Origin of the sequence: Xanthomonas sp. XNM01, from assembly GCF_014851915.1 — a bacterium.
Taxonomy (GTDB): Bacteria; Pseudomonadota; Gammaproteobacteria; order Xanthomonadales; family Xanthomonadaceae; genus Pseudoxanthomonas.
Genome location: NZ_JACVAP010000004.1, coordinates 171,480 through 285,194 on the forward strand (window position 1 = coordinate 171,480; position 113,715 = coordinate 285,194).

At 70.9% G+C, this 113,715-nt stretch carries 95 protein-coding genes and 1 pseudogene (1 of these 96 cut by a window edge); 62 read left to right on the top strand and 34 right to left on the bottom strand.

Annotation, left to right across the window (positions count from 1 at the left end; all coding sequences use genetic code 11):
* The 5 genes from IB242_RS14900 to hemC form a co-directional block, all read left to right on the top strand.
* Window positions 1-299 carry the 3' end of an energy transducer TonB gene (locus IB242_RS14900; protein ID WP_192281104.1) on the top strand. Its footprint begins 613 nt before the window's first position, so the window shows 299 of its 912 coding nt (coding positions 614-912); its start codon lies off the left edge, out of view; the stop codon is at window positions 297-299.
* A gap of 81 nt (window positions 300-380) precedes the next feature.
* Window positions 381-1,043, top strand: a complete 663-nt coding sequence (locus IB242_RS14905) for a carboxylesterase (protein ID WP_192281107.1) — start codon at window positions 381-383, stop codon at window positions 1,041-1,043.
* Between the two features lie 22 nt (window positions 1,044-1,065).
* Window positions 1,066-2,112 carry a histidine kinase gene (locus IB242_RS14910; RefSeq protein WP_192281110.1) on the top strand — a complete coding sequence of 349 codons (1,047 nt, stop codon included), beginning with the start codon at window positions 1,066-1,068 and terminating at the stop codon, window positions 2,110-2,112.
* Window positions 2,112-2,849 (top strand): LytTR family DNA-binding domain-containing protein, encoded by a 738-nt coding sequence (locus tag IB242_RS14915; protein ID WP_192281113.1) that lies wholly within the window; start codon window positions 2,112-2,114, stop codon window positions 2,847-2,849. The genes IB242_RS14910 and IB242_RS14915 overlap by 1 nt, the downstream gene beginning before the upstream one ends.
* 45 nt (window positions 2,850-2,894) lie before the next feature.
* Complete coding sequence (gene hemC, locus IB242_RS14920) at window positions 2,895-3,800, top strand: hydroxymethylbilane synthase (RefSeq protein WP_192281116.1); 906 nt, start codon at window positions 2,895-2,897, stop codon at window positions 3,798-3,800.
* Window positions 3,801-3,953: 153 nt separating this feature from the next.
* Here hemC and IB242_RS14925 read toward each other — a convergent pair whose 3' ends face one another.
* The 3 genes from IB242_RS14925 to IB242_RS14935 all read right to left on the bottom strand — a co-directional run bounded on the left by IB242_RS14925 (window position 3,954) and on the right by IB242_RS14935 (window position 6,211).
* Window positions 3,954-4,310, bottom strand: a complete 357-nt coding sequence (locus IB242_RS14925) for a hypothetical protein (protein ID WP_192281120.1) — start codon at window positions 4,308-4,310, stop codon at window positions 3,954-3,956.
* Window positions 4,311-4,604: 294 nt separating this feature from the next.
* Entirely contained in the window at window positions 4,605-5,372 is a 768-nt protein-coding gene (locus IB242_RS14930; RefSeq protein WP_192281122.1) for a hypothetical protein, read from the bottom strand.
* A gap of 203 nt (window positions 5,373-5,575) precedes the next feature.
* Complete coding sequence (locus IB242_RS14935) at window positions 5,576-6,211, bottom strand: hypothetical protein (RefSeq protein ID WP_192281125.1); 636 nt, start codon at window positions 6,209-6,211, stop codon at window positions 5,576-5,578.
* Window positions 6,212-6,314: 103 nt separating this feature from the next.
* On the opposite strand from IB242_RS14935, the gene IB242_RS14940 reads away from it, so the two are divergent.
* From IB242_RS14940 to hslU, 14 genes are all read left to right on the top strand, one after another.
* The gene (locus IB242_RS14940; RefSeq protein WP_192281128.1) at window positions 6,315-7,280 is read left to right on the top strand and encodes a YafY family protein; all 966 of its coding nucleotides are present in this window, start codon (window positions 6,315-6,317) and stop codon (window positions 7,278-7,280) included.
* Window positions 7,281-7,731: 451 nt separating this feature from the next.
* Window positions 7,732-8,049: a hypothetical protein gene (locus tag IB242_RS14945; RefSeq protein ID WP_343237154.1), complete on the top strand. Its 318-nt coding sequence runs from the start codon at window positions 7,732-7,734 to the stop codon at window positions 8,047-8,049.
* Window positions 8,050-8,121: 72 nt separating this feature from the next.
* Window positions 8,122-10,221 (top strand): prolyl oligopeptidase family serine peptidase, encoded by a 2,100-nt coding sequence (locus tag IB242_RS14950; protein WP_192281131.1) that lies wholly within the window; start codon window positions 8,122-8,124, stop codon window positions 10,219-10,221.
* 75 nt (window positions 10,222-10,296) lie between these two features.
* Entirely contained in the window at window positions 10,297-12,483 is a 2,187-nt protein-coding gene (locus IB242_RS14955) for a S9 family peptidase (RefSeq protein ID WP_192281134.1), read from the top strand.
* Window positions 12,484-12,623: 140 nt separating this feature from the next.
* Window positions 12,624-13,052 carry a YbaN family protein gene (locus tag IB242_RS14960; RefSeq protein WP_192281137.1) on the top strand — a complete coding sequence of 143 codons (429 nt, stop codon included), beginning with the start codon at window positions 12,624-12,626 and terminating at the stop codon, window positions 13,050-13,052.
* Window positions 13,053-13,470: 418 nt separating this feature from the next.
* Window positions 13,471-13,680: a lipoprotein gene (locus IB242_RS14965; RefSeq protein ID WP_192281141.1), complete on the top strand. Its 210-nt coding sequence runs from the start codon at window positions 13,471-13,473 to the stop codon at window positions 13,678-13,680.
* Between the two features lie 10 nt (window positions 13,681-13,690).
* The gene (dapF, locus tag IB242_RS14970; RefSeq protein WP_225540690.1) at window positions 13,691-14,518 is read left to right on the top strand and encodes a diaminopimelate epimerase; all 828 of its coding nucleotides are present in this window, start codon (window positions 13,691-13,693) and stop codon (window positions 14,516-14,518) included.
* Complete coding sequence (locus IB242_RS14975) at window positions 14,515-15,195, top strand: DUF484 family protein (RefSeq protein WP_192281145.1); 681 nt, start codon at window positions 14,515-14,517, stop codon at window positions 15,193-15,195. Before dapF ends, IB242_RS14975 begins: the two co-directional genes overlap by 4 nt.
* Window positions 15,196-15,742: 547 nt before the next feature.
* Window positions 15,743-16,630 carry a tyrosine recombinase XerC gene (gene xerC, locus IB242_RS14980; protein ID WP_192281149.1) on the top strand — a complete coding sequence of 296 codons (888 nt, stop codon included), beginning with the start codon at window positions 15,743-15,745 and terminating at the stop codon, window positions 16,628-16,630.
* Between the two features lie 79 nt (window positions 16,631-16,709).
* The gene (locus IB242_RS14985) at window positions 16,710-17,798 is read left to right on the top strand and encodes a hypothetical protein (RefSeq protein ID WP_192281152.1); all 1,089 of its coding nucleotides are present in this window, start codon (window positions 16,710-16,712) and stop codon (window positions 17,796-17,798) included.
* Between the two features lie 154 nt (window positions 17,799-17,952).
* Complete coding sequence (locus IB242_RS14990; protein ID WP_192281155.1) at window positions 17,953-18,159, top strand: DUF3079 domain-containing protein; 207 nt, start codon at window positions 17,953-17,955, stop codon at window positions 18,157-18,159.
* A gap of 153 nt (window positions 18,160-18,312) precedes the next feature.
* Window positions 18,313-18,783, top strand: a complete 471-nt coding sequence (locus IB242_RS14995; protein WP_192281158.1) for a DUF1203 domain-containing protein — start codon at window positions 18,313-18,315, stop codon at window positions 18,781-18,783.
* 87 nt (window positions 18,784-18,870) lie between these two features.
* Entirely contained in the window at window positions 18,871-19,422 is a 552-nt protein-coding gene (gene hslV, locus IB242_RS15000) for an ATP-dependent protease subunit HslV (protein WP_192281160.1), read from the top strand.
* 133 nt (window positions 19,423-19,555) lie between these two features.
* The gene (gene hslU / locus IB242_RS15005) at window positions 19,556-20,941 is read left to right on the top strand and encodes an ATP-dependent protease ATPase subunit HslU (RefSeq protein WP_192281163.1); all 1,386 of its coding nucleotides are present in this window, start codon (window positions 19,556-19,558) and stop codon (window positions 20,939-20,941) included.
* Window positions 20,942-21,284: 343 nt separating this feature from the next.
* Here hslU and IB242_RS15010 read toward each other — a convergent pair whose 3' ends face one another.
* Window positions 21,285-21,797, bottom strand: coding sequence for a hypothetical protein (locus IB242_RS15010; RefSeq protein ID WP_192281167.1), 513 nt, complete (start codon window positions 21,795-21,797; stop codon window positions 21,285-21,287).
* A 419-nt stretch (window positions 21,798-22,216) separates the two neighbouring features.
* On the opposite strand from IB242_RS15010, the gene IB242_RS15015 reads away from it, so the two are divergent.
* Together IB242_RS15015 and IB242_RS15020 are read left to right on the top strand one after the other, a co-directional pair.
* Window positions 22,217-23,599 carry a serine hydrolase domain-containing protein gene (locus IB242_RS15015; RefSeq protein WP_225540692.1) on the top strand — a complete coding sequence of 461 codons (1,383 nt, stop codon included), beginning with the start codon at window positions 22,217-22,219 and terminating at the stop codon, window positions 23,597-23,599.
* A gap of 152 nt (window positions 23,600-23,751) precedes the next feature.
* A complete protein-coding gene (locus tag IB242_RS15020) occupies window positions 23,752-24,468 on the top strand; it encodes an aspartate/glutamate racemase family protein (RefSeq protein WP_192281170.1) in 717 nt (238 codons plus the stop codon).
* Window positions 24,469-24,613: 145 nt separating this feature from the next.
* Here IB242_RS15020 and IB242_RS15025 read toward each other — a convergent pair whose 3' ends face one another.
* Window positions 24,614-25,285 carry a TetR family transcriptional regulator gene (locus IB242_RS15025; protein WP_192281173.1) on the bottom strand — a complete coding sequence of 224 codons (672 nt, stop codon included), beginning with the start codon at window positions 25,283-25,285 and terminating at the stop codon, window positions 24,614-24,616.
* Window positions 25,286-25,499: 214 nt separating this feature from the next.
* Here IB242_RS15025 and IB242_RS15030 point away from each other — a divergent pair, with 214 nt between their 5' ends.
* From IB242_RS15030 to IB242_RS15040, 3 genes are read left to right on the top strand one after another with little or no spacing between them, the layout of a single operon-like run.
* Complete coding sequence (locus IB242_RS15030) at window positions 25,500-26,729, top strand: efflux RND transporter periplasmic adaptor subunit (protein ID WP_192281175.1); 1,230 nt, start codon at window positions 25,500-25,502, stop codon at window positions 26,727-26,729.
* Window positions 26,730-26,741: 12 nt separating this feature from the next.
* Window positions 26,742-29,885: a multidrug efflux RND transporter permease subunit SmeE gene (gene smeE / locus IB242_RS15035; protein ID WP_192281177.1), complete on the top strand. Its 3,144-nt coding sequence runs from the start codon at window positions 26,742-26,744 to the stop codon at window positions 29,883-29,885.
* Entirely contained in the window at window positions 29,878-31,263 is a 1,386-nt protein-coding gene (locus IB242_RS15040; RefSeq protein WP_192281180.1) for an efflux transporter outer membrane subunit, read from the top strand. The genes smeE and IB242_RS15040 overlap by 8 nt, the downstream gene beginning before the upstream one ends.
* A 535-nt stretch (window positions 31,264-31,798) precedes the next feature.
* On the opposite strand, the gene pdeM is transcribed toward IB242_RS15040, so the two are convergent.
* From pdeM to IB242_RS15060, 4 genes are read right to left on the bottom strand one after another with little or no spacing between them, the layout of a single operon-like run.
* The gene (pdeM, locus tag IB242_RS15045; RefSeq protein WP_192281183.1) at window positions 31,799-32,467 is read right to left on the bottom strand and encodes a ligase-associated DNA damage response endonuclease PdeM; all 669 of its coding nucleotides are present in this window, start codon (window positions 32,465-32,467) and stop codon (window positions 31,799-31,801) included.
* Entirely contained in the window at window positions 32,457-34,946 is a 2,490-nt protein-coding gene (locus IB242_RS15050; protein WP_192281186.1) for a ligase-associated DNA damage response DEXH box helicase, read from the bottom strand. Before IB242_RS15050 ends, pdeM begins: the two co-directional genes overlap by 11 nt.
* Window positions 34,943-36,547 carry an ATP-dependent DNA ligase gene (locus tag IB242_RS15055; RefSeq protein WP_192281189.1) on the bottom strand — a complete coding sequence of 535 codons (1,605 nt, stop codon included), beginning with the start codon at window positions 36,545-36,547 and terminating at the stop codon, window positions 34,943-34,945. The genes IB242_RS15050 and IB242_RS15055 overlap by 4 nt, the downstream gene beginning before the upstream one ends.
* Entirely contained in the window at window positions 36,544-37,608 is a 1,065-nt protein-coding gene (locus IB242_RS15060) for a ligase-associated DNA damage response exonuclease (RefSeq protein WP_192281192.1), read from the bottom strand. Before IB242_RS15060 ends, IB242_RS15055 begins: the two co-directional genes overlap by 4 nt.
* Before the next feature lie 302 nt (window positions 37,609-37,910).
* On the opposite strand from IB242_RS15060, the gene IB242_RS15065 reads away from it, so the two are divergent.
* The gene (locus tag IB242_RS15065) at window positions 37,911-38,303 is read left to right on the top strand and encodes a DUF2946 family protein (RefSeq protein WP_192281195.1); all 393 of its coding nucleotides are present in this window, start codon (window positions 37,911-37,913) and stop codon (window positions 38,301-38,303) included.
* A 70-nt stretch (window positions 38,304-38,373) separates the two neighbouring features.
* Window positions 38,374-40,434: a TonB-dependent copper receptor gene (locus tag IB242_RS15070; RefSeq protein ID WP_192281197.1), complete on the top strand. Its 2,061-nt coding sequence runs from the start codon at window positions 38,374-38,376 to the stop codon at window positions 40,432-40,434.
* A gap of 261 nt (window positions 40,435-40,695) precedes the next feature.
* Here the strand turns inward: IB242_RS15070 and IB242_RS15075 are convergent, their stop codons facing one another.
* The 4 genes from IB242_RS15075 to IB242_RS15090 all read right to left on the bottom strand — a co-directional run bounded on the left by IB242_RS15075 (window position 40,696) and on the right by IB242_RS15090 (window position 44,485).
* The gene (locus tag IB242_RS15075; protein WP_192281200.1) at window positions 40,696-42,468 is read right to left on the bottom strand and encodes an EAL domain-containing protein; all 1,773 of its coding nucleotides are present in this window, start codon (window positions 42,466-42,468) and stop codon (window positions 40,696-40,698) included.
* A 76-nt stretch (window positions 42,469-42,544) separates the two neighbouring features.
* Complete coding sequence (locus IB242_RS15080) at window positions 42,545-42,934, bottom strand: Rap1a/Tai family immunity protein (protein ID WP_192281203.1); 390 nt, start codon at window positions 42,932-42,934, stop codon at window positions 42,545-42,547.
* 616 nt (window positions 42,935-43,550) lie between these two features.
* A complete protein-coding gene (locus IB242_RS15085) occupies window positions 43,551-44,006 on the bottom strand; it encodes a nucleoside deaminase (RefSeq protein WP_192281205.1) in 456 nt (151 codons plus the stop codon).
* On the bottom strand, window positions 44,003-44,485 hold the full coding sequence (locus IB242_RS15090; protein WP_225540763.1) for a GNAT family N-acetyltransferase: 483 nt from the start codon (window positions 44,483-44,485) through the stop codon (window positions 44,003-44,005). Before IB242_RS15090 ends, IB242_RS15085 begins: the two co-directional genes overlap by 4 nt.
* A gap of 158 nt (window positions 44,486-44,643) precedes the next feature.
* On the opposite strand from IB242_RS15090, the gene ubiE reads away from it, so the two are divergent.
* From ubiE to IB242_RS15115, 5 genes are all read left to right on the top strand, one after another.
* Entirely contained in the window at window positions 44,644-45,408 is a 765-nt protein-coding gene (gene ubiE, locus IB242_RS15095) for a bifunctional demethylmenaquinone methyltransferase/2-methoxy-6-polyprenyl-1,4-benzoquinol methylase UbiE (RefSeq protein WP_192281211.1), read from the top strand.
* A gap of 233 nt (window positions 45,409-45,641) precedes the next feature.
* Complete coding sequence (locus IB242_RS15100; RefSeq protein ID WP_192281214.1) at window positions 45,642-47,573, top strand: M1 family metallopeptidase; 1,932 nt, start codon at window positions 45,642-45,644, stop codon at window positions 47,571-47,573.
* Window positions 47,574-47,637: 64 nt separating this feature from the next.
* Window positions 47,638-48,354 carry a hypothetical protein gene (locus IB242_RS15105; protein WP_192282132.1) on the top strand — a complete coding sequence of 239 codons (717 nt, stop codon included), beginning with the start codon at window positions 47,638-47,640 and terminating at the stop codon, window positions 48,352-48,354.
* Between the two features lie 119 nt (window positions 48,355-48,473).
* Window positions 48,474-51,779 carry a ligand-binding sensor domain-containing diguanylate cyclase gene (locus IB242_RS15110; protein WP_192281217.1) on the top strand — a complete coding sequence of 1,102 codons (3,306 nt, stop codon included), beginning with the start codon at window positions 48,474-48,476 and terminating at the stop codon, window positions 51,777-51,779.
* Window positions 51,776-52,045, top strand: a complete 270-nt coding sequence (locus tag IB242_RS15115) for a hypothetical protein (protein ID WP_225540696.1) — start codon at window positions 51,776-51,778, stop codon at window positions 52,043-52,045. Before IB242_RS15110 ends, IB242_RS15115 begins: the two co-directional genes overlap by 4 nt.
* A gap of 582 nt (window positions 52,046-52,627) precedes the next feature.
* Here the strand turns inward: IB242_RS15115 and IB242_RS15120 are convergent.
* A complete protein-coding gene (locus IB242_RS15120) occupies window positions 52,628-53,563 on the bottom strand; it encodes a carbohydrate kinase family protein (protein ID WP_192281220.1) in 936 nt (311 codons plus the stop codon).
* A 298-nt stretch (window positions 53,564-53,861) separates the two neighbouring features.
* On the opposite strand from IB242_RS15120, the gene IB242_RS15125 reads away from it, so the two are divergent.
* The 8 genes from IB242_RS15125 to IB242_RS15160 all read left to right on the top strand — a co-directional run bounded on the left by IB242_RS15125 (window position 53,862) and on the right by IB242_RS15160 (window position 63,539).
* Window positions 53,862-54,908: a rod shape-determining protein gene (locus tag IB242_RS15125; protein WP_192281223.1), complete on the top strand. Its 1,047-nt coding sequence runs from the start codon at window positions 53,862-53,864 to the stop codon at window positions 54,906-54,908.
* A gap of 105 nt (window positions 54,909-55,013) precedes the next feature.
* Window positions 55,014-56,144 carry a rod shape-determining protein MreC gene (mreC, locus tag IB242_RS15130; RefSeq protein WP_192281227.1) on the top strand — a complete coding sequence of 377 codons (1,131 nt, stop codon included), beginning with the start codon at window positions 55,014-55,016 and terminating at the stop codon, window positions 56,142-56,144.
* Window positions 56,141-56,626: a rod shape-determining protein MreD gene (mreD, locus tag IB242_RS15135; protein ID WP_192281230.1), complete on the top strand. Its 486-nt coding sequence runs from the start codon at window positions 56,141-56,143 to the stop codon at window positions 56,624-56,626. Before mreC ends, mreD begins: the two co-directional genes overlap by 4 nt.
* A complete protein-coding gene (gene mrdA / locus IB242_RS15140) occupies window positions 56,623-58,830 on the top strand; it encodes a penicillin-binding protein 2 (RefSeq protein ID WP_192281234.1) in 2,208 nt (735 codons plus the stop codon). The genes mreD and mrdA overlap by 4 nt, the downstream gene beginning before the upstream one ends.
* On the top strand, window positions 58,827-59,945 hold the full coding sequence (rodA, locus tag IB242_RS15145) for a rod shape-determining protein RodA (protein ID WP_192281237.1): 1,119 nt from the start codon (window positions 58,827-58,829) through the stop codon (window positions 59,943-59,945). Before mrdA ends, rodA begins: the two co-directional genes overlap by 4 nt.
* Before the next feature lie 84 nt (window positions 59,946-60,029).
* The gene (mltB, locus tag IB242_RS15150; protein ID WP_192281240.1) at window positions 60,030-61,172 is read left to right on the top strand and encodes a lytic murein transglycosylase B; all 1,143 of its coding nucleotides are present in this window, start codon (window positions 60,030-60,032) and stop codon (window positions 61,170-61,172) included.
* Window positions 61,169-62,233: a septal ring lytic transglycosylase RlpA family protein gene (locus tag IB242_RS15155; protein ID WP_192281243.1), complete on the top strand. Its 1,065-nt coding sequence runs from the start codon at window positions 61,169-61,171 to the stop codon at window positions 62,231-62,233. The genes mltB and IB242_RS15155 overlap by 4 nt, the downstream gene beginning before the upstream one ends.
* 91 nt (window positions 62,234-62,324) lie before the next feature.
* Entirely contained in the window at window positions 62,325-63,539 is a 1,215-nt protein-coding gene (locus IB242_RS15160) for a D-alanyl-D-alanine carboxypeptidase family protein (RefSeq protein WP_192281246.1), read from the top strand.
* Between the two features lie 341 nt (window positions 63,540-63,880).
* On the opposite strand, the gene IB242_RS15165 is transcribed toward IB242_RS15160, so the two are convergent.
* The 4 genes from IB242_RS15165 to IB242_RS15180 form a co-directional block, all read right to left on the bottom strand.
* The gene (locus IB242_RS15165; protein ID WP_343237164.1) at window positions 63,881-64,621 is read right to left on the bottom strand and encodes an endonuclease/exonuclease/phosphatase family protein; all 741 of its coding nucleotides are present in this window, start codon (window positions 64,619-64,621) and stop codon (window positions 63,881-63,883) included.
* 94 nt (window positions 64,622-64,715) lie between these two features.
* A complete protein-coding gene (locus IB242_RS15170) occupies window positions 64,716-65,537 on the bottom strand; it encodes a thiol:disulfide interchange protein DsbA/DsbL (protein WP_192282138.1) in 822 nt (273 codons plus the stop codon).
* A gap of 74 nt (window positions 65,538-65,611) precedes the next feature.
* Complete coding sequence (locus tag IB242_RS15175) at window positions 65,612-66,247, bottom strand: thiol:disulfide interchange protein DsbA/DsbL (RefSeq protein ID WP_192281252.1); 636 nt, start codon at window positions 66,245-66,247, stop codon at window positions 65,612-65,614.
* Window positions 66,248-66,372: 125 nt separating this feature from the next.
* Entirely contained in the window at window positions 66,373-67,149 is a 777-nt protein-coding gene (locus IB242_RS15180; protein ID WP_192281255.1) for a c-type cytochrome, read from the bottom strand.
* 297 nt (window positions 67,150-67,446) lie between these two features.
* Here IB242_RS15180 and yihA point away from each other — a divergent pair, with 297 nt between their 5' ends.
* The 4 genes from yihA (at window position 67,447) to IB242_RS15200 (ending at window position 74,044) form a co-directional block, all read left to right on the top strand.
* On the top strand, window positions 67,447-68,091 hold the full coding sequence (yihA, locus tag IB242_RS15185; RefSeq protein ID WP_192281258.1) for a ribosome biogenesis GTP-binding protein YihA/YsxC: 645 nt from the start codon (window positions 67,447-67,449) through the stop codon (window positions 68,089-68,091).
* A gap of 697 nt (window positions 68,092-68,788) precedes the next feature.
* On the top strand, window positions 68,789-70,168 hold the full coding sequence (locus IB242_RS15190) for a glutamate--cysteine ligase (RefSeq protein ID WP_343237155.1): 1,380 nt from the start codon (window positions 68,789-68,791) through the stop codon (window positions 70,166-70,168).
* Between the two features lie 385 nt (window positions 70,169-70,553).
* Window positions 70,554-73,673: a CheR family methyltransferase gene (locus tag IB242_RS15195; protein WP_192281263.1), complete on the top strand. Its 3,120-nt coding sequence runs from the start codon at window positions 70,554-70,556 to the stop codon at window positions 73,671-73,673.
* Window positions 73,670-74,044 carry a response regulator gene (locus IB242_RS15200; RefSeq protein ID WP_192281265.1) on the top strand — a complete coding sequence of 125 codons (375 nt, stop codon included), beginning with the start codon at window positions 73,670-73,672 and terminating at the stop codon, window positions 74,042-74,044. The genes IB242_RS15195 and IB242_RS15200 overlap by 4 nt, the downstream gene beginning before the upstream one ends.
* A 146-nt stretch (window positions 74,045-74,190) precedes the next feature.
* Here IB242_RS15200 and IB242_RS15205 read toward each other — a convergent pair whose 3' ends face one another.
* Window positions 74,191-74,661: a hypothetical protein gene (locus tag IB242_RS15205; protein ID WP_192281267.1), complete on the bottom strand. Its 471-nt coding sequence runs from the start codon at window positions 74,659-74,661 to the stop codon at window positions 74,191-74,193.
* 188 nt (window positions 74,662-74,849) lie between these two features.
* Here IB242_RS15205 and IB242_RS15210 point away from each other — a divergent pair, with 188 nt between their 5' ends.
* The 7 genes from IB242_RS15210 (at window position 74,850) to IB242_RS15240 (ending at window position 82,788) form a co-directional block, all read left to right on the top strand.
* On the top strand, window positions 74,850-75,125 hold the full coding sequence (locus tag IB242_RS15210; RefSeq protein WP_192281269.1) for a metal/formaldehyde-sensitive transcriptional repressor: 276 nt from the start codon (window positions 74,850-74,852) through the stop codon (window positions 75,123-75,125).
* An 88-nt stretch (window positions 75,126-75,213) separates the two neighbouring features.
* Complete coding sequence (locus IB242_RS15215; RefSeq protein ID WP_192281271.1) at window positions 75,214-76,323, top strand: S-(hydroxymethyl)glutathione dehydrogenase/class III alcohol dehydrogenase; 1,110 nt, start codon at window positions 75,214-75,216, stop codon at window positions 76,321-76,323.
* A gap of 10 nt (window positions 76,324-76,333) precedes the next feature.
* Entirely contained in the window at window positions 76,334-76,648 is a 315-nt protein-coding gene (locus tag IB242_RS15220) for a DUF3658 domain-containing protein (RefSeq protein ID WP_192281273.1), read from the top strand.
* 19 nt (window positions 76,649-76,667) lie between these two features.
* Window positions 76,668-77,507 (top strand): S-formylglutathione hydrolase, encoded by an 840-nt coding sequence (gene fghA / locus IB242_RS15225; protein ID WP_192281275.1) that lies wholly within the window; start codon window positions 76,668-76,670, stop codon window positions 77,505-77,507.
* A gap of 52 nt (window positions 77,508-77,559) precedes the next feature.
* Window positions 77,560-80,253, top strand: coding sequence for a WG repeat-containing protein (locus tag IB242_RS15230; RefSeq protein WP_192281277.1), 2,694 nt, complete (start codon window positions 77,560-77,562; stop codon window positions 80,251-80,253).
* A 130-nt stretch (window positions 80,254-80,383) separates the two neighbouring features.
* Window positions 80,384-80,686, top strand: a complete 303-nt coding sequence (locus IB242_RS15235; RefSeq protein ID WP_192281279.1) for a hypothetical protein — start codon at window positions 80,384-80,386, stop codon at window positions 80,684-80,686.
* A 662-nt stretch (window positions 80,687-81,348) separates the two neighbouring features.
* Complete coding sequence (locus tag IB242_RS15240) at window positions 81,349-82,788, top strand: GGDEF domain-containing protein (protein WP_192281281.1); 1,440 nt, start codon at window positions 81,349-81,351, stop codon at window positions 82,786-82,788.
* A gap of 16 nt (window positions 82,789-82,804) precedes the next feature.
* Here the strand turns inward: IB242_RS15240 and IB242_RS15245 are convergent, their stop codons facing one another.
* The 7 genes from IB242_RS15245 to IB242_RS15275 form a co-directional block, all read right to left on the bottom strand.
* The gene (locus IB242_RS15245; protein WP_192281283.1) at window positions 82,805-83,524 is read right to left on the bottom strand and encodes an ATP-binding protein; all 720 of its coding nucleotides are present in this window, start codon (window positions 83,522-83,524) and stop codon (window positions 82,805-82,807) included.
* A complete protein-coding gene (locus IB242_RS15250) occupies window positions 83,524-83,856 on the bottom strand; it encodes a hypothetical protein (RefSeq protein WP_192281285.1) in 333 nt (110 codons plus the stop codon). Before IB242_RS15250 ends, IB242_RS15245 begins: the two co-directional genes overlap by 1 nt.
* A gap of 69 nt (window positions 83,857-83,925) precedes the next feature.
* Complete coding sequence (locus IB242_RS15255; RefSeq protein ID WP_192281287.1) at window positions 83,926-84,867, bottom strand: DegV family protein; 942 nt, start codon at window positions 84,865-84,867, stop codon at window positions 83,926-83,928.
* An 85-nt stretch (window positions 84,868-84,952) separates the two neighbouring features.
* Complete coding sequence (locus IB242_RS15260) at window positions 84,953-85,582, bottom strand: DsbA family protein (RefSeq protein WP_192281300.1); 630 nt, start codon at window positions 85,580-85,582, stop codon at window positions 84,953-84,955.
* Between the two features lie 22 nt (window positions 85,583-85,604).
* Window positions 85,605-86,000 (bottom strand): DUF1761 domain-containing protein, encoded by a 396-nt coding sequence (locus IB242_RS15265; protein WP_192281303.1) that lies wholly within the window; start codon window positions 85,998-86,000, stop codon window positions 85,605-85,607.
* Window positions 86,001-86,145: 145 nt separating this feature from the next.
* Window positions 86,146-87,408, bottom strand: coding sequence for an amidohydrolase family protein (locus tag IB242_RS15270; protein WP_192282141.1), 1,263 nt, complete (start codon window positions 87,406-87,408; stop codon window positions 86,146-86,148).
* Between the two features lie 44 nt (window positions 87,409-87,452).
* Window positions 87,453-88,880, bottom strand: coding sequence for an amidohydrolase (locus tag IB242_RS15275; protein WP_192281305.1), 1,428 nt, complete (start codon window positions 88,878-88,880; stop codon window positions 87,453-87,455).
* 224 nt (window positions 88,881-89,104) lie between these two features.
* Here IB242_RS15275 and IB242_RS15280 point away from each other — a divergent pair, with 224 nt between their 5' ends.
* Window positions 89,105-89,671 (top strand): DUF924 family protein, encoded by a 567-nt coding sequence (locus IB242_RS15280; protein ID WP_225540698.1) that lies wholly within the window; start codon window positions 89,105-89,107, stop codon window positions 89,669-89,671.
* 281 nt (window positions 89,672-89,952) lie between these two features.
* Here the strand turns inward: IB242_RS15280 and IB242_RS15285 are convergent, their stop codons facing one another.
* Window positions 89,953-90,180: a hypothetical protein gene (locus tag IB242_RS15285; protein WP_192281310.1), complete on the bottom strand. Its 228-nt coding sequence runs from the start codon at window positions 90,178-90,180 to the stop codon at window positions 89,953-89,955.
* Window positions 90,181-91,100: 920 nt separating this feature from the next.
* On the opposite strand from IB242_RS15285, the gene IB242_RS15290 reads away from it, so the two are divergent.
* The 3 genes and pseudogenes from IB242_RS15290 to IB242_RS15300 all read left to right on the top strand — a co-directional run.
* Window positions 91,101-91,412, top strand: a complete 312-nt coding sequence (locus tag IB242_RS15290) for a helix-turn-helix transcriptional regulator (protein WP_192281313.1) — start codon at window positions 91,101-91,103, stop codon at window positions 91,410-91,412.
* A 151-nt stretch (window positions 91,413-91,563) separates the two neighbouring features.
* Window positions 91,564-92,382, top strand: a complete 819-nt coding sequence (locus IB242_RS15295) for a reverse transcriptase family protein (RefSeq protein WP_192281316.1) — start codon at window positions 91,564-91,566, stop codon at window positions 92,380-92,382.
* A 118-nt stretch (window positions 92,383-92,500) separates the two neighbouring features.
* Window positions 92,501-92,693, top strand: a pseudogene (locus IB242_RS15300) (transposase); the annotation flags it as partial.
* 151 nt (window positions 92,694-92,844) lie between these two features.
* On the opposite strand, the gene grxD reads toward IB242_RS15300, so the two are convergent.
* The gene (gene grxD, locus IB242_RS15305) at window positions 92,845-93,771 is read right to left on the bottom strand and encodes a Grx4 family monothiol glutaredoxin (RefSeq protein WP_192281320.1); all 927 of its coding nucleotides are present in this window, start codon (window positions 93,769-93,771) and stop codon (window positions 92,845-92,847) included.
* A 63-nt stretch (window positions 93,772-93,834) separates the two neighbouring features.
* On the opposite strand from grxD, the gene IB242_RS15310 reads away from it, so the two are divergent.
* Both IB242_RS15310 and IB242_RS15315 read left to right on the top strand, forming a co-directional pair.
* Window positions 93,835-94,623, top strand: coding sequence for a polysaccharide deacetylase family protein (locus IB242_RS15310; RefSeq protein ID WP_192281323.1), 789 nt, complete (start codon window positions 93,835-93,837; stop codon window positions 94,621-94,623).
* Window positions 94,624-94,711: 88 nt separating this feature from the next.
* On the top strand, window positions 94,712-95,380 hold the full coding sequence (locus IB242_RS15315) for an NAD-dependent epimerase/dehydratase family protein (protein WP_192281326.1): 669 nt from the start codon (window positions 94,712-94,714) through the stop codon (window positions 95,378-95,380).
* Window positions 95,381-95,739: 359 nt separating this feature from the next.
* Here IB242_RS15315 and IB242_RS15320 read toward each other — a convergent pair whose 3' ends face one another.
* From IB242_RS15320 to IB242_RS15330, 3 genes are read right to left on the bottom strand one after another with little or no spacing between them, the layout of a single operon-like run.
* Window positions 95,740-96,438, bottom strand: coding sequence for a methyltransferase domain-containing protein (locus tag IB242_RS15320; protein ID WP_343237156.1), 699 nt, complete (start codon window positions 96,436-96,438; stop codon window positions 95,740-95,742).
* A complete protein-coding gene (locus IB242_RS15325) occupies window positions 96,429-97,082 on the bottom strand; it encodes a GDSL-type esterase/lipase family protein (protein ID WP_192281329.1) in 654 nt (217 codons plus the stop codon). Before IB242_RS15325 ends, IB242_RS15320 begins: the two co-directional genes overlap by 10 nt.
* Before the next feature lie 7 nt (window positions 97,083-97,089).
* On the bottom strand, window positions 97,090-98,358 hold the full coding sequence (locus tag IB242_RS15330; protein WP_192281332.1) for a pyridoxal phosphate-dependent aminotransferase: 1,269 nt from the start codon (window positions 98,356-98,358) through the stop codon (window positions 97,090-97,092).
* Window positions 98,359-98,568: 210 nt separating this feature from the next.
* Here IB242_RS15330 and rsgA point away from each other — a divergent pair, with 210 nt between their 5' ends.
* Complete coding sequence (gene rsgA, locus IB242_RS15335) at window positions 98,569-99,684, top strand: ribosome small subunit-dependent GTPase A (protein ID WP_192281350.1); 1,116 nt, start codon at window positions 98,569-98,571, stop codon at window positions 99,682-99,684.
* A 44-nt stretch (window positions 99,685-99,728) separates the two neighbouring features.
* Window positions 99,729-100,202, top strand: a complete 474-nt coding sequence (locus tag IB242_RS15340) for a hypothetical protein (RefSeq protein WP_192281353.1) — start codon at window positions 99,729-99,731, stop codon at window positions 100,200-100,202.
* A 971-nt stretch (window positions 100,203-101,173) separates the two neighbouring features.
* On the opposite strand, the gene dgcN is transcribed toward IB242_RS15340, so the two are convergent.
* Window positions 101,174-102,217, bottom strand: a complete 1,044-nt coding sequence (gene dgcN / locus IB242_RS15345) for an N-acetyltransferase DgcN (protein ID WP_192281356.1) — start codon at window positions 102,215-102,217, stop codon at window positions 101,174-101,176.
* Window positions 102,218-102,930: 713 nt separating this feature from the next.
* Between dgcN and IB242_RS15350 the strand changes: the two genes are divergently transcribed.
* Together IB242_RS15350 and IB242_RS15355 are read left to right on the top strand one after the other, a co-directional pair.
* Window positions 102,931-104,169, top strand: a complete 1,239-nt coding sequence (locus IB242_RS15350) for a flavohemoglobin expression-modulating QEGLA motif protein (RefSeq protein ID WP_192281359.1) — start codon at window positions 102,931-102,933, stop codon at window positions 104,167-104,169.
* 151 nt (window positions 104,170-104,320) lie between these two features.
* The gene (locus IB242_RS15355; RefSeq protein ID WP_192281362.1) at window positions 104,321-104,959 is read left to right on the top strand and encodes a response regulator transcription factor; all 639 of its coding nucleotides are present in this window, start codon (window positions 104,321-104,323) and stop codon (window positions 104,957-104,959) included.
* A gap of 494 nt (window positions 104,960-105,453) precedes the next feature.
* On the opposite strand, the gene IB242_RS15360 is transcribed toward IB242_RS15355, so the two are convergent.
* Both IB242_RS15360 and IB242_RS15365 read right to left on the bottom strand, forming a co-directional pair.
* Complete coding sequence (locus IB242_RS15360; RefSeq protein WP_192281379.1) at window positions 105,454-108,105, bottom strand: PAS-domain containing protein; 2,652 nt, start codon at window positions 108,103-108,105, stop codon at window positions 105,454-105,456.
* Window positions 108,106-108,194: 89 nt separating this feature from the next.
* The gene (locus IB242_RS15365; protein ID WP_192281382.1) at window positions 108,195-109,358 is read right to left on the bottom strand and encodes a porin; all 1,164 of its coding nucleotides are present in this window, start codon (window positions 109,356-109,358) and stop codon (window positions 108,195-108,197) included.
* Between the two features lie 212 nt (window positions 109,359-109,570).
* Between IB242_RS15365 and IB242_RS15370 the strand changes: the two genes are divergently transcribed.
* Window positions 109,571-110,926 (top strand): dicarboxylate/amino acid:cation symporter, encoded by a 1,356-nt coding sequence (locus IB242_RS15370; RefSeq protein WP_192281385.1) that lies wholly within the window; start codon window positions 109,571-109,573, stop codon window positions 110,924-110,926.
* A gap of 162 nt (window positions 110,927-111,088) precedes the next feature.
* Window positions 111,089-113,380 carry an NADP-dependent malic enzyme gene (locus IB242_RS15375; RefSeq protein ID WP_192281388.1) on the top strand — a complete coding sequence of 764 codons (2,292 nt, stop codon included), beginning with the start codon at window positions 111,089-111,091 and terminating at the stop codon, window positions 113,378-113,380.
* The last annotated feature ends 335 nt before the right edge of the window (window positions 113,381-113,715 follow it).

The window sequence follows — 113,715 nt, forward strand, 5'->3', positions numbered from 1 at the left end:
CCACCGCCGTACCGACGGTCCCCGCTCCCGGCGCGCGGCGACAGCCACGCCTGCTGGCCGACGTGAGTCCGCGCTATCCACTGCCGGCCCTGCGCGGGCGCATCGAGGGCCAGGTCGAGCTGTCGTTCCGGGTGATGCCCGATGGCGCGGTCCGCGACGTGCGCGTGGTATCCGCCGATCCGGCCGGCCTGTTCGATGCCTCGGCGCTGGCCGTGGCCGCGCGCTGGCAGTTCGAGGCCACCGGCGAACAGCACACGATGCAGCGGGTGCTGCGCTACCGGCTGCCGGCCGGCAGCTGAGGCCGGCGCGCTCCCGCGATGCGGACCCGCGCCCGGAGGCTGCGGGCATAATGCGGCGATTGCCCTTCCGCGGAACCCCCGATGCTGCTGCAGACGCTCGAACAGGAAACCGGCCCGGCGCCGCAATGGACCGTGCTCTGGCTGCACGGTCTCGGCGCCGACGGCCACGACTTCGCGCCGCTGGTCCCCGAACTGGTGCGCCCGCACTGGCCGGCCCTGCGCTTCGTCTTTCCACATGCGCCGCAGCGGCCGATCACGATCAACGGCGGCATGCCGATGCGCGCCTGGTACGACATCGTGGCGATGGACTTCGCCGAGCGCGCCGACGCCGCTGGCGTGGACGAATCGGTCGCCCAGGTCGACGCGCTGATCGCGCGCGAGGCCGAGCGTGGCGTGCCGGCCTCGCGGGTGCTGCTGGCCGGCTTCTCCCAGGGCGGCGCGATCACCCTGGCCGCGGGGCTGCGCCGCAGCGAGCCGCTGGCCGGCCTGATCGCGCTGTCGACCTATCTGCCCGGCGGCGATGCGGCCGCCTCGGCCCGGCATCCCAACGCGGTCGCGCAGCCGGTGTTCATGGCCCATGGCGATGGCGATCCGGTGGTGCCGCTGCGGTACGGCCAGGCCAGCGCGGCCGCGCTGGAGCGGGTCGGCCTGGAGGTCGACTGGCACCGCTATCCGATGGCCCACCAGGTCTGCGCCGAGGAGATCGCCGCCCTCGGCGACTGGCTCGAGCGGCGCCTGCGCTGAGCGCCGGCCCGGTGCAGCGGCGATGAACGACCCGCGCGAGCACGTGCCCTGGCTGCCGGACCTGTGCCGGCTGCCGCGCCTGCTGGCGATGCTGGGCGCGGCCGAGCTGGTCGTGGTGGTGGTCGCGCTGGCCCCCGATGGCGTCCGCGACTGGAGCCCCGCGCGTTTCCTGTCCGCCAGCGGCTTCGCGCTGTGGCTCGCGCTGGCGGTGGCGGTGCTGCTGTGCAAGCTGCGCGTGCCGCTGTCGCGGCTGCCGCTGCGTTCCGGCGCGCTGGCCGCTGTCGGCCTGGCGGCGACGGTGGCGGCGCTGATGGCGGGCATCGTGCATGGCCTGTACGGCAGTCTCGGCAGCGAGGCGATGGGCGTGGGGTTCTGGCGCTTCACCCTGGGCGGCGCGGCGGTGACGGCGCTGATCGTGGCCCTGCTGCTGCGCTACTTCTACGTCAGCGACCGCTGGATGGCCCAGACCCGGGCCAACGCCCGCGCCGAGGCCGATGCCCTGCAGGCGCGGATCCGGCCGCATTTCCTGTTCAACAGCATGAACCTGATCGCGAGCCTGCTGCCGCGCGACCCGGACACCGCCGAGCGGGCGGTGCTGGACCTGTCCGACCTGTTCCGGGCCGCGCTGGGCGCCGGCGAGGCCGACTCGACCCTGGCCGCCGAATGCGAGCTGGCCACCCAGTACCTGTCGATCGAGCGGCTGCGCCTGGGCGCGCGCCTGCAGGTGGAGTGGGACCGGCGCGAGCCGCTGCCGCTGGACCTGGCGATGCCGCGGCTGGTGCTGCAGCCGCTGGTCGAGAACGCCGTCCTGCACGGCATCTCGCGCCTGCCGGAGGGCGGCACGGTGCGGATCGCGCTGTGGTGCGAGGGACGCACGCTGCGGCTGCAGGTGCTCAATCCGGCCCCGGCGCCGGACACCGCACAGTCGCCTGCCTTCCAGCGCGGCGCCGGCCATGCCCAGCGCAGCATCGCCAATCGCCTGGCCTACCGCTTCGGCGCGGGCGCGCGGGTGACGTCGGCGTGGCGCGACGGCTACTATGCCTGCGACGTCACGCTGCCGTTGCCCTGATGCCGCCCCTGACACTGGTCATCGCCGACGACGAACCGCTCGCCCGCGAGCGCCTGCGCCGCCTGCTCGCCGAGCAGCCCGACGTGGACGTGGTGGCCGAAGCCGAGAACGGGCAGCAGGTGCTCGACCTGTGCGCCAGCCGGCAGCCGCATGCGGTGCTGCTGGACATCGCGATGCCCGGCATCGACGGGCTGGAGACCGCCCGCCGGCTGGCGGCGGCCGATCCGCCGACCGCGGTGGTGTTCTGCACGGCCTACGACGCCCACGCCCTGTCCGCCTTCGAGGCCGCCGCGCTGGACTACCTGGTCAAGCCGGTGCGGCCCGAGCGTCTGGCCGCCGCGCTGGAGCGGGTGCGGACCTTCCTCGCCGGCCGGCCGGCACCGGCCGCGGCCGCGCCCGGCGAGCGCCGCGGCCATCTGTGCGCGCGCCTGCGCGGCAGCCTGCGGCTGATCCCGCTGGAGGAGATCCGTTACCTGCAGGCCGAGGAGAAGTACGTGGTGGTCCACCACACCCGCGGCGAGGACCTGATCGAGGAATCGCTGAAGTCGCTCGAGGACGAGTTCGGCGACCGCTTCGTGCGCATCCACCGCAACTGCCTGGTCGCCCGCCAGGAACTGGTCGAACTGCGTCGCGGCACCGACGGCCACGTGCAGGCCGTGCTGCGGCACACGCCGCAGCCGCTGGAGGTCAGCCGCCGCTGCGTGCCCCAGCTGCGGCAGACGCTGCGCCATCTTTGATCTCGCGCAAGCCGCGCCGCCGCCGGCATCCGCGATAATGCGCGGATGAAGACCCTGCGCATCGCCACCCGCAAGAGCCCGCTCGCCCTGTGGCAGAGCGAACACGTCGCCGCCCGCCTGCGGATCCTCCATCCCGGCCTGGAGGTCGTGCTGGTGCCGATGAGCACCCGTGGCGACGAGCAGCTGGACCGCTCGCTGGCCGCGATCGGCGGCAAGGGCCTGTTCCTGAAGGAGCTGGAACTGGCGATGCAGCGCGGCGACGCCGACTGCGCGGTGCACTCGCTCAAGGACGTGCCGATGGAGCTCGAGCCGGGCTTTGCGATGCCGGCCGTGCTCGAACGCGCCGACCCGGCCGACGCCTTCGTCAGCAATCACCACGTCGGGGTGGAGACGCTGCCCGAGGGCGCCGTGGTCGGCACCTCCTCGCTGCGCCGGCAGGCGCTGCTGCGCGCGCTGCGCCCTGACCTGCAGCTGCGCGACCTGCGCGGCAACGTCAACACGCGGCTGGCCAAGCTCGATGCCGGCGAGTACGACGCCATCGTGCTGGCCTGCGCCGGCCTGCAGCGGCTGGGCATGGACCTGCGGATCCGCTCGCGCCTGCTGCCGCCGCTGTGGCTGCCGGCGCCGGCGCAGGCGGTGGTCGCGGTCGAGACCCGCGAGGGCGATGCCGCCACCGCTGCGTTGATGGCGCCCCTGGAACATCCGCCGACCCGGATCCGGATCGAGGCCGAGCGCGCGCTCAACCGCGCGCTGCACGGCAGCTGCCACGTGCCGGTGGCCGCCTATGCGGAGCTGGACGGCACCCGCCTGCACCTGCAGGCCCTGGTCGGCTCGGCCACCGATGGCAGCCAGGTGCGTGCCGAGTCCGAAGGCCCGGCCGATGCGCCGCAGGCGCTCGGTCGCCATGTCGCGGCCGAACTGCTGGCCAAGGGCGCCGGACGGTTTCTGTAACCGTACGGACGGCCGGCACGGACGCATCGCCGGGGGCGGGACATCACGGCGCGTGGCGCGGCGACGGCGTCGAGACCGAAGACCGGCCCATGATTCGCGGCCGCCTGGGAGGAGTGATCCCGCGCCGCCCTCGTCACCGGCATCGCGAGGCGCTCACCCCGGAGCGCGCCGTCGCGTGAGCGCCAGCGCCAGCCGACACAGGATGATGGCGACCACCAGGCACAGCAGGGCGATGGCCGCATAGACGAACTGCGCGCCGGCGTGGTGAGTGACCAGACCGTCGAAGTGATTCCCCTCGGCGGTGTAAGGCAGGCCGGCAAGCCACCACGCGTGGACGGCGATCGACACGCCGAGGGCAGCAGCGAGCAGGCTGCAGCCGCCGACCAGCACGGTCAGGAGCAGCCGCATCATCGTGTCGCGCCTGTCGGATCGGTGCGGATCATGTGTGGCCACATGCCCGATGGCGCTGAAGGTCGCGCCTGCGTGTCCGGTGCGCACGCGGGCCACCACGTGCCCGGCCTGCGATCACCCGTGTCGCCGGGCGGATGCAGCGCGGTCATGGGGCGGGGTACCTGGCGCACCCTGTCCGATGGGAGGCCTCCCGGGAGGAAGTCACTGCAGCGCCCTCGTGCGGATGCCCGGGAGCATCGCATCGCCATCGACCGTCCCGACCGCCCGCGGGGCGACCGCCAACGCGGAGGCATCGCACATGCGCTGGTTCCGTCGACGGCGTCGTCGGTCACCGCTGCCGGAAGGAATGGCGTGGGCACCATCGACACTGTCGCGCATCGAGACGGCATGGCCTCAACGGGCGATGGGCGTGGCCAGCAGCAGGCGGTGCTCGAGCGTGGAGCCGGCGAGCACCGACAGCGCCGCCAGCGGCCACAGCAGCCGGCCCAGGCCGGGCAGGGCGAAGGACAGCAGGGCCAGCAGCAGCGGCAGGCCGGCCAGCAGGCCCAGCACGATCCAGCGTGGGCGCATCGCCGGCAACGGTGCCGGGCGCCGGTCGTCGCGCCAGAACAGGAGCAGCAGGCCGGCCAGCACCAGGACCAGCATCAGCAGCGATGGCGCAGGCGCGGTGGCCGGCATCGCCGCGCCCCAGGCCAGCGCGATCAGGGCGAACAGCAGGGTCGCGCCGGCCAGCATCGCGGTGGCCAGCTGGACTGGCATCCGCAGCGGCGGCGAGGGCTGCAGCAACGCCGGCGGCGTGGCCGCCAGGGTCAGCACGCCGCCCATCGCGGTGGCCATCGCGGCTGCGCTGATCAGCATGGGGTCGGCATGGCTGCCGGTCTTCAGCGTCAGCAGGACCAGCGCGGCCAGCATCGACAGCGCACCGAGGCCGAGGGCGCGCAGGCGCCACGGATTCGGCGCCGGCGTGCGCCACAGCAGCGGCAGCAGCGTCGCGCTCAGCAGCAGGCCGAGGCCGAGCCCGCTCACCTGCAGGCGCTGCACGTCCACCGTGCCGATGCGGCCGTGCAGCACGGCGGCGCTGATCGCCGTCCACAGCAGCAGCCCGCTGCCGGTGGTCGCGGCGGTCCACAGTGCAGGACGCAACAGGCCGTCGCGGCTCACGGCCGGTCACCGCTTATGCGGCGTGGCATGCGACGACCGGCATGGCCGATCTCCGGCGCATGTGCAGGCCGGCAGGAAATGGGTGGGTGCATCGTGTCCCCGCTGGTGCGGCGGTACGCGACCGCCTCGGTTCCCCTGAGCGCAGAGTCTGCCATCGGCATCGGCGGGTGCGCTTGCCGCCGGTCGGCGCTGGCGTGCGCCGGTCAGGGCGGGTCGATGCGGATCGCCGGATCGTCGAAGCGCGCGTAGCGCAGGGTCATCGCGTAGTCGCCCTGCGGGCCGGTGCCGCGGGTGACGATCTGCAGCGGCAGGCCGCGCGCATCGACCCAGTAGTCGAACGCGAGCGGCTGCGGATCGCCATGCTGCACGCGATAGCGGCGCGCGGGCCGGCCGTCGACCAGGTCCGCACCGCGATCCTCCACCTGCAGCGCATCGCCGAGGCTGCCCAGCCGCATCGGGTCGCGCCATTCGGCCAGCACGCCCGGTTCCAGCGGCACCTGCCGGGTGTGTCCGCCCGCGCTCAGGTACAGCGTGTCGCCGACCACCACCTGGGTGCCGGCCGGCAGGACGATCCGGTAGCGGTCCGGCGCGACGAACTCCAGCCGCTGTTCGATCGCGCGTGCGCCTTCCATCCGCATCGTCGCCTCGAAGCTGCGCGCGGCGAGGAAGCGTCCCATCGACGCGCGGACTTCGCTGGCGGGGTCGGCCGGCGCGGCAGGCAGCGCATCGGCGGCGGGAATCGTGCTGGCGGCCGGCGACGCGGGCGGTGCCGGGTCGGCGCAGGCGGCCAGCAGGAGGACCAGCGCGAAGGACAGCGGTCGGACGGGGAACGGGCGCATGGCGGCGACGGACGGAGGCGGGCCGCCCACGATACCGTCACGCCCGCAGGAGCGGATGACCGGCGGATGCACCGCGTACCGGCAACCGCGCCATAATCGGCGCATGGACCGATACGAACGCATCAACGCCCTGCATCGCATCCTCAAGGCCGCCCGCTACCCGGTCACCGTGCCGCGGCTGCAGGAGGAGCTCGGATGCTCCCGCGCCACCGTCTACCGTGACCTGGCCTTCCTGCGCGACGCGCTGATGGCGCCGGTGGAGGGCGATGGCGATGCCGGTTTCCGTTACGCGGCGGGCGAGAGCGACCGCTTCGAACTGCCCGGGCTGTGGCTGAGTTCGGAAGAGCTGCATGCGCTGCTGGCCTCGCAGCAGCTGCTCAAGCGCACCGGCGGCGGCGTGCTCTCGACCGTGCTGGCACCGCTGCAGCAGCGGATCGAAGGACTGCTGGCCGCGCAGGCCGGCGCCAGCCAGTGGCCGGTCGAGCGCGTGCGGGTGATCCCGCATCGCGGCCGTCGCCTGGACGAGGCCACCTTCCGCATCGTCGCCTCGGCGGTGCTGGAGCGGCGTCGGCTGACGTTCGAGTACCGCGCCCGCTCCACCGACGAGACCACGAAGCGCAAGGTCTCGCCGCAGCGGATCACCCATTACCGCGACAACTGGTACCTGGACGCGCTCGACCACGACCGCGGCGCGCTGCGCAGCTTCGCGGTGGACCGCATCGTCAATGCGAAGCCGCTGGGCGATGCCGCCGAGGACCTGTCCGACGAGGCGCTCAACCAGCACCTGTCGTCCAGCTACGGCATCTTCTCGGGCGAGCCGCGCGGCTGGGCGACCATCCTGTTCGACGCCAAGATCGCGCGCTGGGTCGCCGACGAGCACTGGCACTCCAAGCAGCAGGGCCGCTTTCTGGCCGATGGCCGCTACGAGCTGAAGGTGCCCTACAGCGTGCCGCGCGAACTGCTGATGGACGTGATGCACTACGGCGCCGACGCCGAGATCGTCGAGCCCGCCATGCTGCGCGAACAGGCCAAGGCGCTGCTGGAGCTGTCGTTGAGCCGGTACGCGTGACGAAGCGGTCGTGCCCAGGTGATGGGCCATACCACGCATCGGTGTCTCAGCGCTGGCGCTGAACCCGGCGTGGTGTCCGGTGGCGACCGGAGCGGCCGATGAAACGTTGCGGCAACCACGCCGGTCGCCATGCGCCGCTCGGCGATGGTCGCGCCGGCGGGGAGGACGGTCGCGCCAGCGCGCCTCCGGACAGATGCAGGATGCGGCTGGGCCATCATCCTGCCGGAATGGCCCCGGCCAGGGCCGCCATGTCCGATCCCGCCCTGGCCACGACCTGAAGGACGGCGGCCGCGCGCGCTCCTTCGGCAGCGCAGATGCCGCTCGACCATGCGCCGCGCTCGAACGTCCCGGTGTCGTCGGCCGTCCCATTGCGGTCCAGGTCCGTCGGCCGGTCGCAGCCTCTGAGATGGACCGGCCGCAGGCTGTGCTCCCGACTCAGGAGCCTCCCGCCATGCCGATCTGGTCCCCGACTGCCGCCATCTCCGCCTCCGCTGCCGACCTGCGCCCGGACCCCGGCCACGGCCCGGATCCGCTGATCGAGCGCGTGCTGCGCCGGCTGCTGCTGGCCGGGCTCGCGGCGGTGCTGCTGGTGCCGGCGCTGCGCGGCTCCAGCGACTGGCTCGGCTGGATGCCGCTGTGGCTGGTCGGCATGCCGCTGGCGGCCTGGTGGGCGCTGCACCGCTTCCGGCTGCCGCCGGCGCTGGCGCGGATACTGCGCCGCCGTAGCCAGGCGCGCCGCGGGGCCCAGGCCAGGCGCCTGCCGGCCTGACCATCGGCAGGGGCTCGGGCAGGCAGGGCTGTGCTAGCGTCGCCGGCTGCATTTCATTTCGACGGAGTAGCCATGTCCCGACTCGCCCAGGCCTGCCTGTTCGCAGGTCTCATCGCCGCCGGTGCGGCCCATGCCCAGGAGGCCGCGGTGAGCGACGATCCGTACCAGTGGCTGGAAGACGTCACCGGCGACAAGGCCTTGGACTGGGTCCGCGCCCAGAACGCGAAGACCGATGCCGCGCTGGCCTCCACGCCGGAGTTCAAGCGCCTGGAAGCCGGCATCCGCGAGGTCCTGGATTCGGACGCCAAGATCCCCGGCGTGCAGAAGATCGGCGACTACTACTACAACTTCTGGAAGGACAAGCAGCACGAGCGCGGCCTGTGGCGCCGGACCACGCTGGAGGAATACCGCAAGCCGAATCCAGCCTGGGAAACCCTGCTGGACCTGGATGCGCTGAACAAGTCCGAGGGCGAGAACTGGGTCTGGCACGGCGCCAACTGCCTGCGCCCGGCCTACGAGCGCTGCCTGATCGCGCTGTCGCGCGGCGGCGCCGATGCCGACGTCACCCGCGAGTTCGACCTGGGCAGCAAGACCTGGGTCGACGGCGGCTTCTACCGTCCGGAAGCCAAGGGCGGGGTGAGCTGGATCGACCAGGACACGCTGTTCGTCTACACCGATTTCGGCGCCGGCACGATGACCGAGTCCGGCTATCCGCGCGTGGTCAAGCGCTGGAAGCGCGGCACCCCGCTGGCCGCGGCCGAGGTGGTGTACGAAGGCAAGGCCGACGACATGTACATCGCCGGTTACCACGACGACACCCCGGGCTACGAGCGCGATTTCGTCAGCCGCACCCTGGCGTTCTACAACGACGAGCTGTACCTGCTCGGCGCCGACGGCAAGCTGGTCCGCATCGACGTGCCGAATTCGGTCAACAAGAGCGTGCACCGGCAGTGGCTGACGCTGGAGCTGCGTGAAGCCTGGACCGTGGGCGGCAGGACCTATCCGGCCGGCGCGTTGCTGGCGACGAAGCTGGACGACTTCCTGGCCGGCAAGCGTGAATTCGACGTGCTGTTCGAGCCGACCGACACCAGCTCGCTGGCCGGCTTCAGCTGGACGAAGTCGCATCTGGTGCTGAACGTGCTGGAAGACGTGAAGAGCAGGCTGACGGTGCTGACCCCGGGGACGCAGGGCTGGACCCGCAGCGCCTTCGTCGGCGCGCCGGCGTTCGGCACGATCAGCGTCGGCGCGGTCGACAGCGAGGACTCCGATGCGGTCTGGCTGAGCTCGTCCGACTATCTGACCCCGCCGACGCTGTCGCTGGCGCAGATCGGCCAGCAGCCGGAAGTGCTGAAGTCGATGCCGGCGTTCTTCGATGGTTCGAAGCATGCGATCGAGCAGCACTTCGCGACCTCCGAGGACGGTACGAAGGTGCCGTACTTCCTGGTCCGTCCGAAGGACCTGAAGCTCGACGGCAGCGCGCCGACCCTCCTGTACGGCTACGGCGGCTTCGAGATCTCGCTGACCCCGAGCTACTCCGGCGGCATGGGCCGCGCCTGGCTGGACAACGGCGGCGTGTACGTGGTCGCCAACATCCGCGGCGGCGGCGAGTACGGCCCGCGCTGGCACCAGGCGGCGCTGAAGCAGAACCGGCACAAGGCCTACGAGGACTTCGCCGCGGTCGCCCGCGACCTGACCGCCAGGAAGATCACCTCGCCGGCGCATCTGGGCGTGCAGGGCGGCAGCAACGGCGGCCTGCTCACCGGCAACATGCTGACCCAGTATCCGGAGCTGTTCGGCGCGGTGGTGGTCCAGGTGCCGCTGCTGGACATGCGCCGCTACAACAAGCTGCTGGCCGGCGCCTCGTGGATGGCCGAATACGGCAATCCCGACACCGCCGACTGGGCGTTCATCAAGACCTTCTCGCCGTACCACCTGTTCGACCCGGCGAAGGAGTACCCGCCGGTGATCTTCACCACGTCCACCCGCGACGACCGCGTGCATCCGGGCCATGCCCGCAAGATGGCGGCGCTGATGATCGACGCCGGCAAGGACGTGACCTACTACGAGAACATCGAAGGCGGTCACGGCGGTGCGGCCAACAATGCGCAGGCCGCGCACATGGCGGCGCTGGCCTACAGCTTCCTCTGGAAGCGGCTCTCGACCGGCAACTGACACGGCACGGGGCGCGGCGGAAGTCGCGCCCCGCTGCTTCACGGCACTGGTAATTCCCTTCGACGGACCCCATCCATGACGCGTTCCCTCACCACCGCACTGGCGTTGCTGATGACTCTTCCCCCGATTTCCGCCGCCTCCGCGGCCACTCCGCCGGATGCCGCGCGCAAGCCGCATACGGTGACCGCCCCGTTCGGCGCGGCCCGCGACGACGAGTATTACTGGCTGCGCGACGACGACCGCGAGGACAAGGCGATGCTGGCCTACCTCGCCGCCGAGAACGCCTACGCCGACGCGGTGCTCGCACCGCTGAAGCCGGTCGAGGATGCGCTGTACGAGGAGATCGTCGGCCGGATCAAGCAGGACGACAGCTCGGTGCCGTACCGCGAGCAGGGCTGGTGGTACTACTCGCGCTTCGAGGCCGGCAAGGACTACCCGGTGCACGCGCGCCGCCGCGACGCGGCCGGCCTCGATGCGCTGTCGATCCAGGCCGCCAACGAGCGCGGCGACTTCGCCGGCGAGCAGGTGCTGCTGGACGTCAACGTGCTGGCCGCCGACAAGGGCTACTACAGCGTCGGCGACTACGCAGTCAGCAACGACAACCGGCTGCTGGCCTATGCCGACGACAGCAACGGCCGCCGCCAGTACACGGTGCGCGTCAAGAACCTGGAGACCGGCGAACTCTATCCGGACGTCATCACCGGTGTGTCCGCCAACCTGGTCTGGGCCGACGACAACAAGACCCTGTTCTACGTCGAGAACGACCCGGACACCCTGCTGACCGTGCGCGTAAAGAAGCACGTGCTGGGCACGCCGGTCGCCGACGACGTGCTGGTCTACGAGGAAACCGACGACAGCTTCTACATGGGCGTGGGCCGTACCCGCGACGAGAAGTTCATCACCATCGAAGTCTCGAGCACGGTCTCCTCCGAGCTGCGCTACGCGCCGGCGGCCGACCCGACGACCTTCACCGTGCTGGCGCCGCGTGCGCGTGACGTCGAGTACGACGCCGACCACCTGGGCGACCGCTGGGTGATCCGCACCAACGCGCCGGGCGCCGACGGCAAGCCCACGACCAACTTCAAGCTGGTCACCGCGCCCAGCGATGCGACCTCGCGCAGTCAGTGGACCGACTGGCTGGCGCACGATCCGGCGGTGTTCATCGAGGGCTTCGAGCTGTTCGACGGCTTCACCGCGATCGCCGAGCGTTCCGACGGCCTGGAGCGGATCCGCCTGCTGAAGGCCGACGGCAGCCAGGACTACGTCAAGGCCGACGAGCCGGCGTACTCGATGGGCCTGTCGGTCAACGCCGAGCACGACAGCACCTGGCTGCGCTACGGCTACACCTCGCTGGCCACGCCGTCGACCACCTACGAGCTCAACATCGCCACCGGCGAGCGCCGCGTGCTGAAGCAGCAGCCGGTGATCGGCTACGACCCGGCCAGGTACACCACCGAGCGCCTGTGGGTGACCGCGCGCGACGGGGTCAAGGTGCCGGTGTCGCTGGTCTACCGCAACGGGTTCAAGAAGGACGGCAGCGCCGCCCTGCTGCAGTACGCCTACGGCAGCTACGGCATCTCGATGGACCCGGGCTTCAACTCGCCGGTGGTCAGCCTGCTCGACCGCGGCATGGTCTATGCGATCGCCCACATCCGTGGCGGCCAGGAGATGGGCCGGCAGTGGTACGAGGACGGCAAGCTGCTGAACAAGCAGAACACCTTCAACGACTTCATCGACGTGACCCGTGCGCTGGTCGCACAGGGCTACGTGGCCAAGGACCGCGTCGCCGCGTCCGGCGGCAGCGCCGGCGGCCTGCTGATGGGTGCGGTCGCCAACCAGGCGCCGGCCGATTACCGGGTGATGGTCGCGCAGGTGCCGTTCGTCGACGTGGTCACGACGATGCTGGACGCGTCGATCCCGCTGACCACCAACGAGTACGACGAGTGGGGCAACCCGGAGCAGAAGCCGTTCTACGACGTGATGCTGGCCTACTCGCCCTACGACAACATCAAGGCGCAGGACTACCCGGCGCTGTTCGTCGGCACCGGCCTGTGGGACTCGCAGGTGCAGTACTGGGAGCCGGCCAAGTGGGTGGCGCGCCTGCGCGACCACAACACCGGCAGCCATCCGATCGTGTTCCGCACCAACATGGAAGCCGGTCACGGCGGCAAGTCGGGCCGGTTCCGCCGCTACCGCGAGATGGCCGAGTACTATGCGTTCGTGCTCGACCAGCTTGGCGTGCAGGCCGCACCGCTGAAGTAAGTCCGACGGATGTCGCGAGGCCGAAGACGCCGGGCACTGCCCGGCGTCTTCGTTCGTGGCGCACCGGCATGGGCGTTCTGCTGCGCGGTGCCTGCCAACTGCGGTAAAACTGCGTGGTGAACGACCTACCGCCACCCGCGATGCCTTCCAGCCGGTTCCGCTGGCTGTGGTGGCTGCTGGCCTATGTCAGCCTCGGGTTGGGCATCCTCGGCGTGTTCCTGCCCGGCCTGCCGACCACGCCGTTCATCCTGGTCGCGGCCTGGGCCGCCGCGCGCGGTTCGAAGCGCCTGCACGCGAGACTGCTGGCCGATCCGCGGTTCGGCCCCCTGATCCGCGACTGGCAGCAGCACCGCGCCGTGCCGCGCCGGGCCAAGTGGATGGCGACGTGGGCGATGCTGGCCAGCGCCGCGATCATGCTCGGCGTCATGCTGGTCACCCCCGGCTATCGGCTCTGGATGGTCGCCCTGCCGATCGGCTGCATGGCCGCGGTCGGCACCTGGCTGTGGTGCCGGCCCGAGCCGCCGCCACGCACGCCAGGCATGGACGCGCCTTCGCCGCCGGAACGGTGATCCCGGTCGTCCGCGGATGCACCCGCCATCGCGCCGCGAGTGCCGTGTGCCGCATGCCGCCCCGGCCCCGTCGGCAGATGCCTGTGCTCCGGCATGCCGTGCCGTCGCCGGGCAGGGCATGCCGGCAGGTTGAACCCATGACGCCGGTCGCCTGCGCGCTGGCTGCTGCGTCCAATGCCCGGCAACGGCGTCAGTCCCGCCGGCGCGTGCCGTCGCCGGATGCATGGTGGTGGCTCGTTGATCCTGGTTCCGATGTCACCAGCGCGGATCCGCCGGGGCACGGCGTGGAGGCCCGTGCCGCACGATGTGCGCCGGCGTCATGCCTTCCTGGGGACGGGCGTGCCGGCGTGACCGCACGCTGCGCGCGGTCGATGCCCGGCTCACGGCCGGTGACGCGCGCCGGCTTATACTTCGGCGCATGAACACGCCCTCCCTCCGTTTCCTGTCCGCGGCCGCGCTGCTGGCCGTTCTCGCCGCCTGCGGCAACAAGGGCCCGCTGGTGCTGCCGCAGAAGCCGATCCCGGTCGAAGAGCCCGCGCTCGAGCCGCCACCGGCCAACACCGACCCGGTGCCTGCTTCGACGACCGATCCGGTCCAGGACACGGTGCCCGAGCCGGCCCGCGGCTGAGATCATCCCGATGCAGTTCAGCAAGATGCACGGGGCCGGCAACGACTTCGTCGTGCTCGACCTGCGCGACGGCATGCCGCCTCCCGATGCGGCACTCGCGGCGGCCCTGGCCGACCGCCATCGCGGCGTCGGCTGCGACCAGATCCTGACCATCGAGCATCCGCGCAGTGCGCAGGCGGTGGCCGCCTACGGCATCTGGAACTCCGACGGCAGCGCCGCGGGCCAGTGCGGCAACGGTGCGCGCTGCGTCGCCGCCTGGCTGGTGCGCGATGGCGCCGCCACCGGCGAGCGCTTCATCGTCGACAGCCCCGGCGACACCCATGCGGTCACCCGCCTCGGCGACGGCCGCTACGCCATCGCGATGGGCGCACCCCGGCTGCTGCCGGCGCAGGTGCCACTGCTGGGCTTCGACGCCGCCCAGCGCGAGTACGAGCTGGAGATCGACGGCCGGCGCGTGGTGTTCGGCGCGGTCTCGATGGGCAACCCGCACGCGGTGATCGAGGTCGACGATGTCGATGCGGTCGATGTCGTCACGCTCGGTGCCGCGCTGCAGCGTTCGCCCGCGTTCCCGGACTCCTGCAACGTCGGATTCGCCCAGGTGCTGGCGGACGACCGCATCCGGCTGCGCGTCTACGAGCGGGGCGTCGGCGAGACCCTGGCCTGCGGCAGCGGCGCCTGCGCCGCGGTGGTCGCGCTGATCCGGCGTGGTCGCCTGGCGCGCGCGGCCACGGTCGCGCTGCCGGGCGGGGAACTGCACATCGGGTGGTCCGACGACGACGCGCAGGTCATCATGGCCGGACCGACCGCATTCGTTTTCGAGGGGAACTGGCAGGCATGAGCGAGAGCAAGGACAGGGACGCGCCGGGCGCGCACGAGGTGGCGGCCTGGCTGCGCCGGCATCCGGGCTTCCTCAAGCAGTTCCCCGACCTGGCCCTGAGCCTGGTGGTGCCGCGCGACGACGGCCGTGCCGCGTCGCTGGCCAGCTACCAGCTCGACGTGCTGCGCGACAAGAACCGCGAGCTGTCGCGGCGTCTGGGCGACCTGTCCGCCAACGCCCAGGTCAACGAGCGGCTGGCCGTGCGCACCCAGCAGCTGACCCTGGCGCTGCTGCGCCAGCGCAGCCGTGCCGACACCCTGCGTGCGATGGCTGCGACGCTCGCCGAGGATTTCGATGGCGACCTGGTCCGGATCCTCATGTTCCAGCCGGCGGCCGGCAGCGATGACGCCGACTGGCTGCAGGTGATCGCCGAAGACGACGCGCGCCTGCAGCCGTTCCGCGATGCGCTGCGTGACGGCGAGCCGCTGTGCGGCCGCCTGCGTGCGGAGAAGAATGCGCTGCTGTACGGCCCGCGCGAGGGCGAGGTGCAGTCGAGCGCCTTGCTGCCGTTGCCCGGCGTCGGCCTGGTCGCGGTCGGCAGTCACGACGCGAACCGCTTCTATCCCGGCATGGGCACGCTGTTCCTGCGGATGATGGGCGAGGCGCTGGTGGTGGCGCTGCAGCGTTTCGACGACTGAGTCACGCGGCGGTCCGCGTCCTTGCCACCAGTGGGGGGGCGCTGGCTCCACGCTGCGGTGCCATGCGTCGCACCGGTGCGGCAGGTGACCGGTGCGCGGCGCGTGGCTGGTGCGTGGCTCGCGCCGCATGCCGGCGATGGTCCTGCACGCGGGTTCCGGCTGTCGGCCCGGGCGCCGCGCGACCGGATCACGCGTGATCCGTGAAGGGCTGCACGGCGCGACGTCCCTCGACCTGCCATCTCGCCGACGGTGCCGCTGCGTCCTGCGCAGCGCCAGCGTGTCGACGGTGGATGTCCCTGACGTTCCGGCCATCGCGGTCTTTCCACCGCTGGCATGGCGATCCTGCGCGCGTGCCGGCCGGGCGGGCCTTTGGCATGGGAAACCGGCACGCGACTGCAGCCCCGGCGCGGACCGCGTCGTGTGCATTGCGGCGTGGTGCGCAGGCAGGGCCGCGTGCGTCCTGGCAGTCCCGGCGCGGGCTCGCACCAGCGCTCAAACGCCGGCATCATGCCGGCAACGCGTATCACGGCATCCTTCCGCGCCAGCCATGGGCAGCATCGAAGCGTTTCTCCAGCATCTGCAGGTCGAGCGGGCGATGTCGGCGCATACGCTGGACGCCTACCGGCGCGATCTGGCCGCGCTGCAGGGCTGGGCGCAGGCACACGGCGCGGATGACGTCGATGCGCTGCAGCCGGCGCAGCTGCGTGATTTCGTCGCCGCCGAACACCGCCGCGGACTTTCGCCCAAGAGCCTGCAGCGGCGCTTGTCGGCCTGCCGCAGTTTCTATGCGTGGCTGCTGAAGCACGGGCGGATCGCCGCCAGCCCCACCGCCGGCCTGCGCGCACCGAAAGCGCCGCGCAAGCTGCCGCAGGTGCTCGACGTCGACGAGGCCGTGCGCCTGGTCGAGGTGGCGACCGACGCGCCGCTGGGCCTGCGCGACCGCGCGCTGCTGGAACTGTTCTACTCCTCCGGCCTGCGCCTGAGCGAACTGTGCGCGCTGCGCTGGCGCGACCTGCAGCTGGCCGATGGCCTGGTCACCGTGCTCGGCAAGGGCAGCCGCCAGCGCAGCGTGCCGGTCGGATCGCATGCGCGGCGCGCGCTGGAGGAATGGCGTGCGTCGACCGGCGCCGATGCCGACACGCACGTGTTCCCCGGACGCGGTGGCGGCGCGATCAGCCAGCGTGCGGTGCAGATCCGCATCCGCCAGCTGGCCGCGCGCCAGGGCCTGTTCAAGCACGTGCACCCGCACATGCTGCGGCACAGCTTCGCCAGCCACGTGCTCGAATCCTCCGGCGACCTGCGCGGCGTGCAGGAACTGCTCGGCCACGCCGACATCGCCACCACCCAGATCTACACCCACCTGGACTTCCAGCACCTGGCCAAGGTCTACGACGCGGCGCACCCGCGGGCGAAGAGGAAGCCGGGCGATGCATGACTGCGGCGGTGACATGAGGCGCAGTGCACACCGAACTCTGGTTCGCAGCATCGTGGCCGCATGTCTACTGCTGCCAGTGATGGCGGTCGCGCAGCCGGCGGGCGGCTGGTACGGCGACATGCTGCGCAATCGCCCTTGGCAGGCGCTGCAGGTGCTCGGCACGCTTCCCGGCCAGGAGCAGGCTGTGGCACAGCTGTCGGTGATCGTCGGGGATGCGGGCCCGGCATGTCGTCTGCTGTCCACGCGTCCGCCGCGGATCGATGCAGGCATGTCGCATGATGATGCCCTGCGGGAGATCGTCGCTGCCGCCCGCGGCGCACAAGTCGTGATGCTCAACGAATCGCACTTCAGCCGCACCCATCGGCTGTTTCTTGGCCGGGTGCTGGAAGCGCTCGGCGCGCTGGGATTCGATGCGCTGGCAGCCGAAGCGTTCGAGGCCGATGCGCCTGCCTTGCTGGCGGACGGTGATCCGGATGTGCGGATCGGGTTCTACACCGCCGACCCTGCGTTCGCCACGGTGCTGCGGCGGGCACGCGTGATGGGTTGGGAGTTCGTTGCGTACGAAGCGGCTTCCACTGAGCGGGAGCAGCGTGAGGAGGGGCAGGCCCGTGCACTGGCCGACTGGCTGGAGCGGCATCCCAGGCGCCGGCTGCTGGTATACGCGGGTGGCTCGCACATCTCCGAAGACGAAAGCGCCGGCTGGATGGCCGCCCGGTTGAAACGCATGACCGGTATCGATCCGTTGACCATCGCCCAGGCGGCGACTGCCTGCGCAGGGATGGAGGCCATGTGGCCATTCGATGCATCCGTCGCCGTCACACCGATGCGCGACGGACGACCATCGGGCGGGGCTGGCGCCGACATCGTCGTGTTGCATCCGCCCGCATCGATCGCCGCCATCGAAGCCGATCGCGGTGTACTGCACGATGTCTGCATCGCGGCGCAGGCGCAGGATACGCTGCTGCGCGCGTTCCATGCGCAGTCGGGCGACGCCGCCATCGCAGCGGACCAGGTCGTGATTCCGGCTGGCGCCACCCGTGCACGGCTGCGGCTCGCGCAGGGGCGCTATCGGATCATGCGTGAGGATGCCGAGGCACTGCATCTGCTGGGCAGCATCGAATCCGGCAGTGGGCATGCAGGCTGTATCCGGCTCCCGTCTGCTACGTGAGCGGTGAGCTCGGCTGCCTTCAGGTGTTCGTCACGAACTGGCTGCGGCCAACGCCGGGATGTTGCTTGCAGCCGCTTCATCGCTTGCGTTGAATCAGGGCGGTGGGTTCTGCCCGCGGTCAGACTGTGGAACATCCAGTCGACATGGTGATGCGATGGCCAAGCCCTTCCCGTTGAATCCGAAGCATCCCGAGCGCATCTGCTGGGGTTGCGACCGCTACTGCGCCGCGAACGCGCTGGCCTGCGGCAATGGATCGGGGCGCACCATGCATCCGGCCGAAAGCCAGGGCGAGGACTGGTACCTCGCGTGGGGCATCGAGCCGGAACCGGAGCGGCCGGCGCACGCGAAGTCGTCGTCCTGACCCGGCCGGAGGCATGCCTGGGCCGCCCCGGAGCGCGCACCGCGGCGTGCATGCGCCGCCATGCCCGGTCAGCGGAGTGCGATGTCCGGAACCGGCGAGCGCCGCTCCGCCCGGACCCGCATCGTGGGCGCGTCCCCTCCAGGCAGCCCGTCCATGTCCAGCTTCCGTCTTTCCGGTCTCGATCCCGCGCCGTTCGCATCGCTGTTCCACCTGGACGCCGACGCGCTTGCCGCGCGTGGCGCCCGGCGCTGCATCGCCGATTCGGACCATGGCTTCCCGTGCCGGGTGTCGCTGGAGGACGCCCGCCGTGGTGAAGAACTGCTGCTGCTGCACTGGGAGCACCTGCCCGGGCCCTCGCCGTATCGTGCCGGCGGGCCGGTCTTCGTTCGGCGCGGTGCGCAGCGGTGCGTGCTCGCGCCGGGTGTCGTGCCCGACAGCGTCTCGCGCCGGCTGATCTCGCTGCGCGCCTACGACACGGCGGCGCTGATGGTCGACGCGGAGGTCTGCGCCGGCGAGGCGGTCGCCGGGTGGCTGGAGCAGGCGTTCCGGCGCGATGGCATCGTCCGCGTCCACCTGCACAATGCACGGCGCGGGTGTTTCGCCTGCGAGGCCGAGCGTGCCTGAACGATGGCCGGCGCGGCCCGCTGCGCCACAGGCTTGATCGCTGATGGGGCTGTCCCCATGTCCGGTGAACAGTTTCCCGGAGGCCGCATGGACCCCAGTCAGAACCCCAACGTGTTCCACGCCACCACCATCGTCTGCGTGCGCCGCGGCGACAAGGTGGCCATCGCCGGAGACGGCCAGGTCACCCTCGGCCACACCGTGATGAAGGGCAATGCGCGCAAGGTGCGCCGGCTGGGGCGCGAGGGCCAGGTGCTGGCCGGTTTCGCCGGTGCGGCGGCCGACGCGTTCACCCTGTTCGAACTGTTCGAAGCCAAGCTCGAGAAGCACGGCCAGCTGACCCGCGCCGCGGTGGAGCTGGCCAAGGACTGGCGCACCGAGCGTCGCCTCGGCAAGCTCGAGGCGCTGCTGGCGGTGGCCGACAGGGAGACCTCGCTGGTGATCAGCGGCACCGGCGACGTGATCGAGCCGGAGGACGGCATCATCGCCATTGGTTCCGGCGGCAGCTACGCGCTGTCGGCCGCACGCGCGCTGCTGGCGCACACCGAGCTGGATGCGAAGACGATCGCGACCGAGTCGATCGGCATCGCTGGCGACATCTGCATCTACACCAACCGCAACGTCGTCGTCGAAGAACTCTGAGATCGCGCCCCTCTTCCGCACACGGAAGAGGGGCTGGGATGAGCGTGCCGGCCGCTGCCCGGCCTCGTCCGCCCTCCGGGCACCTTCTCCCTCTGCCGGGGAAGGACACCACCTCCGCCATGCGAAGACACCCATGACCGAAAACATCTCCTCCACCATGACGCCGCGCGAGATCGTGCAGGAACTCGACCGTCACATCGTCGGCCAGCACTCCGCCAAGCGCGCGGTCGCCATCGCGCTGCGCAACCGCTGGCGCCGCATGCAGCTGGCACCGGAGCTGCGCAACGAAGTGATGCCGAAGAACATCCTGATGATCGGCCCGACCGGCGTCGGCAAGACCGAGATCGCCCGTCGCCTGGCGACGCTGGCCAACGCGCCGTTCGTCAAGGTCGAGGCCACGCGCTTCACCGAGGTCGGCTACGTCGGCAAGGACGTCGAGCAGATCGTGCGCGACCTGGCCGACACCGCGGTCAAGATGTACCGCGAGCAGGCCAAGACCCGCGTGCGCCTGCAGGCCGAGGAACGCGCCGAAGACCGCATCCTCGATGCGCTGCTGCCGCGTCGCAGCGGCGGCATCGGCTTCGACGTGGAAGCCGCGCGCAACGAGCCGTCGTCGGTGCAGGTGTCCGGCCCGGAAGACAGCACCCGCGCCAAGTTCCGCCGCATGCTGCGCGCCGGCGAGCTGGACGAGCGCGAGATCGAACTGGAGCTGTCGGCCAACGTCGGTGGCGTCGACATCATGACCCCGCCGGGCATGGAGGAAATGGGCCAGCAGCTGCGCCAGATGTTCTCCAGCCTCGGCGGCGCCAAGACCCACAAGCGCACCGTCACGATCAAGGCGGCGCGCCCGCAGCTGGTCGAGGAGGAGGCCGGCAAGCTGGTCAACGAGGAGGACATCCGCGCGGCCGCGATCGAGGCCTGCGAGCAGCACGGCATCGTCTTCATCGACGAGATCGACAAGGTCGCCAAGCGCAGCGACGCCGGCGTGTCCGGCGGCGACGTCAGCCGCGAGGGCGTGCAGCGCGACCTGCTGCCGCTGGTCGAGGGCTCGAACGTGTCGACCAAGTACGGCACGGTCAAGACCGACCACATCCTGTTCATCGCCTCCGGTGCGTTCCACCTGGCCAAGCCCTCGGACCTGATCCCGGAGCTGCAGGGCCGCTTCCCGATCCGGGTCGAACTGGGCGCGCTGAGCAAGGACGATTTCAAGCGCATCCTGACCGAGCCCAAGGCTTCGCTGACCCGCCAGTACGTCGAGCTGATGCAGACCGAGGGCGTGGGCCTGCAGTTCACCGCCGATGCGGTCGACCGGCTCGCCGAGATCGCCGCGCAGGTCAACGAGCGCCAGGAGAACATCGGCGCACGCCGTCTGCACACCGTGCTCGAGCGGCTGCTGGACACGCTCAGCTACGAGGCACCCGACCGCGACGGGCAATCGGTGACGGTCGACCAGGTCTATGTCGACGCGCACCTGGGCGAGCTGGTGCAGGATCCGGACCTGAGCCGCTACATCCTCTGAGCCCGCCCAGCGCGGCATCGCGCCGCGCTGGGCCCGGCGCCAGGGTGTCCCACGGATGGCCCCGTGGAAACACCCGCGCCTGCGCCGCCCGATGCTGCCCCGCGCAGCACCGGACGTGCAGGTCCGGCATCGATCGCGGACGGAAACGAAGAACGCCCCATGCAGTGCATGGGGCGTTCTTCGTTTGTCGTGGGGAAACCGCGGCGCTGCGGGCGTGGCCCGGACGCCAGCGAAGATCGCGGTCGCATCTTCGCCGGCGTCCTGCGGGTCGGCCGTTCCGGATCGAACGCTTCCAGTTCGATGAGGCGTCGCAGGGCGATCGCAGCGCCTGGGCGTTTCCGCGTCAGCGGAACGCGGCCTGGGTCCTGGCTTCGGCCTTGCCGGCGCGCCGTTGCCGCGCCTTGCTCACCGCCTTGGTCGTGGTGCCGCTGCGCGCCTTGGCCGCCGTCTTCGCGCGCGTGGTCTTTGTCGCCTTGCTTGCCTTGCGGGCGGTGCCCGTCTTCGTCGTCCTGCTCGTCCGGGCGGTCTTGCGCGTGGACGTGCCGATGCGCAGTTCGCTCATCGCCGAGCTGCACTCGCGGTTGATCTTCTCCAGCTGCGCTTCGTAGTGAAGCAGGGCGCGTTCGAACAGCGCCTCCTTCTTCAACGTGCGCGCGACCACGGCCGATGCCTTGGACTGGCTGCGCTGGGTCGCCGCGATGCGGTGCCGCTGCGCCAGGTCGCGCTGCTTGTCGCGCAGTTCGCGCGTGCGCTTGATCAGGGTGACCAGCTGTTTCACTTCGTAGGGACCGGTCGTTTCCAGCAACTGCCGTTCGCGTGCGGTCAGCAGTGCCGCCTGTGCCGGGGAAATCCTCATCGGCCGTCCTCCATCGTTGCGTGTGGAGGCCACAGCATGCGCGATCGCATGTCGATGCGATGCGAGTGTTGCCGATGGCGGGTCGGCCACAGGATGCGACCGGGCTGAAGTCGCGTGCCATCTGCGCTCATCGGATGATCTGAAGCGTCAAGCCCACGCGTGGATTTCCGGTCGATTCCCGCTGACGCGTGACCAGACGTCGCTGCAGCGGGACGGATCGTCGTGACGGCGACGGGGCACGTCGAGTGTCGCTGCGGTGCATCGTTGCGGCGCTAGGATCCGGTGCCCGTGATGTGCTGCGTGTTGCGGCGATTGTGCGGACCCGTGTGCAGCGCATGGTGGCGCACTGCTGGCCACGCGGCGCGTACGTCCGGTATCAGCAGCGATGGCTGCGTCTGTCAGAGAGATGAAGGAAGGACATGCTGAGAATCCTCGCGGTCGTGGTGCTCATGATCTCCTTCGGTGCCCGGGCCGGCACCGACCTGCCGTCCGCTCCGGCAAGGCAGGTCTTCGATCGCTGGCTCGCCGCCCACAACGCTGGCGAACGCGAGCTGCTTGCCGCGTTCAATGCGGCGTACGGCGTCACCACGGATGTCGAAGACGACCTCGAGTTCCGTGAAAGCTTCGGCCGCCTGCAGCTGGCGGAAGTACGTGCCGAAACGCCCACCGGAATCACGGTCGTGCTCGTCTCGGAGTGGGGGCGCGCCCTGCTGGCCACGATCGGGATCGAACAGGCGAAGGTGTTGAGGCTTTCTGGCATGCGCTTCGAGGGCGTGCCGATGCCTGAGGCGTTCCGCCCGAGACCGATGCCGATGGACGCGCTGGTGGAGGAGGCGAGACGGCGGCTCGATGCACTTGCCGCGGAAGACCGGTTGTCCGGCAGCTTTCTGCTGGCCCATGCGGGCAGACCGCTGTTCGCGTGGCACGGCGGCCTGGCCGACCGCGAGGCCTCGGTCCCGGTCTCTGCGGAGACCCGGTTCCGCTTCGCCTCGCTGGGCAAGATGTTTACCGCCGTCGCGGTACTGCAGTTGGTGGAGGCAGGCCGGCTGGAACTCGATGCGCCGTTGTCGACGTATCTGCCCGATTATCCGAACCGTGCAGTGGCCGATGCGGTTACCCTGCGGCACCTGCTGAGCCACACCGGCGGCACCGGCGAGGTGTTCGACGCGCGTTTCAGCGCCATCTCCAGCACATTGCGAACCCATCGCGACTACTGGCCCGTGTATGCGCCCGCGCCGCTGGCATTCGCGCCGGGCAGCGACGACGGATACTCGAACTACGGGTACATTCTGCTGGGCTCGGTGATCGAGGCGGTCAGCGGGCAGAGCTACTACGATTACGTCGCCCACCACATTTTCGATCCGGCGGGCATGGGCGCCACCGGTGCCGAGCCGGAGTCGGTCGAGGTCCCGGGGCGGGCGCATGCATACACCCGAGTGGACGGGCGCTGGGTGCGGGAAACCGCGTCGCTGCCCTGGCGCGGTACCGCTGCCGGAGGCGGTTACACCACGGCGGGCGACCTGATGCGCTTCGCGGCGGCGCTGGCCGATGGCAGGCTGCTTTCGGAGGCGTCGCTGCGGATGGCGACGCAACCGCAGAACACGAAGGGGTGGTACGGCTTCGGCTTCCTTGTCGGTGGCGACGGCGCGCAACGCCAGTACGGCCACGAAGGCGGCGCGCCAGGCGCCAACGCGGTGCTCAACGTGCGGCCGGCCACCGGCCATGTCGTGATCGGGCTGAGCAACCAGGACCCGGCGACGATGGAGCAGACCGTCAACTTCATCACCCAGCGTCTGCCCTGACGCCCCGCCACGATGACCTCTGCATGGTGCTGGTCTTCGCGGATGGGGCGCGATGTCCTGCCCGTGCCGCCGGCACGAGGCTAGAATCGCCTGCGCTCCATTGCGGCGAGCCGCGAGGTTCGCCCCCGCCATCCGTGAGCCAGGGACATTCCATGCGCACCATCGGCCTGATCGGCGGCATGAGCTTCGAAGCCACCGCCATCTACTACCGGCAGATCAACGAGGCCGTGCGCGCACGGCTCGGTGGCCTGCATTCGGCGCAGCTGCTGCTGCGTTCGCTCGACTTCCAGCCCATCGTCGCGCTGCAGCGCGCGGGCGACTGGACCGGCGCCGGCGCCGTGCTGGCATCGGCCGCACGCGAGCTGCAGGACGGCGGCGCGGACTGCGTGCTGATCTGCGCCAACACCATGCACCTGGTCGCCGACGAGGTGGCCGCGGCGGTCGCGGTGCCGCTGATCCACATCATCGACGAGACCGCGCAGCGGCTGCTGGCGGCGGGGCACCGCAGGCCGCTGCTGCTGGCGACCCGCTACACGATGGAACACGGCTTCTACGCGCAGCGGATGCAGCGTCATGACATCGAGATCGTCCTGCCCGACGCCGCCGGGCGCGCCGAGACGCACCGGATCATTTTCGAGGAGCTGTGCGCGGGCAGGGTGCTGGATGCGTCGCGGCAGTCGCTGCGCGCGCTGGTCGCGCAGGCACGTGATGCCGGGGCGGACGGGGTGATCCTCGGCTGCACCGAGCTGGGCATGATCCTGGATCCGGACGCGCTGCCGCTGCCCGGCTTCGATACGACGCTGATCCACAGCGAGGCGGCGGTCGCGTTTGCGCTGGCCGACCGGGCCGGGCACGACGGGCCGGGCTGACAGCCGCCGGTCCGCGTGGCGGCGTCCCGCGCGGACCAGGTCGCCGGCGGGGCCGCATGCAGGCAGGGATTCCGGCCCTGCCATGCGCCTGCTGCCATCACGTGCGATGCCGATGCCGCGGCATCGCTTCGTGCCGATCAACCGCTCAGAACAGCCAGTCGGCGCTGCCGCTGGTGTCGGGCATCTCGCCGGGCGTGAACAGGCCTTCCCGGACGTAGGCGCTGAGGATCGCGTCGACGATGGCCATGCCATCGCGGCGGATCTCGTACAGCTCCGGGGCGACCATCGAGCCGTACATCACCCCGGTCATGCCCAGCGACAGCACGCGGCTGGCGACCGCGGTATCGACGCCCTCGCGCAGCTGGCCCAGTTCCTGCGCGCGCTGCAGCGTGCGGACGACGATGTCCATTTCCTCGCGCTCGTGGTCGCGCATCATCTGGGTGATGGTCCGGCTGTCGTCGGACAGGTCGTGGCGCAGCATGATCTCCAGCAGGCTGCGCAGGGTGGGATCGTCGGCCACCTCGCCCAGCGACACCAGCATCGCCATGCGCAGGTCCTGGACCGGCGTGTCGCGCAGCGGCGAGGAGGTGCGTTCCATCCGCTGGATGAACGGCATGCGCTCGCGTTCCAGCATCGCCTCGATGACTTCGGCCTTGTTCTTGAAGTGCCAGTAGACGGCGCCGCGGGTGTAGCCGGCGCGGCTGGCGATCATCGCCAGCGTCGTCCCGGCCACGCCGTGCTCGTGGAAGCAGGCCAGCGCGGCGTCGAGGATGTCCTCCCGGGTCGCGGCCGCTTCTTCTTTGGTCTTCCTCGCCATTCGCCTTGCGCTTGCTCACATGCTGGGTGAAACGGGGCTGAAGTGTAGCCGTTGCAAAACAAACATGCATGTATGTATATTTCCTCGCCCTGTCTGAACGGTTGCCATTCGCTGGCGGCCGTTGCGGGCGTGTCGATCTCCACCCGCGACGTTCGTCGCGTCAGATGCCGGCACGATCGCGCCCGATTGCCACCTTTCCCATCAGAGCTCCGTCATGTCCCGACTCCCCCTCCGCGCCCTTGCCCTGTCCGTGGCGATCGCCTTGGCCGTTGCCGCCTGCGGTGGCGAGCAGGCCCCGCCCGAGGCCGGCCCCGGCCAGGTCACCGTCGTCACCCTGAAGGCCGAGCAGATCGGCCTGACCCGTGAACTGCCCGGCCGCGCCAATGCCTTCCTGGTCGCCGAGGTCCGGCCGCAGGTCAACGGCATCGTCGCCAAGCGCCTGTTCACCGAAGGCGGCTACGTGACCGCCGGCCAGCCGCTGTACCAGCTGGACGACGCGGCCTACCGCGCCCAGGCCAACAGCGCCCGCGCCCAGCTCGGACGCGCCGAGGCCACCGCCGAGGCATCGCGGACCAGCGCGGTCCGCATCGCCGAACTCGCCAAGGTCGACGCGGTCAGCGTGCAGGACAACGAGAACGCGATCGCCGCGCGCAAGCAGGCCGAAGCCGACGTCGGCGCGGCCAGGGCGTCGCTGGATGCCGCCAACGTGACCCTGGGCTATGCCCGGATCACCGCGCCGATCTCCGGCCGCATCGGCAAGTCCACGGTCACCCAGGGCGCGCTGGTCAACGCCGGCCAGGCCGAGGCGCTGGCGACGATCCAGCAGCTGGACCCGATCTACGTCGACATCAGCCAGTCGGCCGGCGAGCTGCTGCAGCTGCGCCGCGATCTGGCGGCCGGGCGCCTGCAGGACAACCAGACCCTGCCGGTGACGATCCTGCTGGAGGACGGCAGCGAGTTCGCGCACAAGGGCACGCTGGAGTTCTCCGAGGTCAGCGTCGACCCGTCCACCGGCAGCTACGGCCTGCGCGTGCGCGTGGACAACCCCGAGCAGATCCTGATGCCGGGCATGTACGTGCGCGCGGTGGTCGGCTCCGGCGTGCGCAACGAAGGCCTGCTGGTGCCGATGCAGGGCATCGCCCGCGATCCCAAGGGCGATACCAGCGCGATGGTGGTCGGCGAGGACGGCACCGTGCAGGTGCGGCCGGTCAAGGTCAGCCGCGCGATCGGCGACCGCTGGCTGGTCGAGGACGGCCTGAAGCCGGGCGACCGCGTGATCGTCGAGGGCCTGCAGAAGATCGGCCCCGGCATGCCGGTGGAAGCCACCGAGCGCGGCGCCGAAGCGCCCGCGCCGGACCAGGCGCCGGCCGCACCCCAGGCGGGCGCCCCCGAGGCGGCCCCGGTCGAGCAGCCGGCCGCTGCCGCTCCTGCCGACGCGCAGTAAGGAATCCCGCACATGGCACGTTTCTTCATCGATCGGCCCATCTTCGCGTGGGTGATCGCCATCATCATCATGCTGGCCGGCGGCCTGGCGGTGCTCAGGCTGCCGATCTCGATGTATCCGGAAGTGGCACCGCCGGCGGTCGAGATCAGCGCGACCTATCCGGGCGCTTCGGCCAAGGTGGTCGAGGACTCGGTGACGCAGATCATCGAGCAGAACATGAAGGGCCTGGACGGGTTGATGTACTTCTCGTCCAACAGCTCGGCCAACGGCATGGCCACCATCACGCTGACCTTCCAGAGCGGCACCAACCCCGACATCGCCCAGGTGCAGGTGCAGAACAAGCTGCAGCTGGCGATGCCGCTGCTGCCGCAGGCGGTGCAGCAGCAGGGCATCAACGTGGCCAAGTCCAGCAGCGGCTTCCTGCAGGTGCTCGGCTTCGTCTCCAACGACGGCAGCATGGATGCCAACGACATCGCCGACTACGTGGGCTCGAACCTGGTCGACCCGCTCAGCCGCGTGCCGGGCGTGGGCAACATCCAGGTGTTCGGCGGCAAGTACGCGATGCGCATCTGGCTGGATCCGAACAAGCTGCACACCTACCAGCTGTCGGTGGAGGAAGTGGCCGCGGCGATCACCGCGCAGAACGCGCAGGTGGCCATCGGCCAGCTCGGCGGCGCGCCGTCGGTGAAGGGCCAGCAGCTCAACGCCACGATCAACGCGCAGGACCGCCTGCAGACCCCGGAACAGTTCCGCAACATCCTGCTGCGCTCCAATGCCGACGGCAGCGAGCTGCGCCTGGGCGACGTGGCCCGGGTGGAACTGGGCGCGGAAAGCTACGACTTCGTCACCCGCTACAACGGCAAGCCGTCCACCGGCATCGCGATCACCCTGGCCACCGGCGCCAACGCGCTGGACACCGCCAACGGCGTGCGCGCCACCCTGGAGGACCTGAAGGCCAACTTCCCGGCCGGCCTGGAAGCGGTGGTGCCGTACGACACCACGCCGTTCGTGCAGGTCTCGATCAAGGGCGTGATCAAGACCCTGATCGAAGCGATCGTGCTGGTGTTCCTGGTGATGTACCTGTTCCTGCAGAACTTCCGCGCCACCCTGATCCCGACGATCGCGGTGCCGGTGGTGCTGCTGGGCACGTTCGGCGTGCTGGCCGCGCTGGGCTTCTCGATCAACATGCTGACGATGTTCGCGATGGTGCTGGCGATCGGCCTGCTGGTCGACGACGCCATCGTCGTGGTCGAGAACGTCGAACGCGTCATGTCCGAGGAAGGCCTGTCGCCGCTGGAGGCCACGCGCAAGTCGATGGACCAGATCACCGGCGCGCTGGTCGGCATCGGCCTGGTGCTGTCGGCGGTGTTCGTGCCGATGGCCTTCATGGGCGGCGCCACCGGCGTCATCTACCGGCAGTTCTCGGCGACGATCGTGTCGGCGATGGCGCTGTCGGTGCTGGTGGCGATCGTGCTGACCCCGGCGCTGTGCGCGACCATGCTCAAGCCCTTGAAGAAGGGCGAGCACCACGTGGCGCGCGGTCCGGCCGGCCGCTTCTTCGGCTGGTTCAACCGCAGCTTCGAGCGCTCCAGCGGCCAGTACCAGCGCGGCGTGCGCGGCATCATCGCGCGGCCGTGGCGCTTCATGGGCATCACCGCGGCGCTGTTCGTGGTGATGGGCCTGCTGTTCGCACGCCTGCCCAGCGCGTTCCTGCCCAACGAGGACCAGGGCATCCTGATGGCGCTGGTGCAGACCCCGGTCGGCGCCACCCAGGAGCGCACGCTGGAGGCGATCGACAAGCTCGAGCGCCACTTCATGGAGAACGAGGCCGAGGCGATCGAATCGGTGTTCTCGGTGCAGGGCTTCAGCTTCGCCGGCATGGGTCAGAACGCGGGCATGGCCTTCGTCAAGCTCAAGGACTGGGGCGAGCGCAACGACGACCAGGGCGTGGGCCTGATCACCGGCCGCGCGATGATGGCGCTGGGCGGCATCAAGGATGCGTTCGTGTTCGCGTTCCCGCCGCCGGCGATGCCGGAGCTGGGCATCGGTTCGGGCTACACCTTCTTCCTGAAGGACAACAGCGGCCAGGGCCACCAGGCCCTGCTGGACGCGCGCAACCAGCTGCTCGGCGCGGCCGGGCAGAGCGGCCTGCTGGCCAACGTGCGCCCGAACGGGCAGGAAGACACCCCGCAGCTGCGCGTGGACATCGACGTGCCGCGCGCGGCGGCGCTGGGCCTGTCGATCGCCACCATCAACACCACCCTGTCGACCGCGTGGGGCAGCAGTTACATCGACGACTTCATCGACCGCGGCCGGGTCAAGCGCGTCTACCTGCAGTCCGACGCGCCGTTCCGCATGACCCCGGACGACTTCAACCTGTGGTCGGTGAAGAACGACCAGGGCGAGATGGTGCCGTTCAGCGCGTTCGCCAAGACGCACTGGGATTACGGCTCGCCGCGCCTGGAGCGCTACAACGGCGTGTCGGCGATGGAGATCCAGGGCGAACCCGCCCCGGGCGTGGCCTCGGGCGATGCGATGAACGAGATCGAGCGGCTGGCGCGCGACCTGCCGCCGGGCTTCGAGATCGAGTGGACCGCGCTGTCGTTCCAGGAACGCCAGGCCGGCTCGCAGACGCCGCTGCTGTACACGCTGTCGCTGCTGATCGTGTTCCTGTGCCTGGCCGCGCTCTACGAGAGCTGGACCGTGCCGACCGCGGTGCTGCTGGTCGCCCCGCTGGGCATCCTCGGCGCGGTGCTGGCCAACACCTTCCGCGGCATGGAGCGCGACATCTACTTCCAGGTGGCGATGCTGACCACGGTGGGCCTGACCTCGAAGAACGCGATCCTGATCGTGGAGTTCGCCAAGGCCAACCTGGAGAAGGGCGCCGGCCTGATCGAGGCGACGATGCACGCGGTCCGCGACCGCCTGCGTCCGATCATCATGACCTCGCTGGCGTTCGGCCTGGGCGTGCTGCCGCTGGCGATCGCCTCGGGCGCCGGTTCCGGCGCGCAGCAGGCGATCGGCACCGGCGTGCTCGGCGGCATGGTCATCGGCACCCTGCTGGGCGTGTTCTTCATCCCGCTGTTCTTCGTGGTGGTGCAGCGCGTGTTCAACCGCCGCAAGTATGGCAAGGCCGCAGGAGACTCCCATGCATAAGCCGCTGATGACCGCGCTGGCCGCCGCGCTGCTGGCGTCCGGCTGCGCGATGCTCGAACCGCGCACGACCGAGGTCGCGCCGGCGATCCCGACGCAGTGGCCGCTGGCCGGCAACGCCGATGCGTCGGTGCCGGCCGCCGCCGACGTCGGCTGGCGCGAGGCCTTCGCCGATCCGCGCCTGCAGCAGGTGGTCGCGCAGGCGCTGGAACACAACCGCGACCTGCGCGTGGCGGTGGCCAACGTCGACCGCGCGCGTGCCCAGTACCGCATCCAGCGTGCCGACCGGCTGCCGTCTCTGGCGGTACAGGGGCAGATGGAGCGCGTCGGTGGCGACGTGCCGGCGACCGAGCAGTACACCGCCGGGCTCGGCGTGACCGCGTTCGAGCTGGACCTGTTCGGCCGCGTGCGCAATCTCAGCCAGGCCGCGCTGCAGCAGTACTTCGCGGTCGAGGAGAACCGGCGCAGCGCGCAGCTGTCGCTGGTGGCCGAGGTCGCCACCGCCTGGCTGATGCTGGGCGCCGACCAGGACCTGCTGCGGATCGCCGAGGCCACGCTGGCCAGCCACGAGGACTCGCTGCGGCTGGCCGAAGCGCGGCACCGGCTGGGCGGCACCTCGGCGCTGGAACTGGCGCAGACCCGCACCCTGGTCGAGGCCGCGCGCACCGACACCGCACGCTATGCCAGCCAGGTCGCGCGCGACCTCAATGCGCTGGAGCTGCTGGTCGGCGGTGCGCTCGATGCGGGCCTGCTGCCGCAGCAGCTGGACGACCAGGTCGCGGCCATGCCGGCCCTGCCGGCCGGGCTGCCGGCCGACGTGCTGCTGCGCCGCCCCGACATCATGGCCGCCGAACACCAGCTGCTGGCGGCCAACGCCAACATCGGCGCGGCGCGCGCGGCGTTCTTCCCGTCGATCAGCCTGACCGGCAGCGTCGGCTCGGCCTCGGGCGAGCTGTCGGGCCTGTTCGAGAGCGGCACGCGGATGTGGAGCTTCGTGCCCACCATCAGCCTGCCGATCTTCCAGGGCGGTCGCCTGCGCGCCGGCCTGGGCATGGCCAACGCCGACCGCGACATCGCCCTGGCGCAATACGAGAAGGCGATCCAGTCCGGTTTCCGCGAGGTCGCCGACGCGCTGGCCGAGCACGAGGCGCTGGAGATCCAGGTGCGCTCGCAGCGGGCCCTGGCCGACGCCGCCAACGAGGCCGAGCGCCTGTCGCAGGCCCGTTACGACGCCGGCCTGGACAGCTTCGTGACCCTGCTCGACGCGCGCCGCAGCGCCTATGCGGCCCGCCAGTCGCTGGTGTCCACGCGCCTGGCCGAGCAGAGCAACCGCGTCGCGCTGTACAAGAGCCTGGGCGGCGGCTGGCGCGAGCAGGGCTGACGCTGCGCGGCCTGCGCGAAGCTGCTGGTCCCTGCATCCCCATTCGGGCGGTGGGCGATCACTCTGCCTGGTGAGGCATTGGCCGCCACCGTTCGATGGCGGTCGCGGCTGGGGCCGCTCCTGCAGGTGGCGGCAACGCATGGTGTCGCCTGCGGAAGGACGCTTGAGGCCGGCGGTGGCCATGCATCGGCTGGAGCGGCTGCATGGCGGCCGCCCTTCCCGAGGAAGGGATGCAAGTACCAGCGGGCTCCTGCAAAGGTCATCGCGTCCCTGCGGGCAGGCGGCGGCGCTCCTGCAGGCGGTGCCGCAGCGCCGACCACCCGGCCCGGTCGCATTCACTGGGACGGATGCGTGGCGGCCGCTCTTCTCGAGGAAGGATGCAGGCACCAGCGGATATCACGTTGCTGCGGGCAAGCGGCGGCGCTCTTGCAGGAGGTGCCGCAGCGCCGACCAGCCATGTCCGGCCATGCATTGACTGGGACGGATGCATGGCGGCCGCCCTTCCCGGGGAAGGGACGCAAGCACCCGCGGGTTCCTACGAGGCCGTGCCGCTCGGCGCGTCGTGTGCCGGCAGCGCGACCGCCTCGCCCTCCACGCAGGCGACCAGCTGCTCGCCGCCGCGCAGGCTCGGGGTGATGCCGGCGGTGAAGGCGGAGAACGCGGGCAGCACGCTGATGCCCGGCCGCAGCCAGAACGCGGGCCAGCGCCGACGCAGGCCGGGCAGCTGCGCCTGCGGATGCACGTGGCCGCACACTACGTGCAGGCGCGGATGCGCGACCGGATCGTGGCGCAGCAGGAACGGTCCGTCCTCGGCCTCGGTCTCCATCGTGTCGATGCCCAGCGTGGTGGGATCGAGCATGCGGTCGTGGTTGCCGCGCAGCACCCGGATCCGCAACGCGGCGTGGCGCGCGCGCCAGCGCTGCCAGTGCGCCAGCCAGTGCGCGCGCGGCACCGGGCCGTGCAGCAGGTCGCCCAGGATCCACAGCGTGTCGCTGGGATGGCGTTGCAGCAGCGCGTCGAGCCGCTCCAGGTCGTGCGCGGTGCCGCCGCTGGGCAGCGCAATGCCGGCGCGGCGGAAGGCCTCGCCCTTGCCCAGATGCAGATCGGCGATCAGCAGCGCGCGGGCGTCAGGGCGGTAGAGCGCACGCGCGCCGAGCAGCAGCACGTCCTCGCCGGCCAGCGCGATCCGCAACTCAGGTGCCATGGCGCTGCTCCAGACGCGCGGCGGCGCGCATCACCCGGGTCTTCCAGTCTTCATTGCTGAGCTGCCCGCGCAGGCCGTCCGCCCACAGGGGGAACGCGAGCGGGGTCAGGCTGGCAGGCGCGTGCAGCAGCAGCGTGCGCCGCGCGCAGTCGTGCAGCAGCGCGGCCAGCCGGTCCAGTTCCAGTTCGCCCTCGAACACTTCGCGCTCGGCCTGGGCCAGCAGCAGGTGGCCGGGGTCGTGCCGGGTCAGCACGTCGAACAGCAGGCCGCTGGAGGCCTGCAGCTGACGCGTGCTGCGCAGTGCGCGGCCGGGTAGCGAAGGTGGCAGCAGGCCGGCGACGCGGGCGATGCCGCGGAAGCGCCGCCGCGCCAGCTCGCCGAGGTTCAGCGCCTCGCGCAGGTCGTCCAGCAGGTGTTCCGGCGAGAGCAGGGCGCGCAGCAGGTCGGCGTCCAAGGGCGCGTCCTGCGCCGGCGACAGCACCAGGCCGTAGTCGTTGGCGGCGAAGGCGAAGCTGTTGCGCTGCACGCGCGCCCAGCGCAGCGCCAGCAGCGCGGCCAGGCCGTCGTGGACCTGGCGACCGCCGAACGGGAACAGGAACAGATGCCGCTGGCCGCGCACCTGCAGCGTTTCGGCCAGCAGCGTGCCGGGGCCGGGCAGGGCGGACAGGCGTTGCTGCAGGGCCAGCAGCGGGGCCAGCGCCTGCAGCTCGGCCGAGCCATCCGGCGCGTGCAGCAGCGCTTCCACCTCGGTCGCCAGTTCGCTGGACAGCGGCATCCGCCCGCCCATCCAGCGCGGCACCGCGCCTTCGCCGCCGCGGGCCAGGCGCACGTAGGCGGTCATGTCTTCCAGGCGCACCAGCTCCAGCAGGCGGCCGGCGAACTGGAAGCGGTCGCCGCGGCGCAGGCGCCCGGCGAACTGCTCTTCCACCGCCCCCAGCGTGCCGCCGCGCAGGAAGCGCACCGCCACGCTGCCGTCGCTGGCGATGGTGCCGATCCGCAGCCGGTGCAGGAAGGCCACGCGCCGCGCCTGCACCACGTAGCGTCCGCTGTCGTCGCGCACCACCTTGTGGAAATCCGGATAGCTGGCCAGCGCGCTGCCGCCCTGCACGATGAAGGCCAGCACCGCCTGCCAGGTCGGCGCATCCAGTGCGGCGAACGCATGCGTGCCGCGGACTTCGTCGAACAGCGCATCGGCCTCGAAGCCGCCGCCGAGCGCGCAGCTCACGCAGTGCTGGGCCAGCACGTCCAGCGACAGCAGCGGTGGCAGGCGCGTCTCGATCCGGCCGGCGGCGATCGCGCGTCGTGCCGCGGCGTACTCGACCAGTTCCAGCGCGTGGGTCGGCACGCAGGTGACGTGACCGGCCTCGCCCGGACGATGGCGCGCGCGCCCCGCACGCTGCAGCAGCCGCGCCACGCCCTTCGGGCTGCCCAGCTGCAGCACCTGGTCGACGGCCGGAAAATCCACGCCAAGATCCAGGCTGGAGGTGGCGACCACGCAGCGCAGCGTGCCGTCGCGCAGGCCGGTTTCGGCGGCCGCACGCAGCGCGGGATCCAGCGAGCCGTGGTGCAGGGCGAGGGTGCCGGGATCCTCCGGCCACACCGCCGACAGCGCCTGGTACCAGAGCTCGGCCTGGGCGCGGGTGTTGGCGAACAGCAGGCTGCTGCGCGCGGCGAACAGGCGCTCGAGCACCCGCGACAGCTGGGCCAGGCCGAGATGGCCGGCCCAGGGGAAGCGCTCGCGCCCGGCCGGGCGCAGCGTGTCCAGGGTCAGCGTGCGCGGCTTCACCCCGCCGACGATGGCGGCGTCGGGCAGATGCGGCAGCAGCACGTCGCGCGCCTGCTGCAGGTTGCCCAGCGTGGCCGACAGGCCCCAGATGCGCAGCCGCGGCGCCAGCGCACGCAGCCGCGCCAGGCCCAGCTGCAGCAGCACGCCGCGCTTGTTGCCGAGCAGCTCGTGCCATTCGTCGACGACCACCGCGTCCAGCCCGGCCAGGCGCGGGGCGGTGTCCGGATACGACAGCAGCAGGGCCAGCGATTCGGGCGTGGTCACCAGCGCATCCAGGCCGCCTTCGCGCGCCAGCCGCTTGTCGCGCGCACTGGCATCGCCGGTGCGGTGGCCGACCTGCCAGTCCAGTCCCAGCGCCTCGGCCGGCGCGCGCAGGGCGCGCACGGTGTCGGCGGCCAGCGCACGCAGCGGGGTGATCCACAACAGCCGCAGCGGGCGGCTGTCGCGCCGGCGCCGGCGTGATGGCGCTGGCGCGGCCACTGCGCGTGTGGCCAGCGCTTCGATCAGCGGGCCGCCGTAGACCGCCAGCGTCTTGCCGCTGCCGGTGGGCGTGTGCAGCAGGCCGGATTCGCCGGCCAGGTAGCGGCGCCAGACCTCGCGCTGGAAGCGCAGCGGCGTCCAGCCCTGAGTGGCGAACCAGTCGCCCAGTTCCGCGCGCGCGGCGCGCTGCCGGGCCAGCGTCGGCCGGCTCATCGGGCCAGCGCCTGCAGTGCGGCCAGTGCGTCGGCCTCGGCCGCCGGCTTGTCGTGGCGCCAGCGCAGGATGCGCGGAAAGCGCACCGCGATACCGGACTTGTGCCGCTTGCTGGCATTGACCGCCTCGAAGCCGAGTTCGAACACCTGCACCGCCTCGACCGAGCGCACCGGGCCGAAGCGTTCCAGCGTGTGCGCGCGGATCCAGCGGTCCAGCTTCAGGATCTCGGCGTCGTCCAGCCCCGAGTAGGCCTTGGCCACCGGCACCAGCGCGCCGTCGTGCCACAGGCCGAAGGTGTAGTCGGTGTACAGCGTGCTGCGGCGGCCGTGGCCGGCCTGCGCATACAGCAGCACCGCGTCGATGGTCAGCGGATCGATCTTCCATTTCCACCAGTCGCCGCGGCGGCGGCCGGCCTGGTAGGGCGCGCTGGCGCGCTTGAGCATCAGGCCCTCGACACCGCGCATGCGCGCGTCTTCGCGCAGCACCGCCGCTGCATCCCAGCTGGCGGCCTGGACCCGCGGCGACAGTGCGATGCGCGGATCGCCGAACGCGGCCAGGGTGGTCTCCAGCAGCGCGCGCCGTTCCGACTGCGGGCGCGTGCGCAGGTCCTGTCCGGCGTGTTCGAGCAGGTCGTAGGCCAGTACGCGCACCGGCGTGTCGGCCAGCGTCTTCGGTCCCGGCCGGCGCCGCTGGATCCGGGTCTGCAGCGCGGTGAACGGCAGCGGCGCGGCTTCTCCGTCGCGCCAGCCCAGCAGTTCGCCGTCGATCACGGTGCCATCGGGCAGCGCGGCGGCCGCCTGTTCGATTTCGGGAAAGCGCCCGTCCAGCCGCTCTTCGCCGCGCGACCACAGCGCGACCTCGCCATCGCGTCGCAGCAGCTGCACCCGGATCCCGTCCCACTTCCATTCCAGCAGCCAGTCGTCGATCGCGCCGAGCGTCTCCGGCGTCGCTTCCAGCGGCGATGCGAGAAAGAACGGATACGGCTGCTGGCGATCGTCCGGGCGTTCCTCCGGATCCAGCAGCGCGGCCATCCAGTCCACGCTCGGCGTCCAGGTGCCGAGCATGCGCTGGGCGATGCGGGCGATGTCGATGCCCGACAGCTCGGCCAGCGCCTGCTGCACCAGCCGCTGCGATACGCCGACCCGCAGCGCGCCGGTCAGCAGCTTGTTGAACGCCAGACGCTGGTCGAACGGCAGCGTGCGCCAGGCCTGCACGATCGCGGTACGACGCAGGTCCACGTCGGCGTTGGCCAGCGGCAGCAGCCGGCCTTCGATCCACGCCACCAGCGGCAGGTCGGGCATGGCCGCGGCGGGCTCGTCCATCAGCAGGGTGACGGTCTCGGCCAGGTCGCCGACCTGCTCGTAGCTGTCGTCGACCAGCCAGTCGGGCAGGCCGGACTCGGCCGCGATCCACGCGCGCAGCTCGCCACTGGCGGCGATCTTCCTGCCTGCGCCTGAGAGCTTGCCGCCGGCCAGCAGGTGCAGCGCCCAGGCCGCGTCGGCGGGCGCTGCATCGCGGAAATAGGCGACCAGCGCCGCACGCTTGTCGCCGGTGGCGGTGCTTTGGTCCAGCTCGCGGTACAGCGCGGCGAAACGCTTCATGCCGGCGCCTGCGTGCCGTCCGCCTGCGCGTCGTCGCCGGACGCGGGCGTGGTGTCGGCCAGCGCCTCGTCGCCGTAATCGGTGCGGAACGCCTCGGCGGCCACGCCCTGCTCGCGCAGGTGGCGGATCAGCGCGTCGGTGTTGCCGTGGGTGGCGATGATGCGGCGGGCGCCGCTGTCGGCGATGCTGCGCAGCAGGTCGGGCCAGTCGGCGTGGTCGGAGACGATGAAGCCGCGGTCGACATTGCGCCGGCGGCGGTTGCCGCGGATCCGCATCCAGCCCGAGGCGAAGCCGTGCTGCGCCCTGCGGAAGCGCCGCAGCCAGCTGCTGCCGGCGGCCGAAGGCGGCGCCAGGATCAACTGGCCGGCGACGTCGCTGCCGGCCGGCAGCTCGGCCACGCGGCGGGTGTCGAGCATCGCGATGCCGGCCTCGCGGTAGACCTGCACGCCGGCATCGATCGCGCCGTGCAGCAGCGCCGGCTGGTCGTCCAGCGGCAGCAGTTCGGCGAGGATGCGCTGCGCCTTGCCCAGCGCGTAGCAGTACAGGATCGCCGCCTCGCCACGCGCGGCGCATTGATGCCGCCACTGCACGATCTCCGCGGCCACCTCGCGCGTGTCCGGCCAGCGGTAGACCGGCAGGCCGAAGGTGGCTTCGGTGATGAAGGTGTCGCAGCGCACCGGCTCGAACGGCGCGCAGGTCGGATCGGGCTGGCGCTTGTAGTCGCCCGAGGCGACCCAGACCTGGCCATCTGCCTCGATCCGTACCTGGGCCGAGCCGAGCACATGCCCGGCCGGGTGCAGCGAGACGCGCGCACGGCCGAGGGTGAAGGCATCGCCATAGGCATGCGCATGCACCCGCTGCTCGCCCAGCCGCCAGCGCAGGATCGGCACCGACGCATCGCTGCAGTGGTACTCGCCCATCCCGCTGCGCGCATGGTCGCCGTGGCCGTGGGTGATGACCGCGCACGGCACCGGCCGCCACGGATCGATGTGGAAATCGCCGGCCGGGCAGTACAGGCCTTCGGGGCGCAGGACGACCAGGTCGGTGGGGGCGGCAGGCATGCGCCGAGTGTGTGGACGCCGATGTGCAGGGGGCGAGAACCTGCCGTCGAGGTGGCGCGCACGCCGCTGCCGGAGCGTGCCGCGCATCGCAGCGCGGGTGTGCGCGGTGCCCGGTGGCGGGATGGCGCAGGCGGCCGCGCTGGGCGAAGGCCTCGCCGTCGTCGTCCGCGCCGGGCTGCCCGCCATGCCGACGTCCGATGGCCCGTCAGGCGGCGATACGCGACAGGCGCGCGATGGCGCGGGCGCCAGGTGCGACAAACGGTCGCATCCCGCGCGCAGGGAGGCAGGACGACAATGGCGCCGTGATCCGCGAACGCACCCTGCATCGACGCATGAACCGGCTGGCCTGGCTGGCGGTGGCGCTGCTGATGCTGGGGCCGCTGGTCGGCCGCCTCTGCGGCCTCGGCGCCACGCCACTGCGCACGGCCGCGGTCTGCGTGCCGGGCGCCCAGGCGATGCCCGCCGCGCCATCCGACATGGACCCGCACCCGACGCAGATCCACGTCGACGCCGCCGACTGCGTGTACTGCCCGCTCGCCGCGTCGCTGGCGCTGCCGTCCGTCGATGCGATGGCCGATGCCGTCGTGGCGCGCTCCGGCGTGTCGCCGCGCGCGGCGGTGCCGTCATCGGTCACTCGTACCGGTCCGCAGGCGGGGTGCCGCGGGCCACCGGCCGCCTCCGCCGCCAGCGCCTGATCGCTCTTTTTCCTGCCGTGCCGCAGCGCCTCGCTGCGCCGGTGGTCCGTGCCCGTCATCCGGAGTTTCCATGTCTGTTCTGCTGCGCTCCACGCGCCTGGCCGCCTCGGTGGCCCTCGTCCTCGCCTCCCAGGCGCTGCTGGCCGCACCGGCCGCCGACCTGTCGCCGATCCTCGATCTGGACGGTCTGGTCGTCACCAGCGCCGCGCCGGTCACGCCGCTGACCTGGTCCACCGATCCAAAGCTGCCGCGCCAGCCGGTGCCGGCCAGCGACGGTGCCGACTACCTCAAGACCATCCCCGGCTTCACCGCGATCCGCAACGGCGGCAGCAACGGCGATCCGGTGCTGCGCGGCATGTTCGGATCGCGCCTGAACCTGCTGACCAACGAGGGCGCGATGCCCGGCGCCTGCCCGTCGCGGATGGACAACCCGATGTCCTACGTGTCGCCGGAAACCTACGACCGGCTGATCGTGGTCAAGGGCCCGCAGACGGTGCTGTGGGGCCCGGGCGCGTCGGCCGGCACCGTGCGTTTCGTACGCGAGCCGACGTACTTCGCCGAGCCGGGCGTCGAGCTCGATGCCAGCCTGCTGGCCGGCAGCCACGGCCGCAACGACCAGGTGCTGGACGCCACGGCTGGCAGCACGCTCGGTTACGCGCGCATCACCGCCAACCGCTCCGACGCCGACGACTACAGCGACGGCAACGGCGATCGCGTGCCCTCGGCCTGGTACAAGTGGAACGTCGACACCGCGCTGGCGTGGACGCCCGATGCCGACACCGTGCTGGAGCTGGGCATCGGCACCGGCGATGGCGAAGCGCGCTACGCCGGCCGTGGCATGGACGGATCGCGCTTCCGCCGCGACAGCCGCACCCTGCGCTTCGAGAAGCGCGAGATCGGCGGCGTCCTCGATGCGTTCACCGCCAACGTGTTCGAGAACACCGCCGACCACGTGATGGACAACTACAGCCTGCGCACGCCCAACCCGAACGGCGCCATGCCGATGCCGATGGCGTCCAACGTGGAGCGTCGCACCCGCGGCGGGCGCATCGCCGCCGACTGGGATCTGCGCACGCTGCAGCTGACCACCGGCGTCGACGGCCAGGACAGCCGGCATCGCCGCCGCAACGCCAGCGGTCGCGGCGCCTATCGCGCGCTGCCGTTCGTCACCGACGCGACCTTCTCCTCGCTCGGTGCCTTCGCCGAGGCGACCTGGACGCCGGCGACCGGCCACAGCGTGGTCGCCGGCGCGCGCGCCGACCGCGCCGAGGTCGAGGACCGCCGCGCCACCGCCGGCATGATGGGCATGCCCAATCCCACCTACGGCCAGACCCGCGAGGAGACGCTGAAGGCCGGCTTCCTGCGCTACGAGCGCGAGCTGTCCGATCCACGCCTGGGCTGGTACGTCGGTGTCGGCCGCACCGAGCGCATGCCCGACTACTGGGAGCTGTTTTCGGCCAACATGGGCCCGATGGGCGCGACCAACGCCTTCGCCGGCGTGGCCACCGAGAAGACCACCCAGCTCGATCTGGGCCTGCAGTTCCGCGGCGAGCGCGTCGATGCGTGGGTCTCGGCCTACGCCGGCCGCATCGACGACTTCATCCTGTTCACCTACCGCAGCGGCGGCATGATGGGCAGTACCTCGTCGGTGTCCAACGTCGACGCGGACGTGCACGGCGCCGAGGCCGGCATCGAACTGCGTCCGCACGCGCAGTGGACTTTCGGCGGCACCCTGGCCTGGGCCTGGGGCGAACAGCGCGGCAGCAACATGCCGCTGCCGCAGATGCCGCCGCTGGAAATGCGGCTGACGGCCGCCTGGGAGGGCGAACGCTGGAGTGCCGGCGCGCTGCTGCGTGGCGTGGCGGCGCAGGACCGCGTGGCGGCCGGGCAGGGCAACGTGACCGGTCGCGACCTCGATGCGAGCGCAGGCTTCGGCACGCTGGCGATCAACGGCGGCTACCGCTTCGACGACCACCTGCGGCTCACCGCCGGCATCGACAACCTGTTCGACCGCCAGTACAGCGAGCATCTGAACCTGGCCGGCAACGCCGACTTCGGCTATCCGGCCGATCCGGTGCGCATCGCCGAGCCGGGCCGCACCGCCTGGATCAAGCTGGCGTACTCGTACTGAAGCGTGGCGTGGCGTGCGTCGCCCCGGGTGGCGCACGCTGGTCGAACGCCGCGTCCCACGCGTTCCGTTCCGGGGGCTCGTGCCCCACCGCCGGCCAGGGATCGGCCGACTCTGCGGTGTGCGATGGCGGTCGGGGTCGAGCCCCCACCTGGTCGGCGCCGACGGCATCCGGCCGGGTCGTCCGCAGGCGCGATGCATCCGGTGCAGACCGGATGTCGCGTCGGGCCGTCGCCCGCCTGCGCTCCTGCCGCGGAGGTGCGCTCAGGCGCTGAGCGCGGGCGTGTCGCGCGCGACGTGGACGCCGAGCCGGTGGCGCTTTGCGTGCCGCTTGGCCGCCGCCGCACGCGAGGCGATCTCTTCGGCGCCGACATCCTCGCCGGGTGCGATCTCGACCACGCCGATGGTGAGCGTGGTCAGCGGAAAGGTCGCATAGCGGCCGGCGCGGTCCTCGCCCTCGAGCACGCCGCGGGCGAGATCGCCGGCATCGAACAGCCCGCGCGCGGAGGCATTGAACTCGGCCACCACCGCCTGGCAGCGGCGCTCCCAGTCCGCGCTCTGCAGCAGCACCACGAAGTCGTCGCCGCCGACGTGGCCGACGAAGTCCCAGGCCGGGTCGACGTGCTTGAGCAGGGTCGAGGCGACCAGCCGGATCATGCCGTCGCCGCGGAAATAGCCGTACTGGTCGTTGTAGGGCTTGAAGCTGTCCAGGTCGCAGTAGGCGGCGACGAACGGCTGGCCGCCATCGACCAGGCGCGCGATGTGTTCGGCGATCGGGATGTTGCCCGGCAGCATGGTCAGCGGATTGGCGTAGCGCGCCGCCTCGATCCGCATCTCGGTCACGCGCCGCACCAGCGCCTCGCCGGTGCCCACGCCGAGGTAGCGCCCGCCGGCGGTGATGATGAAGCCGTCCGACAGGTAGCGCTGGTCCTCGCCGAGCAGGATCTCGGACATCGCATCCACGCTCTGTTCGACGTCACAGACGATCGGCGCGGCATGCATCAGCTGCGTGCACGGCTTGCGTCCGAGCAGTTCGCGCGCGAACGGCACCGCCATGCGCTCGTTGAACACGCGGCGGTTGAGCAGGCCCAGCGGCTGCGCGTGGCGGTCCACCACCGGCAGCGCGTGCAGCTGGCTGTGGGTACGGAACAGCTGCTCGGCGTCGAAGTTGGTCGCCTCCTCGCTGAGCGACGGCGCATCCAGCAGCAGGTGCCGCGCACTCATCCGCCGGAACCCGGAGGGACGCTCGCTGCGTGGCCACACCGGGCGCATCGCCTGCTGCGCGTGGGTCACGCTGGCGGGCACGACCTCCACCACCTGCGGGGCCGGGCGCCCGAGCAGGTAGCCCTGCGCGAACCGGATCCCGAGGTCGCGCACGATGGCCAGGTCCTCGAGCCGTTCGATGCCCTCGGCGACCAGGTCGGCGCCGAGGCTGTCGGCGACCTGGACCAGGGCGCGCACAATCGCCAGGCGGCCGGCGCTGGCGGCGATGTCGTGGACCAGGTAGCGGTCGATCTTGACGTACTCCGGCGCCAGTTCGTGCCAGAGCCGGAAGTTGGAATGGCCGTTGCCGAAGTCGTCCAGCGCGATGCGCACGCCGGCCGCCCGCAGGTAGCCGAGCGTGTCGGCCAGGCGACCGTCGTCCTCGACGATGTCGCGCTCGGCGATCTCGATCACGAAGCGGCCCAGGTCGTAGCCGGCCGACTGCAGCGTCTCGATCAGCTGCTGCGGCCGCAGCGCCTCCTGCAGGATCGCGTGCGCGCTGAGGTTGACCAGCAGGCGCCCGCCACGCGCGAAGTCGAAGCCACCGGCCACCGTACGCGCCGCCAGGATCTCCAGTTCCGCCAGGCGGCCGCGCGCGCGCGCCGCGTCGAGCAGTTCCAGCGGCGAGCGCGCGGAACCGGTCATCCGCATCAGGCCCTCATGGGCGACCACGCGGTTGTCGTCCAGACGCACCACCGGCTGGTACACGGCGTGCAGCCCGCCGGGGGCGAATGCGGCGTCGAGCATCGCGTCTGGCGTGCGAGTGGATGACATCGGCCGGCGAGGCTACGCAGGCTTGATGACAGTGGCGCGACGTGCCATCGGGGCGATGCGGGGCGCGTGGCGTCGCTCAGTCGGCGGCGGCGGCCGGGCACGGCGCGACGCCGCGCAGCGCCTCGGCGACCAGCGGCGCCGCATTGCCACGCAGCCGTTCGGGCGGCAGCGCCTGCAGGTGCGTGTACACGCGGTCGACCAGTTCATGCGGCAGGATCCGGCCATGGCCACACCAGCCGTGTCCGGCCTGCAGGTCCGCCACCGCCGCCACGTAGGCCGCACCGCGTCCGCTGGCACCGGCACGGTCGACCGGACCGGCGGACCCGCCGGCCCAGCCATCGCCGCGCAGCGCGGCCAGCAGTTCGGTGCCGTCCAGCTGCCAGGTCCGGTCGGCGGCGATCGCGGTTGCGGCGCACGGCGCCACCACGAGCAGGAAGGTCAGGCACAGCGAGGTCGGACGTGTCATGCCGGCAGGGTAACGCCGCAGGCCGGTGCCGCGCACGGCTGCGGCGCGTGTCGGTTCACGTCGGCGTGCGCCGGCCCGTGCCGTTGCGCAGGCGGCAACCGGCGGCCACGGAACGGCAGCGCGGCGCCTGGCGGCCGATCCAGTCCGGGGTCAGCGCGGTGCCCGGCAGGTCGATCATCCGCCGCCGCTCGGCCCTGACGACGGTCTGCCGTCAGCCGCGTGGCCGGAGGCGACCGGGCGCGGCATCGGCCACCGCTCACCCATGCCGGAGCGGGCGGCATCCACGCTGCCGGACGAGGTTGTCCACACCGGGTGTGGATGAGCTCCGGGCAAGGTTGTGGATAACCGCCTGGCGGCCTTGCAGGGCGGGGCTGTCAAGCGGGATGGCGAAGAAATGACCAGCGCCGGTCGCGTGAGAGGCCGGGGCGTCGCCGCGGACCGGCGAGGTCCACGCCTGACGGACGCGCGCGCCGAGGGGCGTCATCACCCGACACACCCGTCGCGCCTGCGCCGATGAGCAGGGCGCCGAGCACCGACCTCATTGCCGATGCAGCCGCATGCGGACGGTGCATCGCCGCACAGGCCGCGCGGCGTCCGCCAACGGGGCGCAAGGCGCTCAGTCCTCGCCGATGTCCTCGTGCCACACGTGCGGGTTGGCCGCGATGTAGTCGCCCAGCAGCGCGATGCATTCGGGGTCGGCCAGGTCGACCACCTCGACGCCGTGTTCCTTCAGCCAGTCGTGGCCGCCCTGGAAGTTGACCGACTCGCCCATCACCACCGTGCCGATGCCGAACTGGCGGACCAGGCCGCTGCAGTACCAGCACGGCGACAGCGTGGTGACCATGATCGTGTCGCGGTAGGAGCGCTGGCGGCCGGCCTTGCGGAACGCGTCGGTCTCGCCATGCACCGACGGGTCGCCCTCCTGCACGCGGCGGTTGTGGCCGCGGCCGAGCAGGGTGCCGTCGCGGGCGAACAGCGCCGCGCCGATCGGGATGCCGCCCTCGGCCAGGCCGATGCGGGCCTCCTCGACGGCGACGGCGAGCATGGCGCGGTAATCGGGCGTGGCGGTCATGGTGTGGTCCTCGTGGCGTCCGGCGCGGGGTCGCGCTGCATGTCGATGTGGGGGATGCCGTCTTCCAGATACACCTCGGAGACAGGCGTGAAGCCGTGCTTTCCATACCAGGCCTGCAGGTGCGCCTGCGCGCCCAGGCGCAGCGCGTGGCCGGGCCAGGCCCGTTCCGCCTGTTCGACGCCCTGGCGCATCAGCACGTCGGCCAGGCCCTGGCCGCGGAACGCCGCGGCGATCACCACCCGGCCGATGCTCGGCGTGTCGTAGCCCATGCCCGGCGGCAGGATCCGCAGGCAGGCGGCCACGGCGCCGTCGCCGGCCAGGCCGAGCAGGTGCAGCACGCGCGGGTCGGTGTCGTGGCCGTCCAGCTCGGGATAGGGGCAGGCCTGCTCGACCACGAACACATCGGTGCGCAGCTTCAGCATCGCGTACAGCAGGATCGGATCGAACTGGTCCAGGCGCAGCGTGCGCCAGTCCAGCATGGGATGCGTGTGGCTCTTCATCGGCGCCATCTTAAGGACGCCGCGCCGATACGGCGACAGCGTGCACGCGCCGCGCCGGCGAAGGCCGCGTGGCGGTCGCGCGCGCGGCCGGCCACGAGATGCCGCATCGCGGCGGCGACGGTGCGATAATCGCGGCCATGAGCGCATCCCCCGACAAGCAAGACGGCACCACCCACTTCGGTTTCCGCGACGTCCCCACCGGCGACAAGCAGAAGCTGGTCGGGCAGGTGTTCACCTCGGTCGCACGCAACTACGACCTGATGAACGACCTGATGAGCCTGGGCATCCACAGGGTCTGGAAGCGCTACTACACCGCCACCTGCCAGGTGAAGCCGGGCGACCGCGTGCTCGACCTTGCAGGCGGCACCGGCGACATCGCCGCGCTGCTGAAGTCGCGGGTCGGCGCCGATGGCCAGATCGTGCTGGGCGACATCAACGCCGGCATGCTCTCGGTCGGCCGCGACCGTCTGACCGACCGCGGCCTGGTCGCGGGTCTGGACTACGTGCAGTGCAACGCCGAGAAGCTGCCGTTCCCCGATGCAAGCTTCGACCTGGTGACGATGGCCTTCGGCCTGCGCAACGTGACCGACAAGGACGCCGCGCTGCGCGAGATCCGGCGCGTGCTCAAGGTCGGTGGCCAGGCGCGGGTGCTGGAATTCTCCGAGGTGCGTCCGGAGTGGTTCCGCCCGGTCTACGACTTCCATTCGTTCAAGATCCTGCCGAAGCTGGGCCGCCTGTTCGCCGGCGATGCCGACAGCTACCAGTACCTGGCCGAGAGCATCCGCAAGCACCCGCCGCAGGATGCGCTGCTGGCGATGATGGAAAACGCCGGCCTGTCGCGCTGCAGCTACGTGAACCTCAGCGCCGGCATCGTCGCGGTGCACACCGGCTACGCGATCTGAATCCCGCGCCCGCCCGGCTGGCTGGCCGGGCGACGGCGGCGTCGCGTACCACGCCATCCGATGTTCCGCTCGGCGTGCATGCCGGGAGGCGGTGGCGCGCCCGCCTATCGGCGGCGGCCGCGCCGTCGTCGGTCTTCACGCCCACCCCTGCCGCGCTCATTGGCGTAGACGGCCGTGCCGGGAGCGCGGGTTACACTGCGCGCTTCCCCAGTTTCCGTCGTGCAGAACCGAGCATGCGTGTCCCCTTCCTGTTGCTGTCCCTTGCGATGATCGCCACCACCAGCGGTTGTTCCGGCGAAGACGCCACCCCTGCGGCCCCCGCCGCCAGCGATGCGCCGGCCACTGCGGCGGCCACCGCCCCGGCCGATGCCCGCCGCCACGACGAGAGCTCCTACGCCCAGCCCGAGAAGGTCCGCATCGCCGACCTGGCGCTGGACCTGAAGCTGGATTTCGACGCCAGGCAGCTGTCCGGCAGCGCCACCTACACCCTGGAGTGGGTCGATGGCAGCGCGACCGAGCTGGTCCTGGACACCCGCGACCTGGCCATCGCCAAGGTCGAGGCCGGGCGCGGCAGCGACTGGGCCGCGCTGGACTACGCGCTGGCCGACGCCGACCCGGTGTTCGGCAGCAAGCTGACCGTGCAGGTGCCCGAGCGCGACGCGAAGGTGCGGGTGACCTACACCACCTCGCCGGCCGCCTCCGGCCTGCAGTGGCTGGAGCCGGGCATGACCGAGGGCAAGCAGCTGCCCTTCATGTTCAGCCAGTCGCAGGCGATCCACGCGCGCAGCTGGGTGCCGCTGCAGGACACCCCGGGCGTGCGTTTCACCTACAGCGCGCACGTCACCAGCCGCCCGGACGTGATGGTGCTGATGAGCGCCGACAACGACCCGGCCGCGGCCCGCGACGGCGACTACACCTTCGCGATGCCGCAGGCGATCCCGTCCTACCTGCTGGCGATCGCCGCCGGCGACCTGGTGTTCAAGCCGGTCTCGCCGCGCAGCGGCGTCTGGGCCGAGCCGGCGATGGTCGACCGCGCGGTCGAGGAGTTCGCCGACACCGAGAAGATGATCGCCACCACCGAGCAGCTCTACGGTCCCTACCGCTGGGAGCGCTACGACATGCTGGTGCTGCCGCCGTCGTTCCCGTTCGGCGGCATGGAGAATCCGCGCCTGACCTTCGTCACCCCGACCGTGATCGTCGGCGACAAGTCGCTGGTCTCGCTGATCGCCCATGAGCTGGCGCACAGCTGGTCGGGCAACCTGGTGACCAATGCCAGCTGGAAGGACATCTGGCTCAACGAGGGATTCACCACCTACGTGCAGGCGCGCATCACCGAGGCCGTCTACGGCAACGAGGCCGCCGAGATGGAGCGCCAGATCGACCAGGCCGACCTGGCCGCCGAGCTCGAGGACACCGCCGACGGCGCCCAGCTGCTGGCGCTGGCGCCCCTGGGCACCCAGGACCCGGACGAGGCCCTGAGCGGCGTGCCGTACAACAAGGGCGCCTGGTTCCTGCAGTTCCTGGAGCAGCGCTTCGGCCGCGACCTGTTCGACCCGTTCCTGCGTGGCTGGTTCGACGACCATGCCTTCCAGAGCGCGACCACCGACCAGTTCGTCGCCTACCTGCGCAAGCACCTGCTGGCCAAGAACCCGAACGCGGTCAGCGACGCCGAGCTCGACGCCTGGCTCAACCAGCCCGGCATCCCGGCCACCGCGCAGAAGGCGCAGTCGCGTGGCTTCGCCATCGTCGACACCGCGCGCATCGCCTGGCGTGGCAGCGCGGTGCTGCCGAGCGCGCAGGTGACCAGCGAGTGGACCACCCAGCAGTGGGTGCACTTCATCGACGGCATGGGCGAGACCCTCAAGCCCGAGCAACTGTCGCAGCTGGACACCGCCTACCGCTTCACCGGCACCGCCAACGGCGAGATCGCGATGCGCTGGTATCCGCTGGCGATCCGCAGCGGCTACCGCCAGGCCTGGCCGGAAGCCGGTGCCTTCATCGAGCGGGTCGGCCGGCGCAAGCTGATCATGCCGATCTACACCGAGCTGGCGAAGACGCCCGAAGGCCTGGCCTTCGCCCGCGAGGCCTTCGCCAAGGCACGCCCGGGCTACCACCCGATCACGACCGGGTCGGTCGAGGCGCTGCTGGACAAGGCCGGGCAGTGACGCACGGGGCCGGCCGCGGCGCGGCCGGCCCTGCAGCAGGCGCGACGAGGAGACCGCGATGACGATCCGACGGGCGATGACGGTGTCGCTGCTGGCGCTGGCCCTGGCCGCCTGCGGCGACCGCGAGGCCGAGCGGCAGGCCCAGGCCGCGGCCGAAGCGCAGGCGCGCGAGCAGGCCGCCGCGCAGCTGCAGCGCGAGTTCGACGCCGCGGTGCAGGGCGGCAACTGGGAGCTGGCCCGCGTGCATGGCGTGGCCCTGCTGGACCAGTACCCGGGTACGCCGGCGGCCGAGACGGTCGAGCCGGCGCTGGCCGAGGTCCGGGCCAAGGCCGATGCCGCGCGCGAGCAGCGCCGGCTGGCCGCGTTGTGGAACTACGCGCGGGTCGCGGCGGGCAAGGGCGAGCAGCGCTCGGCGGCGATCTTCAGCCGCGAGCCGCTGGACACCGGCGCCGGTGCGGCGCGTCCGGTGCAGCTGGTGTTCCGCGACCATCCGGACTGGAAGCGCAGCGCCTATCTGGTGCTGGAGAACGGCGATTTCGACTGCTACGGCGGCTGCAGGCTGCAGGTGGGCTTCGGCGGGACCACCCGCGCGATGTCGGCCTGGCGCCCGCGCACCGACGAGGCCATCGCACTGTTCATCGAGGACCACAAGGGCCTGTGGAAGCGGCTGGACGGCGCCGGCACGCTGAGCATCGCGATCCCGCTGAAGGACGCCGGGACCCGCACGGTGGAGTTCGAGGTCGACGGCCTGGACCGCAGCCAGATGCCGGGCTGGGACTGACCGCGCGCCGCGACCGAGGTTCAGGGCCGTCGCTGGCGGCCGCTAGACAGGAAGCCGGCGCGGGATGACCGGCGCCGCGGCCCGGGACGGGCTCACACCAGACCATGGCGACAGGGTCGATGCTGGACAGGGGCAGGATCGAAACCAGGGCAGGACGGGGCAGGTGCGCCTGGTGGCGCGGCCTGCTGGTCCTGTGCCTGCTGCTGGCCAGCGCCACGCTGCTGGCCGCGCCGCGCACGCTGCGCTTCAGCCAGCTCGGCGTCGACGACGGCCTGCCGCAGGAGTCGGTGATCGCCGTGGCGCAGGATGCGCAGGGCTTCATGTGGTTCGGTACCCAGACCGGCCTGGCCCGGTTCGACGGCTACCGTTTCACCGTCTACCGGCACGACCGCGACGACCCCTGCAGCATCGCCGACAACTGGGTCCAGTCGCTGCTGCTGGACCGCGACGGTGCGCTGTGGGTCGGCACCCGCGCCGGTCTGGACCGCTTCGATCCGCAGCGCGGCTGCTTCGAGCCGCTCGCGCTGGACGGCCTGCCCGAGCAGAGCCGCGGCGTGCACGCGATGCTGCTCGACCCGCAGCGCCGGCTGTGGCTGAGCACGATGCACGGCCTGGTCCAGGTCGATGCGGTCGAGCGGCGGATGCTGCGCCTGTTCCGCGAAGGCGGTGCGGGCGGGCTGTCCAGCAACACCGTCGGCGCGCTGGCGATGGATCCGGCCGGCAGCCTGTGGGTGCGCACGCCGCAGGGCGTGGACCGGCTGCGCGCCGGCGAGGCGCGCTTCGTGCACATGTCGCTGGCGACCAACGACCAGCCGGTGGTGGCGATGCGCTACGACGCCGGCGCGGTCACGGTGGATGCCGCCGGCGCGCTGTGGGTCGGCACCCAGGTCGGGCTGTACCGGTCCCGGCCCGACGCCGACGGCCTGTCGCCGCTGCCGCTGCCGGCCGGGATGCCGGCCGGGGCCAGCATCACCAGCCTGCTGACCGACCGCGGCGGCACCCTGTGGGTCGCCACGCTGCAGCACGGACTGCTGCGCCTGGAGCCGGGTGCCGACGCCTTCCTGCAGTACCTGCCCGAGGTCGGCGACCGGCTCAGCATCGGCGACCGCTACGTGCTGTCGCTGTTCCAGGACAGCGGCGGCACCCTGTGGGCCGGCACCTGGGCGGCCGGGGTCAGCCGCACCGACCTGGACAGCGGCGGCTTCGAGCTCTACAGCCAGTTCGGTACCGGGCCGATGCGGCTCAGCGATTCCAGGGTGTACGGCGTCAGCAGCGGCGGCCCCGGCGTGCTCTGGCTGACCACCCGCGGCGGCGGCGTGAACCGCTTCGACATCGCGCGCGGCCAGGTGCGCAGCTACCGCCACGTGCCCGGCGATCCGGCCAGCCTGCCGGTCGATGCCACCCTGGTCTCGCTGGAGGACGGCGCCGGCGGCCTGTGGGTGGCCAGCGACCGCGAACTGGGCCGGATCGATCTGGCCAGCGGCCGCTACACGCCGCGACCGCTCAGGACTGGGGGCATCGCGCCGCTGGTCTACGCCCTGTACCGGCAGCCGGGCGATACGCGCCATCTGTGGGTCGGTACCCGCGGCGGCCTGTACCGGCTGGACCTGGTCGACGACAGCATGCGCGTGTGGCGCCACGATCCGGCCGACCCTGCCTCGCTGGGCGCCGATTTCGTGGTCGGCCTGCTGCAGGACCGGCGCGGGCGGCTGTGGCTGGCCACCGTCGATGGCGGCCTGGACCTGCTCGATCCCGACAGCGGCCACGTCACCCACCACCGCCACGACCCGGACGACCCGTCCAGCCTCAACAGCAACCGCGTCCAGGCCCTGTACGAGGCGCGCAACGGCACCCTGTGGGTCGGCACCGCGGCCGGGCTCAACCGGCTGGAGGAGACCTCCGACGGGCGCATGCGCTTCCGCAGCTTCGGCTCGCGCGACGGACTGGCGGCCGACTCGATCGGCTCGATCCAGGAAGACGCCGAGGGCCGGCTGTGGATCAGCTCCACGGCCGGTCTGTCGCGCTTCGATCCGCGCACCTGGCGGGTGCGCAACTACGGCACCAGCGACGGCCTGCCCGGCGGCAGCTACTTCGTCGGCTCCGGCCTGCGCGATGCCGACGGCACGCTGTACTTCGGCGGCCTCAACGGCCTGACCGCGGTCGGTGCCGACGGCGTGCGCGACAACCCGGTGCCGCCGCCGGTGGCGATCACCGACTTCCAGGTGTTCAACCGCTCGATCCAGGAGGGCGTGCCGTCGGGCCTGACGCTGGATGCCGCCTGGCCGATGACGCGCCGGCTGACCCTGGGCCACGACCTGTCGGTGTTCACCATCGAGTTCGCCGCGCTGCATTTCGCCGATCCGGCCCGCAACCAGTACGCGTACCGGCTGCAGGGCTTCGACCGCGACTGGGTCCGCGCCGATGCCGGACGCCGCTTCGCGACCTACACCAACCTCGACCCGGGGCGTTACCTGTTCCAGGTGCGCGCCTCCAACAAGGACGGGGTCTGGAACGAGGAGGGCACCACCCTGGAGATCGTGGTGCTGCCGCCGTGGTGGGGCACCTGGTGGTTCCGGATCGGTGCGGTGCTGCTGGCGCTGGCGGTGGTGGCCGGGCTGTACCGGCGGCGCACGCGCCAGCTGCGGCTGCAGGCGCAGCGGCTGGAGCAGCGCGTCGAGGAGCGCACCCACGAACTGGAGCTGACCCGCGCCGGCCTCGAGCAGGCCAGCCTGACCGACCCGCTCACCGGCATGCGCAACCGCCGCTTCCTGCGCCAGCAACTGGACGCCGACCTGGCCCTGACCGTGCGCGGCTACAGCCGCGCCGCCGCGCACGGCCAGCCGGCGCCGCAGGACATGGACCTGATCCTGTTCCTGGTCGACATCGACCACTTCAAGCGGGTCAACGACGAGCAGGGCCACGCCGCCGGCGACGAGATCCTGGTGCAGGTGCACGACCGCCTGCGCGCGGTGCTGCGCAGCTCGGACCACCTGGTGCGCTGGGGCGGCGAGGAGTTCCTGGTGGTGGCCCGCGGCACCCCGCGCGGCACCGCCGCGGTGGTGGCCGAGCACATCCGCCGCAGCTTCGCCGATGCCCCGTTCGCGCTCGCCGACGGCACCCGCCTGACCAAGACCTGCTCGATCGGTTTCGCCAGCCTGCCGTTCGTGCCGGCCCGGCCCGAGGCGCTGGACTGGCCGAAGGTGGTCGACGTGGCCGACATCGCGCTGTACGCGGCCAAGGCGGCCGGCCGCAACGGCTGGGTCGGGATCGAGGCGGCGGCCGATGCCGACGTGGCCGGCTGGGGCAGCGACCTGCGCAGCGTGGCGCCGGCCCTGCTGGCCTCCGGCGCGCTGGCGTTCGTCACCAGCCTGGACCGCGACCGGGTCGCGACCGCACTGGGCGGCGTCTCGCAGGGGGCGGGATGAACGTCGATCTGCTGATCGTCGCGGCGGTCACCGTGCCGGCGCTGGCGCTGCACCTGGTGCTGTACCTGCTGATCCGGCGCTGGATGGACCGCGACCTGGCGTTGTCGCTGGCCGGCGAGGACCCGGCGCGACGCGCCTGGATGCTGGAGCAGCTGGCCGCGGCCGGGCGCGAAGGCGTGCGCCGGCGCGATCTGCCAGCCTGGCTGGAGGGGGTGGCGGCCACCGCGCCCGGGATGCCGAGCGGCACGGACAGCCCCGGGCCCTGAGGCGCGCCGCCCGGGCCAGACAACGCTTCGCCACGCGGCCTGCTGCCGGCGCGCGCGGCCACCGCCAGCGGCGTGCGATGCGGCTGCAGGGGGTGAAGCCGTTCACGGATCGGGCGCGTCGTCCGTCGGCGTGCCGGGAATGTCGGGCGGGTGGCAGGCGCATCCGGCCTGCGGCTCGGGATCGGCGCTGTGCCCTGGACGTCGCTCCGCGCTGCTGGCGTGGGGGCAGCGTGCCGCGGTTCCGTCTCGCCGGACCAGGAGGCGCGCCGGGGGGAAGGCCGGGTGGCCGGCACCGGCGCCGGGTGTTCCGCATGTCGGCAGCGCCGGTCCGGTGAACCGGACCCGGGCGATCGGAGCGGCGGGGCCCGGCCGGCGGGCTCGCCTGTGCCTGAGATCGCAAGCGGCCCGGCCTGCATGCGCCGGCCGGGCCGCCGCATCGAAGCCGATACGCACGAAATGGGCTCACACGGGCCAGAACGGCCCTGCGGGCAAGGGCTGCCGCAAGCAGGGGCGGGCCATCGACCGTCAGGACGTGCCGCTGGCGATCCCGCCCAGGCGGCCACCCGGCCGCCCGAGGCGCGTTCAGCTCAGCGCGTAGCCGAACTGCTGCTTGAACTGGTCGTTGAACTCGGCGAAGTCGAAGCGCTGGTTCTGGGTGCCGGGGTGTTCGACCTTCAGCGCGCCCATCAAGTTGCCCATGCGGCCGATGGTCAGCCAGTCGTAGCCCTTCTGGATGCCGTAGATCAGGCCGGCGCGGAACGCGTCGCCGCAGCCGGTCGGGTCGACCACGCGGCGCTCGTGCGCCGGCGGGATGTCGTAGGTCTTTTCCGGCGTGTGCACCAGCGCGCCCTTCGGGCCCTGCGTGGTGATGTAGGCCTGCACGCGCGCGACGATGTCCTTCTCGCTCCAGCCGGTGCGCTCCTGCAGCAGGTTGGACTCGTAGTCGTTGACCACCACGTAGTCGGCCTGCTCGATGAAGTCGCGCAGTTCCTGGCCGTTGAACAGCGGCATGGCCTGGCCCGGGTCGAAGATGAACGGCACGCCCATCTCCTTGAACTCCTGCGCGTTCTGGATCATGCCCTCGCGCCCGTCCGGGCCGACCAGGCCCAGGCTCACGCCCGGCACGTCCTTCACGTGGTTCTCGTAGGACCGCATCATCGCGCCGGGATGGAAGGCGGTGATCTGGTTGTTGTCGTGGTCGGTGGTGATGAACGCCTGCGGCGTGAACAGCTCGTCGATCACCTTGATCCGCGACAGGTCGATGCCCAGCGACTCGAAATGCTCGCGGTACGGGCCGAAATCCTGGCCGACCGTGCCCATCGGGATCGGCGAGCCGCCCAGCAGGTGCAGGTTGTAGGCGATGTTGCCGGCGCAGCCGCCGAACTCGCGGCGCATGCGCGGCACCAGGAACGACACGTTCAGGATGTGGACCTTGTCCGGCAGGATGTGGTTCTTGAACTGGTCCGGGAACACCATGATGGTGTCGTAGGCGAGGGAACCACAGATCAGGGTCGACATCGGCGAAGCCTTGGGATGCCGGAAGAGCCGGCAGCGGACGAAGGGAACGGGGCGCTGCGGCCGGAACCGCGGCGCAAGGTTACCGGCTGCGTCCGCGGACGGCCAGCCCGAAGCGTCGCGACCGGGCCTGAACCAGCGCCGGGCAGTGCGCGAAAACCGGCATTTACACCGGTTTTTTTCTTGCCCGGGCCCAGAGGCGTTGCTAGGCTAGCCGACCTCGCCCGTTGTCCATTTTTTCGCCAGTCCGCCTTCCGGCGACGGCGTCTGCCTGCCCCGCCTCCCAGGATCGCCTCCCCCGATGTTCAAAAAGCTCCGCGGCATGTTCTCCAACGACCTGTCCATCGACCTGGGCACGGCCAATACCCTGATCTACGTGCGCGGCCAAGGCATCGTGCTGAACGAACCGTCGGTGGTCGCGGTGCGCCAGGACCGTGCGATCGGCGGCACCCGCTCGGTTGCCGCGGTGGGCGCCGAGGCCAAGCAGATGCTGGGCCGCACGCCGGGCAACATCACCACCATCCGCCCGATGAAGGACGGCGTCATCGCCGATTTCACCTACACCGAGGCGATGCTCAAGCACTTCATCAAGAAGGTGCACAAGTCGCGTGTGCTGCGTCCGAGCCCGCGCGTGCTGGTGTGCGTGCCGGCCGGCTCGACCCAGGTCGAGCGCCGCGCGATCAAGGAATCGGCCGAGGAGGCCGGCGCCCGCGACGTCTACCTGATCGAGGAGCCGATGGCGGCGGCGATCGGCGCCGGCATGCCGGTGTCCGAGGCGCGCGGCTCGATGGTCATCGACATCGGCGGCGGCACCACCGAGGTCGCGGTGATCTCGCTCAACGGCATCGTCTACTCGGCCTCGGTCCGGATCGGCGGCGACCGCTTCGACGAGTCGATCACCAACTACGTGCGCCGCAACCACGGCATGCTGATCGGCGAGGCCACCGCCGAGCGGATCAAGGTCGAACTCGGCTGCGCCTACCCGCAGTCGGAAGTGCAGGAACTGGAGATCTCCGGCCGCAACCTCGCCGAGGGCGTGCCGAAGATGATCAAGATCAACTCCAACGAGGTGCTCGAGGCGCTGCACGAGCCGCTGGCCGGCATCGTCTCGGCGGTCAAGCTGGCGCTGGAGCAGACCCCGCCGGAGCTGTGCGCCGACGTGGCCGAGCGCGGCATCGTGCTGACCGGCGGCGGCGCCCTGCTGCGCGACCTGGACAAGCTGATTTCCGAGGAGACCGGCCTGCACGTGCAGGTGGCCGAGGACCCGCTGACCTGCGTGGCCCGCGGTGGCGGCCGCGCGCTGGAGCTGGTCGACATGCACGGCAACGAGTTCTTCGCGCCGGACTGATGCCCGGCCCGGCCGGCCCCGCCGCTCGCGGGGCCGTTCCACGGACGCCATACTGCCTTTCCCGCCGCGTCCGACGCGGCCCGATCCCCGGTCCGATCCGCGCCTGTGTCGTCCTACCCCGGTTCCTCCAGCGCCGCCCGTCCCGGTGACACGCCGGGAATCCTGCGTCTGCTGGCGTATCTGGCGCTGGCGATCGTGCTGCTCGCGCTCGATCATCGCGGCGGCTGGATGAAGGAGCTGCGGCTGCACGCCAGCGTGCTGGTCCAGCCGCTGTGGTCGATCGCCGGCCTGCCCGGCCGGCTCGGCAACGCGCTGCAGGACGGCCTGGCCGTCCGCGACGACCTGATCGAGGAAAACCGCACCCTGCGCAACGAGCTGCTGGTCGCCAACGCGCGCCTGGCCCGCTTCGGCACCGCCGCGGTCGACAACGCGCAGCTGCGCGCGCTGCTGGGCGAGGCCGAGCGCAGCGGCCTGGACGTGCAGCTGGCGCCGATCCTGGACATCGACCTGGCCCCGTCGCGGCAGCGCCTGGTGCTGGCGGTCGGCAGCCGCCAGGGCGTGCACGCCGGCCAGGCGGTGATCGACGCCGGCGGCCTGCTCGGGCAGGTGATCCAGGTCACCCCGGTCAGCTCGACCGTGCTGCTGCTGACCGATCCGGACCATGCGGTGCCGGTGGTGGTGGCGCGCAACGGCGTGCGCCTGATCGCCTATGGCCGGGGCGACCGGCTGGAACTGCGCGACGTGCCGCTCAACCGCGACGTCCAGGTCGGCGACCAGCTGGTCACCTCGGGCCTGGGCGGGCGGTTTCCGGCCGGCTTCGCGGTGGCCACGATCTCGGCCCTGCGCCCGGACGAGAGCCAGGCCTTCCTGATCGGCGAGCTGACCCCGGCCGCCCAGCTCGACCGCGGCCGCGACGTGCTGCTGCTGCGCGCCGGCGCCCCGCTGCGCCTGCCGCATGGCGAGGCCCTGGACGAGGAGGCCGCGCCCGCCGACGGCGATGCGCCCGCCGCGACGGACGGAACCGGGGCCGCTGCGGCGTCACCGGCGCCCCGTGACCCGACCGCACCCGCGCCGAGCGGCGTGCCGGTGGCCGACCCCGGCCGTCGCCCGGCCGCGTCCGCGCCTGCATCACGCCCGGCGGCTGCTCCGCCCGCCACCACGCCCCCGGCGCCGGCGACCACACCGCCCGCAGCCACACCGCCGGCGGCCGATGTGCGGCCGGAGGTGCAGCCATGAGCCGCCTGCGCGATGGCGGCTGGGTGCTGCCGGCCAGCCTGGCGGTGGCGCTGCTGCTGGGCCTGCTGCCCCTGCCCGAGGTGGTGGCGCCGCTGCGGCCGTACTGGCTGGCGCTGGTGCTGGCGTACTGGGTGATCGAGGCGCCGACCCGCGCCGGCCTGGGCCTGGCGTTCGCGGTCGGCCTGGCGGCCGACATCGCCTACGCCGGCCTGCTCGGCGAGCAGGCGCTGCGGCTGGTGATGATGACCTTCATCCTGCAGCGCTTCCGCGCGCGGCTGCGTTTCTTCCCGCTGTCGCAGCAGGCGCTGGCGGTCGGTGCGCTGCTGCTCAACGACCGCATCATCGATGCGGCGATCCATCTGGTCCTGGGCCAGCCGGTGCTGCCGTGGACCTACTGGTGGGCGCCGCTGCTGGGCGTGCTGCTGTGGCCGCCGCTGTTCCTGCTGCTGGATGCGCTGCGGCTCGGCCGGCGCGACCGATGAGCAGCCGCCGTCCGCTGAAGAACCCGCACGCCGAGGCCGACCAGTTCCGGCGCCGCGCCGCGCTGGGTTTTCTGGCCGTGGCGGTGTCGCTGGTCGGCCTGGCGATCTGGTACTTCAAGCTGCAGGTGGTCGACCACGCCGACTACGCCACCCGCTCGGAAGCCAACCGGATCCGGCCGCGTCCGGTGGTGCCGGCGCGCGGCATGATCTACGACCGCCAGGGCCGGCTGCTGGCCGAGAACCTGCCGGCATTCCGCCTGGACGTCACCCCCGACAAGGCCGGCGACCTGGACCGGCTGCTGGCCGACCTCGGCCAGGTGATCCCGCTGTCCGAGGACGAGGTCACGCACTTCCGCAACGAGCGCAAGGGCGCGCGCGGGTTCCGGCCGATCACGCTGAAGATGCGGCTGAGCGACGAGGAGATGGCCGCCTTCGCGGTCAACCGCTGGCGCTTTCCGGGCGTCGAGCTCGAGCCCTACCTGACCCGCCATTACCCCTACGGCGACCTGTTCGCGCACGTGATCGGCTACGTCGGCCGGATCGACGAGAAGGACCTGGAGCAGCTCGGCGACGGTGGTGCGGCGCTCAGCCACATCGGCAAGACCGGCATCGAGCGCTCCTACGAGACCCTGCTGCGCGGCAAGGTCGGCTACGAGCAGATCGAGACCAACGTCCAGGGCCGCGCGCTGCGTACGGTCGGCCGGGTGCCGGCGGTGTCCGGCGCCGACCTGCGCCTGTCGGTGGACGCCGAGCTGCAGCGCGCGATCGTGGCCGCGTTCGGCGAGCTGGAAGGCACCGCGGTGGCGATGGATCCGCGTACCGGCGAGATCCTGGCGATGGTCAGCCTGCCGTCCTACGACGCCAACCTGTTCGTCAACGGCATCTCGCACGCCGATTACCGCGCGCTGATGGACAACCCCTCGCGCCCGCAGTTCAACCGCGCCGTGCTCGGTGGTGTCGCGCCCGGCTCCACGCTCAAGCCGCTGCTGGCGCTGGCCGGCCTGGACAGCGGCGTGCGCCGGCCCGAGGACCGCACCCTGTCGACCGGCATGTTCTACCTGCCCGGCACCAGCCGCGGCTGGGGCGATTCGCACCGCGGCGGCCATGGCTGGACCGATGCGCGCAAATCGATCGCCGATTCGGTCAACACCTACTACTACCAGCTGGCGCTGGACATGGGCATCGCCCGGGTCGAGGAGTACCTGCTGCGCTACGGCTTCGGCCAGCCCAGCGGCATCGACCTGGCCGGCGAGACCAGCGGCATCCTGCCCAGCCCGGCCTGGAAGCTGAAGAACCGCCGCGAGCGCTGGTACCCGGGCGATACGGTCAACATCTCGATCGGCCAGGGCGACTGGAAGGTCACCCCGCTGCAGATGGTGCGCGCCACCGGTGCGATCGCCGATGCCGGGCAGATGCACCGGCCGCATCTGGTCGATGCGCGCCGCGACCGTTTCGATGCGGCGTGGACGCCGCTGGAACAGCCGGCGCCGAGCCTGATCAGCGAGCGCCCGGACAACGTGAAGGTGGTGCAGGAGGGCATGGTGATGACCGTGCACGGCCCGGGCGGCACCGCACGCCCGATCGGCGTCGGCATCCCGTACCAGATCGCCGGCAAGACCGGCACCGCGCAGGTGGTCAGCCGCCGCGGCACGGCTGCGGTCAACCCACGCAGCCTGCCGATGCACCTGCGCCACCGCGCGCTGTTCGTCGGCTATGCGCCGGCCGACGATCCGCAGATCGTGGTGGCCGTGGCGGTCGAGGGTGGCGGCTACGGCGGCAGCACCGCCGCGCCGATCGCACGCGCGATCTTCGACGCCTGGCTGCTGGGCAAGCTGCCGGCCGGGCTGGAGCCGATCGACGCCGCCGCGCCGGCGGTCGCCTGCAGTGCCGGCGACGCGGCCTGCAGCGCGGCACTGGAGGCGGCTGGAACCACGGAGGCCGCGGCCGGTCCCGAGGTGGTGCCGGCGCCGCCGTCGCGTGGCGTGATCGTGGCCAGCGACCGCGACCCCTCGCCGAACGGCTTCGGCAACTGGGCACGGCTGCACGGCATTCCGCCGCCGGGCACGCCGGCCACCGCTCCGGGCGCGAGCGGGGCGCCCGCACCCGTCATGGAGGGGCAGGCGCCGTCTCCCGCGCCCGCTTCCACACCGGTGGAGCCGGACGCGCCGACCGTCCCGCCCGGCGACGATGGAGGCGCGCGATGAACGACTTCCTGCGCTGGCTGGTCGACATCGGCGGGCGCGCCACGCGCACGCTCGACTGGCCGCTGTGCCTGGCCTTGGGCGCGCTGATGGGCATCGGCCTGTCGGTGCTGTACAGCGCCGGTGGCGCCAGCGGCGGGCCGGCCCTGATCAAGGCGCAGGGCGCGCGTTTCGCGGTCGGCCTGGTCGCGATGTGGGCGCTGTCGCGTCTGCCGGTGATGCGCCTGCGCGCCTGGTCGCCGGCCATCTATGCACTGTCGCTGCTGCCGCTGATCGCGGTGCTGCTGATCGGTACCGGCAAGCACGGCCGGCACTGGCTGAACCTGGGCGTGTTCTTCCTGCAGCCTTCGGAGCTGTTGAAGATCGCGCTGCCCATGATGATCGCCTGGTACCTGCATGTGCGGCCGCTGCCGCCGCGTTTCGGCACCGTGCTCACCGCCGCCGTGCTGATCGCGGTGCCGACCGCGTTGATCATGCTCCAGCCCGACTTCGGCACGGCCGTACTGATCGGCGCCAGCGGCGTGTTCGCGCTGCTGCTGGCCGGCCTGCCGTGGTGGTGGGTGGGCGTGGCGGTCGGCGGCGTGGCCGCGGCGGCGCCGGCGGCCTGGCTGTGGTTCCTGCGGCCCTACCAGAAGGACCGCATCCTGACCTTCCTCGAACCCGAGCGCGACCCGCTCGGTACCGGCTGGAACATCATCCAGTCCAAGATCGCGATCGGATCCGGCGGCCTCACCGGCAAGGGCTGGGGCGAGGGCAGCCAGTCGCATCTGAACTTCATTCCCGAGCAGACCACCGACTTCGTGTTCGCCGTGCTCAGCGAGGAGTTCGGCTGGGTCGGCGTGGCCACGGTGCTGGCGCTGTACCTGTTCGTCATCGGCCGCTGCCTGTGGATCGCGGTCGAGGCGCGCGACACCTATTCACGTCTGCTGGCCGGCTCGCTGGGGCTGGCGTTCTTCGTCTACGTGCTGGTCAACGGCGGCATGATCTCCGGCCTGCTGCCGGTGGTCGGGGTGCCGATGCCGCTGCTGAGTTACGGCGGCACCTCGGCGGTGTCGCTGCTGGCCGGCATCGGCCTGGTGATGGCGGTACGCAGCTATCGTCCGGTGCACGTGTCCTGAGCGCATGTCCGGTGCGTGATCGCTGAACGATCCGCGCCGGGCATGGGTCCCCGCATCGGGGGCAACATGCTAGCCTCTGCGCGCATGATGAAACCTGCGCTTTTCAGCCTGATCGCCACCACCCTCGCGGCCTGCGCCACGCCGTCCGACGGGGGCGCGTCCAGTCCGACGCCGCCGGCCACCGCGGTCGTCGCCACCGCCAGCAGCGTGCCTGCCGAAGCGGTGCCCGAGGCCGCTCCGGCGACCGCGCCGCCGGTCGACCTGACGCCGGTGCCGTTCGAGACCGCGCGCGCCAACTTCGTGCGTGATACCGCGGCCCGCTACGGCATTCCCGCCGCCGAGATCGAGGCGACGCTGGGCAAGGCGCAGTTCCTGGATTCGGTGGTCGCGCTGATGTCGCGCCCGGCCGAGCGGGTCAAGCCGTGGCACGAGTACCGGCCGATGTTCATCAGCCAGGCCCGCATCGACGGCGGCCGCGCCTTCCTGGCCCAGCACCGCGCCAGCCTGGAGCGGGTGCAGGCACAGACCGGCGTGCCGGCCGAGGTGATCGTGGCGATCATCGGCGTGGAGACCAGCTACGGCGGCAACACCGGGCGGCATTCGGTGCTCGATGCGCTGTACACGCTGGCGTTCCGCTATCCGCGCAGCGGCGACCCGGCCAGGCTCGAGCGCGAGGTCCGGCGCGAGCTGTTCTTCCGCGATGAACTGGCGCAGTTGTTCGCGCTGGGCCGCGAGGAGCAGCTGGACATCACCGCGCTCAAGGGCAGCTATGCCGGCGCGATGGGCATGGGCCAGTTCATGCCGTCCAGCTACCGCGACTTCGCGGTGGACGGCGACGGCGACGGCCGCCGCGACCTGTTCGGCAGCCTCGACGACGTATTCGCCTCGGTCGCCAACTATTTCGTGAAGAAGGGCGGCTGGGTTCCCGGCGGCCCGATCGCCGTGCCGGCCACGCTGGCCGCCGGCCGCGAGCCGTTCGACCCGACCGAATGGGCGCCCACCCACAGCCTCGCCGACCTGGCCGCGCGTGGTTACACCGCCCAGCAGCCGGTGCCGGACGGGCTGACCGCCACGCCGGTGTCGCTGGTCGGCGCGGCCGGCCCGCAGTACTGGCTGGGGTTCCAGAACTACTACGCGATCACCCGCTACAACATCTCCAAGATGTACGCGATGGCGGTGTTCCAGCTGTCCGAGGCGATCGCCGGCAAGGACCTGCCGCCGGCATGAGGCGGCGCCTGCTGCCGTGGCTGGGCGTCGTGGCGGTGCTGGCGCTGAGCGCCTGCGGCAGCGCGCCGAAGAAGCAGGGCCCGTCCATGCACGGCGGTGCCGGCAAGCAGGTCGCCGGCGGCAAGAACGCGCATGGCAAGCCGCCTGCCGGCTGCCCCGAAGGCTCGCCGTACGCGGCCGCGCAGGAGGACCCGTCCACGCGTGGCGATTACGTCGCCGGCGGCCTGTACAAGCCCGGCGTGCGCGACACCACGCCCGAGTACGTGCCCAACGTGGCCTGCATCCCCGAGCCGCTGGTCGTCGACGAGCCGCGCTCGCCGGTCGGCAACCGCTCGCCCTACACCGTGCTGGGCAAGCAGTACCGCGTGCTCGAGCGCCCGCATGGCTACGTCGAGCAGGGCACCGCCTCGTACTACGGCGCCAAGTTCCATGGCCGGCGCACCTCCAACCAGGAGGTGTACGACATGTACGCCTTCACCGCCGCGCACAAGACCCTGCCGCTGCCCAGCTTCGCCCGGGTGACCAACCTGGACAACGGCGAGTCGGTGGTGGTGCGGGTCAACGACCGCGGCCCGTTCCACGAGGGTCGTGTGGTCGACCTGAGCTACGCGGCCGCGGTGCGGCTGGGCATCGTCCAGCGCGGCACCGGCCGGGTCGAGGTGCGCGCGCTGCAGCCCGGCGATGCCGATGCGCCGGTCGCCGGCCCCCGCCGCCGCGGCAGCGCGCCGGTGGCGGCCGCCCCGACGCGGGCCGCCCCGGCCGCGGCCAGCACCGCACCGGCGACGCCGGCCACCGCGATGGACCAGCTGGTGCAGGCGCTGCCGGCCGCGGCGCCCGGCGCGCTGCTGCAGGTCGCCAGTTTCTCCAGCCAGGACAACGCGCAGCGCGCGCTGCAGCGGCTGCTGGCCGCCGGCATCGCCGGGGCCCGGCTGGACGACGCGACCTCCGGCGGCCGCCCGCTGTGGCGGCTGCGCGTGGCGTCCGCCGGCGTCGATGCCGCGGAACTTGCCGGCCGCATCGCCGGTCTCGGATTCGGGACCCCGCAGCTGGTGCGTGAGTGATGCCGCCGCGCTGTCGATACAATCGCTGCCGTTTTCCCGTGTTTTCCCGCTTCCTTCCGTTCCACCGGCACCTGCAGGAGTCCGCAGTCGCATGAAGTCCCGTTTCGCCGTCGCCGCCCTGGCCACCTTCGCCTTCGGCCTGGTGTCCGCCCAGGCGCCCACCCCGCAGCCGCAGGCCCAGCCGCCCGCCGCCGCAGGCGCTCCCGCCGCGGTCCCGGTGCCGCCCGCGCCGAAGCCGGCGGCGGCCACCGCCTGGCTGGTGATGGACTACGCCACCGGCCAGGTCCTGGCCGGCGAGAACATCGACGCCCGGGTCGAGCCGGCGAGCATCACCAAGGTGATGACCTCGTACGTGATCGCCGCCGAGATCGCCAACGGCAAGGTCAAGGAAGACGACCAGGTGCTGATGAGCGAGCGCGCCTGGCGCGAGGGCGGCGCCCGCACCGACGGCAGCTACAGCGGCTTCCCGGTCAACCAGCGCGCCCCGCTGCGCGACATGGAAGTGGGCATGGCGGTGCAGTCCGGCAACGATGCCGCGATCGCCCTGGCCGAGCACGTCGCCGGCACCCAGGAGGCCTTCGCCGACCTGATGAACAGCTATGCGGCGCGGATCGGCATGACCGGCAGCCACTTCGTCAACGCCCATGGCCTGTCGGCGCCGGAGCACTACAGCACCGCGCACGACCTGGCCCGCCTGGGCCGCGCCTTCGTCCGCGACCATCCCAAGGAATACGGCTACAACAAGATCCGCGAGTTCACGGTCAACGGCATCACCCAGCCGAACCGCAACCTGCTGCTGTGGCGCGACCAGAGCGTGGACGGGATCAAGACCGGCCACCATTCGGGCGCCGGCTATTGCCTGATGAGCTCGGCCCAGCGTGGCGACCAGCGCCTGATCGCGGTGGTGATGGGCTCGACGTCCGAGCGCCAGCGCGCCGACGACAGCCTGGCCCTGCTGAACTGGGGCTTCCGCTTCTACGAGACCCACAAGCTGTACGAGCCGGGCAAGGTCGTGGCCCAGCAGAAGGTCTGGAAGGGCAAGGCCGGCGAGGTGCAGCTGGGCGTGGCCGAGCCGCTGCTGGTCAGCGTGCCGCGCGGCCGCTATGCCGAACTGAAGCCGACCATGGACGTGCCGAAGAACCTGGTCGCCCCGATCGCCGCCGGCCAGGCCATCGGCACGGTCAAGCTGACCCTGGATGGCGAGGTCGTCGCGCAGGCGCCGCTGGTGGCGGTGTCGGCGGTCGAGGAAGGCAACTTCTTCAAGCGCCTGTGGGATGCGTTCTGGATGTGGTGGGAGTCGGACTGAGGTCCGCTGCCCGTCACGGTGTTGCCGCGCGGCCCTTCGGGGCCGCGCTTCGTTTTGGCGGCTGGAAACCGGGCGGCGCACGTCGGGGCGGCTGGCTGCGACGTCGATGTGCCTGGCCGTCGACCGCGACCACGCACCGCGCCTGGATCGTGTGCAAGCCGGCGACCCCTGCGGCGCTGCGCGCCACGGCAGGCGGGGATCGCGCGCGGCATGTGCCGCTGGTGGGGATGTCCGCCCGGAGGGGCAGGAACCGCGGCGACGCCTGCATCGGCGACGATGCAGGGCGACCCGGTCTGGCAACGTGTCGACCGCGGCAGCCCGGCGGGCGCGCCGCGGCCGGCTCAGGTGCGCAGTGCGCGCTCCGGCACTTCGATGTCCATCGCCAGCGCCAGGTGGTCCGAATACGCCGCCGGCAGCGCGCGGGCGCCGGAGCACGTGAGCTCGCCGCTGATCAGGATGTGGTCGATCGCCCGCTGCGGGCGCCAGCTCGGGAAGGTCGGGACCACGCAGTCCGGCGGACGCAGCCCGGTGTTGCGGTACAGGACCTCCATCTCCGGCTGGTCGGCCAGGCAGTTGAAGTCGCCCATGAGCACCGCGTTCGGATGGTCCTTGAGGATCTCGGCGATGAACGACAGCTGCGCATGCCGCGATTTCGCGCCCAGCGACAGGTGTGCCACCGCCACGGTCAGGCCGACCGCATCGTCGCCGAAGTGCGCCAGCAGCACGCCGCGGCCCTTGATCCGGCCGGGCAGGGCATGGTCCTGGGTGCGCACCGGCTCCAACCGGCTCAGCAGGCCGTTGGCGCTGGAGGCCACGCCGCCGACGCTGCGGTTGGGCTGGTGGGTCCAGTAATGGAAGCCCGCGCGCTGGGCCAGGTAATGGGTCTGGTTGGTGAAGCCCGAGCGCAGGCTGCCCGGGTCGCTTTCCTGCAGGCCGACGATGTCGTGCTGGCTGGCGAGCTGGGCGATGGTGTCCAGGCTGGTGCGCTTGCTGCCCACCGGCAGCGCATGCGACCAGCTGCGGGTCACGTAGTCGCTGTAGCGGCGGGTGCTGGAGCCGGCCTGGATGTTGGCGCTCAGCACGCGCAGGGTGCGCGCGCCCGCCACATCGGTGGCGGGCGGCGTCAGGGCGGATTCCACGGGCGCGGGGGTGCCCATGTGCGGGGCGGCGACGCGCTCAGCGCGCGCCGGCACGCTCCTGTGCGACCAGCCAGTCGGCGGTGCGCAGCATCTTCTCGAAGCCCTGCTGGTCGACCGAGATCGTGTACTTGCCGGCGACCACCAGCGACGGGGTGCCCTCGATCTTGGTCTTCACCGCGAACTGGCGCGCGCGGTTGAGCTTGGCGTCCACGCCGAAGCTGTTGAACGCATCGGTGAACTGCTTGGCGTCCACGCCCTGCTTGGCATAGAACGGCGCGATGTCGGCGGCGCCGACGTTGTTGCCGACCGGCAGGGTGCGCTGCAGGTGGATCGCGGCGAACACCGCGTCGTGGGTCTTCTCCTGCACGCCCAGCGCCTCGGCGGCGTAGAACGCGCGGGCGTACGGCAGCCAGAACCCGCCGAACGCGGCCGGCACCAGGGTGACCTGCACGTCGGCCGGCTGGCGCGCCTTCCACGCCTTGAACACCGGCTCGAACTGGGCGCAGTGGCCGCAGGTGTAGCCGAACACCTCGGCGACCTCGATCTTGCCGGCGGTGGCCTGGAACGGCTGGCCACCGGCGATCTCGACATAGTCCACGCCGGCGACGGGGGCCGGTCCGCTCGGCGGCGCCGGGGCCGGGGCCGGTGCGGCGGCCTCGGCGGGTGCAGCCGCCTCGGTGGCGGCCGGTTCGCCGGCGGCCGGCGCGGTGGTCCCGGCGGCGGCATCGGGCGCGGCGGCCGGCGCCTGGGCGGCGGCGGGGGCCTCGGTGGTCGCCGGGGCCGGGGCGGGGGCCTCGGAGTTGGAGCAGGCGGCCAGCACCAGCAGCAGCGGCAGGGACAGGCTCAGGCGGGAGCGGATGTTCATGGGTGGTCTCCTGGGGAAGCTAGGGTCGGGCACAGCCCGTCAACGCAGGGTCGGCGACGCCGGCGCGATCAGCGGGCCTTGGCGCCGCGCTCGCGCGCGATCAGCCAGTCAGCGATCCGCAGCATGTCGTCGAAGTCGTGGCCGAGCACGCGGTAGCGGCCGGCGACGATCACGGTCGGGGTGCCCTCGATGCCCGAGCGGCGGGCGAACGCGGCGGCGGCATCGAGCTGCCCGTCGACCTTCGGGTCCGACAGCGCGGCCTGGAACGCTTCGGCGCTGACGCCGTGGCCGGCGTAGAACGTGGCCAGTTCCTGGTGGCTGGGATTGCGCGGCAGCGCACCGCGTTCGTGGATCGCGTCGAACACCGCCTGGTGGGTGCGCGCGCTCAGGCCGAGGTTGTCGGCGGCGAAGTACGCCCGCGCCCAGGTGTTCCAGACCCCGCCGAACGCGGCCGGGACGGCGACGAAGCGGACGTCCTTGGGCAGCGTGGCCTTCCATGCCCGCAGCTGCGGCTCGAAGTGCGCGCAGTGCGGGCAGGTGTAGCCGAACACCTCGGCGACCTCGATGCCGGCGCCGGCCGCATACGGCTTGCCGTCGGCGATCTCGACGTAGTCGCGGCCGACGACCGGGGTCTCGGCCGCACGGGAGGAGAACGGCGTCAGCGCCAGGGCGGCGAGCAGCAGGCCGGACAGCAGGGCTTTCATCGGATGGGGGTCCTGGAGCGGGGCGCGATCGGCGCGGAACGGAAAAAATGACGCCGGCCATGGGGCCGGCGCAAGACTAGCGAGAGAGGGACGACGCTGCTAGGACCGCGTCAGCGCCGCGAAGTTCACGACTTCGGCGGCGCCTGCGCTTCGTCGGCACGGTCGTGCAGACCCTGCAGATAGCTGGCCAGCGCGCCGATCTCCTGTTCGGTCAGCTTGCTGGTGACCTGGGCCATGACATTGAACAGGGCCGGGTTCTTCTCGCTGGTGACGCCGGCCTGATACTCCTGCAGGCGGCGCGCGGTGTATTCGGCCATCTGGCCGCCCACGTGCGGATACGACGGGCCGGGATTGCCGGCGCCGGACGGGCCGTGGCAGGCCAGGCAGGCCGGGATGCCGCGTTCCGGATCGCCGCCGCGGTACAGCTGCTGGCCGATCTCGTAGAACTTCAGGCCGGCATAACGGCCTTCGGTGACCTCGGCATCGTCGGCCACGCCGGCACCGGACTTCTGGGTGGCGAAGTAGGCGCCGACATCGCGCATGTCCTGCGGGCTGAGCGACTGCGCGAACGGCGCCATCACCGCGGCCAGGCCGGTATGGCGCTCGCCGCTGGCGAACAGGGCCAGCTGGTGGGCGATGTAGCGCTCGCTCTGGCCGGCGATGCGCGGATACATCGGATCGGCCGGGTTGCCGTCCGCGCCATGGCAGGCGGCGCAGGCGGCGGCCTTGCCGGCACCGGCCTCGGCATCGCCCCACTGGGTCTTGCTCAGGTCGATTTCGAGCGGGGCTTCCTGGACCGGGACATTGTCCGGGACCGGGACCACCGTGGTCTGGGCATAGGCGGCGACCGCGGTGATCGCGGCAGCCAATCCTGCGAGGGCAAAAACACGAGCGTGGCGCATGCTGAGCTCCGGGAACATCTGAACGGGACGGTCGCTTGGGGCTGAACGGCCGCGTAGCGGCTGGATTATCCGCATGCAGGCATGGGTGGGTCAACGAAACGGGGGGTGTCATAACGTCCATGCCCCCGCCGCCTTCCGGCCCACCGGTGCACCCTCCGCTTGACCCGCGCGACAGCCATCTCCGGCCGCGCCGGCGGACGCCCGTTCCCCCCGGCGCCGCCCATGCACAGTGCCATGCCCGCGGCCGGATCGCACGTCCGGCCGGTGCCCGCGGCCCGGGCATGCGATCCTATACTCATGTTCAATCCACTCGAGAGAGCCCGGTACCTGTGCTCGGCACATACCGCGGCCCAGCTGCCCGCCGATGGCGGCCACGAAGTCGCCTTCGCCGGCCGTTCCAACGCCGGCAAGTCCAGCGCGCTCAATGCGCTGACCCGCCAGAACGCGCTGGCGCGCGTGTCCAAGACCCCCGGCCGCACCCAGCAGCTGGTCTATTTCGAGGTCGCACCCGAGCGCTATCTCGTCGACCTGCCCGGCTACGGCTACGCCAAGGTGCCGCTGGACCTGAAGGCCCACTGGCAGGGCTTCCTGGACCGCTACTTCCGCCAGCGCGAGGCGCTGCGCGGCCTGGTGGTGGTCATGGACATCCGCCATCCGCTGAAGGAATACGACCGCCTGATGCTGCAGTACGCGGTGGTCCGCGGCCTGCCGGCGCACGCGCTGCTGACCAAGGCCGACAAGCTCGGCCGCGGCCAGCAGGCGCAGTCGATGCAGGCGGTGCGCAAGGAACTGGCCAAGGTGTTCGGTGCCGACACCGTCGGCGTGCAGACCTTTTCCAGCGAGTCCAAGCACGGCGTGGACGAGGCGCGCATGATCGTCAACGGCTGGCTCGACCTGCTGCCTCCGCCGGCGCCCCAGGAAGCGCCGCCGCCCGAGGCCTGACCGGCCAATGCCCGGGTCCGGCAGTCGCCGTCCCGGGCCGTGGGGTGCCGCGGAGCCCATGCAGCCGGCTGGCCCGGCGGCGCCACGCGCGATGCTGCACCGCACCCAGCGCCTGCGCGGCAACGGACGCTCCGCGCCGCAGGCGATCGCACCGCCGGCCGCGTCGTCGCGCTTCCAGTGGGCGCTCGGCAGCGGCGCTGGCACGGCCAGCGGCAAGGGCCGGGTCGTGGGGCAGGGGCTGGCTCCACAATGCGCGCGGCGCTCAGCACTTCACTCGCACGGCGGCACGGTCAGGCGCAGGGACAGGCGCTGTCCGGGGCCGGTGTGCCGACCGCGGCGATCCGGCCAGGCCAGTGCGGGGGATCGCGAACATCTCCCCATCGGCCAGCGCCTCGTTGTCGATTTGCATGCGCCCCCGCAGCGCGACCGCCAGCTGCGGTGGCGCGATGGCGATCGACCGGACGCCGCGCCCGCGGCGCAGGCGAATCATCGGCATGGGTCCATCCGGTCAGGCCCGCCAGGCGGATACGCGGATGGGCGCCAAGGCGGCGGCGTTCATCGCGGTGCGTTTCTGCACCCCGGCGGCCGCCCAGGCACATGCGCAGCGGAATGCTGCGACCCATCGCCGGCAACGTCGGCAGCGGGGTCGGCACGATATAGTGCGCACCCATCCGGCCCGTGCCGGCCGCATCCCTCCGTGCGAGCGCCACCCTTGTCGAGTCCCAGCCACGTCGCCGATACCCCGATCACGCAGCGCAGCCAGCTGCTCGATTACGTCGCGGCCGGCGAGAAGCCGGCGGCGGACTGGCGCATCGGCACCGAGCACGAGAAGTTCGGCTTCCGCCTCGACGACCTGCGCCCGCCGGCGTTCGATGGCGAGCGCGGCATCGAGGCGCTGCTGACCGGTCTGGTCCAGTTCGGCTGGGAGCCGGTGCAGGAGAACGGCCGCACCATCGCCCTGCTGCGCGACGGCGCCTCGGTGACGCTGGAACCGGCCGGGCAGCTGGAGCTGTCGGGCGCGGCGCTGGAGACCATCCACCAGACCTGCGTGGAGGTGGGCACCCACCTGCGCGAGGTGAAGACCGTTGCCGACACCCTGCAGCTGGGGTTCCTGGGCATGGGCTTCCAGCCCAAGTGGCGCCGCGACGAGATGCCGTGGATGCCCAAGGGCCGCTACCAGATCATGAAGTCCTACATGCCCAAGGTCGGCCAGCTCGGCCTGGACATGATGACCCGCACCTGCACGGTGCAGGTCAACCTGGACTACGCCACCGAAGCGGACATGGTGAAGAAGTTCCGCGTGTCGCTGGCGCTGCAGCCGATCGCGACCGCACTGTTCGCCGATTCGCCGTTCACCGAAGGCAGGCCGAACGGCTACCTCAGCTACCGCTCGCACATCTGGACCGACACCGATGCCGACCGCACCGGCATGCTCGACTTCGTGTTCGAGGACGGCTTCGGCTACGAGCGCTACATCGACTACCTGCTCGACGTGCCGATGTACTTCTCCTACCGCGACGGCATCTACCACGACGCCAGCGGCCAGAGCTTCCGCGATTTCCTGAAGGGGAAACTGCCGGTGCTGCCCGGCCAGCTGCCGACGCTGCGCGACTGGTCGGACCACACCACCACCGCGTTCCCGGAAGTGCGCCTGAAGAAGTACCTGGAGATGCGTGGCGCCGATGGCGGCCCGTGGAACCGGCTGTGCGCGCTGCCGGCGTTCTGGGTCGGCCTGCTGTACGACGATGCCGCGCTGGATGCGGCCTGGGACCTGGTCAGGGACTTCAGCATCGAAGAGCGCAATGCGCTGCGCGATGGCGTGCCCAAGCACGCGCTGAAGCTGCCGTTCCGCGGCGGCACGGTGCGCGATCTGGCGATCGAGGCGCTGAAGATCTCGGTGGCCGGCCTGCGCCGGCGCGCGCGCCTGAACAACGAGGGCAGCGACGAATCGCGCTTCCTCGAACCGCTGATCGAGTTCGCCGAGGCCAACGAGACCCCGGCCGAGCGCAAGCTGGCCCTGTTCCATGGCGCATGGAACGGCGACATCGACCGCGTGTTCCGCGAGTTCGCGTACTGATTCGATCCCGACGGGATCCATGCACCGCGCCCGGCCGTGTGCCGGTGCTGCATGCCGGGCCGCGGCTGGCAGGCCGGCGTATGCCGCCGCGCCTCATTTCGGCCGACTGACAGGCCTGCGCACACACGCAGGCGCCGATCGGCTTCGGGCTGGTGGCGGGTGCCGGCATCGGAGCTGCGTTGCCCGCACCCGGACAGCGATCCGCACGTCGCCTGCGGCGCGGATGCGTGCGTCGATCCAGGGTGAGCGTGGCGTGGTGCGCGCAATGGTGTGCGATGCGCATGGCCGGACCCTCCCGCATCTTTCCGCTCACGCGATACATCCGATTGACACCCCGATAGGCACGCTTGAGCATGACGCGGTCTTCAAGGCATGAGCGGGCGTAATGAATCAGGACCTCGCGTTTCCCGTCGTCGGCATCGGCGCTTCGGCCGGCGGCATCGAGGCCCTGGAGGGGGTGTTCGGCGGTGTGCCCGCACGCCCGGGCATGGCATTCGTCGTGGTCACCCACCTGAGCCCACATCACGAAAGCGCGCTGCCCGACATCCTCGCGCGGTTCACCGGACTGCGCGTGGAGGCGGCGACCGACGGCCTGCGGCTCCGGGCGGACACCGTCTACGTCATCCCGCCCGGCGTGGTGCTGGGGCTGGAAGGCGGTCGCCTGGTGCACCGGCAGACCCCGGCGCACCAGGAGCGCAAGCCGGTGGACGTGTTCTTCAGCGAGCTGGCGCGCGAATGCGGCGAACAGGCCGCCGGGGTGATCCTGTCCGGCGGCGACGCCGACGGCACCCTGGGGTTGAAGGCGATCAAGGAAGCCGGTGGGTTGACGCTTGCGCAGATCGACGACGCCTTCGGGCCGCGCCACCCCGACATGCCCAATGCGGCCATCACCGCCGGCTTCGTCGACATCGCGCTGCCGGCGCACGACATGGGCGCCAAGCTCATGGAGATCCTGCGCGGTGCGCACGATGTGCGCCAGCAGCATGCTGGCCCGAGCCGCGACGAGAGTGCGTTGACCGACGTGCTGCCGGAGATCTACACGATCCTGCGCAGCCAGGTCGGGCACGATTTCAGCGGTTACAAGAAGCTCACCTTCGTCCGCCGCGTGCAGCGCCGCATGCAGATCCGCCAGATCGAGCAGGTGGACGGCTACCTGCAGCTGCTCGGCAGCGATCCCGAGGAGGTGGGGCTGCTGTTCCGCGACCTGCTGATCAACGTCACCAGCTTCTTCCGCGACCCGGAGGCCTTCGAGGTCCTCGCCCGCCAGGTCATTCCGTCGCTGCTGCGCGACCGCGGCCGCGAGGAGACCGTCCGCATCTGGGTGCCGGGCTGCGCCACCGGCGAAGAGGTGTATTCGATCGCCATGCTGGTCCGCGAATGCCTGGACGGCATGCCGGTGGTGCCGCGCGTGCAGATCTTCGCCACCGACATCGACGACCGCGCGCTGGCGGTAGCGCGTACCGGCCGCTATCCGCTGGCGCTGCTGGACAGCGTCACCCCGGAGCGCCGGGAGCGCTTCTTATTCGGCGACGGCCCCAGCCGGCTGGTCGCCAAGGAGATCCGCGACCTGTGCATCTTCAGTCCGCACAGCGTGATCCGCGATCCACCGTTCTCGCGGATCGACCTGGTTTCCTGCCGCAACCTGCTGATCTACTTCGGTCCGGACGTGCAGGCCCGGGTCATGCCGACCTTCCACTACGCGCTCAAGCCGGACGGCTTCCTGTTCCTGGGCTCGGCCGAGAACGTGACCCAGTTCGAGGAGCTGTTCTCGCCGGTCGACAAGCACCACCGCATCTTCCGCCGCCGCTCGGTGCGCACGCCCAGCCTGCAGTTTCCGTCCACCGCGCTGTCGCGCGGCGCGCGTGCGGCCGAGTTCGGGCCGAGGACGTCGCAGACCAGCGTCGCCGAGTTCCGCAACGCGGTCGACGCGCACGTGCTGGAGCGTTTCGCGCCGGCGCACGTGGTCGTCAACAGCGACGGCGACGTCGTCTATTTTTCCGCGCGCACCGGCAAGTACCTGGAGATGCCGGCCGGATCGCCGACCCGGCAGCTGCTGACCCTGGCCCGGCGCGACCTGCGCCTGGACCTGCGCAACATGCTGCGCGAGGCGCTGGAGACCGGCCGCGCCGTGCATCGCGAGAGCGTCGCGGTGGAACTGGATGGCGGTCGCGTGCAGATGCTCAGCCTGTCCATGGATCCGTTCACCAGCGACGCCGGCAGCGAGCCGCTGTACATGATCGTGTTCAACGACCACGGGCCGATGCTGAGCCGCGAGGAGGCGCTCGGGCGGCTGCAGGCCAACCAGAACGGCGCCTCGCTGCAGACCGAGCGCGAGCTGCGCGATACCCGTGAGCGGCTGCAGTCGCTGATCGAGGAGTACGAGACCGCGCTGGAGGAACTGAAGTCCTCCAACGAGGAACTGGTCTCGGTCAACGAGGAGCTGCAGTCCACCAACGAGGAGCTGGAGGCGTCCAAGGAGGAGCTGCAGTCGGTCAACGAGGAACTGCACACCGTCAACAGCGAACTCAACGGCAAGGTCGATGCGCTGGACCGCGCCAACGCCGACCTGGTCAACCTGTTCGAGGCCACCGACGTGGCCACCGTGTTCCTCGACCAGGACCTGGTGATCCGCTCCTTCACGCCGGCGGTGTCCAATGTGCTCAACATCCGCGCCGGCGACATGGGCCGGCCGGTGACCGACCTGTCCAGCCGGGTCGCGCTGGAGAATCTGCCAGGCGACCTCAACGCGGTCCTGCAGGACGGCCAGGTCATCGAACGCCGCACACGCGGCGGCGACCCGGCGTCGCATTACCTGGTCCGCATCGCGCCCTATGTCGACGGATCGCGTCGCCGCGAAGGCGTGGTGGTGACCTTCCTGGACGTGACCACCCTGGTCAAGGCCGAGGAACGGCAGCAGGTGCTGCTGGCCGAGCTGCAGCACCGCACCCGCAACCTGCTGGGCCTGGTGCAGGCGATCGCCCGCAAGACGCTGCCCGCCAGCGATGCGCTCGATGGCTTCTTCGGCCGCCTCGAGGCGATCGGCCGCACCCAGAGCCTGGTGGGGCGCGCGAGCCAGGAAGCGCTGAAGCTGGGCGACGTGCTGCGGCAGGAGCTCGAGTCGGTCGGCGGTACCGAGCGCGCACGCATACAGGGGCCGGACATCGCGCTGCCGTTCGATACCGCGCAGACCTTCGCGCTGGCCCTGCACGAGCTGGCGACCAATGCCGCCAAGTACGGCGCATTGAGCGTGCCGGGCGGCCGGGTCGACATCACCTGGGCGCAGGAGGGCGGGCCCGACGAGGGCGCGACCACTCTGGTCTGGCGGGAGCATGGCGTCCGTATCGCGGCGCCACCCGAGCGCAGCGGCTTCGGCCGCGAACTCATCGAACGGGCGCTGTCGCACACGCTGCAGGCGCGCACCGAGCTCGCGTTCGAGCCCGATGGCGTGGTCTGCACCATCGCCATTCCACAACGCAGGCTGGGCACAGCCGGGGCGGACACATGAGCGACGCAGTACTGCAGGGCATCCATGTCCTGGTGGTGGAAGACAACTACCTGGTCGCGAGCAGCGTGGTCAGCACGCTCGGCGCAGAAGGCGCGCTCATCGACGGCATGGTCGGCACCTGTTCCGACGCGCTGGCGCTGCTGGAGGAGGGCGCGGGCCCCGATGTCGTGCTGCTGGACGTGAACCTCGGCGGCGAGATGTCGCACAGCGTGGCCGATGCGCTGCGGATCCGTGCGATCCCGTTCATCATGATTACCGGCTACGACGAACAGTGCCTGCATCCCGCGTATGCGGGCGCACCGATCTGCCAGAAGCCCTTCAGCATGTCGTCACTGATCCAGCAGATCCGGCGCTCCGCACGGGCGGCCTGAGTGCACGCACCGGCGCGCCTGCCTGCGGCGTGCAGCACGCGGCGGTCGGGGATGCGGTGCATCGTCGCTGCCGCCAGGAACGCGAACGCCGGGCAGCGCCCGGCGTTCGCAGCGCCGGCATCCGGATGCCGGCAGTGGCGCCTGGATTACTGCGCCAGCCGGCGGGTTTCCAGGATCCGCCCATCGGCGACCAGGCCGGCCAGTTCGGTGTTCTTGAGCGTGATCTTCTCTTCCTCGTCCCAGCTGACCTCGGCCAGGTCGCCACGCAGGTCGTTGATCGCCCCCTGCTTCTTCGGCCACGCGCCTTCTTCGGTGATCAGCACGATCTGGTCGGGCTGCACCTCGACGACCTTCATCAGGCCGAAGGCGTCTTCGCGGGTCTGGCGCCCTTCGCCGAATTCGCCGCCCGAGAAATGGGTGAGCTCGGCGGCCCACAGATCGCCGACCTGCGGGTTGGCCAGCTGCGGATCCAGGCTGGTTGCAGCGGCGGCAGCGGCCGGCGCGGTGCCGGTGGCCGCGGTCTCCGTGGTAGCGGGCTTGCAGCCGGCAAGGCCGGTCAGCGCGATGGCCAGCAACAGCGGTGCGAGCGTGGAGCGGGTGGACAGCAGGTGGGTCATGAAACCTTCCGTGGAGTCGGTGGAGCGCGGATTGTTCACCGCCGCTCGCGCCCGTGTCCAGCGCGGTGCCGGCGCCAGCGGATCGACCGTGATGGCCGTCGCAGCACACGTCTCACGGTCGTGCGGCTGGCGTCCAAGGGATTCGCCAGATACTATACCCCAGTATTCCATCCTCTCCGGCCGGGACCATGCCACACAGTCCGCACGAGAAAAAGAAAGTGCTTGCCCGCGTGCGCCGCATCCGCGGCCAGTGCGACGCGCTCGACCGCGCGCTGGAGGCCGGTGCCGAATGCGGGCCGGTGCTGCAGCAGATCGCGGCGATCCGCGGTGCGGTCAACGGCCTGATGTCCGAGGTGATGGAGGCGCATCTGCGCGAGGAGTTCGGACAGCCGGCCGCTTCGGACGCACAGCGCGCCGAACGCGTGCGCGAGATGGGCGCGCTGATCCGTTCCTACCTGAAATGATCCGGGCCCGCGCCTGAGCGGGCCATCAACGCACGCGCAACATGCGCGTGCCTACCCTGTTTCCCTGTCTGCTCCTGGAGAGTCCGCCATGAAATCCCGTGCCGCCGTCGCCTTCGCCGCTGGCGAACCGCTGAAGATCGTCGAGATCGACGTCGCCCCGCCGCAGAAGGGCGAGGTGCTGGTGAAGATCACCCACACCGGCGTCTGCCACACCGACGCGTTCACCCTGTCCGGCGACGACCCGGAAGGCCTGTTCCCGGCCGTGCTCGGCCATGAGGGTGCCGGCATCGTGGTCGAAGTGGGCGAGGGCGTGACCTCGGTGAAGCCGGGCGACCACGTGATCCCGCTGTACACCGCCGAGTGCGGCGAGTGCCTGTTCTGCAAGAGCGGCAAGACCAACCTGTGCGTGTCCGTGCGCGCCACCCAGGGCAAGGGCGTGATGCCGGACGGCACCACCCGCTTCTCGTACGAGGGCCAGCCGATCTACCACTACATGGGCTGCTCGACCTTCAGCGAATACACCGTCGTCGCCGAAGTCTCGCTGGCGAAGATCAACCCGGACGCGAACCCGGAGCATGTCTGCCTGCTCGGCTGCGGCGTCACCACCGGCATCGGTGCCGTGCACAACACCGCCAAGGTGCAGGAAGGCGACAGCGTCGCGGTGTTCGGCCTCGGCGGCATCGGCCTGGCGGTGATCCAGGGCGCGCGCCAGGCCAGGGCCGGCCGCATCATCGCCGTCGACACCAACCCGTCCAAGTTCGAACTGGCGAAGGAATTCGGCGCCACCGACTGCATCAACCCGAAGGACTTCGACACGCCGATCCAGCAGGTGATCGTCGAGATGACCGGCTGGGGCGTGGACCATTCGTTCGAGTGCATCGGCAATACCCAGGTGATGCGCGCGGCGCTGGAATGCGCGCACCGCGGCTGGGGCCAGAGCGTGATCATCGGCGTCGCCGGCGCCGGCCAGGAAATCAGCACGCGTCCGTTCCAGCTGGTCACCGGCCGCAAGTGGCTGGGTACCGCGTTCGGTGGCGTCAAGGGCCGCTCGCAGCTGCCGGGCATGGTCGAGGATGCGATGAAGGGCGAGATCGAGCTGGCTCCGTTCGTGACCCACACGATGCCGCTGGACGACATCAACGAAGCCTTCGACCTGATGCACGAAGGCAAGTCGATCCGCTCGGTGGTGCATTACTGAGATGAGCTCGATGCCGAACACCGCAGCACTGCAGGCCGCCCTGCAGGGGATGGAACTGGAACAGGACGCGCAGGACGCGATCGCCCGCCTGCAGGACAGCGACCTGGAGCAGATCGACCAGGCGATCCTGTCCGCGCTGGGCCGCGACTGGAAGAAGGCCGGCTTCATCACCGCCGGGGTGATGATCGCCGCGCCGGACGAGCACGAGGAGCTGCCCGAGGCGTTCTATGCACTGCGCATCCGCGCGCTGGCGCAGGCCGGGCGCATCGAGGTCAATGGCGACCTCGATGCGTTGAAGACCTGCGACATCCGCCTGCCGGCCTGACCCGAAGGAGACGACCGAGATGACGTTTGAACGGATCGAACACCGGGCCTGCAGCGGCGGCTGGCAGGACGTGTACCGGCACCGCTCGCAGGTGCTGGGCTGCGACATGACCGTCGCGGTCTACCTGCCGCCGCAGGCGCAAACCCGGAAGCTGCCGGTGCTGTACTGGCTGTCGGGCCTGACCTGCACCGAGCAGAACTTCATCACCAAGGCCGGTGCGCAGCGCTACGCGGCCGAGCACGGCGTGATCGTCGTCGCGCCCGACACCAGTCCGCGCGGCGATGACGTCGCCGATGCCGAGGGCTACGACCTGGGCAAGGGCGCGGGCTTCTACGTCAACGCCACGCAGCAGCCGTGGGCGGCGCATTACCGCATGTACGACTACATCGTCGACGAGCTGCCGGCGCTGATCGAGGCGCAGTTCCCGGCCACCGATGCGCGTGCGATCAGCGGGCACTCGATGGGCGGCCACGGTGCGCTGGTGATCGCGCTGCGCAACCCGGGCCGCTACCGCAGCGTGTCGGCGTTCTCGCCGATCGTCGCGCCCAGCCAGGTGCCGTGGGGCGAGAAGGCGTTCACTGCGTACCTGGGCGAGGACCGCACTGCGTGGGCGCAGTACGACGCCACCGCGCTGGTCGCGGCCGGTGCCGCCGAGCAGCTGCACCTGCTGGTCGATCAGGGCGGTGGCGACGAGTTCCTCGACGGCCAGCTGCGTCCGCAGCTGCTGCAGGCCGCCGCCGCGCAGGCCGGTCACCCGCTGACCCTTCACCTGCGCCCGGGGTACGATCACAGCTACTACTTCATCGCCAGCTTCATCGGCGATCACATCGCGCATCACGCCGCCGCCCTGCACGCCTGACTTCCGGCGCCGCCGGTCGACGGCGGCGCCGGATCCAGTGACAAGGGACAGGATGTCGTTGTTCAAGCGTGTGGTGGTCTCGGGACTGTTTCTGGCTGCAGGCGGTGCATGGGCGTCCGACGACGCGTGCAGCGTGCGCGAGTACGGCATGACGTACTACACCGAGCTGGCCGGCCAGCACGGGCGCTGCATCGGCCGCCTGAGCGAGGGCCTGGCGACGATCAAGCTCGACGGCCTGGAAGGCGCGATCGACGCCGACGGACGCATGGTGGTGCCGCCACGTTTCAGCTGGCTGCGCCCCTTTTCGCAGGGACTGGCCGCGGCAAGCGACCCCGGGACAGGGAAGACCGGCTTCATCGATCGCACCGGTGCATGGGTCATCGCGCCGCAGTTCGATAGTGCCGATCATTTCAGTGCCGGCGGGACCGCGGTCGTGCGCTTGGCCGGCTACGTGCAGGCGCTGATCGACCGGCAGGGCACGGTGCTGCGGCGGATGCCGCCCGATGTGGAGATCGAACCCGGCTACGGTGTCGATCCGTTCCCGGCCGGCGTGGCCCGGGCCGTGTTCAAGCGCCCGCCGGTGCTGGTGCATCTGGACGGCCGCCAGCTCGCGCCGCCCACCGACATCCAGGTGCGCGCCTGGGAACCGCAGATCGGGCGCTTCGTCGCGCAGGTGCCTGGCGGCGGCATGGGCGTGCTGGACAGCGAATTGCGCTGGGTGGCCGAGCCCGGGCTGCAGCGCATTCCGCCGTTCGCTGGCGACCGCGCCGCGGCGACCCTGGCCTCCGGCCGGATGGTGCTGATCGATCGCGACGGGCGTCGCCAGGGCAGCGCGGACCATGCGCAGCTGGTCGCTGCCGCCCCCGGGCTGTGGCTGGCCTCCGACGGGCACGGCACCCCGGCGATGCTGATCGACGACCACGCACGGGTGCTGGATGCCGACGTCGCCGGTGCGCTGGACGCGCCGTTCGGCGACTGGTTCGTGCATCGCCAGGGCGAGCGCGGGCTGGTGCTGCGTGCCGGCGATGGCCGCGTGGTGCGGCACCTGTTGCCTGCGCCGCCGCGCGCGATCACGGTGCGGCCTCGGGTGCTGGAGGTCGAGCTGGAGGAAGTGGACGGCCAGCTCGCCACCCAGCTGTTCGCGCTCGATGGACGCGCGCTGCTGCCACCGCGTCCCGACGACGGCGGCGATGGCTGGTCGATCATGACCTTCTGGAAGGCGCCGGCCGATCAGGCCGCGCCGGGGCCGCTGGCCACCATCCGCAGCTACCGCGACAACCGCCATCACGGCATCGGCATCCTCACCGCGTCGGGCCGGTTGCTGTTCGATCCGGCCTGGGCGGATTTTTCCGGCAACGACCGCTTCGATGGCGACGGGCCGCTGATCGTGCGCACGACGGCCCATCGCCACGGCGCGATCGACGGCGAAGGCCGCTGGCTGGTGCAGCCGGATCTGGTCGAACTCGGCGGTTTCCGTGCTGGATGGGCGCGCGCCAGGGATGCCGACGGCCGCCTGCTGCTGATCGATGCCAGCGGTGGTCGCCGCGTGGTGCCGCGCTTCGGAAACGGCGTGCCGGATGCCGATGGCCTGTACGCCATTGAGGACGACCGGCGGCGGCCGCAGCTGCTGGAACTGGCCACCGGCACCGTGCTGTTCGAAGGCCGCTTCGACGCGATGCTGCCCTATCGTGGCGGGCTCGCGCCGGCGCAGCGTGGCGATGTGTGGGGCCTGGTCGACCGCAGCGGCGCGTGGCGGGTCGAGCCGACGTATCGCCTCATCGAGCCGTTCGGGCCGCGCTTCTGGCGCGCCCGGTATGCGTCGCTCGTGCCAGGCGCGAGCCGGACCCTGCTGCTCGGCCCGGACGGACAGCCGCTGCAGGCCGAGCCGTGGCTGTCGATCTACAGCAGCCGCAGGAGCCATCCGGACTTCTTGGAACAACCCTGGCTGGACGCGCTGACGTCCGATCTGGACGTGCAGACCGCGCCGCTGGTGCTGGCCGACGGCACGCCGGTGACCGGGGAGATGGTCGGGGGCGTGTCGCCGCTGGGTGGCGGCTGGATGCGGCTGGAGTTCGCCGCGCTGTCCGGCTATGTCGATCCGCAGGGCGAGTGGGTGATCCCGCCGATGTTCTCCAGCGCCGAGCAGTTCGTGGCCGGGCCCGACGTGGCCCGCGCGTACGCCGACGGCAGCGTGCACCTGATCGACCTGCAGGGGCGCACCGTGTTCGATCCGCAGGGCATGCACGTGGGCGATGTGTCGCCCGACGGGCTGTTCTACCAGCACGACACCGCTGCTGGCCTGACCCATGTGCGCGCGCTCGGTGAGCCGCAGCCGCGCTTCAGCCTGCCCGGCACCCGCTATGGCGCCATCCTCGACGAGCTGTACGTCCACGACGACGAGGACGGCAGCGCGATCTACGACGCCCGCGGCAAGCGGCTGGCGGCCGGCCTGCCCGGGCGCATGTCCACCTTCGCCGAAGGGCGTGCGCTGCTGCGTGCGGCCGAGGGCGAAAAGCTGTTCCGCTATGTCGATCGACGCGGACGCCGTGCGCTGCGCGGCGACTTCATCTACGCCACCGTGTTCCATGCCGGCCGAGCCGTGGTGATGGATACGGACGGCTACCGCATGATCGATGGCGATGGCCGCACCGTGGTGCGGGTCGGCAGCGAATGCGGCCGCGAGGTGCTGGTCGATGCCACCGGCACGCGGACCTGGCCCGAGCGGCTGGAGGCCTGCGTCGAATGAGCGCGCCCGTCACGGTCCGTCGCCTGCCGGCGCAGGTCGACGCGCGGTCGCCACTGCATTCCCGGGACCGTCGTCCGGTGTGCCCCGGTGCCGGGTGTCCCCCTGAAGACGAAAACGAAGAGGAAGACGCATGACGCTCAATGGAATCCTGCTGGTACTCGGCGGTTGCGTACAGGTCTGCATGTCCGCGCTGCTGGGCATGATGGGCATCTTCGCCGGCGCATCCATCGTCGACCGGCGCAATCCCGAGCCGTGGGTGGCCAACCTGCTCGGCGCCTGCGTGTTCGTGCTGCCCGCGCTCGGGTTGCTGACCGCCGGCGTGCTGATCTACATGGCCTTCAAGCGCCCGGTGGCGATGTCGCACCTGTGGCACCTGATGTCGGTGGTCCCGTTCGCCGCGTACTTCGCCTGGATCGCCTACCTGATGCGTTGAGGCGGCGCGGCGGCCGCATGGCGGATCAACGGAGCGCCGCGGGATGTCGCCGCAGCGTCCGTGACCTCCCGACGCCGCCGCACTCGTTCGACACCGCCGGATCGACCACCGCAACGGTCGCCATGGCGCCGGACGCCGGCACCTGCTGCCGGCCTATGCCGTGGAGCCGGCATCACGTTCCACGGCATCCTGTCGCCGATGGGCATCCGCGCGCCGGGTGACCGCCGCTGTTCGCGATCTTCCAGGCCGCGTCCATTCTTGATCGGCGATCCCCGGGGGCGATACCGGCGACGCTGTCCAATGCCGGCCTGTCCCTGCTGCCAGCGACGGCCTGCCGACAGCCGGCGGGACATCACCTCCGTGCAGCCGGCGCAAGGCCGCCGCCGTGGCACCGACTGCCGCGAGGCACAGCCGTCGCCCTGCATCGCGATGACGGTATCGGTCCGGTGCCGCGGGCCTTCCCCGGTGGACGATGCGGGCCCGTGTAACTACCAGACGCGACGGGCGCCCGACAGGACGCATGCCGTCCTGCTGCAGCCGTCGTGCGGCCTGTCGAGGACGGCGCGGGGGTCCCGGGAAGACGTGAAACACCGGTCGCGCTCGGTACCCCGGGCGGCGCCGGGCGCGTTATCGTGAGGCCGTTGCTCAATCTGGAAGGCGACATGGGATTTGCGCTGGCGGCGCTGTATCTGGTGTGCCATGGGATGGCGCTGACGGTATCGGGTCAGGCGAGTCTTCCTTCATTCCTGTTCCTGACGGCCGCACCGCTGATGGCGTGCATCGCCTGCCTGTGGCGTGTACGCCGCGACGGGCTGATGTCGGGCTGGCTGGCACCGGTGATCGCGATGCTGTTGTGGGCCGGTGGCATGGCCGCGACGATGTACCAGGAGATCGGGCGCGGCAACGTCGATGCGCTGTCGGCATTCAGCATGCTGCTGTATGTGCTCTACGGTGTGCCGATCGTGCTCGCGCTTGCCCGGGCACGTCAGGAGCGCTGGTACGCCAATCTGATCGATGCAAGCCTGGCGGCACTGCTGGGCGCCCTCTTTTCCGTCCAGACATTCTGGTACGCGCACCTCGATGTGATCGACGGCACCGGTCTTGCCGGTCTGCGCCTGATGTTCGATGCCGAGAACGCGTTCATCGCCGCGTTCGCATTGCTGCGCTTCCTCGGCGCGGAACACCCGTCCCGTCGTGAGTTCTTCGGCGCGATGTCGCTGTTCACCGGGGTCTACTTCATCGTGGCCTCGCTCATCAACCATTTCACCAGTGACATCGCATTCGGCGCCTACGTCGACCTGCTGATCGATGTCCCGTTCCTCGTGCTGATCCTGGTGGCGCTGCGTCCTGCCACCACGGCCGCGCCCCGGGTCTCGCGCAGGCTGGTACGCGTGGTCCGTGCCGGACGCCCGCTGATCCTGCCGCTCTGTCTCCTGGTCGTTTCGGCGCTGGTGCTCGAGCACCATCCCGAGCTTGCGGTCGTCGGCTTCATCGCCGCCACGGTTGGTGTGGGCGCGCGCAGTACCCTGCAGCAGGTCGGCCTGCTGGAGCGTCAGGAAGCGCTCGACGTGATGGCGCGGCAGGATGCGCTGACCGGCGTGGCCAACCGCAGGCGGTTCGACCAGGTGCTGAGCGAGGAATGGCAGCGCGCGCAGCGTGGCAACCACGTCCTGGCGCTGCTGCTGATCGATGTCGATCGTTTCAAGCAGTTCAACGACCGCCATGGCCATCCACTGGGGGACCGCTGCCTGCAGTCGGTCGCGTCGCTGCTGTCGGCCTGCGCCGAGCGCAGCACCGATCTGGTGGCACGCTACGGTGGCGAGGAATTCGCGGTGGTCGTGCCGCTGACGCCGCGCGATGGCGTGCTGGCGCTGGCCGAACGCATGCGTGCGGCGGTTGCCGCCTCGTCTTCGTCGTCGCAGCTGCCGCCGGTCACGATCAGCATCGGCGTCGCGTTCGCTTCCGACGTGGCCGGCGATCAGCCGGATGCGCTGGTCGCGGCAGCGGACGCGGCGCTGTACGCGGCCAAACACGGTGGCCGCGACCGGGTGGCGCTGCATGCGCCGGCATCTGCGTTGTCCGCAGCTCATTCGCGGTCGTGACCCGGAAGCCCCCGGTTCAGAGTGCAGGGGCCAACAGGTAATCGGTGACCGCGAAGCGCGCGTCGCGCAAGGCGGTGTCGCCCTGTTCCAGCGCCAGCGCATGGTCGAACATCGGGCCGGCGTGCACGCAGGTGTGGAACTCGCCGCGTTCGCCGCAGGGGTCGATGCCGGCGGCCAGGGCATCGAGCAGTGCGGCATCGAACGGGCGCCCGGCGAAGCGGGCATCGAGCTGCGTCGTATCCACGCAGCACAGCCGCGCCTGCAGGCCGCCGGCCAGCATCTCCCGTGCCAGCGCCCGTGTGTCGCTTCCGTACAGCGGGAACAGCGGCGTCCAGCCCAGGCGCGCGCACAGCGCCTCGCGCCAGTGGCGGATGTCGGCCAGGAACAGATCGCCGAACGCCAGCCGGGCGATGCCGGGCCAGCGTTTGCGTGCGGCGTCCAGTGCCTGTGCGATGGCCGCTTCATAGCGGGCGTTGTCCGCTGCCGCGGGGATCGACGCCTCCAGCAGCGGCAGCCGGCAGGCCTCGGCCTGCGCGCGCAGCACGTCGCTGCGGATGCCCTGCAGCGAGGCGCGGCCGTCGTCGGCGGTGAGCGTGCTCAGCAGCCCGACCACCTCGATGCCGGGCGCCTGCCGCAGGCGATGCAGGGTCCAGGCCGCGTCCTTGCCGCCGCTCCACGACAGCAGCACCTGGCGTGGCGGCGACCGCCCGCCGCTGCCGTCGTCGAGCGTCGGCATCAGCGCACGTTGCGCAGTTCCCAGGCGCCGCCGGCCAGCAGGCGCAGGCGGTGGCGCAGGATCTCGCCGGAGATGGTGGTGGTGGCGGTCAGGTCGAAGGCCAGGTCGTCCTGGCGGCCGCTCACGCTGGCGGCCGGATCGGTGACGCCCAGCGCGGGATCGACCGCGTCGGGGTCGTCCTGCATGCCGCGCCAGCGCTCGAACAGACCGGTGCCGGACAGCGCGGCCTGCAGTTCGCCGGCCATGCCCTCGGCGCTCTGCGCGCTGAAGGCGAACGCGCCGGCCGCGCGGGCGCGGGCCGGGTCGGGGATGCGGATTTCGTAGGTCGGCATGGCACGGTTCCGGTGAAGGTCGGCCAGCAGCCTAGCAGTGGCGGCCGTGAGCGCGCCGTCTGCCCGGCCTCAGCCGAACCGGTGCGGCTCGGCCGCGAAGGCCACCGCGACCGCGCCCTTGCCGACGTTGACCATGCCGGTCAGGCTCATGATGCTCTCGAACACCTCCACGCCGTGCTCGGCGCAGGTGCGGCGCAGCGCGTCGTAGCCGGGCAGGGCGCGCAGTTCTTCCAGTTCGCCGCCGTAGCCCAGCGCCAGGGTCGGCGTCATCAGGCCGGCGCGCACCCGCTGCGCGGCGAACTCGAACATCTTCTGCGTGGCCGGCTCGAAGCCCTTGAGCTTGGCCACCGGCTCGGTGACGCCGCGGTAGGCGCGCAGCACCGGCTTGATGTCCAGCGCGCTGCCCAGCGCGGCGCTGAGCAGGCCGACGCTGCGGTCGCCCTTGGTCCGCGCGCGGGCGCGCAGGTAGTACAGGTCGCGCGGGATCATGTAGCCCACGGTGTGCTCGGCCAGCTGTTCCAGGCGGGTGCGGATCTGGGCGACGTTGGCGTCGGCGTCGCGCATGCGCACCGCCTCCACCGCGGTGATCGCCTGGCCGACGAACAGGTTGAGCGAGTCGATCACCCGCAGCGCGAACGGCGAGTTGTAGCCGGCCGCCTGGCGCACCGGCTTGTAGTCGTTGAGGATCGCGAAGCTGGCCTGCAGCGCGTTCTCGTGGATCTGGCTGCGCAGCTTGGAGATGGTCAGGCAGAACACGTGGTCGTAGTCGATCACCAGCCGCTGCAGGAACAGGTCGCGGATCTGGTTGACGGTGAACGGCGTGGTCTCCGCCTCGTGTCCGCGCTCGGCCACGTGCGCCTGCAGGAAGCTCAGTGTGGCCTCCTCGTCGCGATGGTCGGCCAGCACCGCCTCACCGATCCGCACGGTGATCGGCAGTACCACGATGTTGTTGTTCTGGATGAAGTCCTGCGGCAGATCGCAGGCCGAATCGACGACGATTCCGATGCGCATGAGGCCCTCTCTCCCGGTCGCTATGCCGTAAAAGGGTGAACCCTATCCCAAAACGGCGCGGCCGTGGCGCGGGCCGCGTGCCGGTTCAGCGCCGCCGCTCGACGCCCACCGGCAGCGCGACCACCTCGGCCAGCGGCCCCTGGCGCAGCAGCTGCGCGTCGTCCATCGCCGCCTGCATCAGGTCGTGGCTGTCGTTGCCCCACAGCAGCTCGCCATCCAGCGACAGCGTCGGCACGCCGAACACGCCCTCGGCCAGCGCATCGCCGGTGTTCTCGCGCAGCCGCGCCTTCACCCCCGGCGCGCCGATCGCGGCCTCGGCATCGGCGATGCCCAGCGCCCGGGCGACCGGCGCCAGCGCGGCGGCGGTCTCGCCGGCGTTGCCGTCGCGCCACAGCCAGGCGTAGATCGCGTCGATCGCGGCCGGCGTGGTGTCGGCCGCCACGCACAGGCGCAGCGCCGCCAGCGGATTGAACGGATGCGCGGGCGGGAAGCGCAGCGTCACCCCGTCGCGCCGGGCCTGCCACAGCGCCTGGCGGTAGATGAAGTCGCGCTTCTTCGGAATCTCGGCCGGGCCGCTCTGGCCCAGGTGCGCCAGCACCGCGCCGAACACGATCGGCACGGCTTCCACCCGGCCCTGTTCGACCCAGGGCCGCACCTTGTGCCAGTGCAGGTAGGAGAACGGCGAGACGAAATCGAAGTACCAGCGGTTGCGCATCGTGGTGTCCCTGCGTGGGTCTTCAGTGCCACAGGCCGAGGATCAGCCCGTACAGCGTGAACTGCAGTGTGTGGTAGCCGCCGTCGATCAGCCACAGCCTCAGCGAGCGCCCGGCGAACAGATAGTTGATGCCGAAGCTGGCCGCCACCCAGCACAGGCCGGCGGCGACACCGGCGCCGATCGCCAGCCCGGGCGCCGGTGCAGGCCCGAGGAACAGCGCGAACACGGCCGCGGCGACCAGACTGAGCACGAACGCGCCGCCGAAGATCGCGGCCGGATGGCCATTGGGCTTGTCCGGATCGACCCCGGCCTCGCGGCACCAGACGCGCTTGAACAGCGGCCCGTACCAGATCCCGCCGAGCACGAAGGCCGACACGGCCGCGGCCAGGATCGCCCACACGTTCAGTTGAGCCAGCATCGCAGCACCCTCGCGGCATCGCGTTGGCGCGAGCTTAGGCCAGTGCAGGCCGGCGCGCATGCTGCGGTTGCGCGTGCCGGTGCCGAAAAACGCAGCGGCCCCGCGCCGGAGCACGGGGGCCGCCTCGATCACACCCGAAGCCGGATCAGCGGCTGTAGGCGTGCGGCAGGCCGCTTTCGCCGGTGCCGCGCAGGTAGCGGTCGCGCAGTTCGGTCTGGCGCGAGCGCATCGGGATCTCGCGCCCGCCCAGCCAGACCTGGCGGGCGGTGTTGATCACGTCCAGCGGATCGCCGCTCCACAGCACCAGGTCGGCGGTGCGGCCCGGCGCGATCGTGCCGATCCGGTCGCCGACGCCCAGTACCTCGGCCGGGATCCGGGTCACGCCGGCCAGCGCGTCTTCCCACGGCAGGCCGTGCGCGACCGCGTTGCCGGCCAGCTGGCGCACCTTGCGCGCGTTGTGCGAGGCATCGCCGGACTGGGTGAAGGCCACCTGCACCCCGGCCTGCTGCAGCAGCGCGGCGTTGCGCATGGTCGCGCCGATCTGGTCGAAGTTCGACGGCAGGTTGGCCAGTGCATCCAGGAACACCGGCACCCGCGCCTGCGCCAGCTGCGGTGCCAGCTGCCAGGCCTCGGCGCCGCCGGCGATGGCGATGCGCACCTTCTCGCGCGCCGCCCAGCGCAGCAGCTGGCGGATGTCGGCGGCACGGTCGATCTTGACCACGACGCGGCCTTCGCCAGCCAGGTAGCGGGCCAGTACCGCGCGGCCGGCCGGGGTCAGCAGCGCATGCGGCGAGTCGGCGGAGACGCGACCGCGGGCCTCGCCGACCATCTGGTCGAGCAGCATCCACTGCGCGGCGCGCGAGGTGCCGCTCAGTTCGGACGCGCCCGCGCCCAGCCGCACGAACAGCGCACGCGGGCCGATCGGGTCGGCGCTGCCGTCCAGCCGCACCACGCCGCCCTGGCCGGCGACGAAGGCGCCGCCGGTATCGGCGGCCAGCAGGGTGAAGCCCAGGCCTTCCACGCGCGCGACCGGGATCAGGATCGAGGCCGGGTTGTAGGCCAGGGTCACGTCGAACTCGGGGCGCGCCGGCTGGTCGTCGAGCTTGAGCGAGCTGTCGACGGTCGGTGCCTCGCCGGAGACCTCCTCCACGCCGATGTCGGTGATGCCGCCGAAGAACGCCGGCGTCAGCGGACGGCCCTGCGCGTCGACCACGGCCACGCCGGCCGGCGCGGCCAGCCCGGTGCCGACCGCACGCACGGTGCCGCCCTGCACCAGCACATCGGCGCCGGCCAGGGTGCCCTGCGCGCCGGCGGTGTGCACGGTGGCGTTGCGGATCAGCACATCCTGCGCCAGCGCGGACGCGGAGGCGGCGAGCAGGCCGGCGGCGACCAGGCCGATGCGGATCATCCGCGACAGGCGCCGCTGCGGGCGCACGGTGAAGGCGGAGCGGCTCACAGGTCACCTCCCGGCAGCGCGGCGCCCTGGCCGAGCATGAAATCCGAACGCGGCTGGCGCGTCGCGTCGTGGCGGTCGAACACGCGCGCACCGTCGATGTAGACCTGCTCGGCCAGCGCATAGGAACTGAACGGGTCGCGGTTCCAGACCACCACGTCGGCCAGCTTGCCGGCCTCCAGGCTGCCGGTGCGCTCCTCGACGCCGAGCGAGCGCGCGGCGTTCGAGGTCAGCCAGGTGATCGCGCGCTCCGGCGGGATCTCCATGCCGGCCCGGCGTGCGTTGGCCATCACCTTGGCCGCTTCCTGGTTCAGGCGCTGGATGCCCTCGTCCGAATCCGAATGCACGATCGCGCAGCTGTTGCGCGGCCGGTCGACCAGGGCGATGTTCTCCTGGATGCCGTCGAAGGCCTCCATCTTGAAGCCCCACCAGTCGGCCCACAGCGCGCCGCAGATGCCTTCCTCGGCAAGCCGGTCGGCCAGCTTGTAGGCCTCCACGCCGTGATGGAACGCGGCGATCTTGAAGCCGAACTCCTTGGCCAGGTCGATCATTGTGGTCATCTCGTCGGCGCGGTAGCAGTGGATGTGCACCAGGATGTCGCCGTTGATCGCGCCGGCCAGCGTGTCCAGCTTCAGGTCGCGCTTGCCGCCGGCATCGCCGGAGCTGTCCGCGGCGCTGTCCGAGGACTGCCACCAGCGACGCTTCGGCGGATCCTTCGGCGTGCCGCCACCGCTCTTGCGCAGGTACTCGGCCGCATCGATGAACGCGGCGCGGTAGCCGGCCACGTTGCCCATCCGCGTGCCCGGCGCCGTGCCCTTGCCGCCGTAGACGCGCTTGGGGTTCTCGCCGCAGGCCATCTTCATGCCCCATGGCGCGCCGGGGAACTTCATCGCCTGATAGGTCGTCGCCGGCACGTTGCGCAGGGTCACGCCACGGCCGCCGACCAGGTTGGCCGAGCCGGGCAGCACCTGCAGCGTGGTGATGCCGCCGGCCAGTGCGGCGGCGAAGCCGGGATCCTGCGGCCACACCGAGTGCTCGGCCCAGACGTTGGCGGTGACCGGCGAGGTCATCTCGTTGCCGTCGCTGTGCGCGCGCACGCCCGGGCTCGGATACACGCCCAGGTGCGAGTGCACGTCGATGATGCCCGGCGTGACCCACTTGCCGGTCGCATCGACCACGCGCGTGTCGCCACCGGCCGGCAGCGCACGGCCGACCTGCACGATCTTCCCCTCGCGCATCAGCACGTCGGCGCCATCGAGGCGCTCGCCGGTGCCGGTCAGTACGGTGGCGTTGCGCAGCAGCACCGGCTCGGAAGCCAGGGCCGTGTACGTGCTGGGATACGGATCATCGGTAAAGCGCGCAGCCTGCGCGGCGGGAGCGCCGAACAGCACCGCAGCGCCGGCAAGCGCGAGCAGCCGGTAACGCATGGTGGATTTCCCCGGGGTGTTGGACCGACCGACCGTAAACGCTGCGCCGCGGCCGATGCAAGCGTCACCGGTCACGAAGCGGGCGATCGGAGCGTGCGGCACTGCATGCGTCGACGCACGACACCGCGCCACGCAGGATGCCGCGATGGGGCCGCGCCATCGCCGCGGCGATGGAACACAGCCTCGACCAGGCATGACCTTCGCCACCGTGTGGCGATGGCATCATGCCGGTCCCAGCGAAGAGGACGCAGCAGATGACGACAGCAGCCGACGTGGTGACCTTCTGGCGCGAGGCCGGCATGCAGCGCTGGTTCCAGGGCGGGCAGGCGTTCGATGCCGAATGCGAGTCGCGCTTCCTGGACGCGCACCTGCGCGCCGCGCGTGGCGAACACGAGGCCTGGCTGGACGATGCCGAGGGCGCGCTGGCGCTGCTGATCCTGCTCGACCAGATCCCGCGCAACGTGTTCCGTGGCAGCGGCCACGCCTTCGCCACCGACGGCCTCGCGCTGCATTACGCCGACCGCGCGCTCGCCGCCGGCCACGACGCGCAGATCGAACCCGCACTGCGCGCGTTCTTCTACCTGCCGTTCGAGCATTCCGAACGCCCCGAGGACCAGGCCCGCTCGGTGGCCCTGTTCGACGCGCTCGGAGTGAAGACCTACGCCGACTACGCCGTCGCGCACCAGGACGTGATCGCCCGCTTCGGCCGCTTCCCGCACCGCAACGCGGCGCTGGGCCGGGTCAGCACGCCGGAGGAGCAGGCATGGCTGGAGGCGGGCGGGGGGTTCTGAGCACTGGACTTTCCTGACGTCTTTTTCGGCGAACACGAAGGTACTGTCGCCTCGCTCTCACTGTGTCTGGCAGGCGGCATATGGAGGACGAAACTCACTGCACGGTTCGGCACGGCGGAGTGCTGATAGCTGCGAGGGTCAGAAAGTAAACCTGACCCCGTTTCTCCCCCGTTCTTCGGCCGCAGCTGGCGAGAAGTGAACCTGACCCCGTTCTCCGGCCCTTACATGGACAAGATGTTCGTTGTGTTCGCATGAATCGGCGGTACTAGATGGGGTCATGGTCAGTCCTCGGTATCCGGTCGATAGCCCAATTGGTCTATGGCGTTCCGTATCTTCCTGTATAGCGTTTTCATCTCATCTTCCGTTCCAAGCGCGATGTACTCATGTGCGCCCATGAAGATGATCTTCAGAAGGTAAACGCTGGCCTTGTCGGGGGACTTCCTCACCCCGTAGACCATGCTTATGTGCGCAACGTTGGCGATAACGTCGCCGTCCAATTTGACATACACGTGAGGCCTGACCTTTCCATGAGTTGCGGCGCCGCCAGTCTACCGCTGAGCGACATCCGTAGCATGGGCGCTGATCATCTTCAGGCTTGACTAAGAACCATAAAGCGGAAGCTGCCACGTTGACGCTATGGATAAATGGTGTCAGGGACATATCGCCCTTCTAGTATCGTTTCGTTCAAGGCAAGGAAGCGAGGACACGCCGTTTTCCACTACGTCAGGCCCGAACATTGCCAACAAAGCCACAGGCTGCCTCCCGAGAAGTGAACCTGACCTCGTTCTTCGGCCCCGTTCTTCGTATGCAAGCAAATCACTTTGCATCAGGGACTGAGCTTCAGAATTAACCGAAGTAGCGCCAAAATGGCAAATTGTCGCAACAAGAAAAATGAGCGAATCCTGAACTAAATGGGCGACATGATGTCGCTCTAAGCGACAAGGGGGCTCTATGGCTGTTAGTCTGACTCCGTCATCGCGGGGAGCAACAATCCGTGCCATGGTGTGAGTGGGCAACTACTCGAGGGCGAACAGCCCAAAACACCCCGAGCGACGCGTCAGCGGCCGGCAACGGTCGGGACCATCGGGAAGGGTCAGGTGGCTGCGGCAACGGCTCGCAGCCATAGATTGGAGGAGGGTAGTAACTGGCGTTTCCCCATTCTCGATGTAGCAACGGAGCCTTTCCAATCCCGGAGAGGTGCATCGAGGACACCAACATGGTCTCACCTGTTGACAGGAAAGATGACAAGCGCCAGCTGCTGCTGAAATGGTTCAAACGGGTTTTTGGTGGTCCGTGGCTGTTCCGTCTCTTGATGGTCGTGTGGAAGTTGTATGACCACTTTGATCGCTAAGCGCGGCGCAGGACATTAGGACTCTAAAACTCATCAGTAGCACCCTCCTTTTTATCTACACATGCAGGAAGAGAGGAAATGCTCCACAAGGCTTTAAAGACGGTTCGCGAGGTTCACCGAATGCACCAAGGTGAGCTGGCGGAGCGCCTGGGCATATCACGCTCTCATCTATCTGAGATCGAGTCAGGAAAGAAGGCTGCCTCAGTCGAGCTTCTACACAAGTTCGCAGAAGTTTTCGATGTGCCACCTTCAACGTTCCTAAGCTTTGCCGAAGCGATCGAGGGCCCCTCGGAGCGCCGACAAAGGAACGCCAAGAGGCTGATGAAAGTTCTGGAATGGACCCTGGACACCGACCATGACGCTTCCCCGAAAAAGCGCGAATCGCTATGACGTTAGCTCTTCGGCGCTCTATCGGCTGCCGACTCTAAAAGCACTCGCAAGATTTCTCGAATGGAAGGGCTCCCCGAGTGCTCTCCGTGCCCTATGCAAACGTCCGGACAACTTCAGCGAGTTCTATCAGGCTCATCCCAGGACGGGGAAGATGCGCCTGATTCAAGCCCCGAGTGAGGTCATCAAGCCGCTTCAGAAGCGGCTTAACGTGCTGCTCAAGCAGGTCCGCGTGCCAGACTATCTTCACTCAGGAATCCCCAAGCGATCTCACCTCTCCAACTCTGAGCAGCACATGCTCGCGGCGGGGGCAACCGTAACGGTTGATGTCTCTGACTTCTATCCCAGCATCACACGTCAACGTGTCTTCAGGCTTTTCAGAAACGTCTTCCAATGCCCGGGAGATGTTGCAGATGCGATGGCCGACTTGGTCTGCTATCAAGGGAAGTTAGCAACTGGCTCCCCAGCCAGCGTGCTCGTCTCTTTTTGGGCCTGCCGTGACATGTTTGACCTAATCGCCCAGCGTGTGACCACTCAGGGAGGCGCGTTCACGCTCTACGTGGATGATGTCGCCATCACTGGGGACACAATCGGACACGGCGACATCCAGTGGCTGGATCGCTTGCTGAGAAGGTTCGGCTTTAGCTCGAAAGTTGAGAAGGCAAAGCTGTTTCGGAAGACCCGCGCCAAGGTCGTCACGGGCCGAGCGTTTCGGCATGGCATCAGTCGAGCTCCGAACAAAAAGCACAAGGAGATGCATGAGGCGCGGGCTGAGATTGAGAGCGGCCGAGCAACAATCAAGGCCAAACGTGGACTGGTAGGTCAGCTCGAAAACATAGGAAATCTCGATCAAGAACGCGGAACAAGCTTGAAGGCGGAGGCCAAGAAGCTACGAAGCACGCTGCCTCCTCCAAGGCGTCGACGTCGAGTCATTCACCGGCCAGTTAAGACCGGGCCGGAGGTTGCAACGTGAGTGACCGAAGCATCGTGCGAACTCCCTGTCCACGATGCGGTGGGAGAACGCTCTTTTGATCTTTTGCATAACCTGACCGAAGAGAGCGACGACCATACTCATCCGGAGCATCCAGCGCGGCATCAGTTCGTCCACGTTCTATAAGTGGCGCAGCGCGTTCGGCGGTATGGACGTGTCCATGGTTGCGCGAATGAAGGAGCTAGAAGAGGAGAATCGGCGTCTGAAGAAGATGTATGCCGAGCCCAGCTCAGCAACGACTTGCTCAAGGAAGCGCTCGCAAAAGAATGGTGAGGCTGTCTCAGCGACGCGAGATTGGAACGGGGTCAGGTTCACTTCCGCCTGTCGCTCTCCATTCTCCGCTCGATCGCCGGACATACAGCAGCCAACAAAAAAGCGGGGCGTCTCCGCCCCGCTTTTCGATGCAGGCCACATTGAACGCGGCCCGCGATTTCAATCAGTGACTCAGTACTTCGGCACGCTGCCGTCCACCTCGGCTGCCCAGCGGTCGATGCCGCCTTCGACGTTGAATACCGAGGTGTAGCCCTTGCGGCGGAACTCTTCCGCGGCCTGTGCGCTGCGGCCGCCGTGGTGGCAGAGGAAGGCCAGGCGGGTGTCCTTGGGCAGGGCTTCCAGGTCGGCACGGCCGCTGCCGTCGAAGCTGCGGTGGGCGACGGCGACCGAAGCGATGGCGCGTTCGTCCTGCGGGCGCACGTCCACCAGCACCAGCTCGCCGGCGCGGACCTGGCGGTCGGCTTCGGCCGGGGTCAGCGGCTGCACCGGCTTGGGCGCGTTCGGGTTGTCGATGGCCAGGCCCTGGCCGCGGATGTCGTCGATCCAGTCGATGGTGATGCCGTTGGCGCGGCGCGCGCTGGCCGGGTCGAACTGGATGCGCAGGCCCTCGACCTCGACCGCGATGGCGCTGTCGCTGTGCGGGGCGATCTGGAAGCGCGGCTGGAAGTTGGCGTCGATGGCCAGGCCCAGCGCGGCGTTGCCGGCATCGGCCAACGCGCTGCGCAGCTTCTCGGCGGCGGCGGCGGTCACGGTGACCTGCGGCGGGGTGCGGTCCGGCGTCGGCAGGCCGAGCACCTGCGACAGCTCGCCGCTGGAGGCCATCTGCTCGATGATGTCGCTGCCGCCGACCAGCTCGCCGTCGATGTACAGCTGCGGGATGGTCGGCCAGTCGCCGTAGGCCTTGATGCCCTCGCGGATCTCCTGGTCGGCCAGCACGTTGACGTGGGCGTACTCGACGCCGAGGTCTTCCAGCGCGCCGCTGGCCTTGGCCGAGAAGCCGCACTGCGGCATGCCGGGCTGGCCCTTCATGAACAGCACGACGCGGTTGGCTTGCAGCAGCGTTTCGATGCGCGAACGCAGGGCGGGATCGAGGGACATGGCAGGTCTCGCAAGGACGGAATGCAGACCGGCCATTCTACGCCCCCGTGGCATCATGCGCGGATGAGCGTCCCGGCAACACTGCATCGCATCCCGCGCTGGCCGCACCTGTGGATCGTCTGGCTGCTGCTGTCGCAGGTGCTGGTGGCGGCGCTATGGTGGCGGCTGGGCTGGGCGTGGGGACTGCCGCTGCTGCTGCTGTCGCACGCGCTGTTGATCGTGCCGGTGTTCGTGCCGCGCGCACGCCTGTACGCGCCGGTGCTGGCGCGGCTGCCGACGTCCGAGCGGGTGGTGTGGCTGACCATCGACGATGGCCCGTCCGGGGACACGCCGGCGCTGCTGGACCTGCTCGACCGCCATGGCGCGCGGGCCACGTTCTTCCTGGTCGGCGAGCGCGCGCAGGCGCGCCCGGCGTTGGTGGCCGAGATCGTCCGGCGCGGCCACGACATCGGCAACCACAGCCACACCCATCCACAGGAGCGCTTCTGGGCGCTGGGCCCGCGGGCGATGGCCGATGAGATCGGCCGGGCTCAGCAGGCGCTGGCCGCACTGGCCGGGCGGCCGCCGGTGTGGTTCCGCTCGGTGGTGGGCATGACCAATCCGTTCGTGGCCGCTGCGCTGCGCCGGCATGGGCTGACCCGGGTCGCCTGGAGCGCGCGCGGCTTCGATGCGGTCGATGCCGATCCGGTGCGGGTGCTGCAGCGGATCCAGCGCGACCTGCGGCCTGGGGCGATCGTGCTGTTGCACGAGGGCGCACCGCACGGGCGCAGTCTGGAGATCATCGAAGCGACGCTGTGCCTGCTGGCCGAGCGCGGGCTGGGCGCGGTGCTGCCCTCCGATTCAGCGATGTGAGGCCATGGCCGGCCGGGCTTCACGGCCGCCGCTGCCTGGGACGCGATGTCCATCCACCGTCGACGGGGCGATCGGCTATCGTTCGGCGATGCCCCACTCAGGCGCTCCCGTCAAATCCATCCTGCTGGCCGGCGCCACCGGTCTGGTCGGTCGTCATGTGCTCCAGCGGCTGCTGGACGATCCGCGGATCGGCCGGGTGGTCGCGCCGACCCGGCGCCCGCTGCCGCCGCATCCACGGTTGATCAATCCGCAGGTCGACTTCGACGCGCTGCCGGAGATGGCGCCGTGGTGGGCGGTCGATGCGGTGATCTGCACGCTGGGCACCACCATCAGCGCGGCCGGCACGCGCGAGGCGTTCCGGCAGGTCGACCATGCCTACCCCCTGCGGGTGGCCGAGCTGGCGCGGCGCAACGGCGCCACCGGCTACGTGCTGAACTCGGCCACTGGCGCCGACCCGCGCTCGCGGTTCTTCTACAACCGGGTCAAGGGCGAACTGGAGCGCGACCTGGCCACGCTGGGCTACCGCGCGCTGACCTTCGTGCGGCCGGGGCTGATCGGGGGCGAGCGCGCCGAGTTCCGCCTGGGCGAGCGCGTGGCCGCCGCGGTGCTCGGCGTGCTGGGGCCGCTGCTGCCGCGGCGCTGGCGGATCAATCCGGCGCCGCGCATCGCCGAGGCGCTGGTCGAGGCGGCCGTGCATGCGGCGCCCGGTGTCCACGTGGTGCCGGCCGAGCAACTGACCGGGGCACCAACCCGCTGAGCCCGGCGCGGCCGGCATGTGCGATGCGATGCGGGCCGGTCAGCCCCTCGGCGACGGACGCTGTCGCAGCCATGCCAGGCGTGGGCGATGGAGCGGCGCGCAGGCCACGCGTTCCGCCGCGCCCAGCATCCGCCCCATCCGCTCGACGGTCGGGGCCAGCAGTAGGCCGACAAGTGGCCGGGCGCGGCGAGGTCGGGCGTCCGCTCCGGCATGCCCGGGCTCCGGCGGCGTGCGTCGATGCACGCACACAAACAGGATGCAGCCGGCCGGGTGGCGGATATATCGGAAAACGCGCGTCGCAGCGCGGGACGGCGCTGCCGGTCCGGAAGGCCTCTTCCGATGCGTGCTTCGGGCGCCGCTCAGCGCCGCTGCGCGACGATCCGCCAGTTGTTGAACGGGGTGTTGCCCGACAGCGGCGAGAACGTGCTGTGCAGGCCGCGCGCCTCGAACAACGCACGCAGCCTGTCCGGGTCCGGGTAGTGGCGCGGTGCGGCGTTCATCCAGCCCAGCACGCGCGCGAGCACGTCGGCGCGGCGGGTGATGCGCCCGCGCTGGCTGCCGTCTTCCAGGCCGGTGCGGATCACCAGCCGGCCTTCGTCGCCGAGCATGTCGATCGCGGTGCCGATCAGGTCCAGCTGCCGCGGCGGGTCCAGGAACTGCAGCATGTCCAGGATCGCGACGCTGCCGCGGTGGTCCGGGGTGGCGTGTTCCAGGTCGACGGTGTCGAAGCGCGCGTCCGGCAGCCCTTTGCGCGCGGCCGCGCGGCGGGCCGAGGCGATCTTGCCGGCGTCGTTGTCCACGCCGTGGTAGGGCACGTGGATGCCGGCATCGTGCAGCGCGTGCGCCAGCAGGCCCAAGCCGCAGCCCAGGTCGAGCAGCGGCGCGCGGCTGCCGGCGAGTGCGTCGATCACGCCCGGATACAGCGGATCGCTGCCCAGCTTGGTGCGCGCGTAGTAGTAGTGGTAGCGGTTGCCCAGCGCCCAGTCGGGCAGGAACGCACCGGCGATGCGCGCGGCGGTATCGCGCGGCAGCGGCCGGCTTTCGTCGATCACTTGCACAGGATGCTCCTTGCCGCGGGCAGCGCCAGCGCCGCCCACAGCGCATACATGTCGGCCGAGGGGTGCAGGCCGTCCTCGACCAGCATCGTCGCCTCGGCGCCGCGCAGGCGGCTGACCGGGGCGATGTCGATCCAGAAGGCGCCGGCGCGTTCGGTGATGGCGCGGGCGGCGGCGTTGAACTGGTCCAGCTGCGCGGCGACCAGGGAGGTATCGCGCGCCTGCGCGGCGGCGAACGGGGTCACGCCCCAGTCCGGAATGGCCAGCACCAGCACGCGCGTGGCATCGCCGCCGGCGAACCCGGCCGCGCGCCGCAGCAGCGCGTCGAACTGGCGCGCGTAGTCGTCCACCGGCAGTCCGCGGTACTGGTTGTTGACCCCGATCAGCAGGCTGACCAGCGCGTGGCCGGTGCCGATCGGCGCCTCGGCATGGGCGGCGTCGATACCGGCGTCGAGCTCGTCGGTGGTCCAGCCGGTGGTGGCGACGATCCGCGGCGGCGCGATGGCCACGCCGGCGCGCTGCAGGCCGGCGACCAGCTGCACCGGCCAGCGGCCGTCGGGCGCGACGCCCTCGCCGATCGTGTACGAATCACCCAGCGCCAGGAAGGCGGCTGCGTCGGTGGAGGCGACCCCGGTCGGCGACGTCATCGGTCCGTCAGGCCGCCGCGGTGCGCGCTTTCAGCGGCACCACCTTGGTGGCCGCTTCGGCACGGCGCGACAGGGCGCGGTCGATGCGCGCGAACACCTCGCGCATCATCTCGGCCTGCGGCAGCAGGGTCACGCGGAAGTGGTCGCGGTAGGGCACGTTGAAGCTGGAGCCCGGCACGATCAGCACGTCCTCGGTTTCCAGCAGCTCCAGCGCGAACTGGTGGTCGTCGAAGCCGCGTGCGGCCGGGCCGGTCACCGACGGGAACGCGTACAGCGCGCCGCGCGGCTCGACCAGGCGCAGGTGCTCGCTGGCGGCGCAGGCCTCGACCACCGCGCGGCGGGTTTCGTACAGGCGCCCGCCGGGGGCGCACAGCGGGCTGATCGTGTCCGGGCCGCCGACCGCGGCGGCGATCGCGTACTGGCCGGCCACGTTCGCGCACAGGCGCAGGCCCGACAGCAGGTCCATCGCGTTGCGGTAGTCGGTGGTGCGCGCCGGCGCGCCGGTCAAGATCGCCCAGCCCACGCGCCAGCCGCAGGCGCGGTGGACCTTGCTCAGGCCGCTGAAGGTGATGCACGGATGGTCGCCGGCCAGCGGCGCCATCGGCTGGAACTGCGCGCCGTCGTACAGCACCTGGTCGTAGATCTCGTCCACCAGCAGCAGCAGGTTGTGCTTGGCCGCGATGGCGACGATGCGCTCCAGCAGCGCCTGCGGGTAGACCGCGCCGGTCGGGTTGTTGGGGTTGATCAGCACGATCGCGCGGGTGCGCGAGGACACCAGCGCCTCGATCTCGACCGGGTCGGGCAGGAAGCCGTTGTCCGGCGCGCAGCGGTAGTACACCGGGCGGCCGTCGTTGAGGATCGTCGCCGCCGACCACAGCGGGTAGTCGGGCGAGGGCACCAGCACTTCGTCGCCCGGGTTGAGCAGGGCGCGCAGCGACATGTCGATCAGCTCGGACACACCGTTGCCGATGAACACGCGGTCGGCATCCACATGCGGCGCGTGGCGCGCGCGGTAGGTCGCCGCCAGCGCCTCGCGCGCGGCCGGCAGGCCGAGCTGGTGCGTGTACGGGTCGGTCTTGTCGATGTCGTCGATGATCGCGCGCTGCAGGTGCGGCGGCGCGCGGAATCCGAATGCGCCCGGGTTGCCGATGTTGAGCTTGATCAACGTGCGTCCGGAGGCCTCCAGCGCATGCGCTCGCCGTGCCAGTTCTCCGCGGATTTCGTAGCGGACTTCGGACAGGCGCTCGCGGACGCTGAGCGGTTTCTCGGTGGACATGGCGGCAGGCCGGTATGGGCGGGGAAGGATTTCGGATGTTAGCCGAAAAGGATCGCGCAAGTGCCCGCCCCGTCAGGGTTCGCCGGGGGCGCCGCAGGCGGCCGTGCAGGTTGCCTGGGCAACCATTGCGGCCGGCCGGTGCGGCCCGCCGGCGGCCGGCCCGGGCCCCGGCGTCCCGCGTGGATCGGCCCGGCCCTCTACAATCCGCCGATGGATCACACCCCCGACTACACCGCCCTGCGCCTGATCGGCTGGCCCTGGGAGGGCGCCGCGCCGGATCCGGCCTGGCAGGCGCTGGCCGCCGCCCATCCGCAGGCGCTGCCCGCACGGGTGGTCGAGCAGCACCGCACCGGCTACGTGCTGGCCGACGCGCCCGACACAGGCTTCCGCGCCGAATCGCCGCCCGAGTGGCAGCGCCGCCCGGTGTTCCGCCCCGATGGCGTGCCCACCCACGAACGCGCGGCGGTCGGCGACTGGGTGCTGCACGAGAAGGGCCGCATCCTGGCGATGCTGCCGCGCCGGACCGCGATCAAGCGCGCCGCCGCCGGCGAGCATTACCAGCAGCAGGTGATCGCGGCCAACGTCGATACCGTGTTCGTGGTCTGCGGCCTGGATGCGGACTTCAATCCGCGCCGGATCGAGCGCTACCTGCTGCTGGTCGGCGGCGGCGGCGCACAGCCGGTGATCGTGCTGACCAAGGCCGACCGCGCCGACGCCGACCCGGCCGCCGCACAGGCGGCGCTGGCCGACCTGCGTGCGCTGGGCGTGCCGGTGCTGCCGCTGAACGCGCGCGACCCGCACGCCGCCGCCGCGCTGTCGGCGTGGCTGGCGCCGGGCCGCACCGCGGTGCTGGTCGGCTCGTCGGGCGCCGGCAAGTCGACCCTCACCAACAGCCTGCTCGGGCGCGAACACATGCGCACCGGCGCGGTCCGCGAAAGCGATTCGCGCGGCCGCCACACCACCACCCACCGCGCGCTGATCGCGCTGCCCACCGGCGCCTGCCTGATCGACACGCCGGGCATGCGCGAGCTCAAGCCGACCGGCGAGGAAGAGCTGGCCGACGGCGGCTTCGGCGACATCGAGGCGCTGGCCGCGCAATGCCGCTTCCGCGACTGCGCGCACCAGAACGAACCCGGCTGCGCGGTGCGTGCGGCGATCGAGGCGGGCAGTGTCGACGCCGGCCGCGTCGCGCACTACCTGAAGCTGCGCGACGAGGTCGCCGGTGCCGCCGACCGCCTGGCCACCCGCCTGGCGCAGAAGACCGGCGCCAAGGCACCGGGCAGGCCGGCGGGCAAGCGTCCGCCCGGCAAGACGCCGCGGCGCTGAGGCCCGTGCCGTCTTCATGGTGGGCCGCGAGCGCGGCCAGCGTCATGCACGCGCGCGTCCGTGCTCCGGGCGTGGGGTCGTGCCGTGTCCCACCCAGCGCCGAAGCTGCGGGCCTGTCGAAACCATCGCGCCTGCTGCTGCCCGCGCTGCTGGTGCTGGGCCTGTCCGGCTGCGGCGAGGTCCTGCTGGTGGGCAACACGCTGGTGGGCTGCGGCGCGCGCGGTGCCTTGGACCTGCAGCCTGACACGCTGCCGCCGGGGCAGCTCGGCCAGCCGTACCACGCCGACCTCAGCGTCGGCGCGCCGGCCTCGGTGCATGGGTTCTACGTGGCCGATGCGCATCCGCTGCCGCCAGGGCTGCGCATCGAGCATCTGCATGGCGAGCGCGTCGCCACGCTCGTCGGGACGCCGACCCGGGCGGGCCTGTACGAGGTGCACCTGTCGGTCGGCACCCATGGCACCCAGTGCGTGGGCCGCCGCGCGGAGCGGCGTTACCTGTTCGAGATCGGGGCGGAGTAAGCGGCGCTTCCGGATGCATCGCTTCGATCCAGCGTCGGATCGCGCGATCGCCCGTCTGGTCGGGCGATGTCGCCCTGCGCAAGCACGCGCGGCGATGACGGCAGGTGTGCACTGGTCGCATGGCCCTCGCTGTTCCGGCCGTGCGACGCGTGGCCAGGTGCCTGCGGTCACGCTGCGCCACGGGTGATGATCCAGCGGTCCTCGCGCGATCCGATGAAGGCCGACAGCAGTTTCGCCTGCGCTCACGCGATCGTTCGTCTGGTCAGGCGATGCCGCCTTGCGCGAGCGCGCGCGATGATGACGGATGATGTGCGCGGGTCGTATGGCCCTCGCTGTTCCGGCCGTGCGACGCGTGGCCAGGTGTCCGCGGTCACGCTGCGCCGCGGGTGATGAGCGAGCTGACCCCGCGCGACCCGTTGAAGGCCGACAGCCGGTTCGCCTCCGCTCGCACGATCGTTCGCCTGGTCAGGTAACTGCTGTGCGGGAGCGCGCGTGGTGACGACGGCAGGTGTGCACTGGTCGCATGACCCTCTCCTTCCCGCCGAGCGACGCGTGGCCAGGTGTCTGCGATCACGCTGCGCCACGGGTGATGAGCCAGCTGGCCCCGCGCGACCCGTTGAAGGCCGATAGCAGTCTCGTCTTCGCTCCGAGACCAAGCCAATCACCGGCGTGGCGAGGATGCTCCCTTACGGGGAGGAAACGTGATCGCTCGACAATCCGGCAACCAGGTTCCTCCCTTGATTGGAGACGCTGCAGGTCGTCGCGGGGACCGACGCCGACGGAACGCTGGTGCTGCTGCATCCGGCGATCATGCGCGCGCCGATGACCCGCACGGCCGATGACGCAGGCGTGCAACGCAGTGGTGTGCGTCACGGGGCGCCGGCCAATGCGGATGTTCCGCGCGCTGCTGTTCGATCCGTCTGTACGATCGCCGGCGGTGTGGGGCCGCCGGGCGGGATCGGGTCGGCCGGTCAGGCGACGGTCGCCAGCAAGCGGTCGACGATGCGCTCCACGCCATCGCGTACCGGGTCCTGCGCCGGCAGGCCGAGCGCATCCTCGGCGGCACGGCAGGCGCGCTCGGCTTCGTCAGGCGGCAGCCGCGCGGTGTTGAGCGCCAGGCCGACCGCGATCGCGGCGGGATTGGTCAGCCGCGCGGCGGCCAGGTTGGCGTCCAGCGTGTCGCGCAGCGCCGGCAGCGGGTAATGCGGCAGGCCGCGCATGTGCGCGCGGCCGGGTTCGTGGCACAGCACCAGCGCATCGGCCTGGGCGCCATGCAGCAGGCCGAGCGACACGCCGGCGAACGAGGGATGGAACAGCGAGCCCTGGCCCTCGATCAGGTCCCAGCCGCCATCGTCGCGCGCCGGCGACAGCCATTCGACGCTGCCGGAAATGAAATCGGCCACCACCGCATCGACCGGGATGCCGCGGCCGGCGATGAAGATGCCGGTCTGGCCGGTGGCACGGAAATCGGCGGCGAGCCCACGTGCACGCATCGCGGCTTCCAGCGCCAGCGTCGTGTACATCTTGCCCACCGAGCAGTCGGTGCCGACGGTCAGCAGCCGCCGTCCCGCCCGCGGCCGGCCATTGCCGACCGGCGTGACCGGCGGCACCCGCGCATCGAACAGGTGGCGGCCGGTGCGCTGCGCGGCGGCGACGATCTCCGGGTGGTCGGTCAGGCGTTCGTGCAGGCCGGAGGCGACGTTCATGCCCGCTTCCAGCGCCGCCACCACATGCGCGACGCTGCGCGCGTCCATCCGACCGCCGGCGTTGGCGACACCGACGATCATCGTGTTGGCGCCGGCCGCCCGCGCCGCGGCGAAGTCCAGGTCGGGCAGGCCGACCGTGGTCCGGCACTCGCGGTCGCGGAACTGGCCGACGCACCAGTCGGGCCGCCAGACCGCCAGGCCGCGTGCGGTCTTGCCGGCCAGGTCGTCCGGCGCATTACCCAGGTACAACAGGAACGGCGGTGGCCAGTGGCTGTCGGTGGCGACGGACGGACCTGCGGACTGCGACATGCGACGGCTCCCGGCTGGATCGGTGGTGATCGATGCGGATGGATCGACGGCCGCGGTTGCGGCACCGGTCGAGTCTACGGCGAGCCGCCGCGTGGGTGCAGCCGTGTGCATGTCGGTGCTGCGGACGCCACGCCACGCATCCATCGCACTGCATCGGCCTTTGTAGGAGGCCGCTCGAGGCCGACCGCGTTGCATCCGTTCGATGTGCCGCGGCGATGATGCGGTGCAGCCGCGCTGCGGACGCGCCACGCCACGCATACATCGCACTGCATCTGCCCCTGTATGAGGCCGCTAGAGGCCGACCGCGGTGCATCCGTTCGATGTGCCGCGGCGGTGATGCGGTGCAGCCACGCTGCGGACGCGCGCGCCACGCATCCATCGCACCGCATCGGTCTTTGTAGGAGGCCGCTCGAGGCCGACCGAGGTGCATCCGTTCGACATGCCGCCGCGGTGATGCGAGGCTGTCGCGCTGCGGACGCGCCTGCCACGCATTCATTGCACTGCATCGATGTTTGTAGGGGGCCGCTCGAGGCCGACCGCCCTCAGCGTCGGACGCAGCTGTGGTTACGGCACGGCAGGTGGGCCTCGATCGGCCCGCTCCATGCTTCGGAGCGTTCCCGCCAGGCCTCATCTTCCCCGCGCACGCACAAAGCACCGTATTGGAGCCCGCGGCCCCGATCGGCTAGCGTGTGCTCCAGCCCGAGGAGCCACCGATGCCCGATGCCATCGCCCACCACGCCGCGCTCGACCAGCGCCTGGTCAAGGCGGTGCGCGGGATCAAGCTGCTGACCCTGGCCAGCTGGCCGGCGACGGTCCAGGCCGGGTTCCTGCAGCACTGGCGCGCCGGCCGCGCGGTGCTGCCGCAGGTGGACTACCCGCCGCTCGACTTCGGCGACACGCGCCACGAGCTGGCGGCCATCGCCGGCGCCGCCGATCCCGGACATCCGCTGGGCCAGTACCTGCGCGAGTCGGTGGACAGCTGGATCCGTGCGGCGCATCTGCTCGAAGCGCTGGGGACGCCGCGCGCGGGCGCCGAGGCGGTCGCGCTGTTCGGTCGGCCCGACGACCGCCTGCCCGGCGACGGTCCCGATGCGCGCGCGGCGGCCGGCCACTTCATCCAGATCGCCTGCGAGCTGGACCGCGAACTGCTCTCGCCCGAGGAGCAGGTTCCGGTGTCGGCCACGGCGCTGGCGCTGCAGCTGCAGGGCGATCTGGACGAGTTCTTCGGCAGCCGCACCATCGCGGTCGAGCTGGATCCGGCGCTGATCGCCAAGGCCGCCGCCGGCGCGACCCGGATCCGGCTGCGTGCCGGCGCCGCGTTCAGCGACTACGACCGCCGCCAGCTGTTCCATCACGAGGCGCTGGTGCACTCGCTGACCGCGCTCAACGGCCGCCAGCAGCCGCTGCTGCCGAGCCTGTCCCTGGCCTCGCCGCGGGTGACCGCGACCCAGGAAGGCCTGGCGACCTTCGCCGAGCAGATCACCGGCAGCATCGACATCGAGCGGATGAAGCGGATCAGCCTGCGCATCGAGGCGGTGGCGCGCGCGCTGGACGGTGCCGACTTTCTCGATGTGTTCCGCTACTTCCTCGGCGCCGGGCAGAGCGATGCCGAGAGCTTCGCCTCGGCCCAGCGCGTGTTCCGCGGCGTGCCGCTGACCGGCGGCCACGCCTTCACCAAGGACACCGTCTACCTGCGCGGCCTGGTCGGCGTGCACACCTTCTTCCGCCAGGCGCTGCGCGAGGACCGTCTGCGCCTGTGCCGCTGGCTGTTCGCCGGCAAGATGACGCTGGACGACGTGGTCCGCTTCGAGCCGCTGTTCGCCGATGGCACGCTGGCGCCCCCGCACTGGCTGCCGCCGTGGATCGAGCGTGCCAGCGGCCTGGCCGGGATGCTCGCGTTCTCGCTGTTCGCCAACCGGATCCGCATGGATCGCCTCGGCGATACCCTGTAGCGCGCGTTTGCCATGGGGGAATACGACGGGCGTCGGGGCTGACGCCTGCCGGTCATTGCCGCGCACGCAGCGAGGTGGCGGGGGGCGCTCGCTTCCGCGGGTGTCGCCTGCCGGATGCATCCACGCGATGGGCCGTGCCAGACTGTGCGCCATGACCAGCCCGCGCATCCTCGTCGCCGACGACCACCCGCTGTTCCGTGCCGCGGTGGTGCACGCGCTGCGCGAATCGCTGCCGGGCGTGCAGGTGGTGGAAGCGGCCACCGCGTCGGCGCTGGCACCGGCGCTGGCCGCGCACCCGGAGATCGAGCTGGTCCTGCTGGACCTGACCATGCCCGGTGCGCGCGGCCTGTCCTCGCTGGTGTGGCTGCGCGGCGAATGGCCGCAGATCCCGGTGGTGGTGATTTCCTCCAACGACCACCCGCGCACGATCCGCCGCGCGCAGCAGTTCGGTGCGGCCGGGTTCATTCCCAAGTCCTCGCCGGCCGAATCGATCGGCGCCGCGGTGACCGCGGTGCTCGACGGCGGCACCTGGTTCCCGCCGCTGACCGTCGAGCGCTCCGAGGCCGATGCCGCGCTGGCGTCCAAGCTGGCGCAGCTGACCCCGCAGCAGTTCCGCGTGCTGATGGCGCTGGCCGACGGTCTGCTCAACAAGCAGATCGCGCACGAGCTGGGCCTGGCCGAGAACACGGTCAAGGTCCACGTCACCGCGATCCTCAAGAAGCTGGACTGCCACAGCCGCACCCAGGCGGCAGTGCTGGTCAAGGCGCTGGAGCCGGAAGGCGAGTCCTGAGCGCCTGATCGGCTTGTGTCGCTGCACGTCCATGCCTGATGTGCGCGGTCGATCCGCACACAGATCAGATGTGCCGGTGGAAGGGGCCATCCTGCAACACCGCGCGCCCCGGATTGGCTTCGTCGGCAGGAGCGGCCGCAGCCGTGGAGACCTTCCAAGATTTCGACATGGCGGTCTGCCTCACCCGAAAAAAGGGGGTGCAAGCAAAGCGGGCTCCTATGTGAAGTCATGCCGCCTGGACATAGGCCGGTCTTCACTCTTCTGTAGGAGCGGCCGCAACCACGACTGCCATCCGCTACCGCTCTGCATGTACCGGACATGGCAGCCGGCTCCGCACAGCGTGCAGCGGCACGGCATGACCGCATCCGCCCTCGTTCCGGTCGTGTTGATCCACGTATCGTGCCCGCTACCGCTACCGCTACCGCTACCGCTACCGCTACCGCTACCGCCACCGCCACCAGCCGAGCCGGTCGACCGTCGTACGCCCGGACGCGCTACCGGTGCCGCAGCAGCATCTGGCTCATCAGGGCGCGCAACGCTGCGGGGCGCACGGGCTTGGACAGGAAGCCCCAGCCGTTGTCCGCGGCCTGCGCGCGCAGCGCCTCGTCGTGTTCGGCGGTGACCAGGATGGTCGGCACGCTGCGCTGCCAGCATTCCTGCAGCCGGGCCTGCACGTCGGGGCCGTGCAGGGTGCCCAGGCGCACGTCCATCAGCAGGATCTGCGGCGCGTTGCCCACGGCCGCCGCGGCCAGCGCGTCCTGCGGTCCGCCGGCATAGGCGACCACGCAGCCCCAGCGTTCGAGCAGGGCACGGGTGGCCTCGCTGACCCGGGCGTCGTCGTCCACGCACCAGGCCACGCAGCCCAGCAGCGGGGAATCCTCCGCGCTGTCGGCGGCGGGCGCGGTGGCCGCCGGCTCCGGTGCGCGCAGTGCGGCGGCATCGCCGCGCGGCACCGTCACCGAGAAGCACGAGCCGCTGCCCGGCTGCGAGCGCAGCCCGATCGGATGGCCGAGCAGGCGCGCGATGCGCTCGACGATGGCCAGGCCCAGGCCGGCCCCGCGTTCGCTGGCGCCGCCGTCGTCCAGGCGGCGGAATTCCTCGAAGATCTCGCGCTGCCGGTTCGGCGGGATGCCCGGGCCGGTGTCGAGCACTTCGATCCGCACCGACCCGCCCTCGCGCCGGTAGCCGAGCAGGATCCGCCCGCGCGGCGTGTAGCGCACCGCGTTCGACAGCAGGTTCTGCAGGATCCGCCGCAGCAGGTGCTCATCGGTACGCACGATCGCGCGCGTCGGCACGCGCTCCAGCACCAGGCCGCGCGCCTCGGCGAGGATGCCGAACTCGCGCGCCAGCGCCTCCAGCAGCGGATCGAGCGGGAAATCGGCCACCCGCACCTGCTGGGTGCCCGATTCCAGCCGCGAGATGTCGAGCAGGCTGGCCAGGATCGCGTCCTGCGCGGCCAGCGCGCTTTCCACGCTGTCTGCCTCCTCGCGCGTCTGCGCATCGCGCAGACGGCCGCGCAGCGCGGACAGGAACATGCGCGCCGCGTTCAGCGGCTGCAGCAGGTCGTGCACCGCGGCGGCGACGAAGCGGGTCTTGTAGCGGTTGGCCTCCACCGCCTCGTGCCGGGCCTGCTCCAGGTCCTGGGTGCGCTCGGCGATGCGCTGCTCCAGCGCGTCGGCCAGCGAGCGCAGTTCGCGTGCGGTGGTCTTGTAGCTGGTGATGTCGGCGTAGCTGGTGACGAAGCCGCCGTCGGGCAGCGGATTGCCGCGGATCTCCAGCACCGTGCCGTCGTCCTTCTCGCTCTCGCGCATGTGCGACTTGCCGCTGCGCAGGTGGTCCAGGCGGCGCTGGATCGCTTCTTCCACCGGGCCGGCGCCGAGCAGGCCGCGGCGCGCGTTGAAGCGGAACACGTCCTCGATCGGCCGGCCGACCTGGATCAGGTCCGGCGGGAAGCGGAACAGTTCGATGTAGCGCGAGTTCCAGGCGGCGATGCGCAGGTCGGCGTCGATGATCACCACGCCCTGCGGCAGGTGCTTGAGGCTGCGCGCCAGACCGGTATCGGCCAGCTGCGCGGCCTGGACGATGCCGTCCTGCGCGGTGCGCAGTTCCTCGGCGTGCTGCTGCAGCACCACCTCCAGCTCGCGCCGGCTGCGCTGGCGCAGCGCCGCCAGGCGCCGCCGCTGCTGCACGAACAGCACCAGGAACGCCAGCGCCAGCCACACCGTGGCCGCGCCCAGCGCCGCGTTGCGGCCGGCCCGGGCGATGCCGCCGGCATCGTGCAGCACGTGCAGCTGCCAGCCGGTCTGCGGCAGTGCCAGGTGCTGCCAGACCACCGGCCCGGGCAGCGACGGCGACTGGGCGCGTACCAGCAGGCCACCGTCGCCGGCATCGCCGATCACCTGCCGCTGCAGCGGCAGCAGGGCGAGGTCGGCGTACTGCCGGGTCCGGCGCATCTCCGCCCGCGCGCTGTCGCTCAGCGGCGCCAGCAGGCGGTAGCGCCAGGCGTCGCGGCTGGCCAGGAACACCACGCCATGCGCGTCCGACGCCAGGATCACGTCGGCCGACTGCAGCCATTCCTGTTCCAGCGCGGCCAGTTCGATCTTGATCACGACGATGCCGATGACGCTGCCGTCGTCCTCGACCATCGCCTGCGACAGGTAGTAGCCGGCCTGGCCGGTGGTCATGCCGATGCCGTAGAAGCGGCCGCTGCCGTGGCTCAGGGCCTGGGTCACGTACGGGCGGTAGCTGTAGTTCTCGCCGACGTTGCTGGTCGGTTCGCGCCAGTTGCTGGCGGCCAGGGCCACGCCGTGGGGGTCGAGCAGGGTCAGCGTGGAGGAGCGGGTGACCGCATTGGCCCGCTCGAGCTTGTGGTTGAGATAGCGGCGGGTGGCCTCGTCCAGCGTGTCGCGGCGGGTGGCCTCGCGCAGTTCCGGATCCAGCGCCAGCACTTCGGGCAGGGTCCGGTAGCGGTCGATGCGCTGCTCCAGCGCCAGCGCCTGCAGCCCGAGCTGGCGCTGCAGCGCGGCGCTCTCGGCTTCCAGCGCGCGGTGGCTGCCCAGCCGCCAGGCGGCGGCCATCGCCAGCAGCATGCCGCCGACCAGGACCAGCACGGTCAGCAGCAGGCGGCGTCTGGGCGAGATGTACATGGGCGGAGTCTAGAACGCGCACCGGCCGCGCGGAGGCGGCCGGTACGGAACGCAGGGCGGGGCGGGCGCGGGGCCCGCCCCCGGGCGGCTCAGAAGTGGACCTGGGCGCGCAGTTCGACGATGTCCGGACGGGTGCGCACGCCGTTGCGGGTGGCATCGACCTTGACGTAGTTGGCCTGGAACTTGAAGTAGTTGGTCAGGTACCAGTTGGCGCCGAAGGTCCAGTCGTGCTGGCGGCCGCCGCCGATCGCGCCGTCGTTCAGATCCAGGCGGCTGTAGCGGGCCAGCAGCTCCACCGCGCCATGCGCGTTGGCCGGCTTGATGTTGGCCACGCCGGCGTTGGCATACGGGCGCGACTCGCCGGTGACGACCCAGCTGCCGTAGATGTACTGGCCGTTGCCGCTGTAGTCCGGCAGGCCGTCGTTGCGGCTGACGGTGGCGTGCAGGGCCTCGGCCTGGACCGAGAACGGGCCCTTGATCCAGATGCCTTCCAGGCCCGTGCGGCGGATCTGGTCGGCCTGCAGCAGGGTGCCGGAGTCGACGAAGCGGATGTCGGTCAGGCCGGCTTCCGGACGGGCGCGCAGGCGCGCGCGCGGATCGAAGTGGGTGCCACGGCCGTCGGTCCAGCCGCGCGGGTTCTCCACCGACACCGCCAGGCCCAGGTGCAGCACGTCGCCGGCGGCCTTGACCGGGGTCCACACGCCGCGCACGGCCTGGGTGGTGCCCGGGTTGTCGCCGTGCAGGTCCTTGCCGCCGTAGGCGCCGGCCTGCAGGAAGTACTGCGGGCGCTCGATGGACCACTCCACGCCGGTGCGGCGGCCCTCGTAGAACGCCTGCACCGGCAGCGCGGTCTCCAGGAAGCTGCCGGCGCGCGAGCTGGTCACCGCGTCCAGGCCGACCGGGGTCTTGATGTAGCCGACGCGGATGCGGCCCACGTCGGTGCCGAACAGCGCCTTGGTCTCCACGCGCGCGAACACGTCCAGCCAGGTCTCGTTGGCGAAGTCGTAATAGACCATCGCGTCGTAGACGCCCTTCTTCTTCAGGGTCGCGCCGAACTCGCGGCGGCGGATGGCATCGTCGTCCTGCAGGCGCGCATCGTCGGAGAAATCGTTGTAGTCGTACGCGACGTTGCCGGTGGCGGCCAGCTCGGTGCCGTCGGCGAAGGTGACCTTGGGCGGCCAGGCGCCGAGTTCGGCGGCGGCGACGGGCGCGGCGAACGCGCAGAGGAGGAGACAGCCGGTAACGGAACGCATGGGGACTTCCTGCAGGAAAAAAGGGCGGCACGGGGCGGCGCCGACGCGGAGTCTACGCACATCGGCCGTGAACACCGAAGCTTTAATTCCAATGGATTATGTCGATGCCGGCCGTGCCTAGCCGAATGGGACTAATTAGTCCCAATGGGCTATCGGCACGGTCCGGAGCCGGGCGTACAACGGCGGCCTGAACCCTCAGCCGAGCCGCCGCCATGCAGCCGATCCCGACCCACGTAGCGCCCCAGGCCAAGTTGCCGATCTACCGCCAGCTGTACGTGCAGGTGCTGGTGGCCATCCTCTTCGGCGCCCTGCTCGGCCACTTCGAGCCGGCGTTCGCCGAGTCGCTCAAGCCGCTGGGCGACGCGTTCATCAAGCTGGTCAAGATGATCATCGCGCCGGTGATCTTCCTGACCATCGTCACCGGCATCGCCGGCATGACCCACCTGCGCACGGTCGGCCGCGTGTTCGGCAAGGCCATGGCCTACTTCATGTTCTTCTCCACGCTGGCGCTGGTGGTCGGCATGGTGGTGGCGCACGTGGTCCAGCCCGGCGCCGGCATGAACATCGACCCGGCCTCGCTCGACCAGAGCGCGGTCAACAGCTACGTCGAGAAGTCGCACGACCTGAGCCTGGTCGGCTTCGCGATGGACATCATCCCGGCGACGATGGTCAGCGCCTTCGTCGAAGGCAACATCCTGCAGGTGCTGTTCATCGCGGTGCTGTTCGGCATCGCCCTGGCGATGGTCGGCGAGCGCGGCCAGCCGGTGCTGTCGTTCCTGGAGGCGCTGACCGCGCCGGTGTTCAAGCTGGTCCACCTGCTGATGAAGGCGGCCCCGATCGGTGCGTTCGGCGCGATCGCCTTCACCATCGGCAAGTACGGCGTCGGCTCGCTGGTCAACCTGGCCTGGCTGGTCGGCACCTTCTACATCACCTCGCTGCTGTTCGTGCTGGTGATCCTGGGCCTGGTGGCGCGGATGTGCGGCTTCTCGGTGCTCAAGCTGTGCCGCTACCTCAAGGCCGAGCTGCTGCTGGTGCTGGGCACGTCCTCGTCCGAATCGGCGCTCCCCTCGCTGATGGAGAAGATGGAGAAGGCCGGCTGCAGGAAGTCGGTGGTGGGCCTGGTCGTGCCGACCGGCTACTCGTTCAACCTGGATGGCACCAACATCTACATGACCCTGGCCGCGCTGTTCATCGCCCAGGCCACCAACACCGAACTGAGCCTGTGGCAGCAGATCACCCTGCTGCTGGTGGCGATGCTGAGCTCCAAGGGCGCCGCCGGCGTCACCGGTGCGGGCTTCATCACCCTGGCGGCGACCCTGGCGGTGGTGCCGGAAGTCCCGGTGGCCGGCATGGCCCTGATCCTGGGCGTGGACCGCTTCATGAGCGAATGCCGCTCGCTGACCAACTTCGTCGGCAACGCGGTGGCCACCGTGGTGGTCTCGCGCTGGGAGAACGCGCTGGACCGCGACCAGCTCGACCGCGCGCTCAACGGCGGCCGGAGCGTCGCGCCGGTCGAGGAGCAGCCGGAGGTGATGCTGCTGACACCGGTGGTCGCCAAGGCCGACTGATCCGCCAGCCGCCATGCCCGACGGGCCGGAACGAGCGATTCGTGCCGGCCCGTCGCGTTTTTCAGGCATCCCTGCGTGGCATTCGGTGATCCGGGAACGGGTCCGTAAAGCCGGGCGGGGGTAGAATCGCGCTTCCAAAGCGTCCGCCACCGACGAGACTCCATGTCCACCGAAGATTTCAAGCAGGCAGCCCTCGACTACCACCGCTCTCCGCGCCCCGGCAAGATCAAGGTGGCGCCGACCAAGGCGATGCTGACCCAGCGCGACCTGGCCCTGGCCTATTCGCCCGGCGTGGCCTACGCCTGCGAGGCGATCGTCGAGGACCCGCAGCAGGTCAGCGAGCTGACCGCGCGCGGCAACCTGGTGGCGGTGATCTCCAACGGCACCGCGGTGCTGGGCCTGGGCAACATCGGCCCACTGGCGTCCAAGCCGGTGATGGAAGGCAAGGGCGTGCTGTTCAAGAAGTTCGCCGGCATCGACGTGTTCGACATCGAGGTCGCCGAGAACGACCCCGAGAAGCTGATCGACATCATCGCCAGCCTCGAGCCGACCTTCGGCGGCATCAACCTCGAGGACATCAAGGCGCCCGAGTGCTTCGTGGTCGAGCGCAAGCTGCGCGAGCGGATGAACATTCCGGTGTTCCACGACGACCAGCACGGCACCGCGATCATCGTCGGCGCCGCGGTGCTCAACGCGCTGGAGATCACCGGCAAGAAGATCGAGAACGTGCGCCTGGCCACCACCGGCATGGGCGCGGCCGGCATCTCCTGCGTCAACATGCTGGTCGAGCTGGGCCTGAAGCGCGAGAACATCCTGGCCTTCGACCGCGACGGCGTCATCCATGAAGGTCGCCCGGACCTGGATCCGGAGAAGGCCCGCTACGCGGCCAGGACCGACAAGCGCACGCTGGCCGAGATCGTCGAGGGCGCGGACATCTTCCTGGGCCTGTCGGCCGGCGGCATCCTCAAGCCGGAAATGGTCGCCACCATGGCCGACCAGCCGATCATCTTCGCCCTGGCCAACCCGTACCCGGAGATCCTGCCGGAGGATGCGCGCAAGGCGCGCGCCGACGCGATCATCGCCACCGGCCGCTCGGACTACCCGAACCAGGTCAACAACGCGCTGTGCTTCCCGTACCTGTTCCGTGGCGCGCTCGACGTGGGTGCCACCGGCATCAACGAGGAGATGAAGATCGCCTGCGTCAAGGCGATCGCCGCGCTGGCCCGCCGCGAGGCCTCCGACCTGGGCAGCGCCTACGGCGATGAAGTGCCCAGCTTCGGCCCCGAGTACCTGATCCCGCGTCCGTTCGACCCGCGCCTGCTGGTCGAACTGTCCTCGGCCATCGCCCAGGCGGCGATGGATTCGGGCGTGGCCACCCGCCCGATCACCGACATGGGCGCCTACCGCGAGAAGCTCGGCGAGTTCGTCTACCGCAGCAGCCTGCTGATGAAGCCGGTCTACGACCGTGCGCGTGGCGACCGCAAGCGCGTGGCCTATGCCGAGGGCGAAGAGGAAGTGGTGCTGCGTGCGGTGCAGACCGTGATCGACGAAGGCCTGGCCTTCCCGATCCTGATCGGCCGCCCGGACGTGATCGAGGCGCGGGTGCAGCGCCTGGGCCTGCGGATGAAGGCCGGCATCGATTACGAGATCACCAACCAGGACGACGACCCGCGTTTCAACGACTACTGGCAGCATTACCACGCGGCGACCGAGCGTCGCGGCGTCACCGTGTCGGCGGCCAAGAACCTGATGCGCTCGCGCCCGACCCTGATCGGCGCGGTGATGGTCGCGCGTGGCGAAGCCGATGCGCTGCTGACCGGCGTGGTCGGCCGCTTCCACAAGAAGCTCGGCTACGTGCGCAGCGTGCTTCCGCTGGAGCCGCGCGTGCAGTCCACCTCGGCCATGACCGGCGTGATCAACACGCAGGGCGTGTTCTTCTTCCTCGACACCCACGTCCAGGACAACCCCAGCGCCGAGCAGATCGCCGAGGCCACGCTGCAGGCCGCGTTCCGCATGAAGCTGTTCGGCATCGAGCCCAACATCGCGCTGCTGTCGCACTCCAACTTCGGCAGCCACGAGTCGAAGGACGCGGTGAAGATGCGCGAAGTGCGCGAGCTGCTGCTCAAGCGCAACCCGCGCCTGAACGTCGACGGCGAGATGCAGGGCGACACCGCGTGGGACGAGCTGCTGCGCACCAAGATCATGCCCAACACCAGCCTGAAGGGCCGGGCCAACCTGTTCGTGATGCCCAACCTGGAAGCGGCCAACATCGCCTACAACCTGGTGCGCGTGTTCACCGACGGCGTCGCCATCGGCCCGATCCTGATGGGCATCAGCAAGCCGGTCCACATCCTGACCACCAGCGCCACCCCGCGCCGCATTCTCAACATGACCGCGATCGCGGCCGTGGACGCGCAGATCCGCCAGCAGATGGAGGAAGGCCGGAAGGGCTGAGTTCCGGTCGCTGATGGGTCATCCGGATGCCTGATCGATCCGGGCCCGCGCGGTCTGATGCAAGAAACGGGATGCCTGTCGGGCATCCCGTTTCTGTTTGCGTCGTCCGGTCTCGGTCTCGATTCTGGCTCCCGGCTCCGCATGCATAGCCGGGTTGCGGTACGCGGGAGACCGACACGTGCCGGTGCATGGGAATGCCGACGCGGCGTTCCCGTCGATCGCATCGGCGTTGCCCATCGCCTGGGATGCTCTCTCCATCTGGCGTGCGCCGATCACGCCATCAGGAAGCGGACGCCGTTCCCTGATGCAGGCTGTCGAAACACACGGCGCGCCTC

What these genes read in the sequence shown, in the direction of transcription:
- IB242_RS15270 (WP_192282141.1), bottom strand. Translation starts at nt 87,408, where the DNA reads ATGATCCGCATCGGCCTGGTCGCCGCCGGCCTGCTCGCCGCCTCCGCG.
- IB242_RS15015 (WP_225540692.1), top strand. Translation starts at nt 22,217, where the DNA reads ATGCTGAGAATCCTCGCGGTCGTGGTGCTCATGATCTCCTTCGGTGCC.
- IB242_RS15195 (WP_192281263.1), top strand. Translation starts at nt 70,554, where the DNA reads ATGAATCAGGACCTCGCGTTTCCCGTCGTCGGCATCGGCGCTTCGGCC.
- IB242_RS14940 (WP_192281128.1), top strand. Translation starts at nt 6,315, where the DNA reads ATGGACCGATACGAACGCATCAACGCCCTGCATCGCATCCTCAAGGCC.
- IB242_RS15350 (WP_192281359.1), top strand. Translation starts at nt 102,931, where the DNA reads ATGCCCGATGCCATCGCCCACCACGCCGCGCTCGACCAGCGCCTGGTC.
- IB242_RS15315 (WP_192281326.1), top strand. Translation starts at nt 94,712, where the DNA reads ATGCCCCACTCAGGCGCTCCCGTCAAATCCATCCTGCTGGCCGGCGCC.
- IB242_RS15180 (WP_192281255.1), bottom strand. Translation starts at nt 67,149, where the DNA reads ATGCGCCACGCTCGTGTTTTTGCCCTCGCAGGATTGGCTGCCGCGATC.
- IB242_RS14985 (WP_192281152.1), top strand. Translation starts at nt 16,710, where the DNA reads ATGGCGGTCGCGCAGCCGGCGGGCGGCTGGTACGGCGACATGCTGCGC.
- IB242_RS14960 (WP_192281137.1), top strand. Translation starts at nt 12,624, where the DNA reads ATGCCTTCCAGCCGGTTCCGCTGGCTGTGGTGGCTGCTGGCCTATGTC.
- IB242_RS15365 (WP_192281382.1), bottom strand. Translation starts at nt 109,358, where the DNA reads ATGCGTTCCGTTACCGGCTGTCTCCTCCTCTGCGCGTTCGCCGCGCCC.
- IB242_RS15080 (WP_192281203.1), bottom strand. Translation starts at nt 42,934, where the DNA reads ATGACACGTCCGACCTCGCTGTGCCTGACCTTCCTGCTCGTGGTGGCG.
- IB242_RS14935 (WP_192281125.1), bottom strand. Translation starts at nt 6,211, where the DNA reads ATGCGCCCGTTCCCCGTCCGACCGCTGTCCTTCGCGCTGGTCCTCCTG.
- ubiE (WP_192281211.1), top strand. Translation starts at nt 44,644, where the DNA reads ATGAGCGCATCCCCCGACAAGCAAGACGGCACCACCCACTTCGGTTTC.
- smeE (WP_192281177.1), top strand. Translation starts at nt 26,742, where the DNA reads ATGGCACGTTTCTTCATCGATCGGCCCATCTTCGCGTGGGTGATCGCC.
- IB242_RS15210 (WP_192281269.1), top strand. Translation starts at nt 74,850, where the DNA reads ATGCCACACAGTCCGCACGAGAAAAAGAAAGTGCTTGCCCGCGTGCGC.
- IB242_RS15120 (WP_192281220.1), bottom strand. Translation starts at nt 53,563, where the DNA reads ATGTCGACCCTGATCTGTGGTTCCCTCGCCTACGACACCATCATGGTG.
- IB242_RS15175 (WP_192281252.1), bottom strand. Translation starts at nt 66,247, where the DNA reads ATGAAAGCCCTGCTGTCCGGCCTGCTGCTCGCCGCCCTGGCGCTGACG.
- IB242_RS15055 (WP_192281189.1), bottom strand. Translation starts at nt 36,547, where the DNA reads ATGAAGCGTTTCGCCGCGCTGTACCGCGAGCTGGACCAAAGCACCGCC.
- hslU (WP_192281163.1), top strand. Translation starts at nt 19,556, where the DNA reads ATGACCGAAAACATCTCCTCCACCATGACGCCGCGCGAGATCGTGCAG.
- IB242_RS15085 (WP_192281205.1), bottom strand. Translation starts at nt 44,006, where the DNA reads ATGACCGCCACGCCCGATTACCGCGCCATGCTCGCCGTCGCCGTCGAG.
- IB242_RS15330 (WP_192281332.1), bottom strand. Translation starts at nt 98,358, where the DNA reads ATGTCCACCGAGAAACCGCTCAGCGTCCGCGAGCGCCTGTCCGAAGTC.
- IB242_RS14955 (WP_192281134.1), top strand. Translation starts at nt 10,297, where the DNA reads ATGACGCGTTCCCTCACCACCGCACTGGCGTTGCTGATGACTCTTCCC.
- IB242_RS14995 (WP_192281158.1), top strand. Translation starts at nt 18,313, where the DNA reads ATGTCCAGCTTCCGTCTTTCCGGTCTCGATCCCGCGCCGTTCGCATCG.
- dapF (WP_225540690.1), top strand. Translation starts at nt 13,691, where the DNA reads ATGCAGTTCAGCAAGATGCACGGGGCCGGCAACGACTTCGTCGTGCTC.
- IB242_RS15325 (WP_192281329.1), bottom strand. Translation starts at nt 97,082, where the DNA reads ATGACGTCGCCGACCGGGGTCGCCTCCACCGACGCAGCCGCCTTCCTG.
- IB242_RS15200 (WP_192281265.1), top strand. Translation starts at nt 73,670, where the DNA reads ATGAGCGACGCAGTACTGCAGGGCATCCATGTCCTGGTGGTGGAAGAC.
- IB242_RS15125 (WP_192281223.1), top strand. Translation starts at nt 53,862, where the DNA reads ATGTTCAAAAAGCTCCGCGGCATGTTCTCCAACGACCTGTCCATCGAC.
- yihA (WP_192281258.1), top strand. Translation starts at nt 67,447, where the DNA reads ATGTTCAATCCACTCGAGAGAGCCCGGTACCTGTGCTCGGCACATACC.
- IB242_RS15250 (WP_192281285.1), bottom strand. Translation starts at nt 83,856, where the DNA reads ATGCCGACCTACGAAATCCGCATCCCCGACCCGGCCCGCGCCCGCGCG.
- IB242_RS14910 (WP_192281110.1), top strand. Translation starts at nt 1,066, where the DNA reads ATGAACGACCCGCGCGAGCACGTGCCCTGGCTGCCGGACCTGTGCCGG.
- IB242_RS15340 (WP_192281353.1), top strand. Translation starts at nt 99,729, where the DNA reads ATGCACGCGCGCGTCCGTGCTCCGGGCGTGGGGTCGTGCCGTGTCCCA.
- IB242_RS15290 (WP_192281313.1), top strand. Translation starts at nt 91,101, where the DNA reads ATGCTCCACAAGGCTTTAAAGACGGTTCGCGAGGTTCACCGAATGCAC.
- IB242_RS15265 (WP_192281303.1), bottom strand. Translation starts at nt 86,000, where the DNA reads ATGCTGGCTCAACTGAACGTGTGGGCGATCCTGGCCGCGGCCGTGTCG.
- IB242_RS15275 (WP_192281305.1), bottom strand. Translation starts at nt 88,880, where the DNA reads ATGCGTTACCGGCTGCTCGCGCTTGCCGGCGCTGCGGTGCTGTTCGGC.
- IB242_RS15230 (WP_192281277.1), top strand. Translation starts at nt 77,560, where the DNA reads ATGTCGTTGTTCAAGCGTGTGGTGGTCTCGGGACTGTTTCTGGCTGCA.
- IB242_RS14990 (WP_192281155.1), top strand. Translation starts at nt 17,953, where the DNA reads ATGGCCAAGCCCTTCCCGTTGAATCCGAAGCATCCCGAGCGCATCTGC.
- IB242_RS15215 (WP_192281271.1), top strand. Translation starts at nt 75,214, where the DNA reads ATGAAATCCCGTGCCGCCGTCGCCTTCGCCGCTGGCGAACCGCTGAAG.
- rodA (WP_192281237.1), top strand. Translation starts at nt 58,827, where the DNA reads ATGAACGACTTCCTGCGCTGGCTGGTCGACATCGGCGGGCGCGCCACG.
- IB242_RS15375 (WP_192281388.1), top strand. Translation starts at nt 111,089, where the DNA reads ATGTCCACCGAAGATTTCAAGCAGGCAGCCCTCGACTACCACCGCTCT.
- IB242_RS14965 (WP_192281141.1), top strand. Translation starts at nt 13,471, where the DNA reads ATGAACACGCCCTCCCTCCGTTTCCTGTCCGCGGCCGCGCTGCTGGCC.
- hemC (WP_192281116.1), top strand. Translation starts at nt 2,895, where the DNA reads ATGAAGACCCTGCGCATCGCCACCCGCAAGAGCCCGCTCGCCCTGTGG.
- mltB (WP_192281240.1), top strand. Translation starts at nt 60,030, where the DNA reads ATGATGAAACCTGCGCTTTTCAGCCTGATCGCCACCACCCTCGCGGCC.
- IB242_RS15360 (WP_192281379.1), bottom strand. Translation starts at nt 108,105, where the DNA reads ATGTACATCTCGCCCAGACGCCGCCTGCTGCTGACCGTGCTGGTCCTG.
- IB242_RS15115 (WP_225540696.1), top strand. Translation starts at nt 51,776, where the DNA reads ATGAACGTCGATCTGCTGATCGTCGCGGCGGTCACCGTGCCGGCGCTG.
- IB242_RS15310 (WP_192281323.1), top strand. Translation starts at nt 93,835, where the DNA reads ATGAGCGTCCCGGCAACACTGCATCGCATCCCGCGCTGGCCGCACCTG.
- mrdA (WP_192281234.1), top strand. Translation starts at nt 56,623, where the DNA reads ATGAGCAGCCGCCGTCCGCTGAAGAACCCGCACGCCGAGGCCGACCAG.
- fghA (WP_192281275.1), top strand. Translation starts at nt 76,668, where the DNA reads ATGACGTTTGAACGGATCGAACACCGGGCCTGCAGCGGCGGCTGGCAG.
- xerC (WP_192281149.1), top strand. Translation starts at nt 15,743, where the DNA reads ATGGGCAGCATCGAAGCGTTTCTCCAGCATCTGCAGGTCGAGCGGGCG.
- rsgA (WP_192281350.1), top strand. Translation starts at nt 98,569, where the DNA reads ATGGATCACACCCCCGACTACACCGCCCTGCGCCTGATCGGCTGGCCC.
- IB242_RS15370 (WP_192281385.1), top strand. Translation starts at nt 109,571, where the DNA reads ATGCAGCCGATCCCGACCCACGTAGCGCCCCAGGCCAAGTTGCCGATC.
- IB242_RS14945 (WP_343237154.1), top strand. Translation starts at nt 7,732, where the DNA reads ATGCCGATCTGGTCCCCGACTGCCGCCATCTCCGCCTCCGCTGCCGAC.
- IB242_RS14975 (WP_192281145.1), top strand. Translation starts at nt 14,515, where the DNA reads ATGAGCGAGAGCAAGGACAGGGACGCGCCGGGCGCGCACGAGGTGGCG.
- hslV (WP_192281160.1), top strand. Translation starts at nt 18,871, where the DNA reads ATGGACCCCAGTCAGAACCCCAACGTGTTCCACGCCACCACCATCGTC.
- IB242_RS15220 (WP_192281273.1), top strand. Translation starts at nt 76,334, where the DNA reads ATGCCGAACACCGCAGCACTGCAGGCCGCCCTGCAGGGGATGGAACTG.
- IB242_RS15070 (WP_192281197.1), top strand. Translation starts at nt 38,374, where the DNA reads ATGTCTGTTCTGCTGCGCTCCACGCGCCTGGCCGCCTCGGTGGCCCTC.
- IB242_RS15280 (WP_225540698.1), top strand. Translation starts at nt 89,105, where the DNA reads ATGCCGGTCCCAGCGAAGAGGACGCAGCAGATGACGACAGCAGCCGAC.
- IB242_RS15050 (WP_192281186.1), bottom strand. Translation starts at nt 34,946, where the DNA reads ATGAGCCGGCCGACGCTGGCCCGGCAGCGCGCCGCGCGCGCGGAACTG.
- mreD (WP_192281230.1), top strand. Translation starts at nt 56,141, where the DNA reads ATGAGCCGCCTGCGCGATGGCGGCTGGGTGCTGCCGGCCAGCCTGGCG.
- grxD (WP_192281320.1), bottom strand. Translation starts at nt 93,771, where the DNA reads ATGTCCCTCGATCCCGCCCTGCGTTCGCGCATCGAAACGCTGCTGCAA.
- IB242_RS15030 (WP_192281175.1), top strand. Translation starts at nt 25,500, where the DNA reads ATGTCCCGACTCCCCCTCCGCGCCCTTGCCCTGTCCGTGGCGATCGCC.
- IB242_RS14950 (WP_192281131.1), top strand. Translation starts at nt 8,122, where the DNA reads ATGTCCCGACTCGCCCAGGCCTGCCTGTTCGCAGGTCTCATCGCCGCC.
- IB242_RS15235 (WP_192281279.1), top strand. Translation starts at nt 80,384, where the DNA reads ATGACGCTCAATGGAATCCTGCTGGTACTCGGCGGTTGCGTACAGGTC.
- IB242_RS14905 (WP_192281107.1), top strand. Translation starts at nt 381, where the DNA reads ATGCTGCTGCAGACGCTCGAACAGGAAACCGGCCCGGCGCCGCAATGG.
- IB242_RS15090 (WP_225540763.1), bottom strand. Translation starts at nt 44,485, where the DNA reads ATGCTGGACTGGCGCACGCTGCGCCTGGACCAGTTCGATCCGATCCTG.
- IB242_RS15205 (WP_192281267.1), bottom strand. Translation starts at nt 74,661, where the DNA reads ATGACCCACCTGCTGTCCACCCGCTCCACGCTCGCACCGCTGTTGCTG.
- IB242_RS15255 (WP_192281287.1), bottom strand. Translation starts at nt 84,867, where the DNA reads ATGCGCATCGGAATCGTCGTCGATTCGGCCTGCGATCTGCCGCAGGAC.
- IB242_RS15075 (WP_192281200.1), bottom strand. Translation starts at nt 42,468, where the DNA reads ATGTCATCCACTCGCACGCCAGACGCGATGCTCGACGCCGCATTCGCC.
- IB242_RS15355 (WP_192281362.1), top strand. Translation starts at nt 104,321, where the DNA reads ATGACCAGCCCGCGCATCCTCGTCGCCGACGACCACCCGCTGTTCCGT.
- IB242_RS15260 (WP_192281300.1), bottom strand. Translation starts at nt 85,582, where the DNA reads ATGCGCAACCGCTGGTACTTCGATTTCGTCTCGCCGTTCTCCTACCTG.
- dgcN (WP_192281356.1), bottom strand. Translation starts at nt 102,217, where the DNA reads ATGTCGCAGTCCGCAGGTCCGTCCGTCGCCACCGACAGCCACTGGCCA.
- IB242_RS15155 (WP_192281243.1), top strand. Translation starts at nt 61,169, where the DNA reads ATGAGGCGGCGCCTGCTGCCGTGGCTGGGCGTCGTGGCGGTGCTGGCG.
- IB242_RS15040 (WP_192281180.1), top strand. Translation starts at nt 29,878, where the DNA reads ATGCATAAGCCGCTGATGACCGCGCTGGCCGCCGCGCTGCTGGCGTCC.
- IB242_RS15025 (WP_192281173.1), bottom strand. Translation starts at nt 25,285, where the DNA reads ATGGCGAGGAAGACCAAAGAAGAAGCGGCCGCGACCCGGGAGGACATC.
- IB242_RS15245 (WP_192281283.1), bottom strand. Translation starts at nt 83,524, where the DNA reads ATGCCGACGCTCGACGACGGCAGCGGCGGGCGGTCGCCGCCACGCCAG.
- IB242_RS15295 (WP_192281316.1), top strand. Translation starts at nt 91,564, where the DNA reads ATGCGCCTGATTCAAGCCCCGAGTGAGGTCATCAAGCCGCTTCAGAAG.
- IB242_RS15110 (WP_192281217.1), top strand. Translation starts at nt 48,474, where the DNA reads ATGCTGGACAGGGGCAGGATCGAAACCAGGGCAGGACGGGGCAGGTGC.
- IB242_RS15060 (WP_192281192.1), bottom strand. Translation starts at nt 37,608, where the DNA reads ATGCCTGCCGCCCCCACCGACCTGGTCGTCCTGCGCCCCGAAGGCCTG.
- pdeM (WP_192281183.1), bottom strand. Translation starts at nt 32,467, where the DNA reads ATGGCACCTGAGTTGCGGATCGCGCTGGCCGGCGAGGACGTGCTGCTG.
- IB242_RS15100 (WP_192281214.1), top strand. Translation starts at nt 45,642, where the DNA reads ATGCGTGTCCCCTTCCTGTTGCTGTCCCTTGCGATGATCGCCACCACC.
- IB242_RS15020 (WP_192281170.1), top strand. Translation starts at nt 23,752, where the DNA reads ATGCGCACCATCGGCCTGATCGGCGGCATGAGCTTCGAAGCCACCGCC.
- IB242_RS15010 (WP_192281167.1), bottom strand. Translation starts at nt 21,797, where the DNA reads ATGAGGATTTCCCCGGCACAGGCGGCACTGCTGACCGCACGCGAACGG.
- IB242_RS15240 (WP_192281281.1), top strand. Translation starts at nt 81,349, where the DNA reads ATGGGATTTGCGCTGGCGGCGCTGTATCTGGTGTGCCATGGGATGGCG.
- IB242_RS15160 (WP_192281246.1), top strand. Translation starts at nt 62,325, where the DNA reads ATGAAGTCCCGTTTCGCCGTCGCCGCCCTGGCCACCTTCGCCTTCGGC.
- IB242_RS14915 (WP_192281113.1), top strand. Translation starts at nt 2,112, where the DNA reads ATGCCGCCCCTGACACTGGTCATCGCCGACGACGAACCGCTCGCCCGC.